We start from the raw sequence: 115343 nt of genomic DNA on the forward strand, positions 1-115343 counted from the left end.
AACCGTTTTGGCAAGGATGTTTGACCATGATAACAACTCGTCCCCCAGCAAGTTGTTATCACAGCAACAATCATTCTAATAATAAGCGCAAAATACTTGCATCCTTGCCGCTTTATTGTTTCACCATTAGCCATTAAGGATATTGGCTAATATTACAGTTAAGGCGTTATTGGATCCCCAGACTCTATTATCCAATAACGTCATTTTTATCCAGGTTTTTAGCTTTCGCCATTGACGGCGCTTCTGCAACCATTAGCAGAGCTAACGATCAAAACCGTTTTGGCAAGGATGTTTGACCATGATAACAACTCGTCCCCCAGCAAGTTGTTATCACAGCAACAATCATTCTAATAATAAGCGCAAAATACTTGCATCCTTGCCGCTTTATTGTTTCACCGTTAGCCATTAAGGATATTGGCTAACATTACAGTTAAGGCGTTATTGGGTCCCCAGACTCTATTATCCAATAACGTCATTTTTATTCCACCCTGTGGCTGACAAGCTCAAAAGAATAATAATCTCCAACTCAGGGTTGGTTTTACAACAGCAAACATAAAAACAATAACAGACAATGCAAACAAAGGCCCCAAAGCAAAGGATGCAATGGGGCCTTTTCATATAGGATGACCCAGACTTAGCTAAACAACCTTAAAATAACTTCATAATCATATAAAATGGTAACTTAAAAACTAATATCATTACATTAACGTGTACTCGATTAGCGGTTTATACCGCAGCCTATTACGAACGGAAAATGAGCACTTTGATATAGAATCGGCTAAATATGCTGATTTTAGCTGAGTTGTCTGCCCCATAAATTCATCTTGAATTTAGATGTAATAACTTATTGAATTAAAAAATAAAGATTAAAAAAAGAAAATATTCCCTTACCCGTTCACAACATACCTCTTAATTGTCACTTATCGTTAAAACTAAAAAAGTAAAACTATCGACTGATACGATAAAAAAACGGCTTTTTTTGTCACATTCCCAATCAAATAGTTATAAATTCACTACACTTAGTATCATTAACTCATTATTGAAGTGTCCCTATGGCCAAGGTGTTAAGCATTTGTTTTTTTATCTTTATCATAACCAGCATCATCAGTTGCGAACAGAGAACACATCAATCCACTAAGATTTCACCTACATATAAAGCATCCATTAAAATTGCGGTTTCTAGCACGCCACTTTCGTCGCCTGTTTTTATTGCCAAACAACTTGGTTACTTTGAAGCGAATGGTGTTAACGTTGAATTAGTTAAATACGACAGCGGGGTAAAATGCTTTAACGCCCTTAATGATAAGCAAGTCGACCTGGCTACCGCCTCGGAAACTGTCGTCATGTTTAATAGCTTTAAACAAAGCAACTTTTCAGTATTAACCAGCTTTGTGGAATCAGATAATGATCTTAAATTACTCAGTCTAACGCCACAAAAATATCATCGGCTGAATAACCTGCAGCACGCCAGAATAGGCATAGTCAAAGACAGCGCTAGTGAGTTTTTCTTTGATAGTTTACTGATCATGTACAATAAAACGGCACAGCCTATCACGCGAGTATATTTGCGGTCAGATGAACTTATTCCAGCATTATTAAATAATGAGGTTGATATTATTTCAGCTTGGGAGCCATTAAGTTATTTATTAACACAACAAGTAACCTCAGATACCAGCGTCATTAATAGCCGCGGCCTATATCACTTATCCTTTAACTTAATTGAGCTTAAAGAGACGACGTTATCCACCACCGAAAGGTTGGCTATACTTAAATCAATTAGTGATGCCACTGACTATATCCATACTAACCCAGAACTTGCTCAGCAAAATATTAGTCGTATTTTGAATATCGATCCATCGCAACTCCGTTACTCATGGAATGACTATACTTTTAGATTATCACTCAGCAATGCACTATTTTCTAACATCCAAACTCAAAGCCAATGGGCTATTGATAATCAACTGGTAGATGAAGAAAACAGTGTCGATTTTAGACAGATTTTCGATCGAAAATTATTTGAAACCTTCATGAGCTTAGAGGCAGGATGGTAAGTTATGATGTTATCTAAGCGTCTTAAACTAACCGCTGCACTTTGCTCATTACTGACATTGATCGTCGGCTTATCGCTGATACAAGCTCACCATTATCAACAACAAATATACCGGCAACTCAATTACTCAATGAAGTTGCAAGTCAGCATTGATAGTCTTCGCAGTCAGCTATGGCTTTACCAAGAGTATAGCGATGATCGAGGGCTTTCAGAGCTTAATCTACGCCAAGCCGAATTGGCCAAAGATCTCTCCGAAGATATTCAGTGGGCGACACAGCAAAAACTCATCATTAGCAACATCAATAGATTAAATACCAATATAAGATCACTGATTAATACTCAACATGACTTCCACAGCAAACAAGTTAATGTGGCATCAACACTGACTGCTGAACGATTATTTAAAGCGAAATACAGCATGATTATTGAAGAAATGACCGAAGAAATGTTTCGGCTTCATCAATTCTCGATAAGAAAAGCGAGTCAAAAACAACAAACATTATTATTAATGGTCGGAATGGTCTTATTTCTGTTAGCGATTATGGTAACAGCTTGGTCTATTATGACACTAATTAGGTTTAAGAAAGGGCTCGCCTCACTCAGGATCGGTATGGAAGCGCTCGCAGCAGGCGATCTCGTCAGTCAAATTAATTCTTTTGATACCGATGAATTATCTGCACTCGCGGATGATTTTAATGAAATGAAACAATCATTAGCCCAAATCACGATAAAAAAAGAAAAATTGAAACAAGAAGTTGATATTCAAACCCGCAAATTGATTGAACAACAAGATAAGCTTATTTTTTTAGCCGAACATGACGAACTCACGGGGATTTATAATCGCCGCGCATTTATTAAGCAAATTGATGCCGCAATAGCACGTGATTTACGCGGAGAACAGCAAGCTGCATTACTGTTTATTGATCTTAATAAATTTAAAGAGATTAATGATTCTCTGGGTCATAGCATTGGTGACGAAGTGATCATGACCATCGCTAATCGTTTGGTTAATAATCTGCGTACTACTGATATTGTCGGTAGATTGGGAGGCGATGAGTTTATCATTTGGCTCGATATGATCACCGAACCTATCGATATCAAAAACAAAATAAACCAATTATTGAGCAGTATTAAGCAACCCATAACCATCGGCGAGCACACTTTACAAGTTGGGGCGAGTATTGGTATTAGTGTACTGCCTTATGATGGTTTAAACAGTCGTGAACTTATCAGTGCGGCTGATACGGCTATGTATCAAGCTAAGGCTGACCACAGGACTGAATTTTGTTTCTATACTGATGATCATCGAGTATCCGCTTTGGCTACTTCATAGGTTTGAGTATTCCAATCAAAATAATATTCTACCCCTTGCCACTCATAAACAGTACCATTGTCACGCTGAATCACTTTGGCATTCTCGGGTAAATGATTCAAACCTTGAGCATATTGAATGCTGGTTGTAGTTTGTTGCCGTGGCGCGACTGCAACAGGCTCTAAAACCTCGAGAGCTTGTGACTGGTAGACTGCGTTCAACTGATTTTGATAGGGGTAAAAACCAGATTGGCTACTAGGATAATCATTATTTCTCCAAACCGAATTGTATAGCAAGTTATTAGCATTGCCCCAACTAACGCCAATACTCGGTCCCCAATATTGGTTACCTCTCCAGCCTTGATCCCAACCGATCCCCCAACGCCAAGGGTCACGATGTCGATAATGATTATAATGTTGGCGATGGTTATTATGTTGAGAGCCGACAGAATGAGAAACACGCTGAGAATACTCGTTCGCTAACAGCGGCTGAGAACTGACCAAACTCATCACAGTTAAGGTTACACTTGCACTAAGCCCTAATAACGGCATCAAAACCCACGGTTTGTTCACCCACATAAGTCACCTCCACAATCTGGTTCACAACATCCAGTTTACGCTAAGTATCACTAAAGTCGATATCAACAATATAGGTCTATCAAATGGCTTAACCCTATATTAGAAAAATGCTATAGTGCGCGCCATAGTGGTTTGGATTTGATTTACAGGCGGTAAACATGAGTTTTAAAGATTTACGCAGCTTCATCGATCATTTAGAAGCAAATGGAGAGTTAAAGCGCATTAGCTATCCTGTTGATCCTCATTTAGAGATGACAGAGATTGCTGATCGAGTTTTACGATCAGGTGGCCCCGCGCTGTTATTTGAAAATCCGACCAACCATACCATGCCGGTACTGGTTAACTTATTTGGTACGCCTAAACGTGTTGCTATGGCATTGGGAAAAGATGACCCTTTAGCATTACGTGAAGTCGGTGAATTATTAGCATTCTTAAAAGAACCAGAACCACCGAGTGGCTTTAAAGATGCCATAGCTAAAATACCAATGTTTAGGCAAGCGTTAAATATGCCGCCGAAAACAGTGCGCAATCCACCTTGTCAGCAAGTAGTCAAAAGCGGTGATGATGTCGACTTAACCGCGTTGCCAATCCAGCACTGCTGGCCAGGCGATGTGGCACCATTAGTCACTTGGGGATTAACCATCACCAAAGGGCCGCGACAAAAAAGACAAAATCTAGGTATTTATCGCCAACAGTTATTAAGTAAAAATAAACTGATCATGCGCTGGCTGGACCACCGTGGCGGAGCCCTAGACTTTAAAGACTTTAAACAGCTTCATCCAGGTGAACGTTATCCTGTCGTAGTGGCATTAGGTAGCGATCCTGTGACTATTTTGGGTGCTGTAACCCCAGTGCCAGATTCGATGAGTGAATATGCCTTTGCAGGCTTGTTGCGCGGCGAACGTACCGAGGTCTGTAAAGCCATTAGCTGCGATCTTGAAGTACCAGCCACCAGCGAAATTATTCTTGAAGGCTATATCGATCCTGATGAAACCGCAGTAGAAGGTCCATACGGCGATCACACGGGTTACTATAACGAAACAGACTCATTCCCAGTATTTACCGTGACCCATATTACTCACCGTAAAGATGCCATCTATCATAGTACCTATACCGGCCGTCCACCAGATGAACCGGCTATGTTAGGCGTGGCATTAAATGAAGTATTTGTTCCTATCCTACGTAAACAATACCCTGAAATTATTGACTTTTATCTGCCGCCTGAAGGCTGCTCTTATCGTATGGCAATCATTTCAATCCGTAAACAATATCCGGGTCATGCCAAGCGTGTCATGATGGGAGCATGGTCATTCCTTCGCCAATTTATGTACACCAAATTTATTGTTGTGGTTGATGAGGATGTCAATTGCCGTAATTGGCAGGATGTTATTTGGGCTATTACCACACGGATGGATCCTACTCGCGATACCATGATGGTGGATAATACCCCTATCGATTACCTTGACTTTGCATCACCCGTTGCCGGTTTAGGATCGAAAATGGGTTTAGATGCCACCAATAAATGGCCAGGCGAAACCACCAGAGAATGGGGTACTCCCATTGTGATGGATGAGACAACAAAACAAAGAATCGACCAAATTTGGGATGATCTCGGCATAGAAGATGTGCCAACATTGTAACCATAGTGATCCGGTTAGGTCGTAAATAGCTATAATTAACTGATTGATAAAAAATTATAAAAGGGTTTAAAGGACGTTAGATGAAAACCATTCGTTGTCAGATTGAAAAAGTCACCCCGTTTAATGACGCTGTATATCAAGTGTTCCTTAAACCCGAAGCAGCCTTTGATTTTAAAGCTGGCCAATACTTATCTGTGGTCATGGGTGAAAAAGACAAACGTCCTTTTTCCATTGCTTCTGCCCCAAATGCTGCCTTAATAGAATTGCATATTGGTGCTGCTGTGAGTGAAAGTTATCCCATGCAAGTCGTTGAACGACTACAAACGGCAAGCCATATTGATATTGAAGCACCTGCTGGCGACGCATTTTTACGTAGCGAAAGCCACAGACCGCGGATCTTAATTGCGGGTGGTACTGGATTTTCATATATCAAAAGTATCGTTGAAGCACAGATTGCCAACGGCGAAACCATTCAGACTAAATTGTATTGGGGCTGCCGTAACGAAGAAGCCATGTACTATCAAGACATCGCCCGTCAATGGCATGCCGAGCATTCTTGGTTAGAGTTTATTCCAGTAGTAGAACTTGCTGACGGTAACTGGGAAGGTAAAAAAGCCAATTTACTCGAGCAGATTAAGCAGGACTTTGTCAGTTTGAATGGCTACGACATCTACATTGCTGGCCGTTTTGATATGGTTGGCACGGCACGAGAATTGTTCCGTGAGCTTGGGATTGAAGAAGCCCATTTGTATGGTGATGCTTTCGCATTTATAAAATAGGCTTAATTTCAATACCAGCATTTATGCAAAATTGAATCCATAGCTCAATACTAAAACCGACATAGATGTCGGTTTTTTTATTGCCAAATTAAATATTTATTTAATCTCTGGTAATGATAATAGCTATTTACTAATATGATCTATATCTTGATATCCACTATAATTGTGAGGAAAGCAGCACAATGACTTTCCCGTTAAAAGTCGAACAATAATGGAAGTATGCCCATGAGACACAAGGACGTAATCGATAAAGAAGTCAGTCTTAATGCTAATGACGAGCTGGTATCAATTACAGACAAACGCGGCATCATTACTTACGCCAATGAGACGTTCATTAAAATCTCAGGGTTCAGTGAGCAAGAACTCGTCACTCATAATCACAATATTGTCAGACATCCCGACATGCCAGCAGAAGCTTTCAAAGAATTATGGGATAAACTCAAAGCTGGTGAATCGTGGCGTGGAATTGTTAAAAATCGCTGTAAAGATGGAAGCTACTATTGGGTTGATGCCTTTGTCTCTCCCCTGTATGAAAAGGGCCAAATTACTGGATACCAATCGGTACGCATTAAAGCAAAGCCTGAATACATTACTAATGCCCAAAAACTTTACAGCCAAATAAAACAAGGAAAAACGGCCAGTTATGTCATGACTAGCCAACATAAACGCTGGTTAGGCGCGTCAATAACCTTGGCTGCAATCATTGGCTGTGGTGTAGTTTTTAATTGGACCATGGCAGCAGTGATCTTCTCTTTAGCACTGGTTAATACACTATTATTTACCAAAGAACTCTTTTCACTGCCGAATAAGATCAACCAATATCAACAACAATATGATTCAGTTAGTCGATTAGTCTATTGTGGTAACGACAGTATTTCAGTATTGGAATTTCAACAGGTTCTGAATCAGGCGAAAATGCAAGGGGTACTTGGCCGCTCACAAGATCAAGGTAACAACTTACATCATATCGCCAATGAACTGGTTCATTCTGCTCAAGAAGCTAATCATAGTATTGAGCAACAAAAAAATAAAATTGATGAAATCGCCAGCGCAATTGAAGCGATGAACTCCTCTGTTGCAGAGATAGCCCAACATGCGATATCGACCTCAGATCATGTAAACAAGGCACAGCAAGTGTGTCTTGAAAGTAGAACGGAAATGCACGCTAACCGTAATAGTATTGAGCGATTAGCGACTTCAGTTTCGGCAGCGGCATCGAATGCGCACTTATTAAATAAAGAAGCAGATAATGTCTCTAATGCCATGCAAGAAATTCAAAGCATTGCTGAGCAAACTAATTTGCTTGCACTTAATGCTGCCATTGAAGCCGCACGTGCTGGCGAGCAGGGGCGTGGATTTGCCGTCGTAGCAGATGAAGTTCGAACCTTATCAAGTAGAACTCAGCTCTCAACAGAGCTCATCTCTAAAAGCGTGCAATCTATGCATGCTATGCTTATTAATTGGACCGACGAAATGCAAGCCAGTAAACTTCAGGCTGATACGTGCGCAAGGGACATAGGATTTGCCTCGACAAAATTTGAAGATATCTATCAAAGCGTGAATGAGATAAACCAATTTACACAACAAAATACTGTTGCAGCAGAGCAACAAAAACGGGTTACCGCAGAGGTAACCCATAATATCCATACGATTACAGAATTAAGCAACAGTAACTTGGCAAGCTTAAATGTGATTGAAGTTGCTGCATTAAATATTAAAACTCACGCAGATAAAGCCAAAGAACTCCGCCACACTTTCAGAGTATAAAAAATGATTGCCTACTGCAAAAAACATTAGGCAATTTTTTGTATTCTGCTGATCAATTCTTTAAAATTAGCCCACATTATTTTTCGCAGGTAAGCCCATGCAACTCAGCCAATTAACTCAACCGATTTACGATCACTTATACCGCGACATCTTTGAGTTTCGCAGCACATTTGACTTACCCGTCAACGACGAGACCAGTCTTGATCACAAAGCAGACACTTTGCATACATCACTGATTATCGAAGAAATGACCGAGCTTGCCGAAGCGGATTCTCGTATTGAACAAGCTGATGCTATTGTTGATTCTGTCTACGTGTTAATGGGCCGTTTAGTGCACTTAGGAGCGGCTCAGGTAAGCGATCGTTTAGAGATAAGCTATCTTGTCGATTTATTGCTTAACGTGGCTAAGAACCGTGAAATAGACTTTATTAAATGTTGGAATGAAGTGCATTCAAGCAACATGAGCAAAGTGTGCCGCAACCAGCAAGAATTAGCTGAAACCATTGCCCACTATGCCAAACAAGGTGTTGAAATTGTTGGTAGTACTAAAGGTGAGTTTATTATCGCTAAATGCGCTAAAGACGTTGATATGGCCGGTAAAGTGGTTCGTCAAGGTAAGGTATTAAAGTCAGTTTATTACCGCCCGGCTGACTTAACCACATTAGTGCGAGACTAATCGACAAATTAGCTCGTGGGCTTAGTTCGCCAGTACTGATTTACTCACAAAAAAATGCGCTTTCATCAGCGCATTTTTTATGTGTTTTTGAAGATTACTCAGCCACAGTAACTCTACTATTGTTAAGCGCCTGAATGAACCGCTGCGGACTATCCACACTCAAATACACCGTTTTCATGGGTTCAGGTAACTGACCCATACCACCATGATAAATAACCGCACGGTTTAGAGTAATAATGACATTACATTGTCCGCGGCCAATCATAATCGTTTCTGCTTGATCTTTATTTAATTCGATTGATTCTTGATGTGCCACACTGGCTATATCGGCCATGCTTACCACCATAAATCCCCACAAGGAGTTATTGATAACTAGGTTGTCTCGCATAAAATATAAAGAGTAATAGCGTGACAGTCGATGGTTAGCCACGATAGACATCAAGGTATAGGCAATGATGCTTGAGACAATAATCGCCACCCACTCACTCCACGATGCCAGTAATACGTAACTCAGACTCGACGCTCCAACACAACCGATAAGCATTAACCACACATGCCAGCGTGTAGCGCTAACAAGATTGATATTGGCAATTACTGGTGGATGATGACGTGAAAACCATGGGATAGAATAAAACCAGTTAGTCGCTTCACTGGCCATAATAAGCGCGATAGTTAAGCTTTTATCATCACCATCTCGATAGGTTTCCACCGCACCGACTCGAGGATCGCCCTTTAACTTTCGTACCTTAATCAAGCCACGAGCTACGCTGACAATTAAGTACAGTTGGATCACTAATAACACGGCAATAATTGGGTAGCGCAGCCAGGCCACAAACTCAAAGTAATGGGCAATTTCTGCAGGAAAACTTAGCCGTGCAACCAAGCTGCTTAAACTGAAAATAACAATTATTTTCCACAGTTTCTGAGCGCCCATTTTAATAATGCAATACCAATAACACAGTGGTAGCAACACAAAATAAAGCGCTGAAATAATACCCAGCATCAACTTGTCAGCATGGCTCGTTAACGACTCTGGGGTTAACTGAACGCCTAAGAAAAAACTGCATAGCATTAACACTAAAAAAACTAACCGATACTTAACTGTTGCTCTCATTCAATACTCATCCTTGGGTAATCTCAGTTTAATTAATGCTGCACTGTAGAAATTGATATGGGGGTAAATAAAAATAAAACAAGTTATTAACATATCAGCAAAAATGCATTGTACGCAGATTGATTGCCACAAAAATGGTTACAGGAAATGATTACAGGATATAAAGGATCGACAGTGGACTTAGCTAGATGCTTCGTTTAAACAGCCAAGATAAACCGTGTATTGCCGTGGTTGGAAAAGCCATTGAATGGTCCGCTTCAGGGATAAGCAAAAATTTAAGCTGTAATGTACCTGCTTGAGCAGAAGGGTGAGATTGGAGTAGTTTAAAAAAAGCGCGCGCATCGGTAACCATCTGATGACCATCATGGGTGTAAGGTGGTTTTTCTAATTCGCCAATGCCAATAAACACCTTGGCAGATATTGCTGGCGTTTGCTGGAAACGCTGAGCAAACTGCTGCAATAATTGTTTATTATCGAACCATAGAGATGGGCTACCCAACACGTAATACGCAAATAGCTTTGGCTGTTCTAATAAAATATATGCGCCGAGTAACCCGCCTAACGAATTACCCACAAAGGTGTTTTGTTGGGTGTCGACTCGATAGTTTTTTTCAATAAAGGGCATAACAACCTGGCTGATAAAGGCAACGTGGCGCTTAGCCTCGCCAGTAGGTAGTTTCCAACTCGCATCGTGACTTGGGGTATAGTCGCGGATCCGACTCGCCGAACCTTTACTTGGCCTCTGATAGCCAATAGCGACCAAAATAGCTTGCTGCATCATATTGGTGTTCATTGGAAATCGCGTCGCACCAGACACCACTTGCAAGCTATACATAGAATCCGTCATATAGACGACAGGGTAACGATGAGTACTATTGTGGCGATAATCTTTTGGCAATTTGATCATCACTTGATAGTGGCGATCACCATCTTCAAGCACAAATTGACGGGTACGAGGAATATTAACTAGCGCAGCAGAAGAATGCACATCAGCAGTGTTGTTTGGTAAGCCAGCCAGTACAGCATCATTGTGAGTTGACGCACTGGCGAGGGATAACCAACAACACATTATCGCGACGATTAACCAAACAGTTGTTTTCATGCATCCCTGCCACAAGATAATAAACCACAAACCTTAAATCATATAATCCAGTGCAAGTGCAATAAACACTACCATGCCTGCCCAGTTATTATTTAAAAAGGCTTTAAAACATGGTGCACGTTCACGACCAAAGATTAATCGTTGCTGGTACACACCAAACCCAATGAAGCTGATAATGCCCAAGCCATAAATAACTCCACGATCGGCCACCAGCCCAGCCATAACAAAACACCCTAGGGCAGCAAGTTGAAATATGCCGATAATCTGTCGATCAAAGCGACCAAACAAGATGGCGGTTGATTTAATGCCGACTTTTAAGTCATCGTCACGATCGACTATGGCATACATAGTGTCGTACGCTACCGTCCAACACCAATTCGCCATAAATAACCACCAAGCTTCCACTGGCACTTCACCAAGTTGAGCGGCATAGGCCATCGGAATAGACCAACTCCACACAATACCTAAAAACATCTGTGGCATGTTGGTCACCCGTTTCATAAACGGATACATCACTGTTAGCACAATCCCGACCACAGATAACTGCACGACTAATGGATTGAGTAATAACACTAAGCTAAACGCAACCAAACCTAAGACAGTAAATAAGCTCAGCGCCTCTTTAACAGACACTTCGCCCGATACTAAAGGACGCATACTGGTGCGCTCAACATGAGCATCTAAATTGCGATCAGCAAAATCATTAATAATGCAGCCATTAGCACGCATAATGACTACGCCAACCACGAAAATCACCAGTACCTTAGTATCTGGTAACCCTTGAGCAGCTAACACTAAGGCCATTAAACATGGCCAGAGCAGAAGTAAGGTGCCAATAGGTCTATCAATCCGCATCAGTCGCGCATAAGCATGCAGCTTGTCTTGCAATAACATTGGTTTCATCTCTCCCTGATTTTGCCAGCGAAACACCTTAACAACGCTCTAATTTTGCTAATGACACTAACAGCCATTTACTGCCAAAATCGACAAAATTAACTTGTACACGGCCCTTTTCACCAGAACCTTCAAAGCTAGTCACAACCCCTTCGCCAAACTTAAAGTGCTTCACTTTAGAACCCACTTTATGGCCTGTGTCATTAAAACCATGAGGTTTTTTAGTCACAGTAACCGCAGCTGCACGAGCAGGGAAACGCTGACTAATTGATGGCGTGACCTGCGCACGAATGCGAATTTGTTCAACAAACTTTTCAGGAATCTCATTAATGAACCGCGATGGGCTGGCATAATCTTCACGACCGTAAATACGACGAGATTCAGCATAACTGATATACAGTTTTTGCATGGCACGGGTCATACCGACATAACACAAACGGCGTTCTTCATCTAAACGATCGCCTTCGTCTAACGCCATCTTGCTCGGGAATAATCCTTCTTCAACGCCCGCCATAAACACCATTGGAAACTCAAGTCCTTTAGCAGAATGCAAAGTCATTAACTGAACTGCATCGGTAAAGGCGTCAGCCTGACCTTCGCCAGCTTCTAATGCAGCATGAGACAAAAAGGCATTTAACTCGCCCATGTCTTCAAGCTCTTCAGGCATTTCGAAACTGCGCGCGGCGGTGACTAATTCATTTAAGTTTTCAATTCGCGCTTGGGCTTTCTCGCCTTTTTCAGCCTCGTACATGGTACGCAAGCCAGAACGATCAATCACGCTATCTGCCATACGGTACAGCAACATATCTGCCGTATCCGTACGCATTGCAATAATCAGTTCCATAAAGCCATTGATGGCATTAGCCGCACGTCCAGCAAGGACCTTTTCTTCAATTAAACTCACGCAAGCTTGCCACAGAGTCAGCTCATGCTGTCTTGCGGTTGAGCGGATAATATCCAAAGTACGATCGCCGATACCACGAGCTGGGGTATTCACCACACGCTCAAATGCCGCATCATCATTTTGGTTATTAATCAGACGCATATAGCCCATCGCATCTTTAATTTCTTGGCGCTCGAAAAAGCGTAAACCACCGTAAATACGGTACGCTAACCCTTTGTGTAAAAAAGCCTCTTCTAATACCCGCGATTGCGCATTTGAACGATATAAAATAGCGCATTCGCTCAAACTACCGCCTTTGTCATGCCAGTCGCTAATGCGACCGACAATAAACTTGGCTTCATCCATCTCATTAAAGGCGCAATAAACCGAAATCGGCTCACCATCTTTATCTTCAGTCCATAACTCTTTGCCCAGACGGTCAGGGTTATTAGAGATAACCGCGTTAGAAGCATTCAAAATATTCGCGGTTGAACGATAATTTTGCTCTAAACGAATGGTAGTCGCACCGGAAAAATCTTTTAAGAAACGATGTAAGTTTTCTATTTGCGCACCACGCCAGCCGTAAATTGACTGATCGTCATCACCAACTATCATCACATTGGCAGTATTACCGGCTAACACCCGGATCCACGCATATTGAATCGCGTTAGTATCTTGAAACTCATCGACTAAAATATGACGGAAGCGCTCTTGGTAATGGGCCAGTAAGTGTGGCTTATTGAGCCATAACTCGTGAGCACGCAATAAAATCTCAGCAAAGTCGACCAAGCCCGCGCGATCGCAAGACTCTTGGTAAACCTTATAAATATTCAGTAAATTTTGCTCAATCGGAAAACCACCCGCATCAATATGCTTAGGGCGTAAACCTTGGTCTTTTTTACCGTTAATATAGCCTTGGGCCTGACGAGGAGGATATTGCTTCTCGTCTAAATTAAGGCTTTTAAGAATACGTTTTAATAAACGCAACTGATCGTCTGAATCGATAATCTGAAAGCTTTGCGGTAAGTTGGCATCTTGATAGTGAGTGCGAAGTAAGCGGTGAGCTAAACCGTGGAATGTACCTATCCACATGCGCCCCATGTTTGTGCCCACAACCTTTTCAACCCGTTCACGCATTTCTGCCGCGGCTTTATTGGTAAAGGTCACTGCCAAAATAGAATATGGACTTTGTTGTTCTACTTGCATTAACCACGCAATACGATGAGTTAATACACGGGTTTTACCGCTACCGGCACCCGCTAACACCAACATATTTGAAAGTGGCGCGCCGACTGCCTCACGCTGCTTATCGTTTAGGCCGTCTAATAATGATGATACGTCCATTCTTCCTCCCAGAAATCTGCGGGACATTATATCTTAAATAGCGGCTTAATGGCGTGCAATACTTCAGCTATTTTATAACAACAATTCACTGCTCTAGCTGAGATAATCTAGTCAGCGGAGTAATATCAAAGCCACTAAAATCATCGGGTTGTGATGTTTAACTGCGACAATGAGGCCTAAATTGACAAAGTCGTAAGCGAAAATTACTATACAAATAAAGGTGTTAATTAATTTTAGTATTAGCCAATAGCTCTGATAGTTGCTAAAACGCACTAATGGATAACTAAAAACAGTAGATTGATTTTTTATACTTGTGGTAAATAAGCTGGGTAATTGTGCTTGTTTAGGATCTATTTATTTTAAGTAACCTGTTTACTATTCTTGTTAATACTCAAGCCGATTAAAAATGCATTTATTACCCACAGCATGCGCTGTATAGGTTGTCATATTGGATATCAAAGATTTAGAGTTATTCATTGCGGTAGCAAAGTTAGGCAGTTTTTCTAAAGCTGCAAAATCATTTGATACTCGCAGAGCATTAGTCAGTCGTCGTATTGGGGAAATAGAAAAACAGCTCGGGGCACCTTTATTTACCCGCACCACAAGAGTAATGACTTTAACCACCGCGGGTCGGCAATACCTTGCTCAAATCGAACCTTTAGTGAATCAATTAAATCATGCTGGTTATGTGTTCAAACATCGTCATGATGAAGTGCAAGGCAAGTTGCGCATTGGCTTACTGCCGTTTGTCGACAAGCTTATGGATAAATATATCGCTCGTTTCATTCATGCTTATCCGCAAGTGCAATTAGAAGTATTAATTGTCTCCGGTGGCAGCAAAGAGCTCAATCGCTTAGGACTCGATGTGATTATTGATGCTAATGAGGTCAATGGGGCCAACCTTGCGGTTCATAAACTGACAACCTTTGAGCGTAAAATCTATGCTAGCCCAGGTTATTTAGAAAAATCATCACTGATAGAGAATACCGATGATCTGCAATACCACTCTTTATTGGGCTTTAGAGATGCCCATGGCCAACTTGAGCAAACTTGGCATTTTCAACACGCTAATGTGCCCACGCACTACAAAGTTATTTGCAGTGATTTTAACTCCCTGTATCACTTCTGTTTAGCGGGAGCGGGTATCGCATTGTTGCCACATGTGATCGCGGATGAAGCTGTCGAGCTGGGGCAATTGATTAACATTTTACCGCAACACAGCATCGGCTTTGCTGATATCAGCTTGGTATACTCCACCAAAAGCCCTCAATCTTCCGTGGCCAAAGCCTTTTGCGAACATTTGTTTACCGAGATGGCGGCGAGTTAGAGTGCTAAACAACTCACGGTAATATGTAATAAGCCATAAAAAAGGTTAGCGAATTTGCTAACCTTTTTTGTGTCAATGTTCACTGCCCTGCGATCAACAGCGCTTAACCGAGATCACTATTTCTGATCGTCTTTCAAGCCAATACTGTCCATCCAGTATTCAAAATTCACTAAGTTACCCGGTAACACAATGCGGCTATCAGGTTTGCTTAAGCCATCGAGTTGTCTCATATATTGCTCACCGAGTTGCATCCGCAAAGCACTTTGCCCACCTTCAGATGAAATCACCACAGCTAAGCGCTCAATTGATTCAGCCGTCGCTTTAGCTAACGTCAAAATCTCTTGAGCTTTACCTTCGGCCTCATTGATACGGCGTTGCATTTCACCTTCAGAGCGGTTAATGGTTTCCGCCATCACACCTTCTGAACGGTTAATTTTGCTTTGCTTATCACCTTCACTTTTAGCCAGCAATGCCCGACGCTCACGTTCGGCATTCACCTGCATTTCCATGGCATTTTTAACCGTTTCAGGTGGGGTAATATTTTTAATCTCATAACGGTGAACGCGAATCCCCCACATAGAACCAGCTTCATCGAGCACTTCCACCACTTTAGCTGAAATCACATCACGCTCTTCAAAGGTGCGATCAAGATCTAGAGTTCCGATCACTGAACGTGTTGTTGTTTGGGCTAGCTGAATAGCAGCATAACGGTAATCAGTAATGCCATAACTGGCTTTAACGGGATCGGTAACCGAAATATAAATCACCCCATCCACTTCAACATTCACTTCATCACTGGAAAAACACTCTTGCGGCGGTACATCAATGGTTTCTTCCTTTAAGTCGTGGATATAAGCCACTTTATCAAAGAAGGGGATCAGAGCATGGAAGCCTGCATCTAAAGTACTGTGATATTTACCTAAACGCTCAACAATATAAGCTGATTTTGTCGGAACCAGGCAAATAGATTGAAATAATTTCAGCACAAAGATAGCAAAAATAATGCCCCAAATCGCCATCACGATAAGATCGGTATCAATTCCATTAAACGACATTAGCGTGCTCCTTTTTCTGATGAATTGGATACGGCATGAGTCACTTGTTCCATGCCTTCAAAAAAGCCTTCTAACTTAGCCATTTCTGCAGGCACCACTGAGACTTGAGCTTCAGATAAAATCTTACCAACTTGACCAATAAACTGCTCTTTTAACAGCATATTCATTGCATCATTGCCACCATTAACCGTTAAAGATTTACAGATCATTTCCATGCCTTCAGCCTTGGCATTAGCAATAATCGAAATTTCTTGTCCGGTACCTAAAGCCTCATTAATACGTTTCTGTTTTTGACCTTCAGATAAATTAATCGCTTCTTGGCGTTCACCTTGCGACATATTAATCATTGCCGCTTTTTCAGCATTGGCTAAGGTGATTTCAGCTCGCTTACGACGCTCAGCTTCCATTTGTTTTTCAAGGGTATGAATCACTTTTTGCGAAGGTGAGATATTCTTTATTTCATAGCGTAAGACTTTGATCCCCCAAGGATCGGATGCTTTATCAATTTCACGCACAATCGATTCATTTAAACTGTCACGCTCTGAAAACGTTTGTGTCAATGTCAGCTTACCAATTTCTGAACGCATAGTGGTTTGCGCTAAGTTAACTGCTGCACGGCGATAATTTTCAATACCATAACTGGCAAGCTTACCGTCCATCACCTTAAGGTAGACCAAGCCATCAACCTCTAATTGGGTGTTATCTTTTGAAATACAACTTTGTGGTGGCACATCAAGCACTTCTTCACGCGTGTCGTGTCGATAAGCAACGCGATCGACAAACGGAACAAGAAAATGAAACCCTGGCTCGAGTACGGTACGGAACTTACCTAAACGCTCAATGACATGTACTTCTCGCATTGGCACGATTAACATTAATTTGTACAAAATGAATAATACAAATAAAAAAACAATGGTTAACACAAACATATCTGCTCCCTTTTAATCTGACTTTCCTAGATGACGCTTAATAGCTATCACAGCACTATATTATTAGTTTATTAAATAAAAATGTTGGTTAAGTACAAATCACAATACTCAAAATCACTATACTGAATCAATTATAGGCTCAACAACAAAAGCAATATTATCCCGACAAATAATCCTAACTTTGGTGCCCTTTTTTATCAGAGTACCATCACCTAATGCAGTCCAATTAGAGCCTAAGCAGCTAATTCTACCGGTCTTTTGACCTGGGCCTATGGCTTGCTTTACGATAGCGACCTGGTTATAGAGGTCCACTTCTTCGTCGGTATTATCCACATGAGAATCCCCTCCGACCAAACGTTGGGTCACATGACGAAAACTCAATAACAGCACCATAGAGGCCATAAACCATAGTGTCAGACTTTGCACCATGCCTTCGACAATACCAATAGCCAGTGCTGATGCGACGATAACACAAGCCGCACCCAATAAAATAACAATGCCCCCAGGAATGACAATTTCCGAGAGCATTAATAACAGCCCAAGTACTAGCCAGACTGCAATGGGATTTGAAAGTTCCATATTATCCTCCATACAATGAGAATGACCTTAAATTTACTATAACAGCTTTATGAATCATTGCGACATATTATGTCAAATTAACTTGTTTTATTAAATATGATACGCACCTTATCAACTCAACATTGCCTGCAGATAAACGAAAAACATTAACTTATATAGCTAGTGAATTAAGCCTCAGTGACCAGTATAAAAATAACACGTCCCCTTCACCATAACAGTGCAAACATATCATCGCTGTGTGTCACATCATATTGGCAGTGTTATTAAGCATTACATTATTATATTAACCACGAAAACAATGAAATCTGTATATTTGGCTCAGTTTTAATTGTGATTTATCACAATATTGAATATATTGCGCCCCATTGTGCACCAACAGAAATAATAGCTCACAAATTTACACTCAAGCGAGCTACAATTAACTCTAAAATGCTCCATTGTGGCGTACTTGGCCACTTAACTAACCGGAAGAAAAATGAAAAAAATCTGCCTATTAGCAACACTTATACTTTCTCAAAATGTTTTTGCTGATGATTTAGTGCAATGGTGGGATGTTAGCGCAACTGTCTTGCATGGCGAAAACTATGACTTAGCACCATCAGAAAGGCAAACCACTATTACGCTGGAAACCGCTGGCGGCTGGAAATATGGCGATTGGTTTGTCTTCCAAGATTTTATTAATTTTAATGGCAATAATAACGGTGTTGATAGCACCACTTATGGCGAAATTTCACCGCGTTTTAGTGCCAGCAAAATATTAGGTCAGCCAGTTGGCTTTGGTGCGATAAAAGATGTCTCTTTAGCACTGACTTTCGAAGAAGGTGAAGGCCCAGTTAACAGCATGCTTTATGGTATTGGTTTAGACATTGACGTACCATTTTTTAGCTACTTACAGCTAAACACCTACCGTCGTGATGCCATAAGCAATGGCAATATCAGTGATGGTTGGCAATTCACCCCGGTATTTAGAATCGACATGCCTATCGGTAATGCCAATATCATTGTTGATGGTTTTATTGATTGGGTATTTTCTGCTGACAATAACGGCTATGACGAAAACCTACACATTAATCCGCAAATAAAATATGACTTAGGCAAAAGTTTATTTGGTGATCACAAACAAAACCAGCTGCTAGTCGGTTTTGAATATGATTACTGGCAGAGTAAATATGGTGTTGCTGGTATTGATCAAAATACCTATTCAATCATTGCACAATATCATTTCTAATCCGCGTAGCAATTGATAAAAATCAGCTAACAAAAAAGGTGCCTAGGGCACCTTTTTTAATACGTATTTTTACGTAATCGCTGATTAAAAGCGTTAACTTACGCTAGCAATTTTTTCGCTGCTGCGACAACAATAGAAACAGCACTCACTTCAGTTTTCTTCATTGTTGCTTCATCAGGAATTTCTTGCTGTGTACGGTTAACAATAACACCCGCAACACATGCTGCACGCCAACCTTGAGTCGCACACATAGTAAATAGTGTCGCTGATTCCATTTCATAGTTCAGCACGCCCATTGATTGCCATTCTTTCATAGAACCAACAAAACGCTGAGTAATGCGACCAGACACAGTATCGTAACGCTCTTGACCTGGATAGAAGGTGTCAGAAGAAGCAGTGATACCAACATGTGGTTCAACACCTGCATCACGACATGCTGCTACCATAGCTGTAGTACATTCAAAGTTTGCTGCAGCTGGGAACTCAAGCGGTGCAAAATGTAAGCTCGCACCATCTAAACGTACAGAAGCTTGAGTGACAATAACATCACCTACATTGACGTTTGGTTGAATGGCGCCAGTGGTACCTACGCGCAAGAATGTTCTTACACCTAGTTGTGCTAATTCTTCAACTGCAATAGACGTTGATGGTCCGCCGATACCTGTTGAACAAACAACCACAGCTTTGCCATCGATATAAGCTAAATAGCTAGTATATTCACGATGACTTGCTAAGAATGTTGCATTGTCCATTAGCTCGGCAATTCGCTTAACACGCTCTGGATCACCAGGAACGATTGCTAAGGTTGCGCCATCTAACATTTTTTTAGTTAATCCTAAGTGAAATACATCGGACATTATGAAAACCCCTTTCATTTTTGAATATTAAATTCTTATATCACAGACTTTAACCTAGTCTTTCGAACGATAAGGTTAACTTGATCACATATAAATTCATAATAGATAATATTGATTCGTTAAATTATTACTAATAAATGACCATAACCCACCAAATACATGGACTTCAGCATAATGGAGGACAGGCATAAACAACAATCTATTTATCTAACCCAAAAAGCATTAACGTGATTTACATCAAGTTAACCTAACAGCAATGATTCTAGGCTGAAGCTAACCACCATCACAAAGTGTCACGCGCATACAATAGTCGCTTTAATATATGCCATCTTTGGAAGAGCTGTTGATACTGCTGCAGGGACTCATGATTTTATACAATCAATGTCAATTACCATAATGCCATTAATTTTTTCGATATGAGATCGGCATTGTCAACTTAACTTATAAGGAGTCACGTATGTTTCCAGAGTACCGAGATTTAATTACAACACTTAAAACAACTGATAATCATTTTTTAAAAAAATTTAATGAACATAATCAGCTTGATGCAGAAATTACCGAATTAGAAAAACACAGTAGCAGCGATGCTACACCAGAGCTAAAACTAATGAAAACTAAGCGATTACATCTTAAAGAACAAATATTTGAGATGTTAAAAAGCCATCAGGAATAAAACTAAGTTCAGGTCACAGATAAAAATAAAGGACGCACTAGCGTCCTTTTGTCTTACAAAGAATGATATCTAAAACCAATCAGTTAAAGGTAATAATCTTTAAGTGGCGGAAAACCGTTAAAACAGACTGCCGAGTATGTGGTGGTGTAAGCACCTGCAGTTAACCAATACATGCGGTCACCAATAGCAAGATCAACCGGTAAACCATAACTGTAATGCTCGTACATAATATCAGCGCTATCACAGGTTGGTCCGGCAATCACACACTTATCTAACTCCCCTCTGCGGTCAGTGTAGATAGGGAATTTAATGGCTTCGTCCATGGTTTCAATTAAACCAGAGAATTTACCCACATCAGTAAATACCCAACGCTCTAAAGCGGTGTGCGACTTACGTGAAATCAACACCACTTCAGACACCAATACGCCGGCATTTGAAAGTAATGAACGACCCGGTTCTAAAATGATTTCAGGCAATTCATCACCAAAATCTTCTTCTAGGAAATGCTTAATCTGCTGTGCATAAATGCCTAACTCATTAGTTTTATCCATGTAGTTAGCAGGAAAACCACCACCTAAGTTAATCATTTTAAGTACGATGCCATGTTCTTCTTTTAAACGGTCATAGATACTTTTTACTTTGCCGATAGCAGAATCCCACGCACCGATATCACGTTGTTGTGAACCTACATGGAACGAAATACCATGAGGTTGTAAGCCTAACTCTTTTGCTAACACTAATAAGTCATAAGCCATTTCATTTTGGCAACCAAACTTACGCGATAAAGGCCAGTCAGCGGTGTGGGTACCTTCAGTTAAAATACGTACATATACTTTTGAACCTGGGGCTTCTTCAGCAATCATACGTAAATCAGCTTCAGAATCTGAAGCGAACATACGAACGCCTTGCTTATAGAAAGAGCGAACATCTACACGTTTCTTAATAGTGTTGCCGTAGCTAACACGATCAGTAGAAACGCCTATCGACGTCACCATTTCAAGTTCGTAAATGGATGCAATATCAAAGTTTGAACCTTTATCTCGCAATAAAGTTAAAATCTCTTTGGCCGGATTTGCCTTAACCGCATAATAAATATTTGCGAAAGGAAAATTGGTAACCATATCATCGTATTGTTTCGCAACGATTTGGGTGTCAATAACGACAAATGGCGTTGGCTTATCTTCAGCAAATGCCTTAATGCGGTCAAACGTGTCCTTGTCATAATAATCTGCAACATCAATCGATTGAAATTGGCTCATTAGGCCAGTGCCTCCTGTTAGTTGGGCGAAAAAAGTGTCAATGCTATTGTGTAAAAACATGCGCAGTAAACGATATTTCTAATCATTACGCAACGAATTTTTATGCAGGAAGTGTAGTTTTTTATTCTTTAAAGCAATTTAATCAAAATGTCTAAATTGCCAACCCACTTATCCGCATTATTGATTCGCTTTTGTGCCTAAAAGTATAGTCATTCGTGAAGATAATGCGCATGAAGCCGGTAAAATATTTCACTATGATGGCTTTTACACTCGCCTCAGATTTAGCCCTGAGTATGAAAAGTTGTTATTATCTAGGTTGATATCAACTCAATGATCTTCAATAAGGAACATTAAATGAACGAACCCAGTTTAGATCAAGAGCTCCAACAACTGCAAAATGTTTATAGTCTCATCACTGAGTTTGTCATTGAATATAGCTTTCAAATCGCAGGCGCAATTATTATTTTCTTATTGGGGCTTTGGCTTGCCAGTAAAGCTGCCAGCATAGTCGCCGCTCAACTGCAAAAACATAACATTGATATCACCCTCAGTAATTTTGCCTCAAACTTAGTCAGAATAATCATTATCGTAATGGTCGCGGTAATTTGTTTAGGCAAACTGGGAATTAGCGTAACACCTATGGTGGCTGCAATTGGTGCCGCCTCTCTCGGTGCTGGCTTGGCATTACAGGGCATGCTAGCTAATTATGCTGCTGGCGTTACGATTATTGTTACCCGCCCTTTTGTGGTGGGCAATACCATTGAAATTAAGGATGTTAGTGGTGTTGTTGAGACAATAAAATTAGGCCAAACCATTTTAACTAATGAAGAAGGTGAGCAGATCAGCATCCCCAACAAACATATTATTGGCGAGATTTTACATAACTCATTCGCTTATAAGCTGGTTGAGAATAAATTCAATATTGATTATCAAGCCGATGCCGATCACATTATCCAATTAATAAACGCTGTACTAGCCGCCTCACCTGCGATTTATCAAGAAAAGAAACCCTTGGTCGGCATCAATGGCTTTAATGCTATCGGTATTGAGATTGGCGTACGCTACTGGGTGCCAACACAACGTTACTATGAAGAAAAATATCACACTAACTTAGCTATTATGAAGGCGCTAACGGCAGCAAACATTACTATCCCTTGTCCTGTGAAGGAAATTCATTTACAGCGCTAGTATTAGCATTTGGGCGGTTAGTCTTCAGCGCTATGGAGGCCAGCACATAACACTTAGCCTCCCTCATTACAGCATAAGCTAACGTCTAACTAAAAGTCGCGAGGGTTACACCCAATATAACGAGTCTGCATGCTATGCAATTTTTACATCGCAGTGGTTCAGCCGGCACAAAACAGCCAATAACAGCGCCGTTATCTGAGTAAATACAACTGCACTTTTACGTTAATTCACTAACTGGATGGTTTCAAGCGTGCGGCATATTCGATGATACTGCTGCGGTATAACTCCAACAACTCGAAATTTTTTACTGCAACACCAACCTTTTGTGAGGGCTTACTCATCCATTCATCATGCAGATACACACGGTTATCTAATTTCTGAATAGTCATTCCTTCAGCGACTCCATCGGTCACGACCCGTATTGGCCCTTCTCTGAGAGTAAAAAGCGCTGGATTAATCACATAGGCAATCGCTGATGGATCGTGTACATGGCAAGCCTCGAGGCCAACTTTTTCACTGTAAAACCGTAAATAGAACCGGCTAATATCCCAAATAAACTGGCCTACCTCACCAGCATCATCGCGCAACTTATCAAGATACTCTCGGGTAAAGAAACTTTGCTCGGTGACATCTAAACCAATCACTACCACAGGCCAAGAGGCGGTTAAAACCATATCAGCCGCATGAGGGTCATCATGAATATTGGCTTCAGCAAATGGAGTCACATTGCCACTGTGATTGTTCTCACCAAAGGCCCCACCCATGATGACCACTTGTTTAACTAAATCAACAATCGTGGGATCAGCCTGAAGCGCGAGTGCAAGGTTAGTTAACGGACCGATAGCTACCAAGGTAATTTCACCTGGCTCGGCTTTTACTGTATCGATAATATATTGATATGCAGGACGAGGATCCGCTTGCCCTTCGACCTCAGAAGGAACCATGACATCACCAAAACCACCTTCGCCATGAACAACTACCGTAGGTCCTAGCGGAGATCGTACGATAGGTTTACTCGCACCTGTGACAATATCAGCCTGTAACTGATATTTTTGCTTAAGATAAAGCGCATTATGGGTCGCATTTTCAATGGTCACATTGCCATAAACCGTGGTGATCGCTTTTAGTTCAATTGCTGGATGCGCTTGGGCAAATAGAATCGCAAAAACATCATCAATACCGGGATCTGTGTCTAATATAATTTTAGTTATCATGGGGATAGCTGTCCTACTCAATTTAGGTGAATTGATTAAAATGATTTTTACTGGCTATTTGGTGATGATACTCATAGACACTTCTATGTATATCAACAAGATAGTCGACACTTTAACCCAATATAAATACACAGAGGCTCATGAGTGACTTAGCACTATACAAAAATCATCATGATGTAAGTGTGATATCGCCTAAACTTGCAACTAAAAGTGCCCTCAGTTATGCGCTTACATTCATATTTAATCACTCATTTATTCATTCGCTAAAAACCATAAGTAAGTTCATTAATAAATCGAATGTCATAAGGTGATGCACTAACACGATTAGTTAAGGGTTTTGCTTCTATCATCAATTTAAGCCACGACTAAAAGTAAAGCGTGCTTGACATTTATTGTGAGGTTGCGTTAACTTAAGTCAAGCTTACTTTACTTAATGACAAACAAACACGACCAAAGGAGTATTAATCATGTCATCACAATCAGATCCACGAGACTGGAAAAACGCCAACAAACAAAACACTGCTCGCTTAGCAAAGTGGACCTTCGCTTGGGTGATCACTATGGCCATAGCAAACTTTGGCCCAATATATCTGTGGCAACAACAAGCCATCACAGCTCTGGCCATTGGGATTAACTTTATAATTGGTATTGGGATGATTATGGCCAACCGCCGCCAACTACTTGGCCTAGATGAGCTACAGCAAAAAATTCAATTACATGCGATGGGACTCAGTCTAGGGGTGGGGTTAATAGTTGGTTTAAGCTACTCAAATTTAGACACCACTAACCTAATAAGCGGTCATGCTGAGATTTCACATTTGGTCATTATCATGAGCCTAAGCTATTTAGTTGGCATAATTCTAGGTCATAGGAAGTACCAATGAAAAATCGCTTAAAAGTGCTCCGAGCAGAGCAAGGCTTTACCCAAGCACAGCTAGCTGATTTACTTAATGTTTCTAGGCAAACCATTAATGCGATCGAAACCGGTAAGTTTGATCCCAGTTTACCATTAGCCTTTAAAGCAGCCAGATTGTTTAACTTACCCATTGAAAGCATTTTTGAAGACGAAGTCTAGCTAGTAGCATTAGAAATAAACATTATAAAATACCCATATTATGCAAAATCAAACTTGTGCTTAACAGAGGATATTTTAGGCTTTATTGAGTTAAGTTGGATTCATAAAACCGCATGAAAGACAGAGATAAAATTAGCATTGTGACGCTAATTAAGCTTATTGAACGCTAATATTTAACTCTTCGGTTATGGATTAACGTCATTTTATTGGGTATGTGAACATCATTAAAACAGTGGGCAAACAACTAGAGAGGTAAGACAACTCACCCTTAACGTTAACTGAGTTTGACTATTTAGCCTGTATATTTCAAACGTAAAATAGGCCTTTTATATTAAAAAGGCCACTGTGACGCTTAAGAGGAATAATCCATATTCTCTACAATACATGTTAAACACCCCAGCGGTCGATTCAACTCAAGCATTGACCAGATTTACAGTATTAACCCTAAAAGCCCTACTCACTGATATAAGATTAATCTCCTTTACGTCAGCGCAGGTTTGGTTTTTGGTTTGAGAAGACCAATGCCAAAGGCGGCCATTGCCACTGCTATGATGGCATTAAGGTAGTTGAAAAAAGCATAGGGTGCGTAGTCAAGTACGTTTACCCCTAGAGTGGCAGTATAAAAGGCACCGGCCGTGGTCCACGGAATAAGGCCTGTGGTCATAGTGGCCCCTTCTTCTACTGAGCGCGAAAGAATGGCTGCCTCTACATTTTGTTGCTCATATTTGGGCTTAAACAGTTGGCAACTTAGAATAATCGAAATATAAGCCTCACCCATAGCAATGTTACCTAAGAAGCCGGACATAATCGTCGTCGCAATAAGGGTGGCGGTGCGCTGCACTCTTTTTATAATACCGGCTAATAGTGCGCTGAGAAATCCCGCGCCGTGCAAAATTCCGCCTAGCGCGATAGCCATTAACGCCAGCAGTAAGGTCCAGCTCATGCTGCTAATGCCACCGCGACCAAGCAAAGCATCTAAACTGGCAATACCGGTTGATTCGGGCGTATTTTCCCACAGCGCATTTAGCACAGAGATAGCACTTTGTTGCTGATAAAAAATCGCAATTAACACAGCAAGTATAATACTGCATGACATAGTCACTTCAGCGGGCACTTTTTTAATGCTCAGTACCGCGAGTAAAATCAGGGGTAATAAGGTGATCAGCGGCGTAAGGCTGTAATTGTTAGCAAGTGCTGTTTGAATTGAAGTGACCTCTGCCAAGTCTAGATTTTGCTCGCCATAGTTCAATCCGATCACTAAAAATATTAAGAAAGTGAGGATAAAGGTCGGCGTTGTGGTGAACAGCATGGCATAAATATGTCGATAAAGATCGGTGCCAGCACTCATAGCGGCGAGGTTTGTGGTATCTGAAATCGGCGACATTTTATCGCCGAAGGTGGCACCGCAGACAATCATACCTGCAACCAAAGGCAGGGGAATATTCATGGCAGAACCGATGCCAATAAAAACCACGCCTAAGGTGCCGACGGTACCCCAAGATGTTCCAGTTGCAAGCGACATCAAGGCGCACAGTAATAAACCGACAGCCAGAAACAAACTCGGACTCAGCCAACTAAGGCCATAATAAATCAGCGTGGCGATGGTTCCACTGTGCATAAAACTGGCAATCACCATGCCGATCAATATAAATATATAGATGGCAGGCATGGCTCTGGTGAGGGCGTTAGTCATCAACTCACGTATATGTATATAGCCGTAACCAAGACTAAAAGCGTTGAGTCCTACCCACAACAGACACAGGAACATCAATGTATGCAGGCTGATCCCTAGACCAAAAAGCCCACCTGCAATAGTGATGATAATCACGCTAAAACAGATAAGAGACTGCAAAAAACTAGGGCTACGGGGTAAGTTGGGAGTGATTACAGACATTGGCACACATTATGGTAACAATTGAGATAAAGCTGAGTATATCAGTACAGATAATTGGGTAAACTATAAACAAGCAGGATATCAAAAATAAACCTTTCATCTTTTAGCCGCAATAGTTTAGCCCCGAAGCAAAAGCCAAATCAACAGATATATCATCATAGATTGCTGTACATAATCTGTTACGTCCTCTATATCTTCCACACACTCAAAAGCGGTTGTACTTGTCGGGGTGAAGATTATGCTTACGAAATAAATTTAACCTATTGCCTTAAAAAAACGTCTAGTTTTGTATAAATCACGTATCAAGTATAACCATAGACGTTTTTAATCAATATTCACATCGTAAAAATTATCCATTGGTTATCCATTGTTGCTGTATCTAATCTAGATGCGAGTGCTTTTATACCATGTGAAAGAGGCATTACCATGAATCACAACCCATCTCAGCCACTTCGCGTTACCTGGGCACTTAAAACAAGCTTTATTGCTGATGCTTTGGCTATGCCAGTGCATTGGTATTATCAACCTATGGAAATCGAGCGTGCTTTTACGGGTGGTATTCAGCGCTTCGAAGCTGCACCTGAGTTTCACCCTTCATCTATTATGTCATTGCATTCAAAACACAAAGGAGGGCGACAATCCAATGATCGGTCGTCTAAGGGACATGCAGCTCACGATCAGCCGCCGCAAGTAATTGGCGATATTATTTTAAAAGATAAGGCGCAGTTTTGGGACAAACCGAATGTGCATTATCATCAAGGCATGCAGGCGGGTGAAAATACCCTTAACGCCTATTGCGCTCGCGTACTGATGCGCACTCTGGCGAGTTCGCCACAACGCTACGACGGACAAGCATTTGTTAATGCCTACATTGACTTTATGACAATGACTCCCGCCGCTCATCCCGATACTTATGCAGAGTCCTACCATAGAGGATTTTTTGCTAACTTAGCACAGGGACGCAAGCCTGAAAATTGTGGGATGATAACTCACGACACTGCATCCATTGGTGCATTGGTAACCATAGCGCCTTTGGTGTTTTCAGAACGACTTAAGGGCATAAGCGAAGCCGAAATAAAGATTACCTGCCGAGCGCATCTGGCCTTAACCCATCCTGATGAATCCTTAATGCAGGTGTGTGATAGCTACGTACAACTCTTGTGTGCTCTGATGGAAGGGCCCGATGAGGCCAGCGCTAAAGCACTTTTACTTGAAGCAAGTAAAGGCTTAACGAGTACTCATTTAGCCGGTCTGTTAAAACGTAATGTGCCCGACAATCAGGTCGTCGGCCAAGTGTTCTCAAGGGCATGTTATATTTCAGATTCTTGGCCTGTGGTCTTGTATCTGGCCTGTAAATACCAACATGATCCTTGGCAAGCACTGCGAGTGAATACTAACTTAGGCGGCGACAACGTACATCGAGGCATAGTGCTGGGAACCTTGCTTGGATTGCAAAGCGATATTGTGGCCACCAGTTGGTTTGAACAACTGGTAGACCACAAATTGATTGCTGATGAAATTGAGGCGCTTATCAGCGTGGCAAGCGCTCCCAAACCGTAAGTTCAGACAAGGTATGCTGAAACTTGTGCTGAGTTTCACGGATCACAAACGGCACTTTGCGCGGCTCACCGATCAACTTAAAGTGGCTTGATAGTTGATCTTTCAAGCCATCTAACGTGCTGTAGTTTTCACCATCTTTTTTGAAACCCCCTATCCATTCTGCCTTGGGTGTATGTTCTTCCAGCCAAGTGTAAGGCGATGCAATAATAAGCAAACCGCCATCATTGATGCGCTGTGCCATATCCGCCAGAAAACGGCTTGGCTGGTAGAGCCTATCAATCAAATTAGCTGCTAGCACTAAATCATAAGCAGTGAATTGGGGTTTGAGGTTACAGGCATCACCTTGATGAAATGCGACACGGTTTGCATAAGCTTGCAACCCTAGTTCTTGCAGGGTTCGAGTATGATAGCTCACTAATTCGCCTTCTTCCGCTCGGGCATAACGCACTGCACCTTGCTGTGCCATTCTAGCCGCTAGGCGAGTAAAGTTGGCAGAAAAATCAATACCGTCTACTTCATCGAACTGACGCGCCAACTCAAAACTTGCTCGACCACAGGCACAGCCTAAGTCAAGGGCTTTAGCTGTGGGTTTACCCTTCATTGCCTCAAGTGCAATATCAGCTAAGGCTTTAGGGAAATTATCTACGCCATACCAGGTGTCACCAAAGTGAAACTCTGCATATTCTGACAACAACTGGTTACTTTCGTAGTAAGCCTTATGAGACGTTGCCTCCACTTCAGAGGCAATATAGCGAAATCCTGCGTGCTGCAAAAAGTGACGCCTAAATGCATAGCGTGCACTAAGGCGTGCTTCATTACCACTTGAAATCCATGAACCACCTTTGATCAGGTTGTGTTTACCATCAAAAGTTGGCGTGGTGAAATCGTCATACAATGGGTGTACTTTAAAGTTATCGAACGGGTAAATCGGCGTTTCGGTCCATTGCCATACATTGCCCACTACATCAAACCAATTACCATGTTGATAGCGCGTTACCGGGCAGCATGAGGCAAAATGGTCAAGATGCAAGTTAGCATTGGCGGCACTATTTCCCAACTCTTCGACGCCCGCTTGTGCACACAAGCGATACCATTCGTCTTCAGTTGGCATGCGAATTTGTTGCCCGGTTACTACTGTTTTCCATTCACAAAACGCTTTCGCTTCATGGTAGTTAACTTCAGCAGGCCAGTCCCAAGCCATATCAACTTCTTCCGTCATCAAGCGCAAATACCAGCCATTATGCCAACGCCAAAATGCTGGGTGTTTCGCCTCAGTAAATTGCCGCCAAGCCAGGCCTTCATCGCTCCAGAAACGATTTTGCTCATATCCACCGTCCTCAACAAACTCGAGAAACTCCTGATTACTGACTAAATATTGGCTGGCTTTAAATTCAGCGACCTCTGCCTGATGTTGGCCATATTCGTTGTCCCAGCCATAGAAAGCACTATCAAGTGATTTGCCAAGATTTACTGAGCCAGCGGCAACGCTGATAAGTTTGTTTTTTGGAGCTTGGCCAGTATCTTTGCAAGCTTGCCATTGAGGTAATGGCTGGACTTTGGCCAATTCATGTTGGCGAATGAGTACCGATGACGTCTCAAGGTGGATACGCTCATGCTCAATACCCATGACGATAGGCCACCAGGTATTGTCCCAATCAATGGGTAGCACCAGGTCCAAGGTATCAATTAAAGTTAATACTGTGGCACGTACTTTAGCGCGATAGTCTTTTACCGCAGCAACACTGGGCCAGTCATAACTGTCTTCAGACAGATCATCCCAGCTCATTTCATCAACACCCACCGCAAAAATTGATTCCATATGAGGATTAATCCTATCGGGTATCAGTTTTGCCAATAGTAGCTTGTTGATGAAAAAAGTGGCCGTATGCCCAAGATAGAAAATAAGCGGGTGGCGCAAGGGGATAGGTTTTTGATAAAAACCGGCATCATCGCGCAAACAATCAAACAGTTGCGTATAGGTATCAAAGGTGTTGGTGAAGTAAAGCGCTATTTCTTGGCGCTTATCATCCACGGTGCCACTGTTGAGTTTAGGGGTTCTGCGCAATGCTCCAGAGTCAACAAACTTTGTCGATCGTTTAGCCATTTCTTGAGCGTTTTGTATAGGTAATGTCATCGTGGAACACGTTCCCTTAATTCTTATTCTACATTTATACGAGTAACTACTGGATGAAGGGTCAATTTTTTTACTTTATATTGATATTACCCGTAAAAAAACAAAAGTTTTGCCGGCGGTTAAACGTCTCTGCCCTGCAGTTTTTTAATGGCTTCGACTAAATAATCTCGTGAACAGCCGAAATTCAAGCGAAAACAGTCTTTATCACCAAAGTCTCTGCCCGCTGATGGGCCGACACCTTTGGCTTCACACCAGGCTTGCGTATCGGTAACTTGCAACCCGCTGGCATCAACCCAGAGTAAAAAAGTTGCCGCGGGTGCGATAGCTTTTAAACCGTCGATTTTGTTAATTTCAGTGACTAAATAATCGCGATTTTCTGTTAAATAAGCCACTTGTTGTTGATGCCACTCATCACAATGTCTGAAGGCTGCATTGGTGGCAGTAAGGCCTGTCACAGTGACCGATGGCATAATTCCACGGGCGGCATGGTTAAAGGCTGCTCTTAATTTTGCGTTGGGAATAATAGCAAAAGACGTACCTAATCCCGCAATATTGAAGGTTTTACTCGCGGCCATCAATGTCACTGAATGCTCAGCCAACTCTGGGTGCGCACTGGCAGGTAAATGTGGCACGTCATCTAAAATTAAATCACAGTGTATTTCATCCGAACACAGCATGACGCCATGCTTTGTGCATATTGCTGCAATTGTGTCGAGTTCTGCTTGGTTTAAGACTGTTCCAAGCGGATTCATTGGATTACACATAATAAATAAGCTGGCTTTGGGATCCGCGGCCGCCGCTTCTAAGGCATTAAAATCGAGTGTCCAGCGCCCTGCCACTTTTATCGAACCTATACAGGTTCGGTTGAGATGATTAATACCCGCTGCAGCTAATATAGGAGGATAATTGGGTGTTTGTACGATAACCGTATCCCCTGTTTGGCAATATGCTTTAATAGCCACATTAAACGCCGGCACTATACCCGGAGTCCACACTAGCCAACTGGGATCAATCTTCCAGTTATATTGACGTTGACACCACGCCACAACGGCCTCACAGGCATCGGTATCGTGAGCCGGTGAGGTATAACCGAACAGACCATCATCAATGCGCTGATGTAAGGCAGATAAAATAGGTTCAGCACAGCGAAACTCAGTATCAGCAATCCACATAGGCAATATATCTGTACCTTTGTATTTTTCCCATTTATGGGCTTTTGACCATCTGCGGTCAGGTTTATCACTGAAATTCATTGCGGATCCTTTGATTATTCATGTGGTAGCCTACAGAAAATAGCTGACTTAGCCTGTTGCTATTAACCCTTGGTTTGGCCTTAGTTATGCTTTTACTCTACCTGTGCAGCTAGACTCGGTCCGTGAGCTGGCAAATTTAGCGGCAATTTATGCCGACGCTGAAATCGATTTGTGTCCACCGATAACGCTGAAAGCATAACCCTTATGCTCTCCACTGCAATGGCTTAACAAACTATTGAGCCTAAAAAACCTACAGAGTATATCGGTAGGTTTTTGGGGGCATTGTTATGATTTTCGAGTCAATTTATACACAGCTTCATTAAGCCAAGGCACCTGTTTATAAACAAACCTAGAGTTATCGGCCAACACGTCAGCACACTCAAGTAACTCGACCGTAAAATAAGCTGTTAAGTAGGTTTCAATCCAGGTTGGACTCACAGCAAACGGTGGTCCTTTTAGGGTTTCTTGTGGGTAATCAAGGGTAATGAGTAAACCACTAACATCAGCAGGCACTAGTGCAGCTAGTGTATGAACATACTGTTGGCGCATTTCTTCAGGCCAAGCAATCAGTGCCGCGCGATCATAAAAGCCGCTAATCGATGATGTTAACTGGGAAGGTAGAGTAAAAATATCACCTTGATATAAGGTCACTTGCTCGGCAGAGAATACCGCGTGATCATTAATACGAGACTCTTGATACACTATATCGTTATCAGTAAAAAAATCTTTTACCGCGATTAAGCTTAATTCACAGCCTAACACCGTATGACGCTGTTCGGCCAAATAAAACATATCTAACGATTTACCACATAAAGGAACAAACACCTCACTATTTTCAGGTAAGCCCAAATGCGGCCAATATTTTACTAAAAATGGGTTCACTTGGTTTAGATGAAAACCGATTTGTTGTAATTGCCATTTTTCATGCCAAAAGCTGGGTTCCATAATGCTATTCTTCAGTCAAGTTGCTAGTGTTGTGCAGGCTACTTTAAAGACTAAAAAAAAGGGATGCAACTGCCGTTACTGATTTAGCAATATGCGACCTAGGCTTTGCCGTCTAGAGTCATTTGTACTTGCCTTAACCAACGACAGTTTTCACATTGGCACTTTCTTCGCGACATATGGTGTGGGCTTAAATTAGAATCGATGTAATCAACTGCGATTAATAATTGCTGCTTTAATTCGTCGATTGACTTCAACTCAAGTGCGACCATTTCATCATTATGATTAATCCACACACATTCTTCACCCTGATGACATGTTATGCATTGCTCATCACTTTGATTAAAAAATACCGCATGAGGACAATGGGTCACTTCCATAGACTGTAAAATTCGCTGCCGAGGAAAATTAAACAACTGAATTAATTCAGCTTTATTTATATTATGCATATAACCTCTCACAAAAAACATTCATTAACTGCTGCAACCATAATACCCAGTGTTGATTCATTTTGATTTGATATAGGTCAAGGTTTACATATCGGATTTTTTTAGATAGGAAGCCGCTGTTAATCAGTTAAAAATAGCGACTGATATAGGCTCTTTGAGTGATTTGCAGCTAAAAAGGTTAAATAGACTTTATGATATATCAATGGATATCGCATGTTTTAAATAACAGCACTTGCCGTCGTAAGGTTAATCAAGGTTTAATGAGTTAACAGTCAATGGAGGCTAATCTTTGCAAACACCGCAACTGCAGCACTTTTATATTAACGAAGAGCAGTCTATCTACCTGCTAAGCGCTAATGACGCCCGTAAGCATAAAGCATGGGTTCGTCTGTGTAAGCAACAGCTCAGCAAGCTGGGATATCAACAAATTGAATTTATTGGTAAAGGCGCTTATGGTTTTGTGTTTGCAGGAGTCAATGAGTTTAACCAGTCGCATGTGTTTAAATTCTCAAGAGTAAATTTACCCCAAAGTGTTCAAGATAGGCTGGAAGAAGAAGCCTATATGCTCAGCCAAGTGCATCATCCTAACGTGCCTGGAGCAATTAAATTTGAACGCGTTGGTAAGCAGGGAATATTAGTCATGGAGCGGGCTCAAGGCGAAGATTTAGACAAAATTTGTCAGCGATTAGGTGCCTTGCCTCCAGTAATGGTGGTGAGTATTGCCAGGCAATTGGCTAATATTTTATATTATCTGCGCAAAGGCAAGCCTCTAGTACACGGCGATATTAAGCCATCGAACTTAGTTTATGATATTGAAACCGACAAGCTATCATTAATCGATTGGGGGTCTGCGGTATTTGCTCAGCGAGATGAACACAACCGCGCGGTTGATGACAATGTTATGTCTTTATTATCCAGCGATCAGCAACATACCAATGCTCGCATGGGAGATGTTTACTTTATTGGTGACGAGCAACTGAGTGGCGCATTATCAACACCAAGATTTGACGAGCAAGGCGCAGCTGCAACCCTGTATGCACTCGCCTCAGGCCAAATCAGTCGTTTCGGCACCAAAGTCATTCCAGCCACCAGCATAGGATTGCCCATAGAACTGGCAAAAACACTCGATGCAATGCTCAGTGACGATGTAGAACGGCGCAATCTTGCTGGTGATTATTTCCTCAAAAGTTTGCGTCACAGCCATAGAATGCATTTACCGATATTATCGACTCCGCCGTTAACACCCGACATTCCAGTGTGGGCTCAACCGCGCTCAAAAACGGTTGAAACCGTGAGTTATAGTTCACGAAAATCATTTTTAAAAGAGCACAATACTCAAGATCCCATTGCTAAAATGGATGATGTGCAACTGGATAAATATTATCGTAACTTTATGGCCGGTATGGCTGATACCGAAAAAGGCTTTATTGCTGCAGTAGGCCGTTTAGCACAGTATCCGATTGTCGGTGGTCTCGTGATCCATTGGCAAGAATCAGGGGTGTTTATTGACTCCAATTTAGCCATTTACGATCCCGACAGCAAAGCACCGTTAATATTAGCGGTGAATAACATGGTCACTATGGCGCGGGGAATTAAACGAATCGGAGTATTTAAAGCTTGTTTCTTCAATGCTAAAGATACCTTACATCTTGAGCGGAAAAGCACTGAGCACCAATATAAAATAACCGGTGAACTGCAAATGCCTTTTGAAGTCGGTGATGTGCCCACTTTAGAAGACAAATCTCGGCTGCATTCATATTTTGAAGACGGTAAAGATCCAGAAGAAAACTTAGAACTACCAGCTGAAATCATGACAGAACTTGGCTGGTTAAACCAAATACATCACACAGGTTGTATTATTTTTGAAGCGCTACCAAACCACTTAAAAATTCATAGCTATTTACGGTTATTAAATCCACGTAAACAAGCTTCGTTTCGGGCCTGTTTAGATCGTATTATCGCTCATGCCAATAAAATTCAAGGTCATGGTATTTCAGGCTTCATGAAACTGCCCTACAAGAATACCCGTCAATTTAGCCATATTGATCGTAAAGCAGATAACTTCTATCCTAAAAACCCTAAAAAGATTGATCATCAAGTTGCGCATAATGAGTGATGAAACTATATGCCATCATCCACTTTAATATTTTAACCACATAACAAGCATGTTTTAAAGCTGCCACAAGCTAAAACGCGACCCGATAGGGTCGCGTTTTATTAGCCGTTAAAAATATTTGCCGTAAAAATAATGGGCTATGTTAAATCGGCGAGCCAGGTGGCATGTCCACAGGCTTAGTAATAAGTCGATAACTTGAGTCATCCATACCTTTGGTTATCCCTTGAAATAACCAATCATAATGTGCTGATTGATAATCGCTACCACGATTACTGCGGCGTTTAAGCTGCTTGATAATATAATCAACTCTTGCCGCCAACTGGGCTTTCACTTCAGGGGCTGTTTTAGAATTATGATACGTCGCTAATAGGCCATCAATCACCACAGTGTTCACCCGCATTTGCTCTGCTAAGCCTTGTCCACTAGGTAAATCTTGGTACAAGGTTGCGCCAACAAGTTTATCAACTAATTTAACCACCGACAGCTGCTGACTATCACCCATATAGGCCTGACTGACTCGATTTAAACGCTCTGGCGCTAATAGTTGAGTCACAACATGACGGCTCATGACTTCAGCCATCGCAGCAGGATCGGTAATCACACCTAAGTTTGATCCAAAACTTTCACGGGTTTTAGCATAGTTTCCCGCTTTAGGTACCAAAGCTTGCAATACATTATTCGGCACTAATAAACTCTTGGTTTGCAAACTCGTCAACAAGGTATCGAGTGCAGCAAATTGCATTTCAGGGCGAATATAATTCCAACGTACACCAGCGCCGACTTGTTGATAACTGTAATCTGTTCCGCCGATCCACTTCGCTGCGGCGTCGATTTGATAACGAGTCAGCAAGTAGATAGGCACAAACACATCGGCTAATTCGCCATGGGGCTCATCGGCTAATAATGCATCTGAATTAAAATCGTCAATCGCTTTACGGCGCACGGTTTCTAAACGCACTAACTCAGCAACAGCATCGTTACCACGATCCCATAAACTGGCATATGCATTACTGGCGCTAACACTGCGAGAATCTGCTTCACCAATATAACGAAAACCTTTAGTCAAGGTCGATGTTAACAATGCATCAGTTTGTTTTATATCACCATAACCATACGCTATGGTGTATTTATCCCACTCACCAATACCTTCACGATATGGGGTGGCGATATCGATTTTATCGTTTTGAATACTGGCATATGGGTGCGGATAATCCATCACCGATGCATCATCATTTGTTGATGCGGCAAAGTTATGATCCAGTCCTAAAGTATGGCCCACCTCATGCGCGGCTAACTGACGAATACGAGCAAGTGATAATGCCATTGCCGCGTCGGCGGCGGCTTTACGATCTGGCCATCCAGCAATCAGTCCCCTAGCGATGAGGTGATCTTGGCGAACTCTCAAACTGCCTAAGGTGACATTACCTTTAATAATTTCACCCGTTCGCGGATCGGTAACCGCTGCGCCATATGACCAGCCTCGGGTGGCGCGATGTACCCATTGGATCATGTTATAACGCACATCTTGAGGGTCAGCACCTTCGGGCAGTAATTCCACCTTAAAACCATCGATAAAGCCAGCGTCAGTAAAGGCCGTTTCCCACCAGCGGGCGCCTTCGAGTAAGGCGCTGCGGATCGGCTCTGGTACACCGGGATCAAGGTAATACACAATGGGCTTAACCACTTTGCTAGGCGCATCCCCAGGCGTGACCTTCTGTAATCGGTGGCGTAATAAATGACGTTGTATCAGCGGTTGATCAACCGCAGTAGAATAATCGGCATATTGATCAGACAAATAACCGCTCATAGGATGATAATTGCGGGCTTGATAACCGGCCTCTGGCAGTTGTACAAATGAATAACGCACCCGTACAGACAGCATTTTACCGTCTGGAGTGACTTGCTCAACTTGCTTACCCGCTTTGCTAGCCGTAAAGGTTAAATTAACATCAACATCTGCATTTCGTGCAAACGATTTAATCCCTTGCGGTAAAATGACGGAACGGCTGCTGTCTAAGCTATAGGTGCCTTGATTGGTTGCCGCCAACACATCAGTTACACCATGCAAATCATTAATCACTAGGTCATTAATTGCAACGATTGCCGTTTTACCTGCCACAACTTTACCGCGCCATAAAATCGACTCAGCAAAGGCTTGTGTAACCGCTTGGCGTTCAGCGACATTATCACTAGAGGCGCGAAAATTAGGATTAAGCTGCTTTAAAATAATGAAAGGGCCGTGCTGTTCAAACTGCACCATGCGGGTTTGGCCTAATTGGCCACGATCTAAACCAATATCATTTGAACCCACACCATGAGGTAAGCTGGTCAGCAATAAAAAGGGTTGATTGAGTTTATCTGCTTGTAGGTATAACTCAGCGGATTTAGCATCGTAAAATAGATTGATAAAGCCTGTTGCAGCCTCAGCATTGTTGATTATTGTTTGGGCTGAGTCGCTAGCCGCTATTGCGGCTGTAGAAAATAATGTTGCTGGCGTAATCGCCAGCAACAGTGCCAATGAAATACTACGGCGGACCATAATTAATCTCCTTGTCGGTAATGTCCTATCGTCAAAAGACTACTCGTCTTGATGATTGTGTTTATATGTAATCCAATGCGATAAGGTTTCAAATAATTCAGTAAGCACAATTGGCTTAGTGATATGGGCATTCATGCCTGCGGCTAAACTTTTTTCTTTATCACCGGACATTGCATGGGCAGTCATGGCAATAATCGGCATTTGTTCTTTACTAAAACGTTTGCGTAATTCTGCGGTAGCGGTTAATCCATCCATTATTGGCATTTGAATGTCCATTAACACTGCATCAAACGGCTTAGAATCGATCACATCTAACGCCACTTGGCCATTATCGGCAATCACCACTTCATAACCGGCACTTTTGAGTAATTCAGATGCCACTTGTTGATTAATAAAGTTATCTTCAACCAATAGCACTAAACCGGATGCTTTAGTAGGTTCGGCTTCAATAATAACCGGCATAGCATTAAGCTTTGGCTCTTTGGCAAAAGCATTAATAATTTCATCAAACAAGGCCGAAGCTTTGAACGGTTTTTGTAATACCGCATAAACAGAATCTTTTTGTAATTCATGGTCTAATGGTTCTGCGGCATAAGCTGTCATTAAAATAATAATCGGACGTTTTTCTAAGCTGCCGTCTTCAATCATTTGATCAACGGCTTTAATCACGTCACAACCGTTCATTACTGGCATCATCCAATCTAGCAACAATAAATCGACCGGCTTTTTACGTAAAATCTCCAGAGCCTTTTGGCCGCTGTCGGCGGTATTCACTCCAAAGCTGAAATCTGTCATTAATGTAGAGTAAATCTGTAATGCACTTGGGTTGTCATCAACCACCAGTGTAGTGAGATTATTTAATTGTTCTGGCACCACTAATGGCTCGACGACTTGTTCTTCGGCAATTTCAAAGCTAATGGTAAAACTGAAGGTACTGCCCGATCCTAGCTCGGACTCTACTTGCATGGTGCCGCCCATCATCGACACTAAATGTTTACTGATCGATAAACCTAAGCCTGTGCCGCCATATTTACGTGTGGTTGAACCATCGGCTTGTGAAAAGGCATCAAACAGCATTGCTTGTTGATCTTTACTGATCCCAATACCAGTATCGCGTACCCAAAACTTCATGGTAATGCGGTCGTCACGCTCACCCACATCTTCACAACCCAGCTCAACTTCACCCGTTTGGGTAAATTTAACCGCATTAGACAATAAATTAACGATGACTTGGCCCAAACGCAGCGGATCGCCGTACAGGATAAGTCCTGCGGTGACTGGCGCATACAGCAGTAATTCAACGCCTTTTTCTTGCGCTTTCATGGCATTAATATCAATAACATGATCAAGCACTTTATCCAGCGGGAAAGCGACTCTTTCTAACTCTAATTTACCGGCTTCGATTTTAGAAAAATCTAGAATATCGTTGATAATGCGCAATAACGACTGCGCCGAGAAGCCAGCTTTATGAAGGTAATCTTGCTGTTGCGGGGTTAAATTAGTCCGTTGCGCCAACTGCAGCATGCCAATAATCGCGTTCATTGGCGTGCGAATTTCATGACTCATGTTAGCCAAAAACTCACTCTTATACATATTGGCCAATTCAGCATCTTGTTTGGCTTCGAGCAAGGCCACTTCGTTACTCTTCTGACGGGTAATGTCTTTGTGAGTACCTAGCATCCGCTTACTGCAACCGTCCTCAGAAAATTCGACTGCGCGACCTCTGGATAACACCCAGTAATACTGGCCATTTTTACCGCGCATTCTGAACTCAATTTCATAAGTACCAACCGGATCACGCACATACTGAGAGCGATATTCCTGCACCCGGTCACGATCGTCAGGATGATACAATTCATCGATTGATTCGAGTAATGGCGGAAATTCATGGGCTTGATAACCCAACATCGAATAGAAGGCCGGATTACAAATAATCTGTTCCGAATCAATGTACCAATCCCACAATCCATCTTCTACCGCATCCATAGCAAGATGATAACGTTGCTCTGACATCCGCAATTGTTCAGCTGCCTCGTACTCACGAGTAATATCACGCCAAACGGAAATCAAACCTAATAGGTCGCCACGGCGATTATAAAATGGCAGTTTAAAGGTATCGAGTAATACTGGTTTACCTTCAATATTTACCCGCTCTTGGTAACGTAATGAATGCTGTTGGGTCAATACTTTGTTATCTTCCTCACCAATGCGCTGGCCCTGCTCTGGGCTAACCACTTCTGATGAGGTTAAGCCAATAATCTCATTTTCGCGGTAACCCAGCATTCTTTCTGCTGATTTGTTACAGCCTAGATATTTACCTTCTTTGTCTTTAAACACAATCGCTTCAGGGATTGAGTCGATTAATGACCGCAGTAGTGCAAATTCACGTTCACGGCGCTCAGTCGTTTCACGTAAACGCTGAGTTCGGCGCGCCACTAAGTTATCTAAGCGTTTATTTTGTTCGGCTAGATGATGAGTATATTGGCGGTTTTCTTCAAAAATACGGCTCACCAGTGCAAACCACGGCTCCCAGCCATGAGTCATTTTTTCCGGCGGTCTGATTGGTGTTTGAGAACACGCTTCCAAATGTGTTAGCAAGCGTGAAGCTGGGCTAACGAATGCACGACGCGTTTGCCAATGCACAATAGTGACCAGCAGTGACAAGGCCAGCACCACTAACAAAAAGCTCAGTTGCAGCTTGTCCCACGAATCTTTAAATAAATCATCTTCATCTTGCAAATACAGCAAGCGCCATGGGGCGTTATGCAGTGCAACGCTGTGAATATAATAGCCGTTACGTAAAATGCCTTCGTGGGCATCAAATAACTCAGATTCAGACAACGAATGTAACTCTGCCGGAATGCGCTGGCTAATGTGATAAACCTTATTCATCTCATTAGAATCAAAGTCACTGTGAGATAAAATATTGTTTTGCTGATCAAGCAAAATCACCGTACCAGGCATTTTAAAGTAAGTACGAATTTGCTTATCTAACGACGATAAGGTCATGTCTAAATTAATCGAACCAATAAACTCATCGTCTAAATATACCGGTAAACCTAGCGTAGTAATTAAGCCTTGGTGGGCTGAGTCAATGTAGGCCTCACTCCAAAATACGCTGCGTTGCGGGTTCATTGAAGGGGTCGATAATTGAAACTGTTTCTTATTGAGTAATTCATCTCTAAAGCGTAAGTCATTACTTTCCCATGGGTAAAATGACATCATTCGACGTTTAGAAATATAATAAATTGATGAGGCTTTAGGGGCTGCTTCTTTGGCAACGGGGAAAGATAATGATAGCTCAAACAGCATTTCCAACTCTTGGTAGAAGCTCTCACTACGTCCTTCTAGTGAGCCCGCACCAGTAATCCTGCCCATGTTAGTAAATGGCAAGCCGCTGTTAGCGTAATTGGGTTCTAAGGTAAAATACTGGCCATCTTCGTTAAACTTTTCATATTCTGGTAAGCGTTGTTTACGCACAAACTCACCCAAGCGTAGATGATCAACAGCCACATCACGTAAACTTTTCACTGCGCGAATACTCGACTCGAGCAATAAGTCGATTTGCATAACATGACGGGCAACCTGCTCTTCTCGCTGTTGAATTTGCTGCTCTTTTTGACGTTCAAACATAATGCCTGCCGTCAGTAACGCCATCACAATTACCCCGATATAAGTGTAGAACACCGCTCGGTTATAATTACGTTGAATAGGAGATTTTAGTTGTAAATCTGGCTCAGTCGGTTTCATTAACCACCCTTGATACAGCGTAAAAAAAGACCCGCTGTCGAACGAATAACACCAAAAAATTCGGTAATATAAAACTATTGATTATGATATCAGGAACATAAGCTCAAGCACATGTATTAATAGCCCAAGGGACTTGCCCAACCTGCGGCCAGTCAACATCACAGACCTTAAGACTTATTTAAAAGATTGATAATACATAAGGTTATCCAATGTAACCTTATGTATGTATGAGAATATCAGCTTCTTTGGTGCAGATAACGCTTTCTATTGGTTAACCGATTACAGATGCTCCTCAGCAAATTCAGCTAATCGTGAACGAACCACACCATTGAGATAAATATTAGCGCTGCCTTCAAAGTCTTTAAAACGCTCGACTATGTAGGTTAAGCCTGACGTCACTGCGGTTAAGTAAGTCGAATCTATTTGGGCTAAATTACCACTGCAGATCAGCTTAGTACCCTCACCCATTCGAGTGATCATGGTCTTAATTTGTGATGCGGTGAGGTTTTGGCATTCATCTAAAATGACCACTGAGTTTTGAATCGAGCGACCACGCATAAAGTTAATCGACTTAAATTGAATGTTGGCCTTTTCCATTATGTAGTTCACGCTGCCGCTAGGGTTAACATCATTTTTGTGGAGCACTTCTAAGGTATCGGTAATTGCAGCTAGCCAGGGAGTCATCTTCTCTTCCTCGGTGCCAGGTAAAAAACCTATCGACTCAGCAATTTCGGGGGTGTTACGAGTTACAATGATTTTGTCGTAAAGTTTACGCTCAACCACCAGCTCTAATGCAGCCGCCATGGCTAATAGTGTTTTACCGCAGCCAGCGGGCCCCGTCAGAATAATCAGTTCGATATCAGGATCCAGCAAGGCATCAAGTGCCATGCCTTGATAAATATTCTTCGGTTTAACCCCCCAAGCTTGATGATGCAATAAGCGATCGCGGCCACGATCAATGATCTCTAGGTATTGATCTGTTTTACTGGCAACACGGCCGCAAAAATCGGAACTGTCGTCAATTAAATACTGATTAAGATAAAAGTTTTCATTACCAAGATGCTCCAATGGTACTTGATGAACAGTATGGCGGTCTTTGCGATCGGTAGAGACTTTATCGATATTTTGCCAAAAATCACCCGGGAACTGGTAAAAGCCTTTAGCAAGAAAGCGCACATCATCAATCAATTGATCAGTACGATAATCTTCTACTCGCTCAATACCCGCGCCTTTGGCCTTTAAGCGCATGTTAATGTCTTTGGTAACGAGCACTACGGTGCGGGGAAAATGAAGTTTTTGTAAATGCAGCGCGGTATTAATAATGCGGTTATCGTTATTATCACCAGGGAGTGAGCCGATAATAAAATCTATTTGATGATCAGGAAAAATCGACAAATGCCCTGATACCTCAGCATGCTCCTCGCGAGTAGGTAATGGAACGCCTTTTAAAATTTGCTCCGGAGTGGTGGGTCCCCCCAAAATATCTTCTAATGCTCGTATGGCAACCCGAGCATCACGACTCACATCTCGCTTCCTGTCCTTAATACTGTCGAGCTCTTCTAACACAGTCATGGGAATAATTACGTCATGTTCTTTAAACGAATATATCGCTAAAGGTTCATGCAGTAACACGTTGGTATCCAGTACAAACAACTTTTTGTCGTCTTGTTGCATGGTGCCTCCAGAGTGCTCTCAATGAATAGAATCAGTATCACTTAGCTAAACGTATAACATTAAAGGGATAATTAAAGTCTTTATTGAAAACAGGCCATTGCCATAACAATGCTGCCTTCATAAAATATGCCACTGGCTGAAGAAAAACTCAATGTCATCATTAACGCCTTTGTTTCACACTATGACGTCAATGTGACGCTAACATGTCAAGATGGTGTAAAAATGAACATCTACACGATAAATCAATGCTAGAATTTCAATCTGGATGGGTTTGGTTTAACATACGCCCCCTTTTTTGTTTCACGCAATAAATGAGAGTAGAAGATGCCGTTTGCCTTAGGTCAACGCTGGATAAGTGATACCGAGTCAGAACTCGGATTAGGAACAGTCGTTCAAGTTGAAGGCCGCATGGTTACGCTGCTATTTCCTGCCACTGGAGAAAACCGGATGTTTTCTCGCAGTGAAGCTCCCTTAACCCGGGTTATTTTTAACCCCGGAGACACTGTCGAAAGCGGTGAAGGTTGGAGTATCACCATTGAAGAGCTTGAAGAAAAAAATCAATTGGTGATTTATCACGGGATCCACAGCGAAACCAAAGAAAAGGTCAGTCTTCGTGAGACGATGCTGAACCACAATATTCGTTTCAATAAGCCCCAAGACCGTTTATTTGCTGGGCAAATTGATCGCTTAGAACGCTTTGGTGTACGTTACCAATGTCAGTTATTACGCCACAAATTAGCCACATCAGACTTACTCGGTCAGCAAGGCCCACGAGTTGGCTTAATTGCTCATCAACAATGGATTGCTCATGAAGTCGGTAGTCGCTATGCGCCGCGAGTATTATTGGCCGATGAAGTAGGGTTAGGTAAAACCATTGAAGCGGGTTTAATTATTCATCAGCAGTTACTCACAGGTCGTGCTGAACGCATTTTAATTATCGTACCCGATACGCTACGTCACCAGTGGTTAGTTGAAATGTTACGTCGCTTTAATTTACGTTTTTCAGTGTTTGATGAAGATCGTTGTGTTGAAGCTTATGCCGACAATGATAATCCGTTCTATACCGAACAATTGGTTATTTGTTCACTTGATTTATTGCGTAAGAAAAAACGTCTTGAACAAGCTGTCGATGCCGATTGGGACTTAATGGTTGTCGATGAAGCTCACCATCTAGAATGGTCAGAAGATGCGCCAAGCCGTGCCTATAAAATCGTTGAAGCGTTAAGTGAAGTCGTTCCTGGCGTATTGCTCCTTACCGCGACCCCTGATCAACTGGGTCATCAAAGCCACTTTGCCCGTTTACGTTTGCTCGATCCAGATCGTTTTTATGACTACGATGCTTTTTTAGCAGAAGAATCAAGCTATAAAGATGTCGCGCAAGCCGCTGAAGCATTAAGTAAAGACAGTAAATTACCCGACAGCGCCATTAATAGCTTAACCGAATTGCTGAGCGAAAAAGACATCGAGCCAAGTATCCGCTTGATCCAGTCAAAGGATGTTGATGCCGAATCACAGCAAGCGGCACGTCAAGAATTACTGCAAGAATTACTCGATCGTCATGGTACCGGCCGCGTTCTTTATCGTAACAGTCGCGCCTCAGTGAAAGGGTTTCCTAAGCGTTTGTTTAATGCCTACCCACAAGACATGCCAGCACAATACGTTACCGCGGAACGTGTCAATGCCATGATGGGCAGCGCCAAACAACCACAAGATAAAGCCGCTCAGGCATTGAGCCCTGAAAAACTGTATCAAGCTTTTGAAAGCGACAGTGCCAGTTGGTGGAAATTTGATCCTCGAGTAGATTGGTTAATTGAGTTTTTAAAGTCTCACCGCAGTAAAAAAGTACTGATTATTGCCAGCCAAGCTGAAACGGCTTTAAGTCTTGAAGAAGCATTACGTACTCGCGAAGGTATTCAGGCAACAGTTTTTCATGAAGAAATGTCGATTATTGAACGTGACAAAGCCGGGGCGTATTTTGCCCAAGAAGAAGGCGGTGCTCAGGCATTAATTTGTTCTGAAATCGGTTCTGAAGGTCGCAATTTCCAATTTGCTAGCCACCTAGTACTGTTCGATTTGCCGCTTAACCCTGACTTACTAGAGCAGCGGATTGGCCGTTTAGATCGTATTGGTCAGCTAAACGATATTCAAATTCATTTACCTTACCTGCGCGATACCGCCCAAGAAAGATTAATGCGTTGGTATCATCAAGGATTGAATGCGTTTGAACTCACTTGCCCGAGCGGACATGTGTTATTTAACGAATTTGCTGATGAGCTGATTAACGTGCTGTGCGACGATGATGAAGAGATAATGACCCAGTTACTCAATCATACTCAGCATCGCTACAAAGAGCTTAAGCAAGCAATGGAGCAAGGCCGCGATAAACTGCTAGAGATCAATTCTCATGGCGGCGAGCGTGCTAATGCGTTAATTAAACGCTTGTCAGACAGTGATAATGATACCCATCTAATCGGTTCAGTGATCCGTTTATGGGACATTATTGGTGTTGATCAAGAAGATCGTGGTGAAAACTCGATTATCTTACGCCCTAGTGAACATATGATGTTCCCAACGTATCCTGGACTGCATGAAGATGGCATCACAGTCACCTTCGATCGCACCACGGCGTTGGCACGTGATGACATTGCCTTTATTTCGCAAGAGCACCCTTTAGTACAAACTGGCTTAGATTTAATCACCGGCTCAGATACCGGCACCACCAGTGTGGCCATTCTAAAAAATAAGGCGCTACCTGCAGGTACCCTGTTTTTAGAATTGATTTACATGGCCGATGCCTCGGCGCCAAAAGCGAGTCAGCTATACCGTTATTTACCACCCACTCCTATTAGAGTGTTGCTGGATAAAAATGGCTTAAACATGGCAGACAAAGTGGATTATGCCAGCTTTGATAAGCAACTTAGTGCGGTTAACCGTCATATTGCCAGTAAGCTTGTTAATGCATCGCAGCCTATTTTGCACCCTTTATTGGCCAAAGGTGAAGAGTTTGCCAAGCAATCGCTAGCACAGTTAGTGGTCGATGGCCGCGCTAAAATGACTCAGCAACTCACTGGCGAATTGGAAAGACTAGAAGCCTTAAAAGCAGTTAATCCGAACATTCGTGAAGACGAACTAGAATATATTCGTAATCAAATGGTCGAATTAACGGGCTATATGGACAACAGTCAATTACAGCTTGATGCAATACGTATGGTGCTTGTTAGCCACGTATAACGCTTAACTCGTTGTTGCAATAATATCGTGTAAAAAATGCCCTGTTTATCAGGGCATTGTTTTTACTCATCGTTATACATTAAGCTAATCATATTAAGTGTTTTTTACTGAGAGGTTATGGTGCAATTAGGACGACTAAGTCTGTTATTAATCGTAACAGTAAGCTTATTAATGGCCATGCCGAGCGTAAAAGCGCAGCAACCTTATGCTTACCTATCTGCTGATGAAATAAAATTTATCACTATTGACGGTAAACAAAGTGAAATTCTGGTCCGGTCTTGGCAGAGCAAAAAACACTTTGGCTCGGCGGTGATTGTGGCCGCGTCAGACACAGATGCAGATGCCGCGGGTTTAGCCAGCTATCTGCGAACTAATATTAATAGCCTCGGCTGGGCGAGTATTAGCCTCACACCAGCAAAAGGCTTATATCGACCAAACTATGCCACTAAACCTGAAGAAATTACTAAAGCAGGCACAGAACAATTACAATTAAGTAGTGACAAAAGCGTTCCTAAATATGAGTCATCTCAGTTACTTGAACTGAGAAATTTTCAACAAACCAATCTAAATGAAGCTCTAAATCAATTACCCGCAACCACCAGTTTGTTCCCTGGCGGAAAGATTATGATTGTGCTTGATGATAGCGCCGGCATGATCATCAATTTGCTCTATGACAAAAAAATTCCTACGCCAGATGTACTGGTCATCATCAACCCTTATCGCGAGTACGAATATTTAATTGATCCGCAAAGTCAGCGTAAATCAATTGCCGAGCAATTAGTGACTATGTCGATTCCAATACTCGATATTCAATCGGCTGATGCACACCCTAATTCGATTGAACAAGCTCCTACTCGACTTAATTACAATCAAGTTAAACCGGCTCGATACTATCGCCAATATCAGATGAGTTTAGATTTAAGCAATGCTAGTGGCTGGGAAGAAGCCCTGAATCAAATTGAAGGCTTTTCCCGAACCGCCATCGGTAGATAGTCATTGCATCGATACATTGGTGCTAATCGATTTACTTACCACCAAGACTGACGAACGCGATAGGCCTTATGTGGATTTTTAGTTTGTCTAATCGCAGCAATCACCCGGTTTTTCCCCAATAATAATCGAATTTGGCTCAACGATTCCCGGGCTAATAAACTGCGTACAGAGGCACTCCAACTTTGATTGATACTGCGTTTAATGGCGGCATTGGCATCGGGCGAAGTACGCATAATTTTTTGAGCTAATGCCGTAGCATACTCATAAGCGTTATAACTTATTTGAGTCACCAAACCTAGCTCAAGCGCTTGCTCAGCAGTTAAAATATCCGCGGTATAGGTCAACATCAACGCTTTGTCTTTCGGCATAATTTGTCTTAATGCCACCAAACCAGCCATATCTGGCACAAGCCCCCACTTTGCTTCCATTATCGACAACTTACAATGTGGCGTGGCAATACGAATATCAGCCCCTAAAGCTATTTGGGTGCCACCGCCATAACAACAGCCGTCTAACACCGCAATAACAGGAATCGGTAAACGCTGCCAGCCCAAAGACACCCGCTGAGCTAAGTTTGCATTACCTGGCAACCACTTAAATAATAGCTTCAAGGCACTGGTGGGTGAACTCGCCACACTCTTCACATCTAAGCCTGAACAGAAATTGCCTTCGGCGCCGGATAAAATCACCGCATTAATCTGTTTATCAGCTCTGATCTGCTTAATAAGCGCATCTATCGCGGTAAACATCTCAACATTAAGCGCATTTATTTTACAGGGTCTGTTTAGGCAAACATGGGCAATACCATGCTCAACCCTGAACTTAATTAACTCTTTTTCCATAAAGCACCCCATTACTGGTCAGTCCAGTTTTTAGACTAACATATCTGGACTATCTGCCGAATAGTAATAACATGACAAATAATCAGCATTGGTCAAAATGTTGCCACGCTTTATTTTGAACAATATTCCATTGAGTGTTAGCCTGATACAGTATTAATTTAGGCATAACCATCCAATCTTCATGCTTCTACACGAAATATAACGCCAGATTGATATGACATTGATGACATTGTGGTAACAGCTATACAAATGTTACCAACTTAATTAAATGTTAAAACTAAGTTATCAATATTGTAAGCAAATACGTATAATGAGCTAACGAACAAAAAATCGCTGTAAATAGTCTTATAATTATAACTATCCGCCTCATACCACTCGCGGTTGCATTAATGGGTGTTTTTTTCTTAAAGGCGAAATAAGGAAGACCAGCAACAATGACCATTCCAATATTAATATGCGACGACTCTGCACTCGCCAGAAAACAAATGGCAAGAACTCTCCCCAAAGACTGGGACGTTGAAATTAGCTACGCCACCAATGGTGCCGAAGGGCTTGAGGTCATTCGCGCAGGTAAAGGTGAGATTGTCTTTCTCGATCTCAACATGCCGGTCATGGATGGTTATGAAGTACTCCAAGCGGTACAACAGCAAGATTTACCCGCGCTGATCATTGTGGTGTCAGGTGATATTCAAATTAAGGCCCATGAGCGAGTCAAAGCTTTAGGTGCTCTGGACTTTATTCAAAAACCCGTTAGTGCAGAAGCTATCAGCCATATTTTACAAGAGTACGGCATTTTAACCCTTACTCAGGGTAATAAAGCTGACGACACTCCAATGATGAAAGTTGATATGCGTGACGCATGCCAAGAAATCGCTAACGTCGCTATGGGTAGAGCCGCAGACTTACTCGCTAAACTTCTAGATGTATTTGTATTATTACCAATCCCAAATGTGAACGTGCTAGAAGTTAGTGAATTAACCATGGCCTTAAAAGCCACCGAGCGAAACTCAACTGTCTCAGGGCTGTGCCAAGGATTTATTGGTGCAGGAATCGCTGGTGAAGCGTTATTGCTGTTCCATGACTCTAGCTTTGAAGACATGGCCAAATTGATGGGCTTAGATAATCCAGAAGACATCACCACAGAAATAGAAGTGATGATGGATACCGGTAACGTGCTCATAGGAGCATTTCTAAATGGTATATCTGAACAACTTGACATGAAATTCAGTCAGGCACATCCGGTTGTACTTGGCAGACATTGCAGCGTCAATGAACTCATTCACGACAACTCAGACAAATGGCAACGAACTCTAGCGATGGAAATCAACTATCGAATCGAAGATTACAATATTCAATGTGATCTTTTGCTGCTGTTTACTGAAGACTCTATTCCTACGCTTAACTATAAGCTTGGCTACTTACTCGATTAATGTTGGATACTCTTTATGTCAAATGACCAAAGTGCGATGAATGAGCTTCACTGGCTAATCGATATGGTGCAAACCATTGAGGTAGGCTTAGTTGTGCTCGATCGCGACTATAATATCCAGCTTTGGAATGGTTTTATGGAAAACCACAGCGGCGTATCACCGAACTCCATTAAGGGTAAAAATCTGTTCGAACAGTTTCCAGATTTACAGGCTGATTGGCTGAAGAAAAAAATGGAATCGGTATTTGTATTAAAAAATCGCACTTTTATTAGTTGGGAACAACGTCCATACGTATTCAAGTTTAAAAACTATCGGCCAGTAACGGGACGAGCTGATTTTATGTATCAGAACATTACCTTACTACCATTAGCTTCATTAACAGGGCAAATCACCCACATCAGTATTATTGTCTATGATGTAACCGATATAGCGGTAAATAAACTGCAATTAAAATCGGCCAATGAGCAACTGGAGCAATTAAGCCAAACCGATGGCTTAACCCAGCTACATAACCGTCGCCACTGGCAAGATTGTATGGAAAAAGAGTTTGATCGCTATTCACGTTACGGTGATGCGGCATCTTTAGTCATGATTGATATCGATAATTTCAAACTGATTAACGACAAGTATGGTCACCCTGCTGGCGATAAAGTTATCCAACATATCGCTTATCTGTTAAAACAAGCATTACGTGAAACCGACTGTGCCGGCCGTTATGGTGGTGAAGAGTTTGGCGTGGTGTTATCTAAAACCACAGCAGAAGATGCACTGAACTTTACCGAACGGTTACGAAAACGCATTGAAGAATCTGAAATAGCATTCGAAAATCGCCTGATAAAAGTCACTATAAGTATAGGGATTAATGATTTAGATTCAGAAATAGACAATAGCTCTACCTGGTTATCCGGTGCAGATAAAGCACTATATCTTGCTAAACAACAAGGTCGTAATCAAAGCATTATTAATAAATAATAGGTTATCAATAATTGCTATTCAGCCATAAAAAAACGCTCATCATGGATGAGCGTTTTTTATGGTATTCAGCAAATGATTACTTAGTGAAATTTATCATCTGAGTCATTGTCATCTTCGTATTCATCATCTTCAAATTCATCGTCTTCTTCGTCGCCTTCAACTTCAACTTCATCACCAACAAAGTAAGTTCCCCAACCGTCATAGTCTACTTTTTGCTTGGCGGCGAGTTGAATTAACTGTTCACAGGCTTTATCCAATAAAGGCACTTCTAGCTTATGCTTAGCGATAGCATCAAAACAGAAAATAATCGAGCCATCTTCAAGCTCCATTTCTTCGGCATCGTTCACTTCAAAACCGAGTTTAAATGCGTCAACAGCGGCTTTTTCTAAACGATCAAAATTGGTCGCTGAAAAATGATGTTCAATAGTATATTCCGCATCAGGCTCTGAACCATCGGCAAGTAAGGCATCAACAATTTCAAGATTTTCAGCAAATTGTTCTTTTAACTGACGCTCAACAGACATGGATTACTCCGTAAATAGGACCTGTAAAAATTTATTCAATTATACCCAAACTGACACAAGTTGCGAGTTTATGAGCGATGTTAGGCGACCGATAACAATATTATTGCGCTTGTAGCATTAATGCTTGTGCTTCTTTATTCAATTCGACCAAACGTGCTGACATTAATTGATGCACTTTAGCATTTAATGCTTTCACATCATTTTTATCTAAACCTGCCGTGGCTACTGGCGCCATCATTTCTACAATCACCACACCGTTGTTCCAACGATTTAGGTTTATATGATTCTGACAAGACGCTAAGACTGGCACTATGGGTGCTTGGGCAGCTATCGCAGTGTGAAAAGCACCCACTTTAAAGGGTAATAATCCACGACCACGAGAACGAGTTCCTTCAGGAAATATCCACACTGACAGGAGTTTATTTTTCATCTTATCGACTGTTTTCGCCATAGTATCAAACGCACTATGACGGTTTTTACGATCAATAAGAATATTGCCCGATAACCAATAAATTTGCCCGAATAATGGCATCCATAGCAAACTTTTTTTACCTAAGCTCACTGTCGCTTTAGGCACTACTGATGTATGGGTAAATAAATCAAAATTATTTTGATGATTAGCTAAGTAAATACAAGGTTGCGGTGTAGCACTCGCAGAGTGAACACGTTTAATGACTTTAATGCCCAATACTGGCGCAACGGAACCAAAAAAACGGGCCACAAAATGTACATTGTCGCGATGCATAGGCCGAAATAGGCAAATGACAACCGAAAATATAAAGGCTAAAAATAATAGCACGGCGAGAATGATTGAACGAGCGATAAGCAGCACAGCATACTCCTGCAATAAAATTGGCGTCAGTATAGCGATGCTAGTCTAGGGACTCAACGTTTTGTTTACATATGTACGCTGAAATACTCTGCCCCTGTGAGTAGGGGCAGAGTAACAAGCTTTCTATGAAAGATTAGCCATTTGGTTAACAAGTTAATTATTAGTGGCTTAACCAGCTAATACTGGCAATCGCAGTTTTAGCAACATTCTAAATAAAAATGCACTTAACGCTAATGTTGCCACTATGGCTGCACCACTGGGTAAGTCATAACTAGCAGACAACAGCAACCCAGCAATATAACCCACAATACCGACCCCATACGCCAAAGCGAGTTTGGGTTTACCATGATATTGGTTTAAGGCCAAAGCTGGCAAAATTAGGGTGCTAAACACTAAATACACTCCCACGAGTTCCACCGACAAAGTAATCACTAAGGCAAATAGAAAGTAAAACCCAGCACCATCTAATATTTGCGGTTTTGCGATAATAATCCCCAGAATACCAGCAGAAACCACTGCCGGTAGTGCTAACTGAGACCAACTCACCCACAATATTTGCCCCGACATTAATTGCTTTAATAACTCAGCACCATGAGGGTCGTTGGCTAATAACAACATTGCCGCCACCGCACTGAGCACATAAAAGCAGCCAATAAATGCCTCGAGCTCACCGACTAACCGCTTTGCCATCCAAGCAATAATGCCTGCACCGCCTAGAGCAAACAACGCAGGCATCCACACATGGGCATAGGGTAAATCCTCTAGCCTATGATCAATGTGCGATACTATCGCCCCTAAGGCTGCAACTTGAGCAATAGCCAAATCAATAAAGATAATGCCACGCTTAAGCACTTGTTGACCTAACAGCACATGGGTTGATAATACCAATAACCCTGCCGCTAACGCAGGCAACAAGATAGACAGTAACTCAACATCAAACATATTGTTATTTCACCTTATTCAATAGGCTAAGTATGCTGTCGTATAAGCTAATCAGGTCTTTACTCTCTTCGTTGCCACCCACCGATATCGGTAGCACCAATACTGGCAGATTAGCGCGTTCGCCTAACCATTTTGCCCCACGCTCATCTTGGTATGACGCCACAATAATCGCCATTACATCGCCTTTTTCCGCACGAGTAAGCAAAGAGGCTAAATGGCTACTCGTAGGTGCGATACCTGGCTTGGGCTCGAGATCGGCGACTTGCTCAATGCCAATCCATTTGAACAAATAACGAAAGCTTGAATGGTAGGCGATAACCTTCTTACCAGCTAAATCCTTAGCCTGCTGTTGCCATTGCGGTATTTTAGCTTGCCAAGCTTGACTAAAATCGGCCAACGACTGGCGATAAAGACTGGCATTGTCAGGATCGATTTGAGTAAATTTGGTACTCAAGGCCTGTGCAACTATTAACATCCGCTGCGGATCTAGATGCAAATGGGGATTTCCCTTTGCATGAACGTCGCCCATTGAACGATCCACTGAGGCTAACTTATCCAAGGTATCAATATGCTCTGCAGCAAAAAATAAGCCCTTATCCGTCGACCTAACCTGAGGATTAGCCGACTTCATTTGCAGCATAGGCAGCCAACCTATTTCTAAGTCTGCCCCTGCACAAACCACTACATCAGCTTGACGCATCTTCGCAATCAGGCTTGGTCTTGCTTGTACTTGATGTGGATCTTGCATCGCTGTTGTTGCCGAATACACTTTTGCATCGGGTGCTAGCGCTAATGTCAGTGCTGCATATTCAGGTTCACATGCAAACACATTGAGTTCCGCTTGTGCTGTCGCGGTAAACAGCAGTGACATTGAAGCCACTGCTAAAAGCAATTTAGTATTGATGCGCACCGTGAGCTCCTAATGACATGACATATTGTAAAGTAAGGATATTATCATCTTCAAAACCATCGAAATTAGTCCCAGTCTGATGAGTGTATTGCAAGCGCACTGTCGAAAAATGACTACTGTGCCATGCTAAACTGACTTCTGACTCTTTCAATTGTTGTGGATGAAGGTGATCGCCATGGACTTCATAAGTATCCACTTGACCATAACGAATCCCAGCAGACCAACGAGGAGAAAATTGATACACACTACTGACATACCAGCCCTGGTGATAGTCATCACTACTAATATCTTCATGGTCGGCCTCAATAATATGACCAGGTTCCATAGCAAAAATATCAGTTACTCTAAAATATTCACCACTGACAGTTAAATTTTGGTATTTGTAGTTACCATTAGGTGCCCACTTATAAACAACATCAGCAATGTAGGTGTTTTTACCTGTATAAGAAGCACTATGGCTATGTCCAGCATGTTCTTCATCATGCCCCTCTTCTTCCTCATTATGCTCATCTTCGGCATAAGCTTGACCATTTTGATTGCGAAGATAACTTAAGCCTAACTGCCAAGAACTTTCTATACCAATATCACCCCCCATCTTGGTTAACGCACTGTACACCCCAAGGTTATCAAAATCGCGCTCACCATGTGCATCCGCAGCACGTAAACTTTCTCCCTTAAACGCTTCGACACCCAGAGTCCAGTAGAGATCGGTTGGCGCGACATAGTTTAAACGAATACCATCATCAAAATAATGTCCGCCTAAAAATGCACGGTAAGCAGCTGGACGATCAGAAAATGAGTCTGTGTGTAAATGTTGGTTATTTAAATAGCCAATGTCAGATAAAAAACGACCTGCACGAACCGATAAACCATAAGGCATAGCTAATGTTTGAATAAAGGCTTCTTCTAAATTAAGCTCTGTTTCACCGTCATGTGACTCAATAATGGCGGTCACTTTACCGTAAAACATTTCATCAATATTGGCACTCAAGGCCAACTCAGTTTCACCTAAACCAAAACCTTCTGCACGCTCAGCTAATGGTCGGTCACCTGTTTGATAGTAACCATCGAGCACTGCACTTATATTAGGGTTGGTTAAACTAGAATCTTCTGCCATGACAGAATAAGAACTCACAGCACAAGCTAATGCTAAAATTGACACACGGGTGTTTAACGCAGACATAAAATCTCCAAAATACAACAAATATCCGCCTATCGCTGTTCAACATGAACTATCCGATAACGGAAAAATTAATAAATGTAATGTGTTGAATTACAGGGATTGTGGTGGCGCGCGACTGTGGTAATAGCGATGAAAAACCGTTGAGAAAGGAGGTAGAGTATACTGCTGAAGTTCAAAAGTTTGCTTAGTAACGGCAAACACAAAACTGGAAAACTGCAGGGTTTTATTAAGATGAAGTTGGTGAAAACACAAGGTACAGTGATTTTTTACACCGTCATCGAGATGTCTAACTGAATGGGCTGACGCAGCAACAGACAACACAATCAAAATGGCACTAAGCCAGATTGCGATAGTTTGTCTTATTTTGATGCGGGAACTCACCAGTAAAAATCCATCAGGTTAATAAAAGTGGCCATTAGTGTAAAAGACCACCAATAAAAAGCAACACTTAGATTGTGATAAATCATGGCGACATATTGACAGTAAAATCATAAACTACCGACAAATAACTAAGTCGTTATTTTTAAGATAGTCTTAAGCTATTACCCATAACATAATGCATGAGTAAACATCATCATTACAGGACAAACACCATGGCACTATTTATTCGTGAAAACATTGGCATCATTTTAGTAATAGCCATTGTTGCTGTTGTTGTACTAGGCGGTATTTACTACGTTGAAGCCTCATTAGAAAGCCAAGTGATTGAGGTGAATTAACCTATTTTGCACCAGGTTCTGTACTAGGATCATTTTCAGGGGCTTCGATCAGTTGTAAATGGTCCATAATATGCGATAAACCAACAATGATAACCGCTAATATAATCAATGGCGTGGTGATCGACGCTACATTGTCAAAAAAATAACCGACTACAGCGGCAACTACACCACCATAAAACCCAAACATCTTAGCAATTGATAACAACTTGTTATGCCCAAGCCATGCAGCACAATGAGGGCATTGCACCTCAACCGACAAACCTTTACCACGACTGTCATTGACCTTCGCAATTGAAAAAGATTTATAGCAATGAGCACATTGCAGCGACATGATAATTCCCTCAGTTCAATAATGGCGGCAAGTGTAACAAATAACCCTAAGAATTGCTGTACTTGGCTACTATAGGCGTTTTCCACTATTATAGGCACAACTCAACGCCAAAGGACGACCTTTCATGCTACGGATTTTATTTACGATATTATTCACCTTAGTGGTGTTTATGTCGCCAACAGCTAGCGCAGAACAAGATGCAACAGCACCGATTGTCACCACCAGTCAGTTAACCGACACTCAAAATAAAATCAGCCGATTACAACAAACAATTGATCAAGATACCCGCCTACTGTTTAAGGCAAAAGGTGAATTACGTAACTTTACTGAATATAGGATTAAGAACAAGTCATCTGAATTACGCGATATAATTGCGCAGCTGATCAAAACTCCAGATGAAAACCCGCAATACCTAATCACTTTAGTTCAAAGTCAGCTGGATTTTTTAAACAGTGTCGGGAGTTATTTAGACGATCAAATTATGCTTATGCGTCTTGATATCAAGCAAGGTGATGAAAGTAAGGTTGTCTTAGCTATATCACAACGAGAATTTGAACGAGACCACTATCTCAAGGCACAATTAACCTCGCTGCAATGGGCTAAAAGCTTGAATATGGATGTCAGTATTCAACAACAGAAATTAACCGATTTTATGCTCAAACGCGCCGACCATTTCGACAGTTTAGTGCATTACACACAAGATGAATTACAAAAAGCCGTTTCAGAAGCTGAAAGCGCTGGGGCCGATATCACTGCCGAACAAAAAGCAGAGGTGATGGCACTAAAAGAACGTTTAGATCAAAGTAGCTCAAGCCTAGCTGTATCAGCGGGAATGCTCGAAACACTAGGCCAAGATGTCACGGCTTTTAAACAAACCTTGTTTAGCGTGTCTGGTGATATTACCCAAGATGTATTGAACTTCAGTGTCGCGTCTAATCTGCTGCAAGGCTGGCTTAACGTCATCAAAGATCAAACCATTAATAATGGTCCTAGCTTAACCTTCAAAATTTTAGTCTTTGTATTTATTTTATTTTTAGCCAGTTTAGTGGCCAAAATTGTCACCAAAATTATCTCGAAAACAGTAAAAGCATCAAAATTACAATTTAGCCAATTACTGCAAGACTTCTTTATTTCGTTGTCCAGTAAGGTGGTATTTGCATTAGGATTATTAATTGCCTTATCACAGCTCGGGTTTGAGCTTGGGCCTTTGCTCGCTGGCTTTGGTATTGCCGGTGTGATTATTGGTTTTGCATTACAAGACACATTATCAAACTTTGCATCTGGGATGATGATCTTAATCTATCGTCCATTTGATGTCGGTGATCTAATTAATGCAGCCAATGTTAACGGTCGTGTGAGTCACATGAGCTTAGTATCAACAACCATCAAAACCCTCGATAACCAACGCTTGATTGTGCCAAACAATAAAATTTGGGGCGATACCATTAACAATATTACTGCCGAGCATCAGCGCCGCGTAGACATGATTTTTGGTATTAGTTACAGCGACAATGTTGAACATGCTGAAACCATTTTAAAAAGTATTGTTGAGCAACACCCTAAGGTGCAAGAACATCCAGAACCAATTGTAAAACTGCACACATTAGGTGAATCTTCAGTCGACTTTGTTGTCAGGCCTTGGGTTAACCCTGATGATTACTGGGAGGTTTACTGGGATATTACTCGTGCAGTGAAAATACGCTTTGATGCTGAAGGCATTAGTATTCCGTTCCCACAACGCGATGTACATATTTATCAAAAATAACCCAGTGCTTAAGCTAATCAAGCTAAATCAATGGCATGCTATGTCGCCTAATGTAGTCAAACATTGTGTCAAAGTATGCTACAACAATGATTAACTGACCTCATCCATTTAGCGGATGAGGTAAATAGCTAAAAATAACACTGGCTCAGTGATTTTGTTCTGTCTTGCTAAGATTCGTTGGCTTTTGATAGCGAGTTGCTTATCAGTTAATGCCGATCTAAAAGTGCTTTAATAAGCATTTATTACCCCTAACTAAGGTTAAAATTAACTTATGACCCAATCTACTTTTAGATTTTCTGATTTTATCGCCGGATTTTGGCGTGCTGATGCTTGGAATATGTCGCCACAGCAACTGCTTGGCTTAATTGAGCATTATCTTGATCTTGGCGTCACGACCATGGACCACGCTGATATATATGGTATGTATCAGTGTGAAACCTTATTTGGTGAAGCGTTAGCCCTAAAACCACAGTTACGTCAGCAAATGCAGTTGATCAGTAAGTGTGGCATTAAACCCTTGTTTGATGGCTATGATGGTCGTTATGTTAATCATTACGACACAAGTAAAGCGCATATTATTCAAAGTGTTGAAAATTCACTTACTGAATTAAAAACTGATCACTTAGATGTGTTACTCATCCATCGCCCCGATCCATTAATGAATGCTGACGAAATGGCTGCCGCTTTCGAGCAATTGCATGCCCAAGGTAAAGTCAGCCACTTTGGTGTATCTAACTTTACCACCAGCCAATTTGATTTACTGCAATCACGCCTCAATGCTCCGTTGATCACTAACCAAGTTGAAATATCGCCTTTAGCCATGCAGAGCTTGCATGATGGTGTGCTTGATCAATGTCAACAACACCGCATCACCCCAATGGCATGGTCTTGTTTGGGCGGTGGAGATCTCCTTTCAGCGAACACGCCCCAAGCACTTAGAATTCGCAATACCCTGCACGATATTGCTCAGCAAGTTGGCGCACAAGACATTAGCCAAGTCATTTATGCTTGGGTTCGTATGCATCCAAGTCGCCCTGCTCCTATTATCGGCAGTGGTAATCTAGAACGTATCACCAGCGCGGTAAATTCAGCTAACATTGAACTTGATCGACAACAATGGTTTAGCATTTGGGAAGCGGCAATGGGCCACTCGGTACCTTAAGTCTGCCATAAAAAAAGCTCAGGTATTAACCTGAGCTTTTTTATGTTTGCAATTGACTTACCACTGACGTTTAAGCCACCTCAGCGAGGTCTATCTGCTTATAAATAGGTAACATCACCCTGCAAATGCGGTCGACGACCTTTGACATCACGTATTTGAAAACGTTTACCATTCTCAGTACTTTCAAATGCAAATGTCACTTCAGACGGCATAAACACCGGTAATTTAAATTCAACATCAACCTGAAAAGGTCGATCACCGATATAAGTCATCAACTGAGATAATGCACGCGCTTTAGACCACATGCCATGGGCCAACACTCGCTCAAAACCAAAGCGTTTTGACAATAAAGGATGCAAATGGATCAAGTTATAATCGCCCGAAGCTTTGGCATAACGACGGCCTAAGTCATCGGTTAAACGCCATTGCTGGACATTTTCCCATGCCATCTCAGACGCTTTAGGCGGACGAGCCCGCCGCCCAGCAGACTCAATGCGATATAAGTATGTTGATAACGCTTGCCATACAAGCTCTTCACCAACCAACACTTTTGAAACTAAATCAAACTCAAGTCCAGCATCTGTAGTGCGACTCGCCGAAAGTTCGCACTGCACAGTCAATATTTCATCAGTACGTACAGGACGAAATACACTAATACTATTTTTTAAGTGGATCATTCCAAGCAACGGAAATGTCACGGCTTTATGAGTAAAAATCATCGCATGCAAACGAAATGCCCACACATATAAATACGTTGGAGGTAACACCCTATCATCGTATTCAAAACCACATACAGCGGCATATTGCCGAATTTTCTCTTGCGACAGCACCACATTAGAAGCTTGCACATAAATATTCGGCAGCGGTTGTTGATCCCATCCCGGTTTACGACCAAATAGGATTTTTCGATACAAAGACAACAGCGAAGGCATCGCCTGTAATTCGATAGCGTAGTCGTGACTCACAATGTTGTACCCTAAATAGGCAGCAAAAAGTATGCGCTGCAAAGATGGTTAGTCGATCATTATACCTTAGACTCTTACTGTTGCTAAACCGCTAATTATAAAATGCGTTTAAAGTCGGTTGTCATTGCTGCTTATATTGATTAATCGATAAACTTTTATTTACCCTCTATACACAATCACTGATTTGTCTTTACCTTTTTCAGCCTACAGTGCGACAATTACGTTACTCCATATCGGCTCAATAACGTGATGTAACTTAAATCGTGCAAGATAAAAATTTCGATACTCTTAGTCAAAAGTTTGCGCAAAACATCTATGGCACCACTAAAGGTGAAATCCGTGCTGCAGTATTGTGGCGAGACTTAATCCCAGCATTAACTCGCTTGAATAAACCACGATTACGCATTTTAGATGCTGGGGGAGGATTTGGTTTTTTGAGCCAAAAACTGGCTGCGTTGGGCCATGATGTGGTGCTATGTGATATTTCTGAGCAGATGTTGGCCATAGCCCAACAACAGATTGCCGCCTCAGACACAGAATTATCAATCGAGTTAGTGCATAGCCCTATTCAAGCACTAACCGTGCAGCAGTTTGGTCAGTTTGATGTCATCTTATGCCACGCTGTAGCCGAATGGCTCACTGATGCTGAATTGACTTTGCATGGGTTATTAAGCCTGCTAAAACCGAATGGGTTATTTTCGCTGATGTTTTTTAATAAGGAAGCCTTGCGCTTTCACAGTTTAATTTCAGGCAACTTTGACTATGTTAAGCGTGATTTTAAGGTTAAAAAGAAGGTTGGATTAACCCCCAACCATCCCCTGTATATTGCAGATGTTCGCGCTTGGTTTGCCCAATGGCAACTGTCGATGATCAGTCAGTCTGGGGTTAGGGTGATTAATGATTACTTAAAAAATAATCTCCCGCCCAACTTCGATAAACATCAGCTTATTGAAATGGAATTGGCTTATTCACAACGTGAGCCATATTTATCTTTAGGTCGATATGTTCATTTTCTTGGTCAATCAAAGCCAATATAAGCATAAAGTTATACTATTATTGGCCCTTGTGGACGCACAGCATTCTCCTTAACACTGCAAAAAGGTACAAAGGGTGACCGTTGCACCTTGCTGTTTAAGTAAGTCAGGAATGGCTTGCTGACCAACAATATGGCCTGCTCCAACCACAATAAACAGCTGTTTATAATTACGCTGTTGTAGTAACTGGATAATTTTTTGCGTCATAGTGTGATTGCGTTGCCACAGTAATTTTTCAAGCAATTCATCGGCATCACCCGCTTGCGATTCCATAATGGTTGCCAATGCACTGGCATCGCCTTGGCGCCAAGCATAAATTAAATCAAGCATTTCGGCATCACTGACGTTGATCGAATCATCCAGCATTTGCATCTGGGTCGCAGTTGAAAATGATGAAATTAATTCAAATTGAAACTGCATACTTTCAAGTTCAACTAGGGCTTTGTCACTGCGATTTGCCATAAAATAAGCATCGACGCCTTGGTCTGCGCTATAACCTAATTGCGCATAACGGCCCATACTAATTTGTGCTGACTGTAACCAAGGAGCATATGGTGCTAATGCCTGACACAAACTTTGATGACTTTGGCAATAAACTTGGCGTGTCGCATTAACGTCTGCGACAATATCGGCAGACAAAGCACCGTACTGCTGTAATAGCGCTCCCGTGTCACCTTGGCTAATATCGGCCTCAACCACGAGTGCATCTGCTTGTTTAAATGCCGACTCAATATGTTGTCCTAATGGGTAAAAATCTTGGCGACCGATATGAATTGAACCCAGTAAATACGCTTGCTGTTGTTGATACTCAATTTTATAAAATACTGGCGAATCCAATGCCGTTGCCGATGTAGAGCCAAAACACAGTAGAAATACCACTAAACTAAAGCTATATCGCTGTAAACGACGATAAATCATCCCTATATTAAAAATAAGCGGACTTTTCCTTGTTGCCAGCATAGCGGCTCCTTATAATTAGCTTTATTGTTTACAAATGCACTATGAGGCAATTATGCCGTACACCAATGTTTTTCTACAGATAAAAGAAAATCTGCAAATAGCCTATAGACAGGCGATTGACTCTGATGCTCGCCTTGACGAATTACGTAAAGCAGGACATGGTAAGTTTGTGGCTATCTTTACTGAAGATCAAGGATTTACGGAAAGTAGCAACCGTTTCTTGCCCTATGTACAAGAATTGGTAGCTGAGTTTGATGCGATGCAGAGTAGTACTCATGTCGCACCTGAAACTCTCGAAGCCTTTGTCAAAAAACTTGCGACTTTACTGCAAACGCTGCAAGTATTTAAACTGTCTAAATAATCTTTATGCTCCTGCGGAATCTTCATGCAGGAGCAACCTTAGTTGATATGACCTTTACATGTTGCGGCGACAATCATTGATAAAACCCAATGGCGACAATCAAGCGTAACCAGCGTCACTGGCACATTTGGTTATCAACAACGATTCATCAAGTCACTCCAGATAAAACAGACAACCCCTGCGCTAAATCAACCTTATCGATATAATCCTAAGTACTGTCGCCAAGGGCTATAGTTTAGGTGCGACACTCTTTTGTAACCAATCGGTAAATAAAGTTGTTTCGTACTGAAATGGTCGGTCATTAAAGCGATGTGAGTTAGACATAAAACTCATATCTGTGATTTTTTCATCACCAACAATAATCACCTTGTCACCTTCTTTAATCGTGTAACTAAAGGTGGCTCTGGGTGGGTATAAATCTTTTACAACACGTAAATCACCCGGCGTGGCACCAAATGTTGGTCGCATGTCTCCCGCTAGATCAAAGTTAGTCACTGTCATTTGCAGTGTCTGTCCTGGCTTGAGGGTTTTTTCGGCTTCTTTATTGATATTCTTGGTTAAAGTGTCAAATAAACGGTTTTCAAATCGTGACTGAAGCTCGTTAGAAGTTCTGATATCACTGAAATCTTTTGGATTTTGCCATTCAATTTTTACCAGCCCAACTTCAGTAACAGGATTAGGTGGTGGCGCATCTTCAGCCATAACAATTTGGGATACTAATACCGAAGCTAGCATTATATATTTTACATTCATAATAGACCTCCTGGGACTTAGGCGCTTGTGATAACACAGGTTTCAAGGCTGCTTCAGATAACGCTATTCAGCTTCTGTTAAAGCAACTTTGACCATATTTGCACGCCGATACTTATCATCAAATCAAATGTTAGCCATTAAGCTATCATCACTATAAATTGACTATAGTCCTCATAAGCTGAACCAAAGCTTAACAACGCCTAAGATCAAGCGGTCCACTAAAATGGAAAACGCGCACTCAATAAAGGATAGGTTTGACGCATAATTTTTGGTTTAGTGCTAAATTTTTTCCCCTCTGGAGTACTGTGTCCTGAGGGTAAGAATGGCAGCTCTAAGCCAGTGCGGTCTTCGTAGACTTGTCCTGCAATCAAATCATAATCTTCAACAAACGGGTAAGCATAATCGTCCACTAACGGCCAATTTTCTAATTCCCCTAAGCTATCTGGATTGGCGATAATCTTGTTGTACCATTGCTGACCTAACGACAATAAAAAACACCTAAACTCAGTAAAAGCATCATCAGAATCGCAACCTGTCACTATGTATGCTGCTCCCCAAATCGACCAGGAATAACTGCGACGTAATTGTTGGCCTAATATTTTATCGAATGCCTTGAGTGCTTCATCGTCCAAGTTTTCTAATTGCTGGCGTAAACTCAGGGTGAGATCTGCAGAAGACTGCTCAGGTTTATCGCGGGTCACTAGCGCCCAAAAATGTGTTTCTGTCATCAAAATATACCCATCACTCTGTTTTGTGCGATATTCTACCTCAAATTCTCCAGTACTATGATCAATATGAACCAAAATTCAGCCCAACGAATGCCCGTTAGAGTGATGATCCTTATCTCACTGTATGTTGTACTCACTCTTGTTGCTATTTGGCGCGCGATCACCTTTGAAGCCTTTGACTTATTAACTCTGGGAGTGATACCGGTTTTTATTGGTTTACTAATACGTGCGCCATGGACAAAAGTACTGCTACTCAGCTATGTCGCCTTACAAAGCCTAGGGTTAGTTGCAATGACAACAACGGCGTTGATTGCCTATCAAATCACCCCTGAAGACGTCAAACTGGTATTTCGAGGCTATAATATTCCATTAATTCCGCTATGGTTATTACTGTTAAGTGTGGTGGTGTTTCAATGGTGGGTTGGTCTGTCGAACGCGACCAGAGACTATCTTGCTCAAAAATAAACACCAAGTGCTATAGGCCTAGCTGAACTATCATCTCTAGCATTTTTTTAGTGTACAATTTACTTACACATGCAACATTAAAATAATACTAATAATAAATATCTGTGGAACGTGAATTATGACTAGCTTATCTCCAAGTGAATTATCCATCCTATTACTTGAGCCTTCAGAGACTCAACGTAAGATCATTATTACTCGCCTTCAGCAAGAAGGTGTCAGCAGCATCCAAACTGCCGCAACCATTGCTGAAGCTAAAGAGATAATCCATCGCCATAAACCAGACTTAATTGCCAGCGCACTCCATTTTATCGATGGCGAAGCCACTGAGTTATTGCAGTACATTAAAATGACTCCAGCATTGAGTGATATTCAATTTATGCTGGTTTCCAGTGAGTGTCGTCGTGAGCAGCTAGAAATTTTTAGACAATCAGGCGTGGTGGCTATTTTACCAAAACCATTTAATGCAGAACACTTAGCTACGGCACTTAACTCAACCATTGATTTACTCAGCAATGACGAGCTCGATTTAACCCACTTTGATGTTCACAGCATTAGAGTATTGGTGGTTGATGATAGCCGAATGGCACGAAATGTTATTAAGCGCACCATAGGCAATTTAGGCATACAGCTAATTACTGAGGCTGTTGATGGTGAACAAGCGATTAGCCTAATGAAAGACAATATGTATGATTTAGTGATCACTGATTACAATATGCCCTCGGTAGACGGACTTGCACTGACTCAGTACATCCGTAACCACAGTCAACAATCTCATATTCCAATCCTAATGGTATCGTCAGAAGCCAACGACACTCATCTGAGTAATGTATTTAGTGCTGGCGTCAATGCGCTTTGTGACAAGCCTTTCGAGCCGCAGTTAGTTAAGAAAATTCTTTATCAGCTCTTAGAAGAGTAACAACAAGGCAAATAAAGACATTATTTGTGCTAATTTTGCTTTAAAACCATTACAGATACTGAATTTATGGGATAAAGTGCTTTTAAACCAGCATCGCTTGTGGCATGTTAATCATGTTTTAAAAAAACACTTCTATGGAAAGCAGAGAATATCAATATGAACAAAAGTGAATTAATTGCAAAAATCGCTGAAAATGCGGAACTAACAAAAGCTGAAGCTGGCCGCGCTCTAAAGTCTTTCGAACAAGCGGTAACTGAAGCCATGAAAAATGGTGATAAAATTTCTATTGTTGGCTTTGGTTCTTTTGAAACCACTCAACGTGCCGCGCGTACTGGTCGTAATCCACAAACTGGCAAAGAAATTCAAATCGCAGCAGCTACAGTGCCTAAGTTTAAAGCTGGAAAAACACTAAAAGATAGCGTTAATTAATTATTCGTTTACTCTTTTTTTGCTAGAAACCTCCTTTATGGAGGTTTTTTATTGCCTGCTTTTTATATTTATCCTCTGCAAACAATATTATCTCTTAATTCAACATCAACGAATATTAGGATGCTGAGCACTGTTGCACAAAAAAGGGGCGAGCTTGCATCATTAAGTTGCAACAAATATGCAACAAAATGATCCATAAATACATAAGCAACTGACTTTAATAGGAAAATAGAGTTGGCATGCGATTCGCTAATTAATCTTCAGACAAACCAACATTGAGTTCATTTAGTGACACATAAATGCCTCATTGATAATAAAACGTTAAGGGATGAAGATGAAAAAATCACTATATCAAGCAATTGCATTATCAACAGGCTTATTACTGAGTGGCTCTGCCCTTGCTGAAGTTACGGGTAATATTGGCGCAACATCAAACTATTTATGGCGTGGTACCACACAAACTAATGATGCGGCTGCGGTTCAAGGTGGCATTGATTATGCTCATGACTCTGGTTTTTATGCTGGCACTTGGGTATCTAATGTCGATTTTGGTGATGAAACCAGTTACGAGTTAGATTTGTACGGCGGTTATGGTGGTAACTTTACTGAAGACTTAACTTACGACATTAGCTACCTTTATTATGCTTACCCAGATGCTGGTGGCAGTATTGATTTTGGTGAAGTCGCGCTCACTCTTGGATGGAAATGGCTAGATGTTGGCTATTCTAAAGTAATTAATGCTGATTCAGGTGTTTCTGGTGCCAGTGACGAAACAGATTGGAGCTATATCCAGGCCAATGCCAGCTTCCCGTTAACAGAAAAGCTCAGTGTCGCATTCCACTATGGTTATTCACAAGGCGATGTAGTTGAAGATTTATTCGGTGACACTTATGCAGACTACAACGTCACATTAAGTGCTGAAACAGACATAGGTACCGTATCATTCATGGCGGCTGATACTGACTTACCAGACAATGATGCAAAAGTTGTTTTAGGCTACTCTTACGGGTTTACACTATAACGAGTAACACCATTACTGACTCGCTTTATGAGTATATCAACGCCACCTCATTAACAGGTGGCGTTTTTCTATCTGTAGCAGATAGAAGCAGTATTATCTGGCGACATCATGGCATAGATAATACTAGTTTAAGCACACACTCTTCGCACTTGGCTTTATGTTTTACTAGCAAGAAATACATTTACTGCTAAGCTCAAAACGAAGGGTAAAAATAGCTGTCCAATTAAGGAAAAATATTTTACTTCCCTATTAACGTTTTTTTAGTTAGAAAATGCTCATTGAATTAATACCACGCTTTTATTTTACATGAGGGTTTTGTGATGGCTAATATTAGTGAAATAGTGCCTGATGACACAGAAATAGATGCGATGACGACGCCTAGAAACGTTAAGTCTGCCGAAAGTTTACAGCATAAACGCCAAGTGAAACGAAGATTAGAAGATTTTCTCGAACAAGCCCAATTACGCAAAGCAATTGGTGACGATGACTTTTTCTAAAAAATAGGGATAAACGCTTATATCGTTTATCCCAGTCTGTTTTATCATCTTTATCTCAGTGGATGTTAGGCGCTGATCAATACACTATACGCTTTTAATTTGTTCGCGCCGCATATGCTTACCCGCTTGGGTTTGGGTGAGCAGCAGCTCGGCTTTGGCCCCTAGATAGACATAGATTCCCAGCCCGACCAACAAGCCCACGACTGCCAACATCATTAAAATTGCTGGTTCAATATATTGCTTTTCCCCTAGTGACGCTTTAAACATAGTCAACAGGGCTTCTATTGAAATCGCAATCAAAATGGTCGAAATAAACCGCGTAATCGTTCGTCGAGTTGAACTGTGACGAAAAATATCTTTGTGCATCAATACTTCTTCTTCCAAAATGGTTTTACCCAAATCAAAAATGGCTAATGCCAAGGTAAGAAAAATAATAATGCCGAAGGGTTGCAATGGATCATGGGTAGCAGAAATTTGGCTAAAAAGGGTATAAATGTCACGAACTACAGTCCACATTAGCACGCTCACTAACACAAAAAGGCCCAGTACAATTGCAGCATAAATACTTTTAAAAAAAGGCGACATTTTGCGTCTAGCACTGTCACCCATCATAAACTCAATTAAGCGCGTTAAGTTGACATCAATAACCACAATTACCACTTGCCCAGACGCAGATTTAATCATTTGTGATGCAGACAAACACAAGCCACCGCCAGAATTAGACAAATAAGGTCGAGTAATATGCACAGTATCAACCGCAGTCAATTGGGTAAAGTAAGGCCGCTGACTTCGATCTGCACGGTCACCGCAATTCATTAATTTAACCTGCTGGTTAATGACGCTGATATTGGGGCAAATCTGTATGCCCTGAGCATTCAATAAATAAATCAGTTCCACGAAGGGATAGCTTATCGCCATATCTTCAAAAATTTTAGCCGATATAGGTTGCTCGAATAAATTAATATCGCCCACACCAATCAAAATAGACTCTAGTAGCTCGTGCACTAAATGCTCATATTCATGATAACGCTCAATCACACTTAAATAGCTCATCGCTGCCATAAATTTTCCTTTTAATTATTACTATTTTAGGTAAAGCAGTTTTAATGCCAAGAAAATAATTCAATATTTTTAGTAACTTAAAAAAACCACCCTTAAGACATTGCTATACGCCATGATAAATTGCACTAAAATAGTGCTAACTAGATGGTTATTTTTTCATTGCAGTTTTATGATCAACATCTGCTAATATGGCCGCTAGCACTGCTAACAACTTCTCTAGATTAGGAAAAGACAATGTCTGACTCTTTATTGCGTTATCAACAAGATATTCGTCGTTTTTCTGATGAATTAATTCGCATCCAAGCGCCAATTAAAATTTTAGACTCAATAAAATGGCCAAGACAAATTGAAGATGATTTTTTAGCGCAAAAAAGTAAACAATTACCCAACGTTAGTAATGACTTTTATCAGTCAATTCCGCTATCGTTTAACGCAGATCAAACTCAAACAGACCTGCAAGGTTTAAAAACTGCCGTTGAGCGTGGTTTAGGTAAACGCGATAAATTAGGTAAAATTTTACTGGCCAATATTGATCAATATCGCATAGTAATAGACATGCTGCATAATCGTGGCAAGCCGATGTTTGGTAAACTTAGCCAAGAGCTTTACGGCAGTGCCAGCCACAAATTACATGGCGATCGCCATACATTACGCCAACTGGGCGATCGCTTAAGCCATATATTTTCTTTGCCAGCGGCGCGCCACATGAATAGCCGCCATCCTAAGATTGTAACGGCACCAGAAGCGGTAAATGTCCTCAGCGAACGCTTAGTGAAGTATTTTCATAATGATGAAATTCACGTTAAATTGAGTGATGGTATTGTGTCCGATGCCGCCGTCGGAGGCGATACGGTTAAGCTCAATACTCGCGCCATGTTCAGCGAATCTGATCTGAATATCTATGAAGTGCATGAAGGCTGGGTTCATGTGGGCACCACACTCAATGGCCGTGCTCAACCTCATGCCACTTGGCTCAGCGTTGGATCACCACGCGTTACCGCTTCGCAAGAAGGCTTAGCTGTGCTCATGGAAATGCTCACCTTAAGCTCAAATCCGGGCCGCGCTCGACGTATTAGCGATCGAGTCTCTGCGGTAGACATGGCAGAGAAAGGGGCTGATTTTATTGAAGTGTACCGCTATTTCAGAGACCTTAATTTAAGCTCAAAAGACAGCTATCGGGTAACTCAACGGGTATTTCGTGGTGGCATGGTAGGCGGCGGTAGCTTTTTTACTAAAGACATCTCTTACGTGCGCGGTTATGTAGAAAATATTAACTTTATTCGTAGTGCCATCAGCACTGGGCTACCTGAGTTAATCCCTATGCTATTTTTAGGCAAATTAGCCATTGAGGATATTCCGGTACTGTACCAAGCTTATCAAGAAGGTATTATTGCCCACCCTAAGTATTTACCTCCGATGTTTGAAGATATTAGCGGGCTTTATGCTTGGTTTGGTTTTGCCTCAGGAATAGGTAATATCGACCTCAAAGGGGTGCAACGCCATTTTGCTCGCCAATTCAAAAATGTTGTTCCAAGTTCTGCCGTCGACTTATTTGAAGACTCAGAGTTTGATAACAATTTCGAATAAACCACAATGGAAATGTAATAGGTTAAGTGTGCGATAGTTACACTTAACCTATTAAAAATAAACTTCTTTTAAATGATGCAGGTAACGCTCACTATATTGCACTAATAGACACTAAGTAACGAATCTATCTAAATACCTCGGTCGATGACATACGCCTCACCATTACACTCTAAATACACAGCACACGATGGGTAATTAACTTTGCCGCATTGCTTCATAACAATGGCATTTCCACCACGTTGTTTCACTTGTAATTTGAGCGATTTAGTCATTGAAGACAAGCTAGGGAGATCATCTAACTTATCAGGATCCGATGAGACTTCACAATATGAAGTGGTCACATCGCCTAGAAACTTTGCTTTGAACCGGGATATTTCTCCAGAGGTATAAGTATCAATCTCTGCTATCTTGGCATTGCCAAGCGCAATGGTACCCGCATTTGTTCGCAGCGACAGATTAGAACACCCGGACAAGAGCATCACCATCAATAACGCTGCGCTTGATACAGCAAAAGTAAGATGTTTCATAAAAATCCTTTTAAGGAAGCATGTTCATCTATTTACCAATGAACATGCTTAACCACAATTGCGAAATATTAACGTGAGTCGTTAACTAGACGAGTTTAAGCGTTAGCTTTCAAAGCTCGTTGCTTAATAAAATACTCACGAGTTAAGCCAAACACCACAGGACTTAACAACACCAACGCAATTAAGTTTGGAATCGCCATCATCGCATTTAATGTGTCAGCTAATAACCAAATAAACTCTAACGAACTGACTGCACCTATCGGTACAACTAAGGTCCAAATGAGACGAAATGGTTTGACGGCTTTATCACCTAAAAGGTATTGGACACATTTTTCACTGTAAAAACTCCAACCTAAAATGGTGGTAAAGGCAAATATAGCCAATGCAATTGCCACAATATAATTTCCCATAGGCAATGCATTTGAAAATGCCAATGAGGTTAACGCCGCGCCGTTTTCACCTGATGTCCAGGCACCAGAAACCACAATAGCCAAACCGGTAATTGAACACACAATAAGGGTGTCAATAAACGTGCCTAACATAGCGACTAAACCTTGTTTTACAGGATTATTAGTTTGTGCTGCGGCATGAGCAATCGGGGCACTACCTAAACCAGCTTCATTGGAAAATACGCCTCGCGCTACACCAAATCGAATTGCAGCCCATACCGCTGCGCCTGCAAAACCACCTTGGGCTGCGACCGGGTTAAAAGCACTTTCAATAATTAACAGAAAAGCCGCGGGTACTTGCGCTGCATTAACAATCAATACCGCTAAACCCGCAGTAATATAAAACACTGTCATTAATGGCACTAGCTTACCAGCCACTTCAGCAATACGCTTAATACCGCCCATCAGTACCGCACCAACCAGCACCATTAACACCACGCCGGTCACCCAACTAGGCACGCCAAAATTACTGCTCATCGCATCCGCAACCGAGTTAGCTTGTACGGTATTACCAATACCAAAACCAGCAATAGAGCCAAAAATAGCAAATGCAGTACCTAACCAAGCCCACTTACTGCCTAAACCGTTTTTGATGTAATACATAGGGCCACCAACATGGTTGCCATTAGCATCTGTTTCACGAAACCTCACCGCCAAAACAGCTTCCGAAAACTTAGTCGCCATACCCACGAGCGCCGTACACCACATCCAAAATAGCGCACCCGGACCACCAATAAAAATCGCCGTTGCCACACCCGCAATGTTACCGGTACCAATAGTGGCTGATAATGAGGTCATTAATGCATTAAACGGGCTGACATCACCCTTTTCGCTATCATCTGTAACCTGACGACCCGCCCATAACAATCTAAAGCCTCGATTTAGCTTTAAAATAGGCATGAATTTTAAGCCAATCGACAGAAATAGCCCGACACCTAAAATCATAATTAGCATGGGAACACCCCATACTATACCGTTAACCATATTGACAAATTGTGTGACTGCTTCCATGTAAAAACCTCATAATGAGTAATGATTTATGTCTAAAGTTATAATTATTATTAACTAACCTCACCTCGCGGATAATAGACAGGATAAAACGTTTAAACGGGAGTCATACCAAATCTACAAAATCAAACCTACACTGTGCTTTACTCACCAGGCTGTTTGAAAACCGTTTATTATCCAAAACTGAGGTTAATTATCTTCTGATTCCCCCTCAACAGCCCAACTCCGTTGAAAAACAATCATTTTAGATTACCTCGATTTCGTTAATCATAGCAACCATGTATATGTGACTAGCGCCAACTTCAATAATACCGTCCTAAAGTCATCAGAAGATCCCCCTATTAATATAAATCGCGCATTGTTCTGCCATGACACAAATATGCATTCAGAGACGGTTATAAATAAGTACCAATATTGGTTTATAGGTCGATAAATAAAAATATTAACTTACTTGGGAAGGACAATAACGAGGACATCAAAACAGCTATTGATTGGCGTTAAGTGTTTATATGCCAAGTTAAGCCGCTTCGAAGCGGTAACACAAACCATCACTCAAATAGCATTGAGATTTCGCTAATGAGTAATCTAAGGTTAGGGTGAATAAGTTTCAACGGCATCAATATCAGATTGTTGCACTAATTTAGCCATACAAGACTGACAAACACATTGATTATTGGGTAAATCAACCCCTGAAGATGTTGCGTTAAACTGCGCAATAATGGAGGGCATATCCACGGTTTGCTTAGCGCACCAACATGCATCTATGGCTAATCCTTGCTCCATGGCACAAGCATTATCTTGTTGGCACAGTGGGCACAATTGTGCAGCAAAGGTGAATAATGTCATTGCCCAACCTATGAGGTAATAATAAATAAAAGCTAAGATCAACATACTGCCATTTCTGATCGCTATGCTCAATAAGCTCTGTCTAAGTAATGTGTACACTTACAAAAAAGCCCATTAAGCGTTCACTCAATGGGCATCATTCATAGGTTTATCTTAATTCAGATAGATATCAAGGCTTAACTGTATTTTTAAGCGGAAAAACCGGATACGAATCAGTCCCTAAAATAGGCTTACCAGCAACCGATTGGCCATAATAGCCCTGGTGCTGATGGTATGTGGCTTGAGTCTTACTCACATCACCATTAAAACGAGGATCTTGTGGGCGATCAAACGAATTAACATAAGCGGCAACATCCCAAGCTTGCTGAACAGTAAGCTGGACACTTTTACCTAACGGCATATTTTCATAAATAAAATCAGCAGCCGTATTTACCCGATGCATTCCAGCGCCCCAGTTGAAGCTTTGAGGTCCCCATAATGGCGGCAAGGCAGCAACCCCAGCGATTATTTGTCCTTGACCATCTTCGCCATGACAAGTTTGGCAATGAGCTTGATAAACAATCATACCGCGCTCCGGCGCATAGGCTAATTCTGGATCTGGCGCTTTAGGAAAGCCCCGTCCAGGTAACTGACTTAGCGCTTTGGTATCTAAATTTTTGGCAATGGCCTCTGGCATCGGGAAATCATCCCGCATTGCACCTTTCACTAATTCAGCATCAGATAACTCAGGCACAGGGCCGCTAACGTTATATTGTGCCATTAATCCACTCATGCCTAACCAGTATGAATAAGCAGATATTGCCACTAACTCAGGAGAACCAGACTCGGGCGCTTTACCGTTCATTGAATAAGTAAAACAACCTTGAACACGCTCTTGAAAGCTGTTCACTTTATCATTTTTCTTACGATAGGCCGGATAGGCAAAATATGCCCCCCATAAAGGCGACGAATTAGCTTGTTGCCCTGCATTCATATGACAATTAGCACAACTGAGTTGATTACCAACGTACTTATCTCTAAGCGTTTGAGTATTCACGAACAATTGATAGCCTAGGCGAACTTTGTCACCAAAAACTCCCGCAGGAATATCGGTTAATGACGCAGGTTGTAGATAGTTCTCACCCACTTTTTTAGGTACTGCAGGCAATGCCGCTTGGCGATCAGGTAGTGCTGCTGAAGCTGTAGCAGGAACTTCAGTTAACATTTCATTGGCCTGTAAAGGCAAGCTAAACAGGACACCAATGCTCAATAGCGATAATAATTTCATAGCCATGTCCTTATTTTATATTGGCAAAATACTGCGATAAACCATCGATTTCGGCAGCTGTTAATTTCCGCGCAATATTACCCATCATATTGTCAATATCACCGGTTCGAGTGCCGTCTTGCCAAGCTAATAGTTGGGTCTTGATGTAACTGGCTTGCTGGCCTGCTAAGCGAGGGAAATTGCCTCCGCCAATTGCCGATGGCCCATGACAACTGGTACACGCCGGAATAGTTCGCGACCAATCGCCTTGAAAGGCTAATCTTTCAGAGGGATCACTAATGGCAACCTTGTCACCGCGAAATTGCAGCGAAATATCAGCAACTGGCTGTTGGCTAAAATATTGTGCCACTAGGCCAATATTATCACCTTGTACCGTGGCAGCCATTGCTAGCATGGTGGGGTTTTGACGTTTACCGGCATGAAACAACTTGAGTTGATTGGTAATGTATTCAGCCGATAAACCAGCTAAACGAGGGCCAATGATATCAATTCCTTGACCTTGAGCACCATGACAAGAAGTACATAACTGAGCGGCGGGTGGAATGGCTTGTTGAGGTTCTGCAGCATTTGCTTGCACAATATTAACTATGGTTAAGCCAGCCAATACACTGAGTACATAAAAGGATGTTTTCATCATCACACCTTTTTAGTTATTAATTGTTGTTAATATACCATAGGCTATAAATATGAAAAAAAGAATACGGCAAACGTCGAATACTCACACAAAAGGCCATAAATATTAAACAAAAAACCCGCTAATGAAATCATTAACGGGGTTAGAGACTATGACCACTGCGTCTGTTGCTATCGACTTAGCAGCCATTCTAATTTAACTTTTTTGAATAGGACGGCCTATTCAACGCTAAGCTATTTACGCTTAGTTCAAGGCAAAAGGCGCAATTTAATGGTTTAAATGAATGAGCATTTTTGCAACGATAAAATAGGCGTAGAGTCGTTATGCCTGTTTACTTTGGACGCACACCTAACGTATGGCAAATAGCATAAGTTAATTCGGCACGGTTAAGAGTATAAAAATGAAAATCTTTAACCCCTTCACGAGACAATACTTTTACCATATCAATCGCAACGTTGGCTCCAACTAACTGACGAGTTGCAGGGTCGTCATCTAAACCTTCAAATTGGCGATGTAACCAATGTGGAATCGCCACGTTAGTCATTCCAGCAAAACGTTTAGTTTGCTTAAAGTTAGTCACCGGCAAAATGCCAGGGATAATTTCAACATCTATGCCAGCGGTGACACAGCGATCGCGAAAACGTAAATAGGATTCAACATCAAAGAAAAACTGAGTAATGGCACGGTTGGCGCCCGCATCAATTTTTTTCTTCAAGTTAATTAAATCAGCCTGAGCGTTACGCGCATCTGGATGAACCTCAGGATACGCCGCAACCGAAATATCAAAATCTGCCACTGAACGTAATAAACGTACTAAATCATTAGCAAAGCGAGTTGGTTTTGGGCTGCCTTCAGGCAAATCACCACGTAAGGCGACAATGTCTCTAATACCTGAATTCCAATAATGCTTTGCCAGTTCAACTAACTCTTCATCACTAGCATCAACCAAGGTTAAATGCGGTGCCGCTAGAAGATTCGTCTCTTTCTGAATACGTTCAATCACGCTATGAGTACGATCACGTACGCCGGAATTGGCACCATAAGTCACAGAGACAAATTTAGGGTTTAACGGCTCTAAACGACGAACTGAATTCCACAGGATCTCTTCCATCTCTGGCGTTGATGGCGGGAAGAACTCAAAAGAAACATTAATATCATTCAGCTCAGACAAGCTCTGATTTAACGACTGGGCATGTTGCGCATGATGAAAAGCCATAATGTATTCCTTCAACTTCTGTAAAACTTAGGAGCCAATACCAATTAACTAACTTTCAATTTAGCCGTTTGGACGTCTATATGTCCATATACTAGTTTAACTGCATCCTAAGTCAAGCTAAAATACCATCAATTAACCAATTTAAGTCTACAGCTCAATCGCAAGCAATAACGCGAGCGCTAACGAAACCAGCCAAATCCTTTGAACCACAATAAAAATGACTACAGACCGACTATAAGTGTTCACTGTATTCCTTTTAGTGCCTAACAGCTCAAATCAGTTACGCAGCCATCTGCATATGTCTGCAAGCCTTTATCAAATCACTGTGTGACAAACCATCAAACTGACAATAAATGAGTTTCTTATGCGGTTAATAAAAACGAGTATTACTCTGATTAAGCTGGTTAGATTATTTAATCGTTTGATATATATTAAGTTTCTCTGCAAAAATGCTCAAAAGTAACCTCAAAAACATTTCCCATGACATAAAAAAGCTACTATCTAGGTAGCGTTAAAGTAATACGGATATCGTTAAACAAATTACTCGTAATCAGTAGAGTAAGTTTCTTCATAGCTGTGCGAGTAAAGTTCAAACAAGTTGCCAAACGGGTCTTCTAAGTAGACCATTTGTGCTAGCTTACTGTCGTCTTCTGGGTGGTAGCGCATAATGTCCATTCTTACTTTACCGCCATATTGCTCCGTACGCGCAATAGCGCCTTCAAAGTCATCTGTTTGCAAACAAAAGTGGAAGATACCAAGACGGGTAAAATCAACTTCGTGACGTTGTTGACGGTCGATCATTTCAAACATCTCCACACCAATACCGTCAGTCGTGACTAAGTGTGCAATGTTAAAGCCTTTAAAGCCTTCACCAAAAACGGCCACACACATTCTGCCAATAGCAGTTTTACGTTCTTCTTGAACCTTAGTGTTACCCATCACCACTCTTAGTCCCAGCGCTTTAGTATAAAACTCAACCGCTTTATCCATGTCGCCAACCATCAAACCTACATGATTCATTTTCATAACTTACTCCTAAAAACTATTGATTCGTCTTTGTTCGATGGCGTAATCTTACGGCGGACAGGTAATGAATAAAAATTATCAAAACTTATCTAATTGATAATTTAAATTTATAACACTTTGATAATCACAAAATAGAGATTCTCAAGCAATGATGTAGCTTTTGCCAATAAGACAAATTCAACACAGCAGAGAGCTTGAGAACCAACGAGTAGAAATCAGGGAACGGGTTTTATAGGTGAGTGATTAAGCGCAGAGGCAGTGCAGGAAACTTGATGACCCTAACTAATTGTCAACAAGCTTATTTATTTGGTCAAATAAGCTAATGTTGTTTATTAAATTAATTGGTGAGAGGCTCATATTCTTTAGGGAGATGAATGGCTCTGTCTTTCTATTTCGAGAGCAATTAATAATGCGCTATGTGCATCATTTGCGGCGTATCTTTTCTGATGATCGTGTAAGGGGAATATTGACCAATTGGATTGTTGTGCACTCTTAGATAGCCGTTGATTAAAAAACATCGCAACCGCAACTCTAGCGCCAACGCGTTGTTTAACTTGCGCAAAACGCATCACCTTTGAAGAGAGTTCTTCTGTATTGATTAATTTAATGCCAAATTTTCTAAAAAGAAGTTTTTTATCTTCTTTCAATCCAAAACCTACCTTCTTTATTGTCGGGTCAGATAATATTTCAGCGATTGCAGTAAAGTTTTCATAAAATTTTGTAGGAAATAAGAATACTTTAGATTTTGTGGCTATCTGGATTAAATGAGGTCCATCACTGACCTCACCTTTTACAAAACAAGGTTTGCTCTCTGTATCAAACCCTAAACAAGAATGAGTTCTTAACTCCGCTATTGCATTTATAGAGTCGGCTTTGTTTGTAACGACGATAATATTCTCTAAACTAATACCGTCATAAAGGGGTAAATCTCGAATTTGTTCCTTTGTTGGCCTTTGCATTGGATATCCTTTTGCCCAGAGAGTCAGTACTCATGTGTGGCGATATTGATAAGAGCATAAATCGCTAGTTGGCTTTATCCATAACGGTAATGCTAACTAACATTGAGGCCGTTGAAAACTTCCCATAACAGAATACGTGAGCAGTAGGATAAAACCCTGTCGCGAAGTGTTAGCTTTCCAGGAAATGTTGATCGGGCGCTAAGGGTTTGCAAAAGAGTATAAGCGCTCTTCCCCTTTACTCTGTTATGAGCCAAGCACCACTAAGCTGGCCGCTGGCCATAAGTACAAAGCAATAAATAATAGTGCTGGATTCCGGCTCACAAGCATTGCCGGAATGACGAAATAGTGAAATATCAAAATGACTAAATAGTGAAGTGTCGGGCTGACGAAATAGTGAAGTGTCGGCATGACGTTGATGGCCGCAGGCCAAAAAAGCTAAACCCCGGCTCCAAAGCGTTACCGGGATGACAACTTAACTGACCTACTCTTGCAATAGGTCTTTGCAGATATGCACTAAATCGGACTGCACCGCTGCAGCAGTCACCTCACGCCCGGCCCCTGGTCCGCGGATAATCAAAGGGTTACCTTGATAAAACGTACTGCGAATAACAAACACATTATCGCCTGGGGTTAAATTGGCATAAGGATGATGATTATCCACCCACTGCAAACTCACTTCAGCTTGTAACTTACCTTCCACTTTATCCAACGAAGCCACATAGCGCAGTACTTTATGTTGCTCTGTTGCGGCGACATATTGCTGCAACAAACCATCATCTAATTCACTGATGCGTGATAAAAAGTCTTCAAGTGATAACTCTGCTAAGGCTTTGGGCACTAACGAGTTAAGACTGATATCATCTAATTCTATCGCCAAACCAATCTCGCGCGCCAAGATTAACAACTTACGTTGCATATCGCGGCCCGACAAGTCATCACGCGGATCAGGTTCTGTAATACCTAAACTTCGAGCGTGGAGTACTAATTCAGAAAACGGTTTACTGCCGTCATAATTTTCGAACAACCAACACAAGGTGCCGGAAAATATGCCACCAACGGCCTCAATTGTGTCGCCACTGTTACGTAAATCATTTAATGCATGTTGTATTGGTAAACCGGCGCCACAACTCGCGTTATAACGCCAAAACAAGCGACGATTACTGAGTTGCAGTTTTAATTCGCGATAAAAAGGTAATGGCCCAGAGCCGGCTAATTTATTCGCGCTCACCACATGAATTCCGCGGGCAAATAACTCTGGATATTGTAAGGTTAACGCTGCACTGGCACTGATATCGAGTGCGACAATTTCATCGCATGATAACAGTGCCAACTGATCAAACAATTTGTCATAATCCCATTCAATGCCGTGCTGCTGATAATCTTGTTGCCATTGCTCGAGATTAATTCCGTCATTAGAGATTAAGGCTTTTTTCGAGCCGACTAAACCCACTAACTCAACAGTAGCCTCAAGTTCATGATCCAATGCAGGGCTTGCGCGTTTAAATAAATCAATCCACGCCTCACCTATATTACCCACGCCCAACAATAACACTCCGATGCGCATTCTTGGCCCAGCGCAACGACGATGCACTTTCTGAGTCAATAAGCTCACTTGAGCTTGCGGCACTAAGGTGACTAAACTCAGTGAATCTTGATAAACAGGTTTAGCATCGCGGCTAAGTAATCGGGCAAAACTGCGTCTAAAGTGATGCGCATCAGCACTGACAAGGGCCACTAAACCTAAATCAGTTTGGGCACTTAACTCGTCAATACCAAACTCACTGCTGTATTGCGTCAATAAGGCCTGTACTTGTTTCTGGCACTCTAGGGTAAGTGCAAGTTCAATCTTATTCTGTGCTAGCGACCAATAAGCTAAAGGCGTAATGCCAACGTTATCTAAAATAGTCAGTAACGGCTCAATGTCAGCGTTCATTTTAAAACTAAACAACACCACTTCATTTAAGTTAGTCACAACGGGTGCACTGGCTGATGAACTCAGTGGAGCAATTAAGGTAAAGTCAGTGTGTGAAGCATAACTGGACCGCACGGCTAAACTTACGTGAGTATTAAACAATGGCTGTAAGGTACGTGAGTGCAACACAGGCGAGCCTAGACGAGCTAAGCGATCCGCTTCTGCTAGTGACATACTCTTGAGTAATTTAGCGTCATTAATTTTATTCGGGTCGGCGTTAAATACCCCTTCAACATCAGTCCAAATCGTCACACGCTCAATGTCGGCTAAACTGGCAATTAAGGTAGCACTAAAATCTGAACCATTACGGCCCAACAATAACGTATCACCATGACGATTAGCACAAATAAAACCTGTAATAACTAAACGCTCTTGCGGATGTAAAGCGAGTAAGGCTTGTACTTTTTCACGCGATTGCGCCACTAAAATATTGGGAATAGCACCTTCGTCTGCAACCAAAATAGAACACGCATCCACATGAGTGGCTGTTACACCCATTTCTCTCAGCAATGCGGCCATAAGGCGTGCAGACCAACGCTCACCAAAACTGACCACTTGGTTTAATTGGTAGTCATTACGCTGCTCTAAAGACAATAAACTGACTAATTGCGATTTGTCAGTCGACAGGCGCTCACGTAGGTCACGAGCCAGCTCATTTGATAATAACTGTTCAATTAATGTCTGCTGATAACTGATCAGCACTTGAAGCTCTTCTTGCCATAACTGACCGCTGTCACGCAGAGTGAGTAATTTGTATAAAAAGTTAGTCGTTTTGCCGGCGGCCGATACCACAACTAAATCATCACTTTGACCATGTGTAAGCAAAATATGGGCAACACGGCGATAGCAATCTGCATCCGCTAAACTTGAACCACCAAACTTATGTAAATGACTTCGCGTCATTACTAACTCCTTAAACAACTAAGACTTTTATTGCGACAGCTATACTTCTAATTTGAAATAAACAGTGTGGCAAGTGCATATTTTCTATTTTACTTTATTTGGCCGGAACCACAGCAAACTTAAACTCGAATTAAGCCAACTCAAGCTGATTTTATCGCAGTAACAGCGGCGAGACCGGCTTGAATATCCGCGAGCAGGTCATCTGCATCTTCAATACCGACAGATAATCTCAGTAAAGTGTCTTTAATACCAGCCTGCTGCCTTGCCTGTGGGTCCATTGCACGGTGAGTCATGGTGGCAGGAACAGCAACTAAACTTTCCACTCCGCCTAAACTTTCAGCAATACTAAACAAAGATAATGCCTGTAAAAAGGCCACCACTTCAGCTTCGCCACCGGTTAATTCAAAACTTAACATAGCGCCAAAACCTTGTTGTTGTTTTGCGGCAATTTCGTGACCCGGATGGTCTTTTAGCCCTGGATAATACACCTTGGCAACCACATCACTGGCATTGAGTAATTCTACAATTTTTTGCGCATTACGTTGATGCTCACGAATGCGGACTGCCAGCGTTCTTAAGCCACGTAAGGTTAAATAGCTATCAAAAGCAGAACCGGTTAATCCAAGGGTGTTTGACCACCAATGTAATAATTCACCCACTTCAGCATCTTTAGCCACCACAGCGCCACCGACCACATCACTGTGACCATTAATGTATTTGGTGGTTGAGTGAATAACGATATCGGCCCCCAACAATAAAGGTTGTTGTAATATTGGCGACAAAAAAGTGTTATCAACCGTCACTAACGCGCCAACCTCATGGCAAGCGATACTGATCGCATTAATATCGACTACCCGCAGTAATGGATTTGATGGCGTTTCTAACCAGACCATTTTGGGATTTTGCGCTATCGCGTTGCCCAGCGCTTGCGCATCAGTTTGATCAACAACCAATAACTTAAATTGACCTTTTTTGGCCAGGTTAGTAAATAAACGGTAACTGCCACCATAACAATCGTGCGGCACAACCAATAAATCATCTGGGCCCAACAAACTGGTCACTAAGGTAATGGCCGCCATGCCGGTACATGTCACCACACCAGTTACACCTTGCTCAAGTTTTGCAATCGCCTCACCTAATATACAACGCGTCGGATTACCTGAACGGCTGTAGTCAAACTCGCGAGGATTAGTATGGCCATCAAATGAATAATTGGTCGATAAATAAATCGGCGGCACAATAGCACCATGTTGTGTGTCTGTTTCTATACCCTGGCGAACGGCCAAAGTGGCACTTTGATACTGAGTCATAATTGATTCCTAAAAAGTCACAAACACACAATAGATGTCTAGACGTCCAAATTTACCGAAGAGTTCTCCCTGAGTCAACCAAAATAGACGTTTAGACGTCTAAACATCGAGAAATCTATTTGCATCGGGATTAAATAGTAGCAATAATTTGACTAGAGATTGTAACGGTTTAAAATCTGCAGCGTATTTATCGTTAAGGGTAAGTTAATGACTGAATGGAATGGCGAATATATCAGCCCATATGCCGAACACGGCAAAAAAAATGAACAAGTAAAAAAAATTACGGTTTCTATCCCTTTAAAAGTATTAAAAGTACTGACAGATGAGCGGACGCGTCGCCAGATAAATAATCTGCGCCATGCAACTAACAGTGAACTGCTATGCGAAGCATTTTTGCACGCGTACACAGGTCAACCATTACCTTATGACGGTGATTTATCAAAAGATCAGCCTGATAGCATTCCAAGTGAAGCGAAAAAGTTAATGGATGATATGGGTATCGAATGGGAAGAGCTCGAATAACCTACAGGTTAATGAATCCCTCACCGACTTTAAAACTGCCCATTGATACCAATCCTTATTGAAGTTTGCTCTTTTAGCGAAAATGATTAGCGTGGTATTCGAGGCAGTCTTTTAAAGGCAAAGTTGCTGTACGCCTAAAATAGATCCAATTTCAATGTGGATTGCTATAAGCAGTAATATTTTAAAGAGAAATTATGATGTCATTTATCGATCCAACCACTTTGATACTGGCATCAATTATTGTATTTTTTGGCGCGCTAACCCAAAGCTTAATTGGCTTTGGGTTAGCCGTTGTAGCAAGCCCACTACTGTATATTGTTAATCCTCAATTAGTTCCTGTTCCTATTATTGCCATGGGTTTTGCAATCTCTGCAATGACCTTGTTTAGAGAGCGCGGCCACCTGCAGTTTAATGGATTACAATATGCCTTACTGGGACGTGTTCCAGGAGGATTTTTAGGTGCAGGGTTATTACTGTTTGCACCACAAGCCATACTAGGCTTGGTGATTGCAGCAATCGTGTTTATTGCCGTTATCCTAAGCGTCTTTCGCTTTACCGCACCAATCAATCGCATCAGTTTATTTATCGCTGGGGTATTTTCGGGCATATTTGGCAATATCGCTGCGATCGGCGGCCCACCAATGGCCATTTTACTTGCCGGTCAAGATGCCAGTCAATTTAGGGCGGCGCTATCAGCCTTTTTTGTCTTTAGCTCATTAATCGCATTGGCTATTTTAGCCGTTGTCGGCTTAGTTGAAGTAAAACATTTATGGCTATCACTGCTATTACTCCCCTCAGTCATTGCAGGCTACCTTGTCTCTGGTCGATTAATTGGCCGTGTCGATAAAGAGAAAACCCGGGCTGCGACATTAATATTGTGTAGCATTAGCGCAACAATATTAGTAATAAAGTCGACAATCGCATTAATTTAACGCCACTCACTGATTCTCTTTATCAAATGACCTTCCAATAAACAGGGCTGCGCATTATTTTATGTGGCTGAATCCCTGTCACTAAACGTTAATTTATCCTCTAGCAAACTATTACCCTCTAGACAATAGATCTGCATCACATCAACTCCATTAGATTTTTATCAATTAACTTTTTTTCAATTAGTTTTTTCTCATGGATATGATCTACTTCAAATTAACACTACCTCCTTTTAGGTAACATTATTTACAGCAAAACAATAAATATATGTTGCTAAGGCACCAGCCATAAAAAGCTTTGTAGAGGATAAAATGATGAACATTTACGTTAAAGTTGGTATTGCAATCGCGATTGCATTTTCTCTTGGTAGCCAAGTAATGGCTGCAGAAGGTGGTAACCCTAAAAAAGGTAAACATCTTTATAAAAAAGAATGTAAAGCTTGCCACAGTGCCAATAGTGAAGGCAAAGAGCTCACCCCTATGACCAAAACCATGAGCCAGTGGGATCGCTTTTTCACCCGTGATATGCATAAAGCCAAACCTGCTGTTTTCGAGGCGCTATCAGAAAAAGACTTGAAAGATATTCAACAGTTTTTATATGACCACGCAGCCGATTCAGACCAACCAGCAACCTGTGGCTAAGTCATTACAGCTTAGGGCCTTGTCGTCTTAAGCGTCAACATCAGCCAATAACCAAACTGACAAAATAGTGAGGCTTAGCCTCAGGGATTTTTACACCAAAAATTTGCCACATCAGCTTATACATTTGGCAAGTTTAGGGGGAGAGAAAGATGATGAGAACTCTGATATCAATACTTGTAGCTAATGCGCTTTTCATGAGCGGCGCTAGCTTAGCGGCAGACACCGATGCACAAAAAATTGCCGATCTTAAACAACAACTGGCCACCATTACCGAAGATCTTGACGACTTAAACTCACGGGTTGATAAAACTGAGCGCCATACGGCACTGGACAGAGTGTCCATCACTGGTGACTTTAGAACCAAAGCACACTCATTACATTATCAAAATGTCACATGGAACCCTGCCATGAACGTTAACTTTTCTGATTTTGGCGCGAAAGCCATGTCAGGAGCATTTGGCGATCCAAATAGTGCCACCTCACCATTGGGCCAAATGATGATGGCTAATCCTGATTTAGCCAGCGCGTTTCAAAGCGGTATGCTGCAAGGCATTATGCCAATGGTGTTAGGCCAAAAAACCCAACAAGATATTAATAACGACATATTTTACACTACCCGGTTACGCCTAAACATTGATGCCAAAGTATGGGACAACGTCAGCTTTGCCGGACGCTTAACCATGTTTAAGAGTTGGGGAGACTCAGCTGGGGTTAAAGTATTCGACTCGTGGAACTCATTCACCATGGATGGCACCAGTAGCGGTAGCACCAGTGGTGATGAGTTAAAAGTAGAGCGCGCCTATTTTAACTGGAAAGATATTAACGATAGTGGCGTTTACCTCTCTATTGGGCGTCGTCCTTCAACCTATGGCCCACCAAGCCATTATCGTGAAAATGAACTCAGAGGCGGCACACCGTCAGGCCACTTAGTCAATTTCAACTTCGATGGTCTTACCTTAGGTTACAACTTAGGTGATATCACAGGTACTGAAGGGCAAACTGTACGTTTTTGTTACGGTCAAGGCTTTGAGTCACAGTACGGTAATGGCGAATTGTTTGGTGACATCATCACTAAAGACACCCACCTCGGCGGGTTTAATATCGACTTGATTAATGACGGTAACCATTTCTTACAGTTCACCTTATTCGGTGCTAAAGATGTCAATGATGGCTTTACAGGCACCATGGCATTCCCAACTCAACTGGCAGGCATCTTTGCCCCAACCATGTATCAAGACATGCAAAAATTTGACAACTTTAACTTCGTCACCCGCGTGCAACCAAGCGGTGTGATTGGTGATATGTACTTAGGTGGACTTGGTTATGCCTATGAATCCGATGACGATATGAAAGTGTTTGCTTCACTCGGCTGGACTCGTGCAGAACCGAACGGCAATGCCGGTTTATTCGGCGGCATGTTAAGCGATGCGGTATTTGAAGCCGAACTTAATAGCACAGGTACTGAAATCATTATGGTGCCAAAAGAAACCGTTGATAGCGACACCAAAGACGGTTATGGCATTTATGTGGGTATGCAAATCCCTGCCCCCTTCGGTAAATTCGGTTTGGAATATAACTACGGCTCTAAATACTGGAGTCCCTTCACCCAAGCACAAGACGACCCAATCGGCAGTAAGTTAGCCACCCGCGGTCATGTTGCCGAAGCCTATTATATCTTTGATATTAATCCAAAAATGTTTATCAAGTTAGCCGGTTTGTATTACGACTATGAATATACCGGAAGTGGCTCACCAGTGGGTGCTCCTCAGAAAATTGACGATGTGATTGCCGGTAGTGCCTACTCAATGCTGCCTGTGGTTGACACTGCCTATGACGTCAATGCCTCACTGACCGTTAACTTCTAACACTCACTTAACCTTCTAACTTGGCCCCCCTGAGCACAAGCTCAGGGGTAAGGACAAACACCATGAAACTATTATCAGCACTGGCTGTATTACTGTTATTAAGCAGTAGTGCACAGGCTGCCTTTAACCACAAAGAGGCGTTACAAGGGCCTTTTACCAGCGGCACCGAGGTGACAACACAATGCTTAACCTGCCATCAAGAACATGCAGAAGAGTTTATGAAATCTTCCCACTGGACTTGGGAGTTAGAACAAAAACTGCCAGGTCGCACTGTTAAAAGAGGCAAGAAAAATAGCATCAACAACTTTTGTGTGTCGATCTCTGGCAATGAACCACGTTGTACCAGTTGCCATGCGGGTTATGGTTGGAAAGATTCTACATTTGATTTTAAAGACATGACCAAAGTCGATTGCTTGGTATGTCATGACACAACAGGGACGTACATTAAAGATCCAGCTGGTGCAGGTGAACCGTTAGCCAAAGTCAATTTAACGAACGTAGCACAGAATGTGGGAGCGCCCGTGCGTGATAATTGCGGCAGTTGCCACTTCTACGGCGGCGGTGGTGATGCCGTTAAACATGGTGATTTAGACTCATCGATGGCTTACCCAGACAAGGCAACCGATGTCCACATGGACACCGACGGTAATGACTTCCAGTGCCAAACTTGTCACGTCACTGAAAATCATCAAATCAGCGGTAACGCTATGGGCGTATCACCTGGTGGTGAAAACAAAATTGGCTGTGAAAACTGCCATGATGCCGCGCCTCACAAAAATAAAAAGCTTAATACACATACTGCAACAGTAGCGTGTCAGACCTGTCATATACCGTCATTTGCTAAAAATGAACCCACTAAAATGCGTTGGGACTGGTCAAAGGCAGGACAAGATCTTCCTGAAACTACAGACCAATATGGCAAGCACACCTTTATGAAAAAGAAAGGCAGCTTTATTTGGCAAAAAGACGTTCCACCACAATACGCTTGGTTTAACGGTCACGCAGATGCCTACATGGCGGGCGACAAAATTGATCCAACTACAGTGGTAAAATTAGCTTTTCCATTAGGTGATATAAAAGACCCTAAAGCTAAAATCTATCCATTTAAAGTGCATACAGGTAAGCAAATATACGACACCGAACTCAATATATTACTGACCCCTAAAACATACGGTAAAGGTGGTTACTGGACTGACTTTGATTGGGACTTAGCGGCCAAACTGGGTATGGAAGCGAACCCAACCATGGTAGAAAAAGGACTTAAGTACAGCGGTAAACATGGTTTTGTTGAAACCGAAATGTGGTGGCGTATCAACCATATGGTGTCACCAAAAGATAAAGCATTACAGTGTAATGACTGCCATAACAAAGGCCAACGCTTAAACTGGCAAGCCCTTGGTTATGATGGCGATCCAATGAAAAACAGCAAAGGGATTAAGCACGCTAAAGCAGAATAAAGTCGCATAAATCTCTAGTATAAAAGACGAATATCAAACCCAAAACCGCCATCAACATATTGATGGCGGTTTTTTAGTCGTTAAAAATGGACTAAAAAGCTAAACCTTGGCACTGGAAATCTTGTTCAATACCACTGACAGGATCAATAAAACGCAAGCGTTTAGCCAATAACTGTAATGGTTTATCAAAATTATCCGGCCCTTTAGGTTGTAACACCGGATAAAAGCGATCATTGATGATAGGCATGCCTAGACTCAACATATGCACTCGTAATTGATGAGTTTTGCCAGTAATTGGGCTTAACTCAAATAATCCTAAATCACCTTTTACTGCCACTAAGCTGATTTCAGAATGGCTATTGGCCTCACCTTCGATCACCTGCATAGTAAAGCTTGGGTTGGCTGGAGCGATACGATTTTTCACCGTCCAGTGGATAGGTAATGCACAGCTATTATCAGCTAATTGAGTCAATAATTGCGGGGTTATCTTTGCAATGGCCTGATAGTTTTTAGTGATGTTGTCATCTAAAAACAATTGATGATAAGCATGCCGAGTTTGCGGATTGAGTGTCATTAACATCACCCCTGCGGTGTCCTTATCGAGCCGATGAGCGGGTGCAACAGTGTCAATTTCTGTCGCAATACGTAATCGATGTACTAGGCATTCGTTAACGTAATTACCACCTGGCGTTACAGGTAAAAAATGCGGCTTGTAGACGATAATGGTATGACTGTCTTGATACAGTACTTGCTCTGCAAACGGCACTTGCGTTTCGGCTAACACTTCACGGTAATAATATACCCGCGCAGTAGCTTGATAAGCACTGTCTGCGGTAATTAATTCACCATTTAGCCAATGCACTTTGCCATCGTTAATCCGCTGTTGCCATACACTGACATCGATTTGCTGAAAATGATCGACCAAAAACTCCAACACAGTTTGGTATTGCTTGCCCGCTAACTCAGTCGCGCGTGGTAACACAATATACGAAGGTTGAGCGGCAATGGCGGCGGTTGCTGTTTTGGAGGCTGATTGAGTGTGACTCTTGCTATAGTTTGCTGAATTAGGCATAAATAACTTGGCTATATGAAGATAACAAATGGCAAAATGATAACGCTATCTTATCAGGCTAGGCCCAGATTGTATCTTGATTATCACTATCTCAATAAGCCACGTCATGCGTCATACATCCACATGCGATTTAAGCAACTGCAGGACAAAATCCATGGTTTTATGGCAGTTAGGTTGCTCGACAAGAATCAACTTATCGCGATTATACATAGGTAAGACTTCTAACCAACGCTGACTAACCCAAGTAGCATCTTCTAAATGAGTTTGTGAATACAATTCCAGTAAATCTGGATTCACTTGATAAAATTGGTCCAGTGCGGCACTGATAATTTCAAACTCGCCCGCAATAGGTTCATGATCCCAATTAGCGCAAGGAAGCGCGCGGGCTATCCAGCAACCGTCGCGTTTTTTTGCTGCAGATAATATTTTAAGCCGCTGTAAACCTTCAATAATAATGCTTAAAGATCCATCGTCTAACTGGTTGAAATCAATGATATTACATTGGGTAACGGCAATGTAACAAGGCGGCTCACTATTGAGTTTCAATGGCGCGAATGCTAAGCCATAGTGGCCTTTGAGTACATCGGCAACCATACGTAAATCGCTCGGTGTCACCACTCGAATTTCAAGTCGACCACCTGGCAATAACACTCCATCTTGGATAAGTAATGCCACTTCTTTTGTTTGCATAACAGCCTCCTACACCATAGGTGAAGTTACTGAACTAAAGTCAAATCAATAAGACAAGTGTAGCAGTGGTTAATATTTCAACAACTTAAGCAGTGTAAATAATGCTTATTACCGACGTCACCAGCCATTTACACTTGGTCTTATTTCAATAGACCTAGTTCAATAAGACTATCTTTCACAAACAGGACAAAAAACACTCAGAGAGTGGCCACTTTACAAACGTTCAATACGATCCATTATCGTGCCAGAGGCGACTATCTCGGCAAATTCATCCGCTAATATTTGACTTTTTTGTACACTTTGCTGCCAATAAGCAATACGAGTTGGGGTATCTAAATGCTTAAAATCTTCACGGTCTGGAATTTTACTAAAGGGTAAACTGGCAATAAATTGCTTACTCGGTGCTAAAATTAAGCCATTGTGGTAATTGGCTTTGGCTTTGCGCCATAACAGGGACTTATCAAACCAGCCGGGGCTCATATAAGGATAAAAGTGCGGATATAAACTCAAGCCAGTTGCTGCGGGTAATGGCATATCAAAATGGTAATCGGTAATGCCGCCATCGTAATAATGGCCTTTTGGCGATCCTTGCAGGTCTTTAACCGGATCAAGCAGCAACGGGATCGATCCACTGGCCAATAGTCCATGACGAATATTGTCTTGAGTTAATTCAACATGCTTAGTCGGCAAATCTTTTAAGCGCCTAAAAGGTGATGCATCATCTTTATGGCTCAGAATTACCCGCTCAAAATGCCAACCTAAGCTTTTACGATTAACCACGTTACTCACAGCCGCCATAGACAGCCCAATCATTAAGCCAAACTTGGCCTGAATGCGATTTAAATGCCGAGCGCGGCACGCCACCATATGATGGCGAATTAACGGATTAGCAATAATATCAGCACCTTGCTGCTCACCCAGAATACCATCCACAATGTGCAATACTTGGGCACTGACTTGTTCACGCGTTGGTTTTTTTTGGTAATCTTGATGGATATAAAAATGTTCTAATCTTTCATAAGCCGCTAAGGGATCTTGTTGTGCCATACAAGATAAGCGCCATGCGCCCGACGATGCGCCCATGGTATAGAGCGGATCTTGGCGTTGTTTAAAAAACTCACTAAATAAATATTTATCTAAGCCCGCTATCGCCAACCATTTAGGCCCGCCTGAAGCAGCAAAAAGCTGGGTAAATAATGATTGTTGCAAGCCGTTCGCTTCAAGTTGTTCGTAAGCAGTTGGTCCAGCAAGTAAACGTAATGCAGGCAATGTACAATCCTTCTTATATTTGTAATGCTGATATCTTGCTAAAACTGTATGCTTTAACGCTAACACGCTATGATGTTTTTGTGATTATTATCTTACGGAATTTTTATGATTGTTGATACTTTAACTAACCGTCATCTATATACGTCACTCAGCCCGAGATTAGCCAAAGCTTTAGCCCATCTTGCCGAGACCGACTTTAGCCAACTTGAGGTAGGAAACTACCCAATCGAAGGCAAAGATATTTTCGTTATCATTAATGATTATGAAACTAAACCCAAAGAAACAGAGCCATTTGAAGTTCATCGTCAATATATTGATGTGCAATATGTGGTTAGCGGTGAAGAAGAGTTTGGCTATTTACCTTTAGCCAACCAAACCCCTTCTAAGCCATATTTTGATAAGCATGATTACGCCGAATTCGATTTTCAATCGAACCAAGATGACGCAGCATTTATTCCGCTAAAGGCGGGGATGTTTGCGCTATTTTTCCCTGGTGACATTCATATGCCTGGTACGAGCGCAACCCCACAGAAAGTCCGCAAAGTAGTCATTAAAGTTCGAATTTAATGGCCTTACATAAAAGATAGCTAAGTTCATATGTGCTATTTTAGGTTATAGAATACAATAGGCCTTGAGACTCTTAGCTTGGGGCTTTTTATTAATGGATGACTCAAATCATTAGTAATAACACTCCGGTGATGCGCTAAACAACTCAAGTGGTATTTTTTAATGCTATCAGGATTAATCCTTGTTAAAATCATGGTAACTTTATAGGAGAGTGTTTCAATGGCAATGTATGTAGTGGGTCACAAGATCCCTGATTCAGATTCAATTTGTGGTGCAATCGCATTAGCATATTTAAAAAACCAAATCGGTGAACCAGCTATTGCTGCCCGTTTAGGTGAGTTATCACCAGAAACCGCATTTATTTTAGAGAAATTTGGTTTTGAAGCACCTGAATACAAAACCAGCTATGCTGGTGAAGAAGTCTACATTGTTGACCATTCAGAAATTACTCAAGCACCAGATGATATTGCTCAAGCAACTATTGTCGGTATTGTTGACCACCACAAATTAGGCGATCTCACCACTTCTACTCCGCTAGAATGTTGGATTCGCCCAGTGGGTTGTAGCAACACAGTGATCAAAATGATGTACGATTTTTACCAAGTAAAAATTCCAGCAAACATCGCTGGCATCATGATGTGCGCCATTTTAAGTGACACTGTCATTTTCAAATCACCAACCTGTACCACTGCAGACATTCGTTGTGTCGAAGCATTAGCTGAAATAGCGGGTGTTGAAGACTTTAAAGAAGTCGGCATGGACATGTTTAAAGTAAAATCAGCAGTTGAAGGCACGCCAGCACGTGATCTAGTTATGCGCGATTTTAAAGACTTCAACATGAACGGTAACTTAGTTGGTATTGGCCAATTAGAAGTGATCGACTTGTCTGTATTTGACGACATCAAAGCTGATTTAGAAGCTGATATAGCTAAATTGAAAGTCGAAGGCAATCGTCACAGCGTATTATTACTGCTAACCGATATCATGAAAGAAGGTTCAGAAATGTTAGTGGTTTCTGATTCAGCAGATTTAACCGAGCGTGCTTACGGTAAGCCTACCGTTGATGGCCGCGTGTGGTTAGACGGCGTATTAAGCCGTAAAAAACAAGTTGTACCTGCACTGCAAGATGCATTTGCAAAGTAAGTCGTGGTAAAAAATTCAATAAAAAAGCTGAATCAATTGATTCAGCTTTTTTTATCTCTAATACATCTTATCGGCATGGTTAACACACCAAACTCATACTGGTATATCACAGCCCCATAGCTCAATGGAGGGCTGTTTAGTGGTAGGCTCACCGACCCAATAACTCATTGGGTGGCATTGTTGCCCAGCCTGAGCCGATGAAACACATAACTGATAATCCCCCGCTTCTGGAGTTCTGCCTAACTTTAGGATTGGCAAAATAGGTAAATTGGGTTTGTAGTGCCAACTGCCATCTTTTAACACCGCATCGGCAGGAATTTCCATCCCTGCACCACTGCCTTTTACCCTGGCTTGTTCTAAAATAAAACCTTCATTCGTTAAACGATAATCTTCGGCCCAACGAATTTTTTCAATCGTGTGCGTCCAAGACAGAGTCATTTCTTCAGCCGGCACTTGCGCCCAAATAGTGCCAGCTAGCCCTAAACATAACCCTAGCATTATTGGTCCTGCGCTAAACGTTTGAGCTTACGAGCGCGCCATACGTGGTGTAAAATAAATGCCAGAGCTAAACCAAAGCCTAATTCATCACTTAATGGCGTCGCTAAAATCAAACAGCCACCAGCAACAAAGCCTAAAATACGTTCCCACCAATAAAGGTTTTGTAATAAGTAGCCGGTAAAAATCACCCCCCAAATACCAATCGCAACGGTTGCTTTTAGCACTACAAAAATAGTCTCTAGCACACCACCACTTTGGAGCATTAACGCGGGGTCGTATACCGCCATAAAAGGAATGATAAACCCAGCAATCGCAATACGAATAGCCCACAAACTGATTTTTAAGCCTTTCTCTTTTGCTATTGGCGCGGCCGCGAAACACGCTAGTGCAACCGGTGGAGTGAGGTCAGCCATAATGCCAAAATAAAACACAAACATGTGCGACACAATTAACGGCACACCTAAGTCGAGTAATGCTGGAGCAGCTATTGAACTGGTAATAATGTAGTTAGGGATAGTGGGGATCCCCATGCCTAAAATAAGACAAGTTACCATGGTCAATACTAACGATAAAAACAGATTATCTTGGCCCACCGCCAAGATATATCCAGCAAAAGTAGAGGCTATACCCGTAAGTGAGACGATACCAATAATCACCCCCACCAGCGCACAGGCAATACCTACAGGCACGGCATGACGGGCACCTTCAACTAATGCATGTAAACATAATGTTAGGGTTGCTTTGCCGCCTTTAACAAACCAACACATCACCATCAGTATGGCAATGATGCCAAACATCACCCCTATGCCCAATTGAAAGAAGCCAGCACATAACACGCCAAGTGCTATCCAAAAAGCAAAACGCATCACAGCAGATGATACATTTAAAATTATCGCCGAACCTAAAATCACAATGGCGGTCAGTGCTAGACCTACCATGCCTGAAAACAGTGGCGTACGCCCAGAGAACAACAAGCCAATCAAAATAAATAACGGAATGAGTAAGTACCAACGTAACTTAATCGCCGCCCATGGATCAGGACATTGATCTTTGGGTAAGCCAGATAAATTGGCGCGTTTTGCCTCTAAATGCACCATCCAAAATACTGAGCAAAAGTACAATACCGCAGGGATCATCGCCGCTTTAGCAATTTCAATAAATTGCACGTTAATGGTTTCGGCCATAATAAAAGCCACAGCGCCCATAATCGGCGGCATAATTTGGCTACCCATACTGGACGTGGCCTCGACCCCGCCGGCAAAAGCTGAACGATAGCCAAAGCGTTTCATAAGTGGAATGGTAAACTGTCCAGTGGTGACCACATTAGCAACCCCCGACCCGGTAATGGTGCCCATGAGTGCCGATGACACCACAGACACTTTTGCTGGCCCACCGACTTTGTGACCAAATAAGCCCATGGCAAAATCGGTGAATAAACGGATCATTCCGGCTTGTTCTAAAAAGGCACCGAACAAAATAAATAAGAAAATATAAGTCGCTGAAACATAGGTTGGTGTGCCATATAAGCCTTCTGTACCAAAGGCTAACTGGTTAACTATTTGGTCAAAACCATAGCCCCGGTGCATTAATTCACCCGGTAAATATTCACCAAATAAACCATAAGCTAAAAATAAACCACAGATAATAGGCAGTGCAATGCCCATCACTCGCCTTGCCGCTTCAAACACTAACGCAACTAATACCACACCAATTATCATGTCATTTTGGGTTAAGTCACCAGAGCGTTGAATTAAGTCTGCTTCAAACACCCATTGATACACAGCTGTTGCCATACCCGCTAAACCAAGTAGCCACGCCAAAGGTTGCCATGGCTGACTCTTGCCCATACCGGGGTAACTGATAAACACCACTAATAATAAAAAACCCACGTGCACTGCGCGTAATACTTGGGTTGAAACCGGATGAAATGCAGCTGTGGTAATTTGAAAAATTGAAAAAATCAGCGCCACAAAAAACAATGCTTTTGGCCAATCGCGGGTATCTGCACTTAAGCCATGTTCAGACATAGTAGTCTGGTTATTGGATGGATCACTCATGGTACGCCTCTACACTTACTACAGCTAAAATCGGTGTGTCTAAAAAACAACTAAGCGCTTGCTTAAGGTTAAGCAAGCGCTCACAAAAAGAAGCATAAGATTACAGTGCATTCACTTCTTTGTAGTAACGTTCAGCACCTGGATGTAATGGGATGGGTAAGTTTTTAGTAGCCGTTTCTAAGCTTATATCTTTCGCCGCAGAGTGCGCTGTGCCTAAACGGTCAAGGTTTTCAAACATCAGCTTAGTCATTTGATAAGCAATTTCATCAGAGACCTTACTGTGGCTTACAAGTAAATTCTGAATCGCAACGGTACTGACATCTTCCGTTTGACCTTCATAAGTATTGGCTGTAATCACTCCGACTTGGTAAGCAGGATTATTGATTTTAGCCACCACATCAGCAGGGATCTCAACAAAGTTAATCGCCATTGTTGCTGCTAAATCTCGAATGGCTGCCATACCTAGGCCAGATGATTGCAACGTCGCATCCAATTGACGGTTTTTAATCAACTCAACAGATTCGGCATAAGGCAAAAACTCGACTTTAGCCATATCGTCATAGCTTAAGCCGGCAGCGCTGAAAATAGCGCGTGCGTTTAGCTCAGTACCTGATTTAGGGGCGCCGACAGAAATGCGTTTACCTTTTAAATCTGCAAGGCTATTAATCCCAGCGTCTTTATTGGCGACAATTTGAATAAAGTTTGGATAGGTTGCCGCAATCACACGTAACTTATCCAGTGGTTTGTTAAAGCCAGCGTCAGCATCACCAGCCCATGCTGCAGACACAGAATCACCTAATGCAAGGGCTAACTCACCTCGTCCCGCTTGTAATAAGTTAAGATTTTCAACAGAAGCTTTAGTCGCTTGAACAGAAGTTTTAGAGTCCTCAATACCCTTGCTATAGAGTTGTGAAAGTGCAACTCCAATAGGATAATACACACCACTGGTTCCGCCGGTGAGGATGTTAATAAATGTCGGCGCAGCCATAACTGCGGTACTAATAGACAGCGCAGCAGCTGCGCCAATCATGCAAAAACGTTTGGTTAATTTCATCCTGCAATATCCTTATTTTTTATATTGTTATCAGTATTATTGTGCTGTAACACTACCACTGTCATCCAATACTGCCTATATAGACTAAAGGCTAACAACATGGTTGTAGATTGAATTTATTTACTATTTCAGTCACTTCAATAATGCTTCGACACGTAACCTAGGCAATGATCATCACCCATTGTGTATCGCTAATCGAACCGTGAGTGATTAATACCGCACCATAACGAGTATAGTGAATAGAATAAAAAAGGTGCCAACAATGTTGGCACCTTTTAAGTCAATCCTGTTTACCCCATTTAAACGCGGGATAAGCATGCTGTTAAACATTACATATTCATGCAATTTGCATAATAAGTTACCGTTGCAGGCCAATCGGAAAACACACCAATAACACCAACATCTTTAGCCAGTACATCTAATAACTCAAAAGTGTCGCCTTCGTTATCTATAGCATCAGCAATGCTTTGATAATACCAACCGCCCCCACCTTGACTCAGTGGGCCAGAACGCTCAAGAGACCATGCGATAATTTTTAAGCCTGCTGCATTAGCCGCGTTGGCATATTCAGAAGGTATGATGGCCTTGTTATTATCTAAGGTGACTAACATCCATAAAGGTGGCGCGATAATTTTCACGCCATCAGCGGCTAAGGCATCCATACTCGGTGACCAAGTCGCGCTGTTTTGCGGATCAAATCCAGCCTGCTCATCACGTCCATCAAGGTAAACCGCCTGCTCGGCAAACTCTGGCGCATTGGCTATCCAATATTTTACATCGTCTAAATTAAATGACTGCGGGAATACCTGTGATGCATCGACACCTGCGGCGGCATATTCATCTAGCATTTTTTGGGCATAATCTTGCTGAGTAAATCCATCATAAGGCATGCTCACACTGGCCGATTTAAGCTCAGGGGTCATCTTTACACCTGCGGCTTTAAACAAGGCTATACTCTCAGCATGGGTCATTAAGGTGCCATTACCCGCATATAAATCGGTGCGCCAGTTTGGTGTACCATCAATAAACTCTGCAACCGTGGTGGCCTTAGGATTAAAGCCATCCATTTTGCCTTTTAAGGTTTTAAATTCAGCCAGCGTAATATCACTTGTACAACAGGTTGCTGTAGCACTCACGCCGTTAGCGGCATCGGCAGGTGAAAACGGCACCGAACATTTATTGGCAAGCTCAGGGATTGCGAGAATATTCGTCGTCGTTGCTAAGTCGCACTGTGAATGGCGACATACCAGCGCTTTGTCGGCTGTAAAAGTGACGTCACACTCAACAATACCGGCACCGGAATCAATAGCCGCTTGATAAGATTCTTTGGTGTGCTCAGGAAATTGCATCGAGGCACCACGATGGCCAATGGCAAAGTCAGTGCGGTAAAATGGTCCAGTCTCGCATTGGGCTAATTGAGTTTTTAATTCACTGTCTTGCATTTGATCGACTAAAAATAACGGCCTAAGGCCGACTTGCGCGACAACACTTTTATCTACCACTGCTGAAGCCGTGTCATTATTGTCGTTACTGTTACAGCCTGAGACCCATAACATACTGGTTAAAATAGAAATAATGCCCAGTGTTATACTTTTTTGCCCTGTCATTTTAGTACCTCCGTGTAGTAATGCTGTAATGCATTGTTTGTTAAAATTATCTTACGCAATGAATATGACTAAAATAGCGAACTAATATGACAATATTAGTATCTACTGTATTTAAGATAGATTGAGTTGCTAGGCTGCAAAGCAATTAATAAAGAGAACCATAATGTCAGATACAACACTCTATTATGTGCACGACCCTATGTGCAGCTGGTGTTGGGGATATCGCCCCACATGGGACACCCTCCAAGCCCAACTGCTGCAGCAATTTAACCAACAACTGACAATAAAATACTTAGTTGGCGGTTTAGCACCCGATTCTGAACTGCCTATGCCACAGGCCATGCAGCAAATGCTCCAACAAACTTGGCATAAGATAGCTCAACAATTGGGGACTCAATTTAATCACGACTTTTGGCAGCACAGCCAACCTAGACGATCAACTTATCTAGCCTGCAGAACCACTATTGTTGCACGCCAATATGGACTTGAGCAGCAAATGATCAACTCAATCCAACAGGCTTATTATCTGCACGCGCGCAATCCATCTGATATTGGCACCTTAACATCTATCGCCACTCAATTAGGCATCCCGGCAGATCTTTTTAACCAGCAACTAAACGCCAGTGAAACAGAAGAGCAATTAATCACAGAAATTAACCTTGCCCGCCAACTGCCTATTCAAGGATTCCCCTCGTTAGTATTGATGGTTGCTAACAACGCCTATCCTATTAGGCTTGATTACCAACAATGGCAAACGAGTTTAGCCGACATCCGTACTATTTTATCAAATCCTCCAGCTTGTTGAGGTTGTCATAAGAACACATTTTTACGCCATGGCTTACTGTTGTCGCTTAATCCAATCTGTACTCGGAGACCAGATAATCTGCCTTTTAGATATATAATCTGCACGACATTGATTAGCATTTGGTATTGATGGTTAATATCCTATACTCTTGCACGTCGAAAACGACACAGCCCCAAAGGCTAATGATAACAAGAGGCAGTGAATGGCAGATCGTAAACGAGGTTTTTTCGGTTGGACATGGTTTGTCATGTGGCGGTTGTTGCTATTACTGACGCTATTATTATTGCTGCTACGATTTGTGCCACCACCGACTACGTCATTTATGCTGCAAAGCCCTTATCCAGTTACCCAGCACTGGGTCAGCATTGATAAGTTGCCGTCGCAAATAGCGCTGGCGATGGTTGCCTCAGAAGATCAGCGTTTTCCAGAGCACTTCGGTGTCGACTTCACTGCTATCAGTAAAGCCCTTAACCAGTCAGACGATGGCGAAGGCCTTCGCGGGGCTAGCACTATAACCCAACAAACGGCCAAAAACCTTTTGCTATGGCCGGGGCGAAGCTTTATTCGTAAAGGTCTGGAAGCGGGTTTAGCCTTGAGCCTTGAGGTGATTTGGGGTAAAAAACGTATCTTAGAGGTGTATGTAAACGTGGCTGAGTTTGGCAAAGGAATTTACGGCGTAGAAGCAGCCAGCCAGCATTACTTTCATAAATCGGCACGCAATCTCAGCAGTAATGAAGCCGCACGGCTGGCAGTGCTACTACCAAGCCCTCGCAAACGCGATCCCAATAATTTAACCCCTTACCTTCGCCAGAGAGTCGTCTGGGTTGAACGACAAATGAAACAACTTGGCGCTGGCTATTTACGCCCTATTCTTAATTAACGCTAACACCTTAAAAAGGGTCAGATGAAGATTGAGTCCATCTGACTCAAGCGCTTTATCGGCAAGCCTCAGTATCCTAATCGCATGATTCGCAAACTATAAGGTCGACACTGACGACTATTCATCCTTGAGTGACGCTGCATATAGTCAATCCTGATGAATTAAAGAGCTGATGCTCAATCAACCATTATCTAATTTACGGGGCTTTTTTACAGGCCATTTGTTAGAATTCATTATTATGTTGTGGCCGCAGTGTTTGCTGCCATTATTCTGCTTCGCAATAAGCATTCAGGTTTTACTATTTAAAGGCAGGTTATGACCGTTCTTCTAATGACTCCACCTATGACTCAGCTGAATACACCGTATCCAGCAACAGCGTATTTGACCGGTTTTTTACGCTCACGAGGCTATGAGGCGGTGCAGCGAGATCCTGCGATTGAGCTGTTTCTTGAGATGATGACGGCGCCTGCGCTAGAGATTATTCGTCAGCACGTGGAAGAAAACTTCGAGCATTTTGAAGACGATGAACTGCCTGATGTTATCTTCAATTTTCTGGCTGAGTTTGAGCGTTATCATCTGACCGTTGAGCCCGCGATTCGTTTTTTACAGGGTAAAGACCCCAGCCTAGCGATGCGGATTAACTCGCGCCGTTTCTTACCTGAAGGCCCAGCGTTTGATGCAATTGCTCAAATGGAAGCCGTATCTGGCGATGTGTTGCAAGCGGCTTTTGGTAATTTAGGCGTACAAGATAAAGCTAAATATCTCGCCACCCTGTTTATCAATGATCTGTCGAACGTCATCACCCAAGGTGTTGACCCGTATTTTGAAGTCAGCCGTTATGGCGAGAAATTAGCAGCGGCCAACCCAAGCTTTGACAACCTTTACGACACCCTAATGGGCGAACCGAGTTTCAGCTCTGAAATTTTGGAGCAGTTGGTCGAGATGTATCTGGAAGACACACAACCAAGCGTAGTCGCACTAACCGTGCCGTTTCCCGGTAATATGCTCGGCGCGTTACGGATTGCGCAAACCTGTAAGGCCATTAACCCTGAGATCCCTATCGTCATGGGCGGCGGGTTTGTTAATACCGAACTGCGCGCACTCAAAGACCCTCGGGTATTTGAGTTTGTCGACTATATCTGTCTAGACGACGGCGAACGTCCCTTAATCACCCTGCTGGAGTACTTTGAAGGTAAGCGTGAGATAGACGAGTTAGTGCGAACTTACTTTCTCGCCGAAGATGAAAATGGCCAACCTTATGTCCACTTAAATCAAAATGATCAGCTGCACGATATTCCGCAAAGCGAAGTCGGCGCACCGATTTACGACGGCCTGCCACTGGGCGAATATCTGTCTTTGTGTGAAATGCTCAACCCGATGCACCGTATTTGGAGTGATGGCCGCTGGAATAAACTCACCATAGCCCATGGCTGTTACTGGCGCAAATGCAGCTTCTGCGACGTTAGCTTGGACTACATCGACCGCTACGATACCGCAGGCGCCGATGTGTTGGTTGACCGAATTGTAGAGCTTATCGAAGAAACCGGACAAACAGGTTTTCATTTTGTCGATGAAGCTTTACCGCCAAAAACCTTATTTGCGTTTGCAAAACGCCTTATAGAACGTGGGGTCGTGATCAGTTGGTGGGGCAATATCCGTTTTGAGCGCACCTTTAGCCCAGACCGCTGCCAGTTACTGGCAGATTCTGGTTGTATCGCGGTCAGCGGCGGCCTTGAAGTGGCGTCAGACAGACTACTGAAACTAATGAAAAAAGGCGTGAGCGTTGAACGAGTCGCCCACGTGACTAAAGCCTTCAGTGACGCGGGTATTCTGGTGCATGCCTATTTAATGTATGGTTTTCCCACACAAACCGAACAAGAAACCATAGATTCATTGGAAATGGTGCGTCAGTTGATGCAGCAAGGTTGTTTCCAGTCCGCCTACTGGCACCGTTTTGTCGCCACGATCCACAGCCCTATCGGCATCAACCCAGAGCAATTTGGCATCACCCTTGCTGAACGTCCTGAAATCTTATTCGCTGAAAACGATGTCGACTTCACCGACCCAACAGGTACCGATCATGACATGCTTGGCGAAGGGCTACGTAAAGCGCTTTACAACTATATGCACGGTATCGGTTTTGATCAGCCGATGAGCTTTTGGTTTAACCAGCCTCTCGCACGCACTACGATGAAAAAAGACCTGATATCAAAAGCTGTGAATAATTTTATTTTGAGCCATGAAGAGTAAGTTCGGGCTCTCTCATTGAAATAAGTCAACGCAACCTAAAGAATTGGCAGTTAAATTCAGCTTTACAGGCGCACTATGACCCTACTTATATAACAAAGGATAAGTGGGTCCAAGATTAGAATATTGAAGGTTGAAGGTTGATTTATCACTGTTCTGCATAGAGAATAGCTGCCAATTAAAGTGATACATAAAGCATAGGAATAGCAATAAGATGATGACAAAATGGGCGATACGCTTTTTACAAATGGCCGAGCTCGTAGCATCTTGGAGTAAAGACCCCTCCACCCGAGTTGGCGCAGTAATCACCGAAAACAATCGCATCGTCTCTTTAGGCTTTAATGGTTATCCTCACGGAATATCTGATAGTGCTGAAACCGATAACCGTGAAATGAAACTGCTAAAGACACTTCATGCAGAAGAAAATGCCATTCTCCATGCAAAACGAGATCTCAGTAGCTGTGAGATTTGGGTGACTCACTTCCCTTGTCCAAACTGCGCCGCCAAGATTATCCAAACTGGATTGCGCGCCGTACATAGTCCACAACCCAACGAAGATTACCTGTCACGCTGGGGAGATAAGATTAAAGTCAGCCAAGATATGTTTGAGCAAGCTGGCGTTCAAGTCGATTGGATGCAGCTAGATTAACTAAGCAGGGACTATGCTCATATAAGTGGGGTCAGAACGAAAGAGCCAAGTGAATAAACTTAACCGTGGGTAGCTCGATGCATCAGTCGTTGATTTCGGGTAACAACTCACGTATTGCTTGATTCAGACGAGCCATAGTCTCTGCATCTACGCTTTTGGAACACATAAGGTAACGATTAAGTCCTGGCGGCATGTCAGAATAATACATTGGCAACAAACCCATGGCACTGATTTCACCCATTCGGTTGATATAATCATAATCTTCTCTGTCTATAAGCATATAGTCGGCCCCATGATTGAGTGACACCATCTTAGCCAAACTCTCCACGGATCGCGCCGAATCTGTTACAGAATGACTTTTACTCTCTATCACCAGATCAAGCTCAGGGCCATAGGACACGTGGGCAACCACGCCGAGCTTGAGTCGTGGATCTTCGAACAATGAACTTAAGCTCTGGTGTTGTTTTACAAGCTCGATAACCCTGGGGGCCACTAGCACCATATGCGGCCTATCTTTATGGATCACCAGAGAAAAATTTGCATATAACTCCCGGTCGGCCAGCTTATACCAGCTGGGGGAGCAGATAGCGTCACTGTCGTTCTGAATATTAGCAAAAATACGCTTAACCGGGACTTCTGAATAAGTTGCTGCAACACCGGCACGGCGGAAGATCTCCTGGGTCATATCGATAATAAAGCCGCGAGGTTGACCACTTTCGCTATAAGTGTAAGGAGGCTTATCACGATACTCAACTCTTACCCCTGGCGTAGCCCAAGCTTCCAGAGTAGAGCAAACAAGAATTAGAAGTGCGAGCTTTCGCATATATAGAAAATCGAAGGTGAGGAGAGTCGTTGAACAATAAACGACAATGCTCATTTTCGCAAATAGAAACCAAGCTAGGGTAACTCGGTATAATTTTGCAAACTCACTAAGGTTGCTGTTTACGATGAATAGATAGCACAGTCCAATCCGTACTAGCCCGAATGGGCTAAGGATAAGGTTAATTCTAATCCGCATGGGGGTGACAATTGACAGGCACAGTGGTACGGATTTGATTGGGGTACCCCATTCAAAAGAATGCATTCATAGCCTGCCTCTTTGATGCACATCAGCGCAGTACAACCGCTTATAGCGGGATGAGTCGCATCAAACGTAACAACAAGGGGGAGCCGTTAAATAGATAGCTTAGGCAATAGTCTTAGATCAAGAGCCTTCGGTGAGAGACGATGGTCTTAATTCACCGAAAGCGTCTATGTTTGAGTGACTATATATTGTCTTGAGTATCTTGCTCGCACAAGGTTGAATGGATGTAGAATGACTAACTATAGTGGCACACAATTACTGCCAATCACTGATCCCATAAGATGATAATATTTTATTGAATTCGCCCGATGCCCTCAGTTTTGCCGTTCCCTCATCAATCAACTTGATGTAGCCAGCAGACGTTGCCTTTGCCGGACTGCAGGCAATATACATTTCTGTCGCCTCGCCCAAAGAGCCCGCCGCAACTATGCCACTAACGCCCATATCTTTAAGTTTTGCTCCCATGACACTGGGAGATTCGGCAACAGCATTTACCCTTCCCGCCTGGAGTTTCTTAATGTTGTTTTCAAGGCCATTATTGGCACCTATGGCATCAAACACACTGGGGTTCTCTGTCACATATTTATCAAATTCATCACCGTAGGCATAACCTTTAATTATCGCAATCTTATTTCCTTGTAGTGATGACAGTCCAGTGTAAGTCCAGCTACCTCCTGCTTTAACAAAAAATACCGTGCTGTCCATTCCCCACGGTACCTGAGGATATATAAAATCTGGCGCGTCATCTTTGTAGGCACCCACCACACAGTCAAATTCGCCCTTACGTACTGAGTCAACAGCGCGCTCCCAAGGCATTAATTTGTAATCCACCGTATGACCTGCAGCAGTAAAAATATTGGTTGCTAACTCAATCATGTAACCTGGTTGCTTAGCATTGGGTTGGCCATTCATGGGAAACCAATTGTCGGCTCGGATGCTAATGGTATCCGCCAATACTGCACTACTGCTAAGAACAGAAACTAAGATAAATGACTTTGTAAATGTCTGCATAACACGTCCTTTGATGAGTTTTTTGTCTTGTCTTACTTTAAAAGTAGACTGGATAGTGACACTAAGCAATTTGGAGTCGATATAGACAAGTTTTAACTCGACAATGATATTTGCCAATCGATATCTATTTCACTGTATTTAACGATGAAAAAGACATTAAACAGCCTTGATACTGATTAGCAAACCAACCCTGAGCGGATTGTTACTCAAGCGAAAGGACAACTTGAAATATTGAGCAATTTATACAACCATTTACACAACAATTGCTCAATAATGAGATTCAGCAGCAGTGACAACAAAAATAGCCTGTGCCCGTTAGCTGCCAATTTAAGGATTGCTATCACTGGTATTAGTTGCAGATAATTGCGCATATCCGACACGCTTGACTATCATCAATGATTAACCAGCTTAGCGGAAATTCGAAACGTGTTATTACATATTCAATCAATCTGAGGGACTCACATGAATATACTGCAACGCTATTGCGTACTGTCAGCTAGCTTATTGTTCTGTTGTTTCTTTTTTAGTGCGCAAGTGTTCAGTGCGGATATGAACAAAGGAGATAGCATGACTCATATTGACACCAGTAAACTTGGCGACATAAAAGCGGTTAAATTTAATAACCAACAAGTGATTACCGCGGGTTTGCCCACAGAGCAGCAATTTGCACAACTCGCTCAAGCAGGTATCAAAACGGTGATAAATCTCATTCCTAATGACAACCCAAATGCATTAAAAAATGAGCAGCAAATAGTGACTCAGCTAGGGATGAATTATCACAATATTAGCGTGGACTGGCAGCATCCTACAAAAGAAGATGTTGAGCAGTTCTTTAGCCTGATGAAGCAAAATGGCGACGCTCCAGTGCTAGTCCATTGCGCAGCAAATTATCGTGCGTCAGCATTTTATTATTTATACCAGACCACACAATCTAAAGCGCCTTCAATGGCCGATGCGCTAACGCCTTGGGGCGACTTACAACAAAGCTTTGCTGAATATCCTCAGTGGCAAAAACTGATTGAAGACGTTAAACAGCAATATCAAGCCAAACAACAGTAATGTAAATATTGCGAGCACATTAGCTGAAACCGACAAACTTTTCGATTATCTCTTTGAGAATTCTTAGCTTCAAACCTATGAGAATACAATGGATTGAAGACTATTTATAAAAGAGAAGAATACTTGAGAATGACAAGACGTCAGGCTAGTTTTCGGTGGCAGGGTCGCTCTTTGGCACCTGACCCATATGGATATGGGGAATGTCAGTTGATGTCGAGAACATTATTGACCATGCCGCCACGACATTCGTGATTCCATTCACATCAGCTCCCCATGGAAAACGTTAGAATTTTCACTCTTTACAAATCAGATGGACCGAAGCTGACTACAAATGAAGTTAAAAGCGGGATCTATTTCGTCGCCATTTTTTCACTGCTATTGTTTGGTTAGATAGTGAAAATGTTGCAGGTTTTAGTACAAAAATATCTCCAGTCTCTTCAATAAGCACTGGCTAACAAGGTCAGATAGCCTGTTATTCAATGCTCATATTATCCAAAATTGTCATCCGACACCGCAAACTATGTCTAGGTAATCACGCTTATTTATAATCATGAATACTGCTCATGTAGCAGGTGAAATAAAACCGTTTTTCTTCATGTTTCGACCCACGTATAAATAACTCATGCTTTTAGCGCCAAGCAATATTACAGCTGCTCCCTAAGTAAGCCATCAGGCACCAAGCAAACAAAGCGGTAACAGCGACTTGCTCAGAAAATCAGTACGAATAGCACGTATCGATAAAGAGCAAACATAAACTCCGGCTTTTAAATCACAAAATTGGATACCAGATCATCATGAATAAAGATTTCACATTTACGATTAAGAGCATTTGTCTCGATGAAAATTATCATCCATCAAACAATACACGTATCACCACCAACTTTGCTAATTTGGCCAGAGGAAGCTATCGCCAAGCAAACTTGCGCAACGCGTTGAAGATGATTGACAACAGTTTTAATGCCTTAGCGAATTGGGATAATCCTAAAGGCGATCGTTACTCCGTCGAACTTGAAATCATTTCTGTTGATATGGATATTGAAGGTAGTGGTAAAACCTTCCCATCGATTGAAATATTGAAAACGAATATTGTTGATCATCAAACTAATCAACGCATTGAAGGTATTGTAGGAAATAATTTTTCCTCTTATGTGCGGGATTATGATTTTAGCGTATTACTGCAGGCTCATAATAAAAACCAGCCCAACTTCAGTATTCCAGATAACTTTGGCGAGCTGCATGGCAAGCTGTTTCAGTATTTTGTTAATTCAGATGCTTACAAACAAAATTTTAACAAAACGCCTGTTATCTGCCTTAGTGTTTCAGATAACAAAACCTATCATAGAACTGAAAATCAGCATCCTGTATTGGGTGTTGAATACCAGCCAAATGAGTCGTCTTTGACTGAGCAATATTTCAAAAAAATGGGCCTACAGGTACGTTATTTTATGCCGCCAAATAGTGTTGCGCCGTTGGCTTTCCATTTCTTTGGTGATCTACTTAATGATTACACTAATCTTGAGCTTATAAGCACCATCAGCACCATGGGAACCTTTCAAAAAATCTACCGACCAGAGATTTATAATGCGAATGCCGCTGCTGGAAAGTCCTATCAACCCAATTTAAAGAACCAGGATCATTCATTAACGCAAATTGTTTATGATCGAGAAGAACGTAGCCAGTTGGCTAATGAGCAGGGAAAGTTTGCTGAAAAACACTTCATCAAACCATATCAAACGGTGCTTGAGCAATGGTCTGCCAATTACGTTTAATCGCTGCGTTTAATAATTACACCCAATATACGGCATGATTTATTATGAAAAAACTTATTAACAAAAGAATACTACCCACTTCAACTGCAGGCAGTTTACCTAAGCCTTCTTGGCTCGCTGAACCCGAAACACTTTGGTCACCTTGGAAACTACAAGGTGAAGAATTAATTAAGGGCAAACAAGACGCGTTACGTTTGTCATTACAAGATCAACAACATGCAGGCATTGATATTGTTGGTGATGGTGAGCAAACACGCCAACATTTTGTGACTACGTTTATTGAACATCTTAACGGCGTTGATTTTAATAAACGTAAAACCGTTAAAATTCGTGATCGCTATGATGCCAGTGTGCCAACGGTTGTCGGCCCGGTTAGTCGCCAAAAATCAGTTTTTGTTGAAGATGCCAAGTTTTTACGTCAGCAAACCACACAGCCCATTAAATGGGCTCTGCCAGGTCCCATGACAATGATAGATACGCTTTTTGATGACCATTATAAAAGTCGCGAAAAGCTAGCGTGGGAATTTGCTAAAATACTTAATCAGGAAGCCAAAGAATTAGAAGCGGCAGGTGTTGATATTATTCAATTTGATGAGCCAGCATTTAATGTCTTTTTTGATGAGGTAAATGATTGGGGGATTGCTTGTTTAGAAAGAGCCATTGAAGGACTAAAGTGCGAAACAGCTGTGCATATTTGTTATGGCTATGGCATCAAAGCCAACACAGATTGGAAAAAAACACTGGGATCAGAGTGGCGACAGTATGAAAAAGCTTTCCCTAAACTACAGCAGTCTAATATCGATATTATCTCACTAGAATGCCACAACTCTCATGTGCCCATTGAGCTGCTTGAACTCATTCGAGGTAAAAAAGTGATGGTTGGTGCCATAGATGTAGCAAGCAATACTATTGAAACACCAGAGGAAGTCGCCAATACACTCCGAAAAGCACTTCAGTATGTCGATGCCGATAAACTATATCCATGCACCAACTGTGGCATGGCGCCCTTACCTCATCATGTCGCAAGAGGTAAGTTACATGCATTGAGTGCAGGGGCTGAAATTGTTAGAAAAGAGCTCTCGGCCAAGTGATTGTTGAACCTTAGGGGTTAACATTTATTCAATTTAGGCGATTTCATCGCAGCGCGGGCGCAAATCACCTAAAATTGAGTTCGATAAGCCTTTAAATCAACTTTATACAATGGCGCAGGTAGATTTTCAGACGTGATGTAAATACTGCGGCCATCTTGACTAAAACTCACCGCTTCGGCTTGTCTGATACTGGGTAAATTGATCTGTTGTGGCGGTGAAGAAAACAGCGTTAACCAATCGCCTGGCTCTGTTTGAGTAAAATAGAACGCGTGAGTGTAGGTTAATACCACCGCCGATAAGCCATCAGCAGAAATGTCCATCGCCGTTGGCTTTCCGGCAAAACCTATCCAAGTATAGATACTGGTGTAATCGAGCATCGCCGATGGTAACGGCGCTATCTCGCCCAACTTTTTTGCTTGCCTGTTGAACTGTTTAGTTGAATTAGCGGCTAGATTGTTAGCTGAATTTGATTCAGTTTGTCCTAAAGCAGGATCGATCAATGGCAACTCATACAAAATCGGCAATTTATCGCGTTTAGTCAGAAGCAGTATTTTTTGCTTGGCAACATCTACCGCTACAGATTCACTATCGTGAGCACCATCTCCATAGGTAAATGTCATACTCCAACTGGGTTTGACCGAGAGTAGTTTATTACCGTGTAATTGACTCAAATCAGGCTCTTTGATCAGATGTAATTGATACTGCGATCGTTGCGTCTGGTTATCACCGATATCGGCGATGAGTAAATAAGACTGATTGTGATACGTAAACGAGGCTATATCTTCCCAATCGATACTTTTTACCCCTTCAACGTTAACCGTTGCCAGCTGCTTACCACTTGAGTCAATCGCAAACAATCGCGCCGAATCGCCGCTATCATTATGTACCCATAATACCTTGTCATTAAGTCGCGATATGGCTAAACCACTGGCCTCATCAATATCAGATGACACAATCGTACCGGCTTGAGTGAGCCCTAGAGGCATAGCACAAGCACTGGCTGATAACGCTAACATTATGTAAACACATATTTTAAGGTGAATGGATACGGATGATACTTTGGGCATTAAGGTGGTTCCATCGAGAGTTCAATCATGAGCGAATCTGTATTCTACCCAATTTGGAATGAAAAAGTGTCAATGTCTAAACTGGGGTTAATCTATTCATCATGAGGATAAGCTGAACTTATATGAGTTTCGCTGCGATATAACCTAAAAAGGCCACTTTCTTTGTTCCGAAGAAAGTGGCCGTGCACATTTTTAGCGATTGAAATGATGAGTAAAAATCACTAAAAACCAGTACTCTTCTAAGTCTTAAAACTAACGCGTATTAGTATTGATAACTAAACTGCAAGGTAAATTCAGTGCCAGGATCTTTGGCATAAACTTCAATATCTTGCTGTTGGTATTCCGTGGTTTCACCTAAGATATTCTTCGCTTTTAACTTCACAGTAGTGCTGGTTGTCGGGAAGAAACTATAGGTAAAATCTAGGCTGTGAAATGGCTTTTCTAATACATCATCTAAACCACCACGTCCGCCGTAGGCAATGCGTTCGCCAAACACGTTATATACCAATGTAGCACTGTGATAACTGTCTGATGAGTCGTAACTTAATTGTAAGTTAGCTACCCATTGTGAATGCCCAGTCATACGACGCGTTTGGTTGGTTGGGTCAATTTCGCCATTAGCAGCGATATTGATTTCTGAGTCGCCAAGGGTTAAGTTCCCCGCCACAAAGAAGTCTTCCCAAATACTGCCTTCGCTGCCCAAAAACGCCAATTCTTGTAAAAACTCGGTTTCAAGACCATACACATAACCCGACTCGGCGTTATAAAACTTCAGCTGACGGCCGGCTTCTGAAATACGTTGAATAGGTTCAATCGGTGCGTCTACATCCTTGTAGAACGCGCCCATACTGAAATTGTTACCCGAATCTGAGTAATATTCCCAACGTAAGTCGAAGTTTAGAATGTCGGAGCTCTTAAGTTCTGGATTACCGAAGAAATCAAAATCGGTAACCGGATCTTGGAACCGCACTGGCGATACTTCACGGAGATCTGGACGCACTATGGTTTTACTTGCGCCTAAACGCCACTGAGTGGTGTCGGTTTGTTTCCAGGTTAATGATAACGACGGGAACCAACCATCTTCAGCGATGGCGTAATCAGCCAAATCGTAACGGCCACCTTCATCTGAAATCTGTCCATTTGGGTCAATAGGCAAAGTGACACGGCGGAAGTCTTCGTAGCGAAGACCAGCATAGACTCGCCATACATCGTCAAAGTCGATGTCCATGCTGACAAACGCAGCATCGTTTTTCTCGGCGGCAATGTAGTCTTCAGTATCGGTTGACGCGTCTTTCAACTCTAGCCCTAGAGTGTTGTCGTTGATATTTTTATCAGAGAAAATATCATTAAAGTCGCCGGATAAAATACCACCGTTAACATCTGTTGGGCTTAAATCAACATCAAAACCTAAGCGGGTAGCATAGCTTTCTCGGGTGCGTTCAAAATATTCATAACCCGTTGTCAGTTTAATCACTGTGGCATCTAAATTGATTGGGTAAGTAAAGTCCCAGGCGTAGTTTTGAGTGTTATCTTCTAAGCGACTGTAGACATACTTAGGTGCATCTTGAGTGTTAAGATTGCGAGAGAGCAACTGGTTGTTTGCATCTAAAATCACGTTATAGGTATACGACACTTCATTTGGTGCATAACGCTCAGAACGTGCATCAGAAAACTTCCAATTAAATTCAGCGTCATTCAAATATTCAATGAAATGATGACCTTTTATTTGATTACTGATTAATGAACGTTCTTCGTAATCAATAGCATAAACTTGCAGTGCATTAGGCTCGCCTAAGGTATCGATAGTTTCTTCAATACCCGTTGATACGTCATCTGAGGTATCTTGAAGATAAGTGGTGAAGGTTTCTATTTTATGGTTGTAGCCAATTTCTAAACCTAAGTTCAACATGCCAGACACTTGCACTATCGAATCGGTGCCAACAATATCTTTTTGGTTTTCAACTTGCACTTGGCTGCTGTCGCCATCAAGTTCAACTTCACGTTTAGTGTAATTTTCAGCTTGTTTCTTGTACGACACCGCAGACAAAGCACCAAAAATGATGTCGTCGCTAATGTCCCAACGATCACCAATGGCAATATCACCGCGCACGGCAGGATCAGTACTTTGACTTTGTAGCGTCATGTCGCGATACATATCTAACGCTAACTCACGGTTAATTTGTTGCGCCGCAGGATAATTAATCGCTCCATTTGAGCCACTGACGATATCAATCGGGCTGATGCCACCGTATTGATCAATAGTATTATTAATGTTGCTTGGCATACCGCGGGTGCCATCGTCTTGGCCAGTCCAATCATCGCCACCACCGTTATAGGTGTAGCTGTCATTCGAGTCATTAGTGTTATAACGACCGCCCACAGAAGCTTTAAAAAAGAAGTCTGCAGGGATAGATTTAGTACGAATATCCACATGTCCGCCACCAAATGCTGCTGGCGCATTGGCTGACGCTGACTTTTGCACCGATAACGATTCAATGATCGATGCAGGGAACATATCCAGTGGCACTACGTTACGGGTTGGATCCGGTGAGGGTACAGTCGCGCCGTTAAGCGAAGTACTTGAATAACGTTCACCCAGACCACGAACATAGATAAATTTACCATCTTTTAAGGTCAAACCTGTCACACGACGAAGCGCTGCTGCTGCATCACCGTCACCGGTTCTTGAAATTTGTTCTGAGCCCATAATATCGGCTACAGCAATTTGTTCACGACGCTCTTCGGTTGCTTCTGATGCTGAGCTGCGTAAACGCCCTGTCACTGAAATCACTTCAATGGGTTCAATCGGAATCACTTCACCAGGATCACGAACAGGCGCGGGTTCTTGCGAGTATACGGGGGTTGTGGTTAATAACGTTGCCGCAGAAATCACAGAGATAATGGCAAGGCTTAACTTATTAACGGTAAAACTCGGCTTGGTTTTCATACTTATACTATCCTGTATGCGGTTCAGAGATAGCCGCCCTTGCGAGCGGCTATTAATAGGTCACAGATTTAGTTCATCAAAGGTGATTACTGTGGAAAGTAAGCCCAACCTTGACGCCAGTCATTCTGGCCATCGAATGCACCAATAAAGTTGGTTGATTCGAAGAAGCTATCATCTGTACTTAAATCTTTACCTTTACCAAGTAGTGTTGTATCGGTTGCTGCTGGCATGCCGTCAGTGATAGTCACTGCCGTTGCAGAGTTACCTTGTTGACCCAAGAACCAGGTTTCAGTATTAATCGCGGTAGTACCTGAAGTCTTGAATGGCTCATTACAATCGATAATTGAATGAGACATCACTAAGGTGTTGTTATTCACGTTATCAACCAAGCTTGATACTGAACCATCTAGCTCTAAACACTCACCAGACTCAGTGTCAGCAGTACTACCTTTGCGGCCTTGCACAAGTACGTTGTATAACTCACCAGCAGTACCCACTCGAAGTAAGATACCTTCGCCGTTGTCACCGCTAGCGTTTGCAGTATCTGTACCGGGTAGAATAGTGAAGTTAGCTAACTTAGGGGCAGAAACAGGGGTCGCTGCTGCGCCAGCACTGCTGCTATCAGCTTCAATACCGCGGTTTGCATTGCCGTCTTCATGAGTGATGTAGACAAACTGTGCTTTACCCGTCCAACCATTGGTCCAGTCTAAGCTGTCATCGAAGTTGGCTGTTAAGTAGACATATTTCAAGTTTACAGCACCGCCCCAAAACTCAACGCCATCGTCGCCGTTAGCGTGAATTTGAATATGGTCTACTTGAGTTCCGCTGCCCACTGCCGCAAATGAGATACCGTTCATTTCTTGAGTATCATTGACTTTAAAGCCAGCATACTTAACTACTACGTAACTGATTTGTCCGCTGTTATCTGCGTTGTCGTTACCACCATATGGGAAGTCACCTACTTCAAACGATGCATCACAAGCCGTTTTATCTGGGCAGGTATTTGTTAAACCGTTACCTAAGATAACTAATCCACCCCATTGTCCGCGCTCACCAGTGGCACCGGCAATAACATCTTCTTCAGACGTCATTTCGATTGGGTGAGTAGCACTACCTTGAGCCATAATTTTAGAACCACGGCTAATGGCAATATAGCTGTTAGATGTCGCGAATAATTTAACACCCGCTTGAATTGCTAATGTTGCCGATGTGGTTTTATCTGCCCCGACAAGAACAGCGCCGCCATCAATTTTGTACATCACGTTCTGACCAGCAAGTAAGGTCGTGTTACTCAGAACATTCCCTTCTAGGGTACAAATAAGCGTCACTGATGCATCTTTATATAAACCCGCTGTCGCAGCTGAAGCTGTGGTGCCAACAGGACAAGAAGTTAACACCGGCAGCTCAGTTGGTGTTGGCGTCGCATCATCATGGATTGCTGTAGTCCAACCAGTCGTCCAATCATTTGTGCCGTCAAATGCACCAATATACTGGGCATTCACTAAGCGAGAATCAAGGTTGCTTAAGTCAGCTTTACCACCGGTTAAGGCTACCGATGATGAATTAGGCATATAGTCAGTTAAATCTGCTGCAGCAACTAAGTTACCGTCTTGGTCGTTAAACCATGCTTCAACATCTAATGCCAATGTACGGCCTTCTGCTGCATCTGCCTTAGCATTTTTAAACGGCTCAACACAGTCAATTAAACTGTTCTGCATAATTAATTCTGCAGTATTGGCATTGTTTACTGTGTCGTCATCGTTAACTTCTAAACATTCGCCCGAATCAACATCACCTTTAACGAGCATGTTATAAGCATTAACACCTGTGCCTTTACGGAACAAAATGCCTTCTGCATCGTCACCGCCACTGTTAGTGCCGTTAGCGACTTGGATAGTGAAGTTGGCGAGTGTTGGTTTCGACATAGGTAATGCGCTTGCATCGCTGTTACTGTCGGCTTCAATACCACGGTTAGAACCGTTATCAGCTTGACGAATATAAACGTGTTGTGCGCTACCTTGCCAACCGTTAGTCCAATCTAACGAGTCATCAAAGTTTTCTGTTAGTACGATATTGGTAACGGAAACATTGCCGCCCCAAAATTCAAAACCATCATCGTTATTCATGTGCACTTGTACGTGATCAACTTCAGTACCCGCACCTACAGCAGCAAAACTGATGCCGTTCATTTCTTGTGTGTCGTTAATTTTGAAACCACCAAACTCAACGCGTACATACTTGATTGAGCCAGAATTATCTTCAGTATCGTTGCCGCCGTAGCTATGGTTACCCACTTCAAAAGACGCTGAACAATTGGTTAAATCAGGACATGTGTTTACCGGTGCATTACCAAGTAACACTAAGCCACCCCACTGACCCGCTTTACCCTCTTGCCCTAAAGCGGTTTCAACTGAAGTAAATACGATTGGCGCAGTTGCTGTACCGTCGGCAATGATTTTTGAACCACGGCTGATCACTAAATAAGAATCGCTACCACCGAGTATTTTAGTGCCGGGCAAAATAGATAACTCAACTGAATTAGCGTTATCGCCACCGGCGATGACAGCACCATCTAGCTGCCAAACAACATCATTACCTAGTACAATTTTGTCGCCATCTTGGCCACCAGTAGTCACGGTTGATGCGGCGGTTGAAGGCGCTAATGTTCCTTTTAATACCCAAACTTCTTTTCCATCAACAGCAGTCATTGTGGTGCTTTTAGTTGCAAAGCCACTGTATGATTTTTCTTGAGCTGTCTGAGTTGGAGTAGTTGGCGTTGTTGGTGTGGTAGGGG

The 115343-nt window shown here is 42.1% G+C and carries 97 protein-coding genes (1 of these 97 cut by a window edge); 43 read left to right on the forward strand and 54 right to left on the reverse strand.

Translation table 11 applies throughout. The features are described 5' to 3' along the window. Positions 1-1052: 1052 nt before the first annotated feature. A complete protein-coding gene (locus tag H5123_RS01025; protein ID WP_182696725.1) occupies positions 1053-2051 on the forward strand; it encodes an ABC transporter substrate-binding protein in 999 nt (332 codons plus the stop codon). Between the two features lie 3 nt (positions 2052-2054). Beyond that, positions 2055-3383: a diguanylate cyclase domain-containing protein gene (locus H5123_RS01030; protein WP_182696726.1), complete on the forward strand. Its 1329-nt coding sequence runs from the start codon at positions 2055-2057 to the stop codon at positions 3381-3383. On the opposite strand, the gene H5123_RS01035 is transcribed toward H5123_RS01030, so the two are convergent. Then, positions 3353-3940, reverse strand: coding sequence for a hypothetical protein (locus tag H5123_RS01035; RefSeq protein ID WP_182696727.1), 588 nt, complete (start codon positions 3938-3940; stop codon positions 3353-3355). The genes H5123_RS01030 and H5123_RS01035 overlap by 31 nt on opposite strands. 158 nt (positions 3941-4098) lie before the next feature. Between H5123_RS01035 and ubiD the strand changes: the two genes are divergently transcribed. The 4 genes from ubiD (at position 4099) to H5123_RS01055 (ending at position 8802) form a co-directional block, all read left to right on the forward strand. Further along, positions 4099-5580: a 4-hydroxy-3-polyprenylbenzoate decarboxylase gene (gene ubiD / locus H5123_RS01040; protein ID WP_182696728.1), complete on the forward strand. Its 1482-nt coding sequence runs from the start codon at positions 4099-4101 to the stop codon at positions 5578-5580. Positions 5581-5660: 80 nt separating this feature from the next. Further along, the gene (gene fre, locus H5123_RS01045; RefSeq protein ID WP_124015088.1) at positions 5661-6359 is read left to right on the forward strand and encodes an NAD(P)H-flavin reductase; all 699 of its coding nucleotides are present in this window, start codon (positions 5661-5663) and stop codon (positions 6357-6359) included. A 225-nt stretch (positions 6360-6584) separates the two neighbouring features. Further along, positions 6585-8126, forward strand: coding sequence for a PAS domain-containing methyl-accepting chemotaxis protein (locus tag H5123_RS01050; RefSeq protein WP_259395564.1), 1542 nt, complete (start codon positions 6585-6587; stop codon positions 8124-8126). Positions 8127-8223: 97 nt separating this feature from the next. Continuing rightward, complete coding sequence (locus H5123_RS01055; protein WP_182696730.1) at positions 8224-8802, forward strand: nucleoside triphosphate pyrophosphohydrolase family protein; 579 nt, start codon at positions 8224-8226, stop codon at positions 8800-8802. A gap of 94 nt (positions 8803-8896) precedes the next feature. On the opposite strand, the gene H5123_RS01060 is transcribed toward H5123_RS01055, so the two are convergent. The 4 genes from H5123_RS01060 to uvrD form a co-directional block, all read right to left on the reverse strand. Next, complete coding sequence (locus H5123_RS01060) at positions 8897-9916, reverse strand: hypothetical protein (RefSeq protein ID WP_182696731.1); 1020 nt, start codon at positions 9914-9916, stop codon at positions 8897-8899. Between the two features lie 184 nt (positions 9917-10100). Further along, a complete protein-coding gene (locus H5123_RS01065; RefSeq protein WP_182696732.1) occupies positions 10101-11018 on the reverse strand; it encodes an alpha/beta hydrolase in 918 nt (305 codons plus the stop codon). A 33-nt stretch (positions 11019-11051) separates the two neighbouring features. Continuing rightward, a complete protein-coding gene (gene ubiA / locus H5123_RS01070) occupies positions 11052-11912 on the reverse strand; it encodes a 4-hydroxybenzoate octaprenyltransferase (RefSeq protein WP_182696903.1) in 861 nt (286 codons plus the stop codon). A gap of 37 nt (positions 11913-11949) precedes the next feature. Further along, on the reverse strand, positions 11950-14139 hold the full coding sequence (gene uvrD / locus H5123_RS01075; protein ID WP_124015093.1) for a DNA helicase II: 2190 nt from the start codon (positions 14137-14139) through the stop codon (positions 11950-11952). A gap of 448 nt (positions 14140-14587) precedes the next feature. On the opposite strand from uvrD, the gene H5123_RS01080 reads away from it, so the two are divergent. Then, the gene (locus tag H5123_RS01080) at positions 14588-15466 is read left to right on the forward strand and encodes a LysR family transcriptional regulator (RefSeq protein ID WP_182696733.1); all 879 of its coding nucleotides are present in this window, start codon (positions 14588-14590) and stop codon (positions 15464-15466) included. A 116-nt stretch (positions 15467-15582) separates the two neighbouring features. Here the strand turns inward: H5123_RS01080 and H5123_RS01085 are convergent, their stop codons facing one another. The 3 genes from H5123_RS01085 to H5123_RS01095 form a co-directional block, all read right to left on the reverse strand. Then, positions 15583-16521 (reverse strand): SPFH domain-containing protein, encoded by a 939-nt coding sequence (locus H5123_RS01085; protein WP_124015095.1) that lies wholly within the window; start codon positions 16519-16521, stop codon positions 15583-15585. Next, positions 16521-17450 carry a slipin family protein gene (locus tag H5123_RS01090; RefSeq protein ID WP_182696734.1) on the reverse strand — a complete coding sequence of 310 codons (930 nt, stop codon included), beginning with the start codon at positions 17448-17450 and terminating at the stop codon, positions 16521-16523. The genes H5123_RS01085 and H5123_RS01090 overlap by 1 nt, the downstream gene beginning before the upstream one ends. Positions 17451-17567: 117 nt before the next feature. Then, positions 17568-18029 (reverse strand): NfeD family protein, encoded by a 462-nt coding sequence (locus H5123_RS01095; protein ID WP_182696735.1) that lies wholly within the window; start codon positions 18027-18029, stop codon positions 17568-17570. A 475-nt stretch (positions 18030-18504) separates the two neighbouring features. Here H5123_RS01095 and H5123_RS01100 point away from each other — a divergent pair, with 475 nt between their 5' ends. Then, a complete protein-coding gene (locus H5123_RS01100; protein ID WP_124015098.1) occupies positions 18505-19257 on the forward strand; it encodes an outer membrane protein OmpK in 753 nt (250 codons plus the stop codon). A 98-nt stretch (positions 19258-19355) separates the two neighbouring features. On the opposite strand, the gene udp is transcribed toward H5123_RS01100, so the two are convergent. Next, on the reverse strand, positions 19356-20114 hold the full coding sequence (udp, locus tag H5123_RS01105; protein ID WP_124015099.1) for a uridine phosphorylase: 759 nt from the start codon (positions 20112-20114) through the stop codon (positions 19356-19358). Positions 20115-20571: 457 nt separating this feature from the next. Between udp and H5123_RS01110 the strand changes: the two genes are divergently transcribed. Continuing rightward, a complete protein-coding gene (locus H5123_RS01110) occupies positions 20572-20787 on the forward strand; it encodes a YdcH family protein (protein ID WP_124015100.1) in 216 nt (71 codons plus the stop codon). A gap of 83 nt (positions 20788-20870) precedes the next feature. Here the strand turns inward: H5123_RS01110 and H5123_RS01115 are convergent, their stop codons facing one another. Further along, entirely contained in the window at positions 20871-22046 is a 1176-nt protein-coding gene (locus H5123_RS01115; RefSeq protein ID WP_124015101.1) for a type III PLP-dependent enzyme, read from the reverse strand. 354 nt (positions 22047-22400) lie between these two features. Between H5123_RS01115 and H5123_RS01120 the strand changes: the two genes are divergently transcribed. Next, on the forward strand, positions 22401-23234 hold the full coding sequence (locus H5123_RS01120; RefSeq protein ID WP_124015102.1) for a mechanosensitive ion channel family protein: 834 nt from the start codon (positions 22401-22403) through the stop codon (positions 23232-23234). Between the two features lie 230 nt (positions 23235-23464). Here the strand turns inward: H5123_RS01120 and H5123_RS01125 are convergent, their stop codons facing one another. After that, positions 23465-24448 (reverse strand): nucleoside hydrolase, encoded by a 984-nt coding sequence (locus H5123_RS01125; RefSeq protein ID WP_182696736.1) that lies wholly within the window; start codon positions 24446-24448, stop codon positions 23465-23467. Positions 24449-24915: 467 nt separating this feature from the next. On the opposite strand from H5123_RS01125, the gene H5123_RS01130 reads away from it, so the two are divergent. Both H5123_RS01130 and H5123_RS01135 read left to right on the forward strand, forming a co-directional pair. Next, positions 24916-25332: a hypothetical protein gene (locus H5123_RS01130; protein ID WP_124015104.1), complete on the forward strand. Its 417-nt coding sequence runs from the start codon at positions 24916-24918 to the stop codon at positions 25330-25332. Then, positions 25329-25523, forward strand: coding sequence for a helix-turn-helix transcriptional regulator (locus H5123_RS01135; RefSeq protein ID WP_124015105.1), 195 nt, complete (start codon positions 25329-25331; stop codon positions 25521-25523). The genes H5123_RS01130 and H5123_RS01135 overlap by 4 nt, the downstream gene beginning before the upstream one ends. A 481-nt stretch (positions 25524-26004) precedes the next feature. Here the strand turns inward: H5123_RS01135 and nhaC are convergent, their stop codons facing one another. Beyond that, entirely contained in the window at positions 26005-27417 is a 1413-nt protein-coding gene (gene nhaC / locus H5123_RS01140) for a Na+/H+ antiporter NhaC (protein ID WP_182696737.1), read from the reverse strand. Positions 27418-27843: 426 nt separating this feature from the next. On the opposite strand from nhaC, the gene H5123_RS01145 reads away from it, so the two are divergent. Further along, positions 27844-28977: an ADP-ribosylglycohydrolase family protein gene (locus tag H5123_RS01145; RefSeq protein ID WP_182696738.1), complete on the forward strand. Its 1134-nt coding sequence runs from the start codon at positions 27844-27846 to the stop codon at positions 28975-28977. On the opposite strand, the gene ovoA is transcribed toward H5123_RS01145, so the two are convergent. The 4 genes from ovoA to H5123_RS01165 all read right to left on the reverse strand — a co-directional run bounded on the left by ovoA (position 28949) and on the right by H5123_RS01165 (position 33755). After that, entirely contained in the window at positions 28949-31111 is a 2163-nt protein-coding gene (gene ovoA / locus H5123_RS01150) for a 5-histidylcysteine sulfoxide synthase (protein ID WP_182696739.1), read from the reverse strand. The genes H5123_RS01145 and ovoA overlap by 29 nt on opposite strands. Positions 31112-31230: 119 nt before the next feature. After that, positions 31231-32364 carry a MalY/PatB family protein gene (locus H5123_RS01155; RefSeq protein ID WP_182696740.1) on the reverse strand — a complete coding sequence of 378 codons (1134 nt, stop codon included), beginning with the start codon at positions 32362-32364 and terminating at the stop codon, positions 31231-31233. 285 nt (positions 32365-32649) lie between these two features. Then, positions 32650-33309 (reverse strand): thiopurine S-methyltransferase, encoded by a 660-nt coding sequence (locus H5123_RS01160; RefSeq protein WP_124015110.1) that lies wholly within the window; start codon positions 33307-33309, stop codon positions 32650-32652. Positions 33310-33407: 98 nt separating this feature from the next. Continuing rightward, positions 33408-33755 carry a hypothetical protein gene (locus tag H5123_RS01165; protein ID WP_124015111.1) on the reverse strand — a complete coding sequence of 116 codons (348 nt, stop codon included), beginning with the start codon at positions 33753-33755 and terminating at the stop codon, positions 33408-33410. A gap of 289 nt (positions 33756-34044) precedes the next feature. Between H5123_RS01165 and H5123_RS01170 the strand changes: the two genes are divergently transcribed. After that, entirely contained in the window at positions 34045-35871 is a 1827-nt protein-coding gene (locus H5123_RS01170; RefSeq protein ID WP_182696741.1) for a protein kinase domain-containing protein, read from the forward strand. Between the two features lie 142 nt (positions 35872-36013). Here H5123_RS01170 and H5123_RS01175 read toward each other — a convergent pair whose 3' ends face one another. The 3 genes from H5123_RS01175 to H5123_RS01185 form a co-directional block, all read right to left on the reverse strand. Next, positions 36014-38410 carry a zinc-dependent metalloprotease gene (locus tag H5123_RS01175; RefSeq protein WP_182696742.1) on the reverse strand — a complete coding sequence of 799 codons (2397 nt, stop codon included), beginning with the start codon at positions 38408-38410 and terminating at the stop codon, positions 36014-36016. A 39-nt stretch (positions 38411-38449) separates the two neighbouring features. Next, positions 38450-42160 (reverse strand): response regulator, encoded by a 3711-nt coding sequence (locus H5123_RS01180; RefSeq protein WP_182696743.1) that lies wholly within the window; start codon positions 42158-42160, stop codon positions 38450-38452. Between the two features lie 279 nt (positions 42161-42439). Next, complete coding sequence (locus H5123_RS01185; protein ID WP_182696744.1) at positions 42440-43834, reverse strand: PhoH family protein; 1395 nt, start codon at positions 43832-43834, stop codon at positions 42440-42442. 324 nt (positions 43835-44158) lie between these two features. On the opposite strand from H5123_RS01185, the gene rapA reads away from it, so the two are divergent. Together rapA and H5123_RS01195 are read left to right on the forward strand one after the other, a co-directional pair. Next, complete coding sequence (gene rapA, locus H5123_RS01190) at positions 44159-47065, forward strand: RNA polymerase-associated protein RapA (protein WP_182696745.1); 2907 nt, start codon at positions 44159-44161, stop codon at positions 47063-47065. A gap of 117 nt (positions 47066-47182) precedes the next feature. Further along, entirely contained in the window at positions 47183-48058 is an 876-nt protein-coding gene (locus H5123_RS01195; RefSeq protein WP_182696746.1) for a DUF3530 family protein, read from the forward strand. 35 nt (positions 48059-48093) lie between these two features. On the opposite strand, the gene H5123_RS01200 is transcribed toward H5123_RS01195, so the two are convergent. After that, the gene (locus tag H5123_RS01200; protein WP_182696747.1) at positions 48094-48900 is read right to left on the reverse strand and encodes a crotonase/enoyl-CoA hydratase family protein; all 807 of its coding nucleotides are present in this window, start codon (positions 48898-48900) and stop codon (positions 48094-48096) included. 434 nt (positions 48901-49334) lie between these two features. On the opposite strand from H5123_RS01200, the gene H5123_RS01205 reads away from it, so the two are divergent. Together H5123_RS01205 and H5123_RS01210 are read left to right on the forward strand one after the other, a co-directional pair. Further along, complete coding sequence (locus H5123_RS01205; RefSeq protein WP_124015119.1) at positions 49335-50330, forward strand: response regulator; 996 nt, start codon at positions 49335-49337, stop codon at positions 50328-50330. A 15-nt stretch (positions 50331-50345) separates the two neighbouring features. Continuing rightward, positions 50346-51302 (forward strand): sensor domain-containing diguanylate cyclase, encoded by a 957-nt coding sequence (locus H5123_RS01210; RefSeq protein ID WP_182696748.1) that lies wholly within the window; start codon positions 50346-50348, stop codon positions 51300-51302. An 83-nt stretch (positions 51303-51385) separates the two neighbouring features. Here H5123_RS01210 and rraB read toward each other — a convergent pair whose 3' ends face one another. From rraB to H5123_RS01240, 6 genes are all read right to left on the reverse strand, one after another. After that, entirely contained in the window at positions 51386-51829 is a 444-nt protein-coding gene (rraB, locus tag H5123_RS01215) for a ribonuclease E inhibitor RraB (RefSeq protein ID WP_182696749.1), read from the reverse strand. A 100-nt stretch (positions 51830-51929) separates the two neighbouring features. Beyond that, positions 51930-52661 carry a 1-acylglycerol-3-phosphate O-acyltransferase gene (locus tag H5123_RS01220; protein ID WP_124015122.1) on the reverse strand — a complete coding sequence of 244 codons (732 nt, stop codon included), beginning with the start codon at positions 52659-52661 and terminating at the stop codon, positions 51930-51932. Between the two features lie 168 nt (positions 52662-52829). After that, complete coding sequence (locus H5123_RS01225) at positions 52830-53603, reverse strand: metal ABC transporter permease (RefSeq protein WP_124015123.1); 774 nt, start codon at positions 53601-53603, stop codon at positions 52830-52832. Positions 53604-53607: 4 nt separating this feature from the next. Then, a complete protein-coding gene (locus H5123_RS01230) occupies positions 53608-54513 on the reverse strand; it encodes a metal ABC transporter solute-binding protein, Zn/Mn family (protein ID WP_182696750.1) in 906 nt (301 codons plus the stop codon). Further along, entirely contained in the window at positions 54497-55696 is a 1200-nt protein-coding gene (locus H5123_RS01235) for a hypothetical protein (protein WP_182696751.1), read from the reverse strand. The genes H5123_RS01230 and H5123_RS01235 overlap by 17 nt, the downstream gene beginning before the upstream one ends. 90 nt (positions 55697-55786) lie before the next feature. Continuing rightward, a complete protein-coding gene (locus H5123_RS01240) occupies positions 55787-56077 on the reverse strand; it encodes an ABC-type zinc uptake system zinc chaperone (protein ID WP_182696752.1) in 291 nt (96 codons plus the stop codon). Between the two features lie 212 nt (positions 56078-56289). Between H5123_RS01240 and H5123_RS20540 the strand changes: the two genes are divergently transcribed. Further along, positions 56290-56415, forward strand: a complete 126-nt coding sequence (locus H5123_RS20540; protein WP_259395238.1) for a hypothetical protein — start codon at positions 56290-56292, stop codon at positions 56413-56415. Position 56416: 1 nt separating this feature from the next. On the opposite strand, the gene H5123_RS01245 is transcribed toward H5123_RS20540, so the two are convergent. Continuing rightward, the gene (locus tag H5123_RS01245) at positions 56417-56746 is read right to left on the reverse strand and encodes a hypothetical protein (RefSeq protein ID WP_182696753.1); all 330 of its coding nucleotides are present in this window, start codon (positions 56744-56746) and stop codon (positions 56417-56419) included. 124 nt (positions 56747-56870) lie between these two features. On the opposite strand from H5123_RS01245, the gene H5123_RS01250 reads away from it, so the two are divergent. Both H5123_RS01250 and H5123_RS01255 read left to right on the forward strand, forming a co-directional pair. Beyond that, complete coding sequence (locus H5123_RS01250; protein WP_182696754.1) at positions 56871-58511, forward strand: mechanosensitive ion channel domain-containing protein; 1641 nt, start codon at positions 56871-56873, stop codon at positions 58509-58511. Between the two features lie 271 nt (positions 58512-58782). Then, positions 58783-59673 (forward strand): aldo/keto reductase family oxidoreductase, encoded by an 891-nt coding sequence (locus H5123_RS01255; protein ID WP_182696755.1) that lies wholly within the window; start codon positions 58783-58785, stop codon positions 59671-59673. A 98-nt stretch (positions 59674-59771) separates the two neighbouring features. Here H5123_RS01255 and H5123_RS01260 read toward each other — a convergent pair whose 3' ends face one another. Next, the gene (locus tag H5123_RS01260) at positions 59772-60605 is read right to left on the reverse strand and encodes a MaoC/PaaZ C-terminal domain-containing protein (protein ID WP_124015364.1); all 834 of its coding nucleotides are present in this window, start codon (positions 60603-60605) and stop codon (positions 59772-59774) included. A 296-nt stretch (positions 60606-60901) separates the two neighbouring features. On the opposite strand from H5123_RS01260, the gene H5123_RS01265 reads away from it, so the two are divergent. Beyond that, on the forward strand, positions 60902-61675 hold the full coding sequence (locus H5123_RS01265; protein ID WP_182696756.1) for a methyltransferase domain-containing protein: 774 nt from the start codon (positions 60902-60904) through the stop codon (positions 61673-61675). A 48-nt stretch (positions 61676-61723) separates the two neighbouring features. On the opposite strand, the gene H5123_RS01270 is transcribed toward H5123_RS01265, so the two are convergent. Beyond that, a complete protein-coding gene (locus tag H5123_RS01270) occupies positions 61724-62632 on the reverse strand; it encodes a TraB/GumN family protein (protein ID WP_182696757.1) in 909 nt (302 codons plus the stop codon). A 52-nt stretch (positions 62633-62684) separates the two neighbouring features. Here H5123_RS01270 and H5123_RS01275 point away from each other — a divergent pair, with 52 nt between their 5' ends. Further along, positions 62685-62993, forward strand: coding sequence for a prephenate dehydrogenase (locus H5123_RS01275; RefSeq protein ID WP_182696758.1), 309 nt, complete (start codon positions 62685-62687; stop codon positions 62991-62993). A 228-nt stretch (positions 62994-63221) separates the two neighbouring features. Here the strand turns inward: H5123_RS01275 and H5123_RS01280 are convergent, their stop codons facing one another. Continuing rightward, complete coding sequence (locus tag H5123_RS01280; RefSeq protein ID WP_124015131.1) at positions 63222-63746, reverse strand: DUF3016 domain-containing protein; 525 nt, start codon at positions 63744-63746, stop codon at positions 63222-63224. A gap of 218 nt (positions 63747-63964) precedes the next feature. Further along, on the reverse strand, positions 63965-64474 hold the full coding sequence (locus tag H5123_RS01285; RefSeq protein WP_182696759.1) for a DUF4240 domain-containing protein: 510 nt from the start codon (positions 64472-64474) through the stop codon (positions 63965-63967). A 66-nt stretch (positions 64475-64540) separates the two neighbouring features. Between H5123_RS01285 and H5123_RS01290 the strand changes: the two genes are divergently transcribed. From H5123_RS01290 to H5123_RS01310, 5 genes are all read left to right on the forward strand, one after another. Next, positions 64541-64939, forward strand: a complete 399-nt coding sequence (locus H5123_RS01290; protein WP_235781736.1) for a hypothetical protein — start codon at positions 64541-64543, stop codon at positions 64937-64939. 118 nt (positions 64940-65057) lie between these two features. Further along, entirely contained in the window at positions 65058-65855 is a 798-nt protein-coding gene (locus tag H5123_RS01295) for a response regulator (RefSeq protein ID WP_182696760.1), read from the forward strand. Positions 65856-66011: 156 nt separating this feature from the next. Further along, positions 66012-66284 (forward strand): HU family DNA-binding protein, encoded by a 273-nt coding sequence (locus H5123_RS01300; RefSeq protein WP_101033991.1) that lies wholly within the window; start codon positions 66012-66014, stop codon positions 66282-66284. 334 nt (positions 66285-66618) lie between these two features. Continuing rightward, entirely contained in the window at positions 66619-67305 is a 687-nt protein-coding gene (locus H5123_RS01305) for a TorF family putative porin (protein WP_124015135.1), read from the forward strand. 320 nt (positions 67306-67625) lie between these two features. Next, a complete protein-coding gene (locus H5123_RS01310) occupies positions 67626-67802 on the forward strand; it encodes a PA3496 family putative envelope integrity protein (protein ID WP_165870035.1) in 177 nt (58 codons plus the stop codon). An 84-nt stretch (positions 67803-67886) separates the two neighbouring features. Here H5123_RS01310 and H5123_RS01315 read toward each other — a convergent pair whose 3' ends face one another. Beyond that, complete coding sequence (locus H5123_RS01315; RefSeq protein ID WP_182696761.1) at positions 67887-68864, reverse strand: PDC sensor domain-containing protein; 978 nt, start codon at positions 68862-68864, stop codon at positions 67887-67889. A gap of 234 nt (positions 68865-69098) precedes the next feature. Between H5123_RS01315 and H5123_RS01320 the strand changes: the two genes are divergently transcribed. Continuing rightward, positions 69099-70451: a flavohemoglobin expression-modulating QEGLA motif protein gene (locus tag H5123_RS01320; RefSeq protein WP_124015137.1), complete on the forward strand. Its 1353-nt coding sequence runs from the start codon at positions 69099-69101 to the stop codon at positions 70449-70451. 128 nt (positions 70452-70579) lie between these two features. Here H5123_RS01320 and H5123_RS01325 read toward each other — a convergent pair whose 3' ends face one another. The 10 genes from H5123_RS01325 to metB form a co-directional block, all read right to left on the reverse strand. Beyond that, entirely contained in the window at positions 70580-70978 is a 399-nt protein-coding gene (locus H5123_RS01325) for a hypothetical protein (RefSeq protein WP_259395240.1), read from the reverse strand. Between the two features lie 95 nt (positions 70979-71073). Beyond that, positions 71074-72438 carry a sodium:alanine symporter family protein gene (locus tag H5123_RS01330; RefSeq protein WP_124015138.1) on the reverse strand — a complete coding sequence of 455 codons (1365 nt, stop codon included), beginning with the start codon at positions 72436-72438 and terminating at the stop codon, positions 71074-71076. Between the two features lie 588 nt (positions 72439-73026). Further along, entirely contained in the window at positions 73027-73281 is a 255-nt protein-coding gene (locus H5123_RS01335; RefSeq protein ID WP_182696762.1) for a cysteine-rich CWC family protein, read from the reverse strand. Between the two features lie 169 nt (positions 73282-73450). After that, positions 73451-74548, reverse strand: coding sequence for a c-type cytochrome (locus H5123_RS01340; protein WP_182696763.1), 1098 nt, complete (start codon positions 74546-74548; stop codon positions 73451-73453). A gap of 10 nt (positions 74549-74558) precedes the next feature. Further along, positions 74559-75182, reverse strand: coding sequence for a c-type cytochrome (locus tag H5123_RS01345; RefSeq protein WP_182696764.1), 624 nt, complete (start codon positions 75180-75182; stop codon positions 74559-74561). A 331-nt stretch (positions 75183-75513) separates the two neighbouring features. Then, positions 75514-76398 (reverse strand): methylenetetrahydrofolate reductase, encoded by an 885-nt coding sequence (gene metF / locus H5123_RS01350; protein WP_124015142.1) that lies wholly within the window; start codon positions 76396-76398, stop codon positions 75514-75516. A 540-nt stretch (positions 76399-76938) separates the two neighbouring features. Then, the gene (locus H5123_RS01355; protein WP_124015143.1) at positions 76939-77424 is read right to left on the reverse strand and encodes a VOC family protein; all 486 of its coding nucleotides are present in this window, start codon (positions 77422-77424) and stop codon (positions 76939-76941) included. Positions 77425-77786: 362 nt separating this feature from the next. Then, the gene (locus H5123_RS01360) at positions 77787-78383 is read right to left on the reverse strand and encodes a 3'-5' exonuclease (protein ID WP_182696765.1); all 597 of its coding nucleotides are present in this window, start codon (positions 78381-78383) and stop codon (positions 77787-77789) included. A 481-nt stretch (positions 78384-78864) separates the two neighbouring features. Continuing rightward, positions 78865-81258 (reverse strand): bifunctional aspartate kinase/homoserine dehydrogenase II, encoded by a 2394-nt coding sequence (locus H5123_RS01365; protein WP_124015145.1) that lies wholly within the window; start codon positions 81256-81258, stop codon positions 78865-78867. A 140-nt stretch (positions 81259-81398) separates the two neighbouring features. Next, positions 81399-82568: a cystathionine gamma-synthase gene (gene metB, locus H5123_RS01370; RefSeq protein WP_182696766.1), complete on the reverse strand. Its 1170-nt coding sequence runs from the start codon at positions 82566-82568 to the stop codon at positions 81399-81401. Between the two features lie 207 nt (positions 82569-82775). On the opposite strand from metB, the gene metJ reads away from it, so the two are divergent. The 5 genes from metJ (at position 82776) to H5123_RS01395 (ending at position 87983) form a co-directional block, all read left to right on the forward strand. Beyond that, on the forward strand, positions 82776-83090 hold the full coding sequence (gene metJ, locus H5123_RS01375) for a met regulon transcriptional regulator MetJ (protein ID WP_011638970.1): 315 nt from the start codon (positions 82776-82778) through the stop codon (positions 83088-83090). A 194-nt stretch (positions 83091-83284) separates the two neighbouring features. Further along, positions 83285-84022, forward strand: coding sequence for a sulfite exporter TauE/SafE family protein (locus H5123_RS01380; protein ID WP_182696767.1), 738 nt, complete (start codon positions 83285-83287; stop codon positions 84020-84022). 309 nt (positions 84023-84331) lie between these two features. Then, entirely contained in the window at positions 84332-84661 is a 330-nt protein-coding gene (locus H5123_RS01385; protein ID WP_124015148.1) for a cytochrome c, read from the forward strand. 152 nt (positions 84662-84813) lie between these two features. Then, a complete protein-coding gene (locus H5123_RS01390) occupies positions 84814-86526 on the forward strand; it encodes a DUF3373 domain-containing protein (protein ID WP_182696905.1) in 1713 nt (570 codons plus the stop codon). 62 nt (positions 86527-86588) lie between these two features. Continuing rightward, a complete protein-coding gene (locus H5123_RS01395; protein WP_182696768.1) occupies positions 86589-87983 on the forward strand; it encodes a tetrathionate reductase family octaheme c-type cytochrome in 1395 nt (464 codons plus the stop codon). Between the two features lie 91 nt (positions 87984-88074). On the opposite strand, the gene H5123_RS01400 is transcribed toward H5123_RS01395, so the two are convergent. From H5123_RS01400 to H5123_RS01410, 3 genes are all read right to left on the reverse strand, one after another. Then, positions 88075-89055: a pseudouridine synthase gene (locus H5123_RS01400; protein ID WP_182696769.1), complete on the reverse strand. Its 981-nt coding sequence runs from the start codon at positions 89053-89055 to the stop codon at positions 88075-88077. A 111-nt stretch (positions 89056-89166) separates the two neighbouring features. Further along, positions 89167-89745 (reverse strand): LON peptidase substrate-binding domain-containing protein, encoded by a 579-nt coding sequence (locus H5123_RS01405; RefSeq protein ID WP_124015151.1) that lies wholly within the window; start codon positions 89743-89745, stop codon positions 89167-89169. Between the two features lie 213 nt (positions 89746-89958). After that, positions 89959-91014 carry an alpha/beta hydrolase gene (locus H5123_RS01410; RefSeq protein ID WP_182696770.1) on the reverse strand — a complete coding sequence of 352 codons (1056 nt, stop codon included), beginning with the start codon at positions 91012-91014 and terminating at the stop codon, positions 89959-89961. A 105-nt stretch (positions 91015-91119) separates the two neighbouring features. On the opposite strand from H5123_RS01410, the gene H5123_RS01415 reads away from it, so the two are divergent. Together H5123_RS01415 and H5123_RS01420 are read left to right on the forward strand one after the other, a co-directional pair. Beyond that, entirely contained in the window at positions 91120-91581 is a 462-nt protein-coding gene (locus tag H5123_RS01415) for a YhcH/YjgK/YiaL family protein (RefSeq protein WP_182696771.1), read from the forward strand. 219 nt (positions 91582-91800) lie between these two features. Beyond that, the gene (locus H5123_RS01420; RefSeq protein ID WP_182696772.1) at positions 91801-92724 is read left to right on the forward strand and encodes a manganese-dependent inorganic pyrophosphatase; all 924 of its coding nucleotides are present in this window, start codon (positions 91801-91803) and stop codon (positions 92722-92724) included. 93 nt (positions 92725-92817) lie between these two features. Here H5123_RS01420 and H5123_RS01425 read toward each other — a convergent pair whose 3' ends face one another. From H5123_RS01425 to H5123_RS01440, 4 genes are all read right to left on the reverse strand, one after another. Continuing rightward, positions 92818-93222 (reverse strand): DUF1850 domain-containing protein, encoded by a 405-nt coding sequence (locus H5123_RS01425; RefSeq protein ID WP_182696773.1) that lies wholly within the window; start codon positions 93220-93222, stop codon positions 92818-92820. Then, the gene (locus H5123_RS01430; protein ID WP_259395565.1) at positions 93222-95279 is read right to left on the reverse strand and encodes a TRAP transporter permease; all 2058 of its coding nucleotides are present in this window, start codon (positions 95277-95279) and stop codon (positions 93222-93224) included. The genes H5123_RS01425 and H5123_RS01430 overlap by 1 nt, the downstream gene beginning before the upstream one ends. A 100-nt stretch (positions 95280-95379) precedes the next feature. Continuing rightward, on the reverse strand, positions 95380-96333 hold the full coding sequence (locus tag H5123_RS01435) for a TAXI family TRAP transporter solute-binding subunit (protein WP_182696774.1): 954 nt from the start codon (positions 96331-96333) through the stop codon (positions 95380-95382). 329 nt (positions 96334-96662) lie between these two features. After that, positions 96663-97940, reverse strand: coding sequence for a glycerophosphodiester phosphodiesterase family protein (locus tag H5123_RS01440; protein ID WP_182696775.1), 1278 nt, complete (start codon positions 97938-97940; stop codon positions 96663-96665). A gap of 163 nt (positions 97941-98103) precedes the next feature. On the opposite strand from H5123_RS01440, the gene H5123_RS01445 reads away from it, so the two are divergent. The 4 genes from H5123_RS01445 (at position 98104) to H5123_RS01460 (ending at position 102521) form a co-directional block, all read left to right on the forward strand. Next, positions 98104-98745, forward strand: coding sequence for a DsbA family protein (locus H5123_RS01445; RefSeq protein WP_182696776.1), 642 nt, complete (start codon positions 98104-98106; stop codon positions 98743-98745). A 202-nt stretch (positions 98746-98947) separates the two neighbouring features. Beyond that, positions 98948-99625, forward strand: a complete 678-nt coding sequence (gene mtgA / locus H5123_RS01450) for a monofunctional biosynthetic peptidoglycan transglycosylase (protein ID WP_124015159.1) — start codon at positions 98948-98950, stop codon at positions 99623-99625. Positions 99626-99940: 315 nt separating this feature from the next. Next, positions 99941-101875, forward strand: a complete 1935-nt coding sequence (locus H5123_RS01455) for a radical SAM protein (RefSeq protein WP_182696777.1) — start codon at positions 99941-99943, stop codon at positions 101873-101875. 211 nt (positions 101876-102086) lie between these two features. Further along, positions 102087-102521: a dCMP deaminase family protein gene (locus tag H5123_RS01460; RefSeq protein ID WP_124015161.1), complete on the forward strand. Its 435-nt coding sequence runs from the start codon at positions 102087-102089 to the stop codon at positions 102519-102521. An 82-nt stretch (positions 102522-102603) separates the two neighbouring features. Here H5123_RS01460 and H5123_RS01465 read toward each other — a convergent pair whose 3' ends face one another. Beyond that, positions 102604-103398, reverse strand: coding sequence for an ABC transporter substrate-binding protein (locus H5123_RS01465; protein ID WP_182696778.1), 795 nt, complete (start codon positions 103396-103398; stop codon positions 102604-102606). A 462-nt stretch (positions 103399-103860) separates the two neighbouring features. Continuing rightward, positions 103861-104616, reverse strand: coding sequence for an ABC transporter substrate-binding protein (locus H5123_RS01470; protein WP_124015163.1), 756 nt, complete (start codon positions 104614-104616; stop codon positions 103861-103863). Positions 104617-105078: 462 nt separating this feature from the next. Here H5123_RS01470 and H5123_RS01475 point away from each other — a divergent pair, with 462 nt between their 5' ends. The 3 genes from H5123_RS01475 (at position 105079) to H5123_RS01485 (ending at position 108535) form a co-directional block, all read left to right on the forward strand. Beyond that, a complete protein-coding gene (locus tag H5123_RS01475) occupies positions 105079-105675 on the forward strand; it encodes a protein tyrosine phosphatase family protein (protein ID WP_182696779.1) in 597 nt (198 codons plus the stop codon). A gap of 794 nt (positions 105676-106469) precedes the next feature. Further along, positions 106470-107444 (forward strand): DUF1852 domain-containing protein, encoded by a 975-nt coding sequence (locus tag H5123_RS01480; protein ID WP_182696780.1) that lies wholly within the window; start codon positions 106470-106472, stop codon positions 107442-107444. A gap of 44 nt (positions 107445-107488) precedes the next feature. After that, positions 107489-108535, forward strand: a complete 1047-nt coding sequence (locus tag H5123_RS01485; protein WP_124015166.1) for a methionine synthase — start codon at positions 107489-107491, stop codon at positions 108533-108535. Positions 108536-108603: 68 nt separating this feature from the next. Here H5123_RS01485 and H5123_RS01490 read toward each other — a convergent pair whose 3' ends face one another. The 3 genes from H5123_RS01490 to H5123_RS01500 all read right to left on the reverse strand — a co-directional run. Further along, positions 108604-109551: a hypothetical protein gene (locus H5123_RS01490; RefSeq protein WP_182696781.1), complete on the reverse strand. Its 948-nt coding sequence runs from the start codon at positions 109549-109551 to the stop codon at positions 108604-108606. Positions 109552-109864: 313 nt separating this feature from the next. Further along, positions 109865-112549, reverse strand: a complete 2685-nt coding sequence (locus H5123_RS01495; RefSeq protein WP_124015170.1) for a TonB-dependent receptor domain-containing protein — start codon at positions 112547-112549, stop codon at positions 109865-109867. Between the two features lie 86 nt (positions 112550-112635). After that, a protein-coding gene (locus H5123_RS01500) for a hypothetical protein (protein ID WP_182696782.1) crosses the window boundary here: on the reverse strand, positions 112636-115343 show its 3' portion. 115 nt of this gene lie beyond the right edge of the window; only the last 2708 of its 2823 coding nucleotides appear in the window; the start codon falls outside the window, past its right edge — the gene reads right to left on this strand; its stop codon occupies positions 112636-112638.

Source organism: Shewanella sp. SR43-4 (assembly GCF_014163845.1).
GTDB classification, from domain to species: Bacteria; Pseudomonadota; Gammaproteobacteria; order Enterobacterales; family Shewanellaceae; genus Shewanella; species Shewanella vesiculosa.

What these genes read in the sequence shown, in the direction of transcription:
- metB (WP_182696766.1), bottom strand. Translation starts at nt 82,568, where the DNA reads ATGACTCAGTATCAAAGTGCCACTTTGGCCGTTCGCCAGGGTATAGAA.
- H5123_RS01200 (WP_182696747.1), bottom strand. Translation starts at nt 48,900, where the DNA reads ATGGAAAAAGAGTTAATTAAGTTCAGGGTTGAGCATGGTATTGCCCAT.
- H5123_RS01135 (WP_124015105.1), top strand. Translation starts at nt 25,329, where the DNA reads ATGAAAAATCGCTTAAAAGTGCTCCGAGCAGAGCAAGGCTTTACCCAA.
- H5123_RS01120 (WP_124015102.1), top strand. Translation starts at nt 22,401, where the DNA reads ATGAACGAACCCAGTTTAGATCAAGAGCTCCAACAACTGCAAAATGTT.
- H5123_RS01180 (WP_182696743.1), bottom strand. Translation starts at nt 42,160, where the DNA reads ATGAAACCGACTGAGCCAGATTTACAACTAAAATCTCCTATTCAACGT.
- H5123_RS01425 (WP_182696773.1), bottom strand. Translation starts at nt 93,222, where the DNA reads ATGCTAGGGTTATGTTTAGGGCTAGCTGGCACTATTTGGGCGCAAGTG.
- metJ (WP_011638970.1), top strand. Translation starts at nt 82,776, where the DNA reads ATGACTGAATGGAATGGCGAATATATCAGCCCATATGCCGAACACGGC.
- H5123_RS01495 (WP_124015170.1), bottom strand. Translation starts at nt 112,549, where the DNA reads ATGAAAACCAAGCCGAGTTTTACCGTTAATAAGTTAAGCCTTGCCATT.
- H5123_RS01420 (WP_182696772.1), top strand. Translation starts at nt 91,801, where the DNA reads ATGGCAATGTATGTAGTGGGTCACAAGATCCCTGATTCAGATTCAATT.
- H5123_RS01085 (WP_124015095.1), bottom strand. Translation starts at nt 16,521, where the DNA reads ATGTCGTTTAATGGAATTGATACCGATCTTATCGTGATGGCGATTTGG.
- H5123_RS01330 (WP_124015138.1), bottom strand. Translation starts at nt 72,438, where the DNA reads ATGGAAGCAGTCACACAATTTGTCAATATGGTTAACGGTATAGTATGG.
- H5123_RS01125 (WP_182696736.1), bottom strand. Translation starts at nt 24,448, where the DNA reads ATGATAACTAAAATTATATTAGACACAGATCCCGGTATTGATGATGTT.
- H5123_RS01475 (WP_182696779.1), top strand. Translation starts at nt 105,079, where the DNA reads ATGAATATACTGCAACGCTATTGCGTACTGTCAGCTAGCTTATTGTTC.
- rapA (WP_182696745.1), top strand. Translation starts at nt 44,159, where the DNA reads ATGCCGTTTGCCTTAGGTCAACGCTGGATAAGTGATACCGAGTCAGAA.
- H5123_RS01345 (WP_182696764.1), bottom strand. Translation starts at nt 75,182, where the DNA reads ATGAAAACATCCTTTTATGTACTCAGTGTATTGGCTGGCTTAACCATA.
- H5123_RS01490 (WP_182696781.1), bottom strand. Translation starts at nt 109,551, where the DNA reads ATGTTAGCGTTATCAGCCAGTGCTTGTGCTATGCCTCTAGGGCTCACT.
- H5123_RS01175 (WP_182696742.1), bottom strand. Translation starts at nt 38,410, where the DNA reads ATGGTCCGCCGTAGTATTTCATTGGCACTGTTGCTGGCGATTACGCCA.
- uvrD (WP_124015093.1), bottom strand. Translation starts at nt 14,139, where the DNA reads ATGGACGTATCATCATTATTAGACGGCCTAAACGATAAGCAGCGTGAG.
- H5123_RS01335 (WP_182696762.1), bottom strand. Translation starts at nt 73,281, where the DNA reads ATGACATTATTCACCTTTGCTGCACAATTGTGCCCACTGTGCCAACAA.
- H5123_RS01315 (WP_182696761.1), bottom strand. Translation starts at nt 68,864, where the DNA reads ATGGCAGCGATGAGCTATTTAAGTGTGATTGAGCGTTATCATGAATAT.
- H5123_RS01405 (WP_124015151.1), bottom strand. Translation starts at nt 89,745, where the DNA reads ATGCAAACAAAAGAAGTGGCATTACTTATCCAAGATGGAGTGTTATTG.
- H5123_RS01100 (WP_124015098.1), top strand. Translation starts at nt 18,505, where the DNA reads ATGAAAAAAATCTGCCTATTAGCAACACTTATACTTTCTCAAAATGTT.
- H5123_RS01400 (WP_182696769.1), bottom strand. Translation starts at nt 89,055, where the DNA reads ATGCCTAATTCAGCAAACTATAGCAAGAGTCACACTCAATCAGCCTCC.
- H5123_RS01195 (WP_182696746.1), top strand. Translation starts at nt 47,183, where the DNA reads ATGGTGCAATTAGGACGACTAAGTCTGTTATTAATCGTAACAGTAAGC.
- H5123_RS01185 (WP_182696744.1), bottom strand. Translation starts at nt 43,834, where the DNA reads ATGCAACAAGACGACAAAAAGTTGTTTGTACTGGATACCAACGTGTTA.
- H5123_RS01380 (WP_182696767.1), top strand. Translation starts at nt 83,285, where the DNA reads ATGATGTCATTTATCGATCCAACCACTTTGATACTGGCATCAATTATT.
- H5123_RS01320 (WP_124015137.1), top strand. Translation starts at nt 69,099, where the DNA reads ATGTCTGACTCTTTATTGCGTTATCAACAAGATATTCGTCGTTTTTCT.
- H5123_RS01225 (WP_124015123.1), bottom strand. Translation starts at nt 53,603, where the DNA reads ATGTTTGATGTTGAGTTACTGTCTATCTTGTTGCCTGCGTTAGCGGCA.
- H5123_RS01360 (WP_182696765.1), bottom strand. Translation starts at nt 78,383, where the DNA reads ATGCAAAGGCCAACAAAGGAACAAATTCGAGATTTACCCCTTTATGAC.
- H5123_RS01285 (WP_182696759.1), bottom strand. Translation starts at nt 64,474, where the DNA reads ATGACAGAAACACATTTTTGGGCGCTAGTGACCCGCGATAAACCTGAG.
- H5123_RS01250 (WP_182696754.1), top strand. Translation starts at nt 56,871, where the DNA reads ATGCTACGGATTTTATTTACGATATTATTCACCTTAGTGGTGTTTATG.
- H5123_RS01485 (WP_124015166.1), top strand. Translation starts at nt 107,489, where the DNA reads ATGAAAAAACTTATTAACAAAAGAATACTACCCACTTCAACTGCAGGC.
- ubiD (WP_182696728.1), top strand. Translation starts at nt 4,099, where the DNA reads ATGAGTTTTAAAGATTTACGCAGCTTCATCGATCATTTAGAAGCAAAT.
- H5123_RS01050 (WP_259395564.1), top strand. Translation starts at nt 6,585, where the DNA reads ATGAGACACAAGGACGTAATCGATAAAGAAGTCAGTCTTAATGCTAAT.
- H5123_RS01445 (WP_182696776.1), top strand. Translation starts at nt 98,104, where the DNA reads ATGTCAGATACAACACTCTATTATGTGCACGACCCTATGTGCAGCTGG.
- H5123_RS01365 (WP_124015145.1), bottom strand. Translation starts at nt 81,258, where the DNA reads ATGACGCGAAGTCATTTACATAAGTTTGGTGGTTCAAGTTTAGCGGAT.
- H5123_RS01455 (WP_182696777.1), top strand. Translation starts at nt 99,941, where the DNA reads ATGACCGTTCTTCTAATGACTCCACCTATGACTCAGCTGAATACACCG.
- udp (WP_124015099.1), bottom strand. Translation starts at nt 20,114, where the DNA reads ATGTCCGATGTATTTCACTTAGGATTAACTAAAAAAATGTTAGATGGC.
- metF (WP_124015142.1), bottom strand. Translation starts at nt 76,398, where the DNA reads ATGGCTTTTCATCATGCGCAACATGCCCAGTCGTTAAATCAGAGCTTG.
- H5123_RS01205 (WP_124015119.1), top strand. Translation starts at nt 49,335, where the DNA reads ATGACCATTCCAATATTAATATGCGACGACTCTGCACTCGCCAGAAAA.
- H5123_RS01110 (WP_124015100.1), top strand. Translation starts at nt 20,572, where the DNA reads ATGTTTCCAGAGTACCGAGATTTAATTACAACACTTAAAACAACTGAT.
- H5123_RS01440 (WP_182696775.1), bottom strand. Translation starts at nt 97,940, where the DNA reads ATGACAGGGCAAAAAAGTATAACACTGGGCATTATTTCTATTTTAACC.
- H5123_RS01060 (WP_182696731.1), bottom strand. Translation starts at nt 9,916, where the DNA reads ATGAGAGCAACAGTTAAGTATCGGTTAGTTTTTTTAGTGTTAATGCTA.
- H5123_RS01295 (WP_182696760.1), top strand. Translation starts at nt 65,058, where the DNA reads ATGACTAGCTTATCTCCAAGTGAATTATCCATCCTATTACTTGAGCCT.
- H5123_RS01465 (WP_182696778.1), bottom strand. Translation starts at nt 103,398, where the DNA reads ATGAGCATTGTCGTTTATTGTTCAACGACTCTCCTCACCTTCGATTTT.
- H5123_RS01235 (WP_182696751.1), bottom strand. Translation starts at nt 55,696, where the DNA reads ATGTCTGCGTTAAACACCCGTGTGTCAATTTTAGCATTAGCTTGTGCT.
- H5123_RS01115 (WP_124015101.1), bottom strand. Translation starts at nt 22,046, where the DNA reads ATGAGCCAATTTCAATCGATTGATGTTGCAGATTATTATGACAAGGAC.
- H5123_RS01390 (WP_182696905.1), top strand. Translation starts at nt 84,814, where the DNA reads ATGAGAACTCTGATATCAATACTTGTAGCTAATGCGCTTTTCATGAGC.
- H5123_RS01025 (WP_182696725.1), top strand. Translation starts at nt 1,053, where the DNA reads ATGGCCAAGGTGTTAAGCATTTGTTTTTTTATCTTTATCATAACCAGC.
- H5123_RS01260 (WP_124015364.1), bottom strand. Translation starts at nt 60,605, where the DNA reads ATGCCTTCGCTGTTGTCTTTGTATCGAAAAATCCTATTTGGTCGTAAA.
- H5123_RS01430 (WP_259395565.1), bottom strand. Translation starts at nt 95,279, where the DNA reads ATGAGTGATCCATCCAATAACCAGACTACTATGTCTGAACATGGCTTA.
- ovoA (WP_182696739.1), bottom strand. Translation starts at nt 31,111, where the DNA reads ATGACATTACCTATACAAAACGCTCAAGAAATGGCTAAACGATCGACA.
- H5123_RS01310 (WP_165870035.1), top strand. Translation starts at nt 67,626, where the DNA reads ATGGCTAATATTAGTGAAATAGTGCCTGATGACACAGAAATAGATGCG.
- H5123_RS01460 (WP_124015161.1), top strand. Translation starts at nt 102,087, where the DNA reads ATGATGACAAAATGGGCGATACGCTTTTTACAAATGGCCGAGCTCGTA.
- H5123_RS01210 (WP_182696748.1), top strand. Translation starts at nt 50,346, where the DNA reads ATGTCAAATGACCAAAGTGCGATGAATGAGCTTCACTGGCTAATCGAT.
- H5123_RS01470 (WP_124015163.1), bottom strand. Translation starts at nt 104,616, where the DNA reads ATGCAGACATTTACAAAGTCATTTATCTTAGTTTCTGTTCTTAGCAGT.
- ubiA (WP_182696903.1), bottom strand. Translation starts at nt 11,912, where the DNA reads ATGTTATTGCAAGACAAGCTGCATGCTTATGCGCGACTGATGCGGATT.
- H5123_RS01270 (WP_182696757.1), bottom strand. Translation starts at nt 62,632, where the DNA reads ATGCTGGCAACAAGGAAAAGTCCGCTTATTTTTAATATAGGGATGATT.
- H5123_RS01245 (WP_182696753.1), bottom strand. Translation starts at nt 56,746, where the DNA reads ATGTCGCTGCAATGTGCTCATTGCTATAAATCTTTTTCAATTGCGAAG.
- H5123_RS01415 (WP_182696771.1), top strand. Translation starts at nt 91,120, where the DNA reads ATGATTGTTGATACTTTAACTAACCGTCATCTATATACGTCACTCAGC.
- H5123_RS01030 (WP_182696726.1), top strand. Translation starts at nt 2,055, where the DNA reads ATGATGTTATCTAAGCGTCTTAAACTAACCGCTGCACTTTGCTCATTA.
- H5123_RS01395 (WP_182696768.1), top strand. Translation starts at nt 86,589, where the DNA reads ATGAAACTATTATCAGCACTGGCTGTATTACTGTTATTAAGCAGTAGT.
- H5123_RS01355 (WP_124015143.1), bottom strand. Translation starts at nt 77,424, where the DNA reads ATGAAAATGAATCATGTAGGTTTGATGGTTGGCGACATGGATAAAGCG.
- H5123_RS01340 (WP_182696763.1), bottom strand. Translation starts at nt 74,548, where the DNA reads ATGAAATTATTATCGCTATTGAGCATTGGTGTCCTGTTTAGCTTGCCT.
- fre (WP_124015088.1), top strand. Translation starts at nt 5,661, where the DNA reads ATGAAAACCATTCGTTGTCAGATTGAAAAAGTCACCCCGTTTAATGAC.
- H5123_RS01035 (WP_182696727.1), bottom strand. Translation starts at nt 3,940, where the DNA reads ATGTGGGTGAACAAACCGTGGGTTTTGATGCCGTTATTAGGGCTTAGT.
- H5123_RS01160 (WP_124015110.1), bottom strand. Translation starts at nt 33,309, where the DNA reads ATGGAACCCAGCTTTTGGCATGAAAAATGGCAATTACAACAAATCGGT.
- H5123_RS01155 (WP_182696740.1), bottom strand. Translation starts at nt 32,364, where the DNA reads ATGAATTTCAGTGATAAACCTGACCGCAGATGGTCAAAAGCCCATAAA.
- H5123_RS01145 (WP_182696738.1), top strand. Translation starts at nt 27,844, where the DNA reads ATGAATCACAACCCATCTCAGCCACTTCGCGTTACCTGGGCACTTAAA.
- H5123_RS01305 (WP_124015135.1), top strand. Translation starts at nt 66,619, where the DNA reads ATGAAAAAATCACTATATCAAGCAATTGCATTATCAACAGGCTTATTA.
- H5123_RS01165 (WP_124015111.1), bottom strand. Translation starts at nt 33,755, where the DNA reads ATGCATAATATAAATAAAGCTGAATTAATTCAGTTGTTTAATTTTCCT.
- H5123_RS01095 (WP_182696735.1), bottom strand. Translation starts at nt 18,029, where the DNA reads ATGGAACTTTCAAATCCCATTGCAGTCTGGCTAGTACTTGGGCTGTTA.
- H5123_RS01275 (WP_182696758.1), top strand. Translation starts at nt 62,685, where the DNA reads ATGCCGTACACCAATGTTTTTCTACAGATAAAAGAAAATCTGCAAATA.
- H5123_RS01130 (WP_124015104.1), top strand. Translation starts at nt 24,916, where the DNA reads ATGTCATCACAATCAGATCCACGAGACTGGAAAAACGCCAACAAACAA.
- nhaC (WP_182696737.1), bottom strand. Translation starts at nt 27,417, where the DNA reads ATGTCTGTAATCACTCCCAACTTACCCCGTAGCCCTAGTTTTTTGCAG.
- H5123_RS01255 (WP_182696755.1), top strand. Translation starts at nt 58,783, where the DNA reads ATGACCCAATCTACTTTTAGATTTTCTGATTTTATCGCCGGATTTTGG.
- H5123_RS01480 (WP_182696780.1), top strand. Translation starts at nt 106,470, where the DNA reads ATGAATAAAGATTTCACATTTACGATTAAGAGCATTTGTCTCGATGAA.
- rraB (WP_182696749.1), bottom strand. Translation starts at nt 51,829, where the DNA reads ATGTCTGTTGAGCGTCAGTTAAAAGAACAATTTGCTGAAAATCTTGAA.
- H5123_RS01325 (WP_259395240.1), bottom strand. Translation starts at nt 70,978, where the DNA reads ATGAAACATCTTACTTTTGCTGTATCAAGCGCAGCGTTATTGATGGTG.
- H5123_RS01055 (WP_182696730.1), top strand. Translation starts at nt 8,224, where the DNA reads ATGCAACTCAGCCAATTAACTCAACCGATTTACGATCACTTATACCGC.
- H5123_RS01280 (WP_124015131.1), bottom strand. Translation starts at nt 63,746, where the DNA reads ATGAATGTAAAATATATAATGCTAGCTTCGGTATTAGTATCCCAAATT.
- H5123_RS01435 (WP_182696774.1), bottom strand. Translation starts at nt 96,333, where the DNA reads ATGAAATTAACCAAACGTTTTTGCATGATTGGCGCAGCTGCTGCGCTG.
- H5123_RS01290 (WP_235781736.1), top strand. Translation starts at nt 64,541, where the DNA reads ATGAACCAAAATTCAGCCCAACGAATGCCCGTTAGAGTGATGATCCTT.
- mtgA (WP_124015159.1), top strand. Translation starts at nt 98,948, where the DNA reads ATGGCAGATCGTAAACGAGGTTTTTTCGGTTGGACATGGTTTGTCATG.
- H5123_RS01300 (WP_101033991.1), top strand. Translation starts at nt 66,012, where the DNA reads ATGAACAAAAGTGAATTAATTGCAAAAATCGCTGAAAATGCGGAACTA.
- H5123_RS01090 (WP_182696734.1), bottom strand. Translation starts at nt 17,450, where the DNA reads ATGTTTGTGTTAACCATTGTTTTTTTATTTGTATTATTCATTTTGTAC.
- H5123_RS01065 (WP_182696732.1), bottom strand. Translation starts at nt 11,018, where the DNA reads ATGAAAACAACTGTTTGGTTAATCGTCGCGATAATGTGTTGTTGGTTA.
- H5123_RS20540 (WP_259395238.1), top strand. Translation starts at nt 56,290, where the DNA reads ATGGCACTATTTATTCGTGAAAACATTGGCATCATTTTAGTAATAGCC.
- H5123_RS01385 (WP_124015148.1), top strand. Translation starts at nt 84,332, where the DNA reads ATGATGAACATTTACGTTAAAGTTGGTATTGCAATCGCGATTGCATTT.